The sequence below is a fragment of the Frigoribacterium sp. MCBA15_019 genome (assembly GCF_001864945.1).
Taxonomy (GTDB): domain Bacteria; phylum Actinomycetota; class Actinomycetes; order Actinomycetales; family Microbacteriaceae; genus Frigoribacterium.
Window position 1 is genome coordinate 57209 of record NZ_MJGS01000003.1, and the last position, 96972, is coordinate 154180.

The 96972-nt window shown below is 71.7% G+C and carries 88 protein-coding genes; 42 read left to right on the forward strand and 46 right to left on the reverse strand.

Annotated features, from left to right (window positions below):
- Positions 1-15: 15 nt before the first annotated feature.
- On the reverse strand, positions 16-519 hold the full coding sequence (locus tag BIV04_RS06915) for a hypothetical protein (RefSeq protein ID WP_143048600.1): 504 nt from the start codon (positions 517-519) through the stop codon (positions 16-18).
- A gap of 107 nt (positions 520-626) precedes the next feature.
- Here BIV04_RS06915 and BIV04_RS06920 point away from each other — a divergent pair, with 107 nt between their 5' ends.
- Positions 627-1451 (forward strand): site-specific DNA-methyltransferase, encoded by an 825-nt coding sequence (locus BIV04_RS06920; RefSeq protein ID WP_071255405.1) that lies wholly within the window; start codon positions 627-629, stop codon positions 1449-1451.
- On the opposite strand, the gene BIV04_RS06925 is transcribed toward BIV04_RS06920, so the two are convergent.
- Together BIV04_RS06925 and BIV04_RS06930 are read right to left on the reverse strand one after the other, a co-directional pair.
- Entirely contained in the window at positions 1448-3199 is a 1752-nt protein-coding gene (locus BIV04_RS06925; protein WP_255364197.1) for a threonine/serine exporter ThrE family protein, read from the reverse strand. The genes BIV04_RS06920 and BIV04_RS06925 overlap by 4 nt on opposite strands.
- Positions 3200-3329: 130 nt before the next feature.
- The gene (locus tag BIV04_RS06930; protein ID WP_071255406.1) at positions 3330-3767 is read right to left on the reverse strand and encodes a hypothetical protein; all 438 of its coding nucleotides are present in this window, start codon (positions 3765-3767) and stop codon (positions 3330-3332) included.
- Positions 3768-3879: 112 nt separating this feature from the next.
- Between BIV04_RS06930 and BIV04_RS06935 the strand changes: the two genes are divergently transcribed.
- Both BIV04_RS06935 and BIV04_RS06940 read left to right on the forward strand, forming a co-directional pair.
- Positions 3880-5004: an SDR family oxidoreductase gene (locus BIV04_RS06935; protein ID WP_071255409.1), complete on the forward strand. Its 1125-nt coding sequence runs from the start codon at positions 3880-3882 to the stop codon at positions 5002-5004.
- Between the two features lie 223 nt (positions 5005-5227).
- Positions 5228-6889 (forward strand): alpha-amylase family protein, encoded by a 1662-nt coding sequence (locus BIV04_RS06940; protein WP_071255411.1) that lies wholly within the window; start codon positions 5228-5230, stop codon positions 6887-6889.
- A 69-nt stretch (positions 6890-6958) separates the two neighbouring features.
- Here BIV04_RS06940 and BIV04_RS06945 read toward each other — a convergent pair whose 3' ends face one another.
- Positions 6959-8431, reverse strand: coding sequence for an APC family permease (locus tag BIV04_RS06945; protein ID WP_083396239.1), 1473 nt, complete (start codon positions 8429-8431; stop codon positions 6959-6961).
- Positions 8432-8625: 194 nt separating this feature from the next.
- Between BIV04_RS06945 and BIV04_RS06950 the strand changes: the two genes are divergently transcribed.
- Together BIV04_RS06950 and BIV04_RS06955 are read left to right on the forward strand one after the other, a co-directional pair.
- The gene (locus tag BIV04_RS06950; protein ID WP_369825296.1) at positions 8626-10281 is read left to right on the forward strand and encodes a molybdopterin-dependent oxidoreductase; all 1656 of its coding nucleotides are present in this window, start codon (positions 8626-8628) and stop codon (positions 10279-10281) included.
- A gap of 98 nt (positions 10282-10379) precedes the next feature.
- On the forward strand, positions 10380-10679 hold the full coding sequence (locus BIV04_RS06955; RefSeq protein ID WP_071255413.1) for a putative quinol monooxygenase: 300 nt from the start codon (positions 10380-10382) through the stop codon (positions 10677-10679).
- A 65-nt stretch (positions 10680-10744) separates the two neighbouring features.
- On the opposite strand, the gene BIV04_RS06960 is transcribed toward BIV04_RS06955, so the two are convergent.
- The gene (locus tag BIV04_RS06960) at positions 10745-14170 is read right to left on the reverse strand and encodes a DEAD/DEAH box helicase (RefSeq protein ID WP_083396258.1); all 3426 of its coding nucleotides are present in this window, start codon (positions 14168-14170) and stop codon (positions 10745-10747) included.
- Positions 14171-14500: 330 nt separating this feature from the next.
- Between BIV04_RS06960 and BIV04_RS06965 the strand changes: the two genes are divergently transcribed.
- Both BIV04_RS06965 and BIV04_RS06970 read left to right on the forward strand, forming a co-directional pair.
- A complete protein-coding gene (locus BIV04_RS06965; protein WP_071255414.1) occupies positions 14501-15343 on the forward strand; it encodes an HAD family phosphatase in 843 nt (280 codons plus the stop codon).
- Positions 15340-17847, forward strand: coding sequence for a glycoside hydrolase family 65 protein (locus BIV04_RS06970; protein ID WP_071255415.1), 2508 nt, complete (start codon positions 15340-15342; stop codon positions 17845-17847). The genes BIV04_RS06965 and BIV04_RS06970 overlap by 4 nt, the downstream gene beginning before the upstream one ends.
- Positions 17848-17935: 88 nt before the next feature.
- Here the strand turns inward: BIV04_RS06970 and BIV04_RS06975 are convergent, their stop codons facing one another.
- Positions 17936-19468 carry an MFS transporter gene (locus BIV04_RS06975; protein WP_071255513.1) on the reverse strand — a complete coding sequence of 511 codons (1533 nt, stop codon included), beginning with the start codon at positions 19466-19468 and terminating at the stop codon, positions 17936-17938.
- Positions 19469-19543: 75 nt separating this feature from the next.
- Here BIV04_RS06975 and BIV04_RS06980 point away from each other — a divergent pair, with 75 nt between their 5' ends.
- Together BIV04_RS06980 and BIV04_RS06985 are read left to right on the forward strand one after the other, a co-directional pair.
- Entirely contained in the window at positions 19544-20200 is a 657-nt protein-coding gene (locus tag BIV04_RS06980) for a TetR/AcrR family transcriptional regulator (RefSeq protein WP_071255416.1), read from the forward strand.
- 110 nt (positions 20201-20310) lie between these two features.
- Positions 20311-22845: a carboxylate--amine ligase/circularly permuted type 2 ATP-grasp protein gene (locus BIV04_RS06985; RefSeq protein WP_071255418.1), complete on the forward strand. Its 2535-nt coding sequence runs from the start codon at positions 20311-20313 to the stop codon at positions 22843-22845.
- Positions 22846-22927: 82 nt separating this feature from the next.
- Here the strand turns inward: BIV04_RS06985 and BIV04_RS06990 are convergent, their stop codons facing one another.
- Positions 22928-23284 carry a hypothetical protein gene (locus tag BIV04_RS06990; RefSeq protein ID WP_071255419.1) on the reverse strand — a complete coding sequence of 119 codons (357 nt, stop codon included), beginning with the start codon at positions 23282-23284 and terminating at the stop codon, positions 22928-22930.
- Between the two features lie 99 nt (positions 23285-23383).
- Here BIV04_RS06990 and BIV04_RS06995 point away from each other — a divergent pair, with 99 nt between their 5' ends.
- Entirely contained in the window at positions 23384-24658 is a 1275-nt protein-coding gene (locus BIV04_RS06995; protein ID WP_143048602.1) for a hypothetical protein, read from the forward strand.
- 91 nt (positions 24659-24749) lie between these two features.
- Positions 24750-25517 carry a hypothetical protein gene (locus BIV04_RS07000; RefSeq protein ID WP_071255424.1) on the forward strand — a complete coding sequence of 256 codons (768 nt, stop codon included), beginning with the start codon at positions 24750-24752 and terminating at the stop codon, positions 25515-25517.
- Positions 25518-25558: 41 nt separating this feature from the next.
- Here the strand turns inward: BIV04_RS07000 and BIV04_RS07005 are convergent, their stop codons facing one another.
- Both BIV04_RS07005 and BIV04_RS07010 read right to left on the reverse strand, forming a co-directional pair.
- A complete protein-coding gene (locus tag BIV04_RS07005) occupies positions 25559-26272 on the reverse strand; it encodes a response regulator (RefSeq protein WP_255364198.1) in 714 nt (237 codons plus the stop codon).
- Positions 26269-28029 (reverse strand): sensor histidine kinase, encoded by a 1761-nt coding sequence (locus tag BIV04_RS07010; protein WP_071255517.1) that lies wholly within the window; start codon positions 28027-28029, stop codon positions 26269-26271. Before BIV04_RS07010 ends, BIV04_RS07005 begins: the two co-directional genes overlap by 4 nt.
- A 173-nt stretch (positions 28030-28202) precedes the next feature.
- Here BIV04_RS07010 and BIV04_RS07015 point away from each other — a divergent pair, with 173 nt between their 5' ends.
- From BIV04_RS07015 to BIV04_RS07025, 3 genes are all read left to right on the forward strand, one after another.
- Positions 28203-29816, forward strand: a complete 1614-nt coding sequence (locus BIV04_RS07015; protein ID WP_083396240.1) for a cation:dicarboxylate symporter family transporter — start codon at positions 28203-28205, stop codon at positions 29814-29816.
- A gap of 195 nt (positions 29817-30011) precedes the next feature.
- Positions 30012-31013: a zinc-binding dehydrogenase gene (locus BIV04_RS07020; RefSeq protein WP_083396241.1), complete on the forward strand. Its 1002-nt coding sequence runs from the start codon at positions 30012-30014 to the stop codon at positions 31011-31013.
- Positions 31010-32593, forward strand: a complete 1584-nt coding sequence (locus BIV04_RS07025; protein ID WP_071255427.1) for an NAD(P)/FAD-dependent oxidoreductase — start codon at positions 31010-31012, stop codon at positions 32591-32593. The genes BIV04_RS07020 and BIV04_RS07025 overlap by 4 nt, the downstream gene beginning before the upstream one ends.
- A 92-nt stretch (positions 32594-32685) precedes the next feature.
- Here the strand turns inward: BIV04_RS07025 and BIV04_RS07030 are convergent, their stop codons facing one another.
- Together BIV04_RS07030 and BIV04_RS07035 are read right to left on the reverse strand one after the other, a co-directional pair.
- Positions 32686-34809 (reverse strand): RecQ family ATP-dependent DNA helicase, encoded by a 2124-nt coding sequence (locus BIV04_RS07030; protein ID WP_071255428.1) that lies wholly within the window; start codon positions 34807-34809, stop codon positions 32686-32688.
- 103 nt (positions 34810-34912) lie between these two features.
- Positions 34913-35434, reverse strand: coding sequence for a DoxX family protein (locus BIV04_RS07035; RefSeq protein WP_043594835.1), 522 nt, complete (start codon positions 35432-35434; stop codon positions 34913-34915).
- A gap of 79 nt (positions 35435-35513) precedes the next feature.
- Between BIV04_RS07035 and BIV04_RS07040 the strand changes: the two genes are divergently transcribed.
- On the forward strand, positions 35514-36545 hold the full coding sequence (locus BIV04_RS07040; RefSeq protein WP_071255430.1) for an alcohol dehydrogenase catalytic domain-containing protein: 1032 nt from the start codon (positions 35514-35516) through the stop codon (positions 36543-36545).
- A 105-nt stretch (positions 36546-36650) separates the two neighbouring features.
- On the forward strand, positions 36651-37034 hold the full coding sequence (locus BIV04_RS07045) for a cupin domain-containing protein (RefSeq protein WP_071255431.1): 384 nt from the start codon (positions 36651-36653) through the stop codon (positions 37032-37034).
- A gap of 74 nt (positions 37035-37108) precedes the next feature.
- Here BIV04_RS07045 and BIV04_RS07050 read toward each other — a convergent pair whose 3' ends face one another.
- From BIV04_RS07050 to BIV04_RS07065, 4 genes are all read right to left on the reverse strand, one after another.
- Positions 37109-38221: an epoxide hydrolase family protein gene (locus tag BIV04_RS07050; RefSeq protein WP_071255519.1), complete on the reverse strand. Its 1113-nt coding sequence runs from the start codon at positions 38219-38221 to the stop codon at positions 37109-37111.
- 19 nt (positions 38222-38240) lie between these two features.
- On the reverse strand, positions 38241-38861 hold the full coding sequence (locus tag BIV04_RS07055) for an NAD(P)H-dependent oxidoreductase (RefSeq protein WP_071255433.1): 621 nt from the start codon (positions 38859-38861) through the stop codon (positions 38241-38243).
- Between the two features lie 107 nt (positions 38862-38968).
- Entirely contained in the window at positions 38969-39778 is an 810-nt protein-coding gene (locus BIV04_RS07060; protein ID WP_071255434.1) for an alpha/beta hydrolase, read from the reverse strand.
- Complete coding sequence (locus BIV04_RS07065) at positions 39775-40446, reverse strand: TetR/AcrR family transcriptional regulator (RefSeq protein ID WP_071255436.1); 672 nt, start codon at positions 40444-40446, stop codon at positions 39775-39777. Before BIV04_RS07065 ends, BIV04_RS07060 begins: the two co-directional genes overlap by 4 nt.
- 110 nt (positions 40447-40556) lie before the next feature.
- On the opposite strand from BIV04_RS07065, the gene BIV04_RS07070 reads away from it, so the two are divergent.
- Genes BIV04_RS07070 through BIV04_RS07085 form a run of 4 tightly spaced genes read left to right on the forward strand, consistent with a single transcriptional unit; the run spans position 40557 to position 46964 of the window.
- Positions 40557-41894, forward strand: coding sequence for an ABC transporter substrate-binding protein (locus BIV04_RS07070; RefSeq protein ID WP_071255521.1), 1338 nt, complete (start codon positions 40557-40559; stop codon positions 41892-41894).
- Positions 41891-42853, forward strand: a complete 963-nt coding sequence (locus tag BIV04_RS07075) for a carbohydrate ABC transporter permease (protein WP_071255437.1) — start codon at positions 41891-41893, stop codon at positions 42851-42853. The genes BIV04_RS07070 and BIV04_RS07075 overlap by 4 nt, the downstream gene beginning before the upstream one ends.
- Positions 42850-43821, forward strand: coding sequence for a carbohydrate ABC transporter permease (locus tag BIV04_RS07080; protein WP_082454427.1), 972 nt, complete (start codon positions 42850-42852; stop codon positions 43819-43821). Before BIV04_RS07075 ends, BIV04_RS07080 begins: the two co-directional genes overlap by 4 nt.
- The gene (locus BIV04_RS07085) at positions 43818-46964 is read left to right on the forward strand and encodes a glycoside hydrolase family 2 TIM barrel-domain containing protein (RefSeq protein WP_071255439.1); all 3147 of its coding nucleotides are present in this window, start codon (positions 43818-43820) and stop codon (positions 46962-46964) included. Before BIV04_RS07080 ends, BIV04_RS07085 begins: the two co-directional genes overlap by 4 nt.
- 122 nt (positions 46965-47086) lie before the next feature.
- Here the strand turns inward: BIV04_RS07085 and BIV04_RS07090 are convergent, their stop codons facing one another.
- Together BIV04_RS07090 and BIV04_RS07095 are read right to left on the reverse strand one after the other, a co-directional pair.
- A complete protein-coding gene (locus BIV04_RS07090; RefSeq protein WP_071255440.1) occupies positions 47087-47797 on the reverse strand; it encodes a bifunctional 2-polyprenyl-6-hydroxyphenol methylase/3-demethylubiquinol 3-O-methyltransferase UbiG in 711 nt (236 codons plus the stop codon).
- Entirely contained in the window at positions 47794-48801 is a 1008-nt protein-coding gene (locus BIV04_RS07095) for an NAD(P)/FAD-dependent oxidoreductase (protein WP_071255442.1), read from the reverse strand. Before BIV04_RS07095 ends, BIV04_RS07090 begins: the two co-directional genes overlap by 4 nt.
- Before the next feature lie 80 nt (positions 48802-48881).
- Here BIV04_RS07095 and BIV04_RS07100 point away from each other — a divergent pair, with 80 nt between their 5' ends.
- Both BIV04_RS07100 and BIV04_RS07105 read left to right on the forward strand, forming a co-directional pair.
- On the forward strand, positions 48882-49499 hold the full coding sequence (locus BIV04_RS07100) for a helix-turn-helix domain-containing protein (protein ID WP_071255523.1): 618 nt from the start codon (positions 48882-48884) through the stop codon (positions 49497-49499).
- A 76-nt stretch (positions 49500-49575) separates the two neighbouring features.
- A complete protein-coding gene (locus BIV04_RS07105; protein WP_071255443.1) occupies positions 49576-53091 on the forward strand; it encodes a TM0106 family RecB-like putative nuclease in 3516 nt (1171 codons plus the stop codon).
- A gap of 51 nt (positions 53092-53142) precedes the next feature.
- Here BIV04_RS07105 and map read toward each other — a convergent pair whose 3' ends face one another.
- The gene (gene map, locus BIV04_RS07110; RefSeq protein WP_071255445.1) at positions 53143-53919 is read right to left on the reverse strand and encodes a type I methionyl aminopeptidase; all 777 of its coding nucleotides are present in this window, start codon (positions 53917-53919) and stop codon (positions 53143-53145) included.
- An 80-nt stretch (positions 53920-53999) separates the two neighbouring features.
- On the opposite strand from map, the gene BIV04_RS07115 reads away from it, so the two are divergent.
- The gene (locus BIV04_RS07115) at positions 54000-54299 is read left to right on the forward strand and encodes a helix-turn-helix transcriptional regulator (protein ID WP_071255447.1); all 300 of its coding nucleotides are present in this window, start codon (positions 54000-54002) and stop codon (positions 54297-54299) included.
- An 85-nt stretch (positions 54300-54384) separates the two neighbouring features.
- Here the strand turns inward: BIV04_RS07115 and tmk are convergent, their stop codons facing one another.
- Both tmk and BIV04_RS07125 read right to left on the reverse strand, forming a co-directional pair.
- On the reverse strand, positions 54385-55041 hold the full coding sequence (gene tmk / locus BIV04_RS07120; protein ID WP_071255448.1) for a dTMP kinase: 657 nt from the start codon (positions 55039-55041) through the stop codon (positions 54385-54387).
- Positions 55042-55356: 315 nt separating this feature from the next.
- Complete coding sequence (locus BIV04_RS07125) at positions 55357-55821, reverse strand: DIP1984 family protein (protein ID WP_071255450.1); 465 nt, start codon at positions 55819-55821, stop codon at positions 55357-55359.
- Positions 55822-56305: 484 nt separating this feature from the next.
- On the opposite strand from BIV04_RS07125, the gene BIV04_RS07130 reads away from it, so the two are divergent.
- Complete coding sequence (locus tag BIV04_RS07130) at positions 56306-58024, forward strand: GAF domain-containing protein (protein ID WP_071255452.1); 1719 nt, start codon at positions 56306-56308, stop codon at positions 58022-58024.
- Positions 58021-58647 carry a response regulator transcription factor gene (locus BIV04_RS07135; protein ID WP_083396243.1) on the forward strand — a complete coding sequence of 209 codons (627 nt, stop codon included), beginning with the start codon at positions 58021-58023 and terminating at the stop codon, positions 58645-58647. The genes BIV04_RS07130 and BIV04_RS07135 overlap by 4 nt, the downstream gene beginning before the upstream one ends.
- Before the next feature lie 27 nt (positions 58648-58674).
- Here the strand turns inward: BIV04_RS07135 and BIV04_RS07140 are convergent, their stop codons facing one another.
- A complete protein-coding gene (locus BIV04_RS07140) occupies positions 58675-59562 on the reverse strand; it encodes a universal stress protein (protein WP_255364204.1) in 888 nt (295 codons plus the stop codon).
- Between the two features lie 177 nt (positions 59563-59739).
- On the opposite strand from BIV04_RS07140, the gene BIV04_RS16745 reads away from it, so the two are divergent.
- Positions 59740-60285 carry a hypothetical protein gene (locus BIV04_RS16745; RefSeq protein ID WP_143048604.1) on the forward strand — a complete coding sequence of 182 codons (546 nt, stop codon included), beginning with the start codon at positions 59740-59742 and terminating at the stop codon, positions 60283-60285.
- A 50-nt stretch (positions 60286-60335) separates the two neighbouring features.
- Here BIV04_RS16745 and BIV04_RS07150 read toward each other — a convergent pair whose 3' ends face one another.
- On the reverse strand, positions 60336-60776 hold the full coding sequence (locus BIV04_RS07150; protein WP_083396244.1) for a pyridoxamine 5'-phosphate oxidase family protein: 441 nt from the start codon (positions 60774-60776) through the stop codon (positions 60336-60338).
- Between the two features lie 178 nt (positions 60777-60954).
- On the opposite strand from BIV04_RS07150, the gene BIV04_RS07155 reads away from it, so the two are divergent.
- Complete coding sequence (locus BIV04_RS07155) at positions 60955-61923, forward strand: L-lactate dehydrogenase (RefSeq protein ID WP_071255525.1); 969 nt, start codon at positions 60955-60957, stop codon at positions 61921-61923.
- Positions 61924-62007: 84 nt separating this feature from the next.
- On the opposite strand, the gene BIV04_RS07160 is transcribed toward BIV04_RS07155, so the two are convergent.
- Both BIV04_RS07160 and BIV04_RS07165 read right to left on the reverse strand, forming a co-directional pair.
- Positions 62008-62415, reverse strand: a complete 408-nt coding sequence (locus BIV04_RS07160) for a pyridoxamine 5'-phosphate oxidase family protein (RefSeq protein WP_083396245.1) — start codon at positions 62413-62415, stop codon at positions 62008-62010.
- 129 nt (positions 62416-62544) lie between these two features.
- Positions 62545-65079, reverse strand: coding sequence for a phosphoketolase (locus tag BIV04_RS07165; protein ID WP_083396259.1), 2535 nt, complete (start codon positions 65077-65079; stop codon positions 62545-62547).
- A 114-nt stretch (positions 65080-65193) separates the two neighbouring features.
- On the opposite strand from BIV04_RS07165, the gene BIV04_RS07170 reads away from it, so the two are divergent.
- On the forward strand, positions 65194-65508 hold the full coding sequence (locus BIV04_RS07170) for an SHOCT domain-containing protein (protein WP_083396246.1): 315 nt from the start codon (positions 65194-65196) through the stop codon (positions 65506-65508).
- 73 nt (positions 65509-65581) lie between these two features.
- Here BIV04_RS07170 and BIV04_RS07175 read toward each other — a convergent pair whose 3' ends face one another.
- The 9 genes from BIV04_RS07175 to BIV04_RS07215 form a co-directional block, all read right to left on the reverse strand.
- Positions 65582-66277, reverse strand: coding sequence for a BON domain-containing protein (locus BIV04_RS07175; RefSeq protein WP_083396247.1), 696 nt, complete (start codon positions 66275-66277; stop codon positions 65582-65584).
- A gap of 1 nt (position 66278) precedes the next feature.
- A complete protein-coding gene (locus tag BIV04_RS07180; protein ID WP_071255457.1) occupies positions 66279-66644 on the reverse strand; it encodes a hypothetical protein in 366 nt (121 codons plus the stop codon).
- A complete protein-coding gene (locus BIV04_RS07185; RefSeq protein ID WP_071255458.1) occupies positions 66644-67180 on the reverse strand; it encodes a universal stress protein in 537 nt (178 codons plus the stop codon). Before BIV04_RS07185 ends, BIV04_RS07180 begins: the two co-directional genes overlap by 1 nt.
- A gap of 44 nt (positions 67181-67224) precedes the next feature.
- On the reverse strand, positions 67225-67455 hold the full coding sequence (locus BIV04_RS07190) for a three-helix bundle dimerization domain-containing protein (RefSeq protein ID WP_071255459.1): 231 nt from the start codon (positions 67453-67455) through the stop codon (positions 67225-67227).
- Positions 67452-68006 (reverse strand): universal stress protein, encoded by a 555-nt coding sequence (locus BIV04_RS07195; protein WP_083396248.1) that lies wholly within the window; start codon positions 68004-68006, stop codon positions 67452-67454. Before BIV04_RS07195 ends, BIV04_RS07190 begins: the two co-directional genes overlap by 4 nt.
- A gap of 129 nt (positions 68007-68135) precedes the next feature.
- Positions 68136-68465 carry a cupin domain-containing protein gene (locus tag BIV04_RS07200; RefSeq protein ID WP_071255461.1) on the reverse strand — a complete coding sequence of 110 codons (330 nt, stop codon included), beginning with the start codon at positions 68463-68465 and terminating at the stop codon, positions 68136-68138.
- A gap of 34 nt (positions 68466-68499) precedes the next feature.
- A complete protein-coding gene (locus BIV04_RS07205) occupies positions 68500-69159 on the reverse strand; it encodes a VIT family protein (protein ID WP_255364201.1) in 660 nt (219 codons plus the stop codon).
- A 50-nt stretch (positions 69160-69209) separates the two neighbouring features.
- A complete protein-coding gene (locus BIV04_RS07210; protein WP_255364203.1) occupies positions 69210-71969 on the reverse strand; it encodes an HAD-IC family P-type ATPase in 2760 nt (919 codons plus the stop codon).
- Positions 71957-72553, reverse strand: coding sequence for a DoxX family protein (locus tag BIV04_RS07215; protein ID WP_071255534.1), 597 nt, complete (start codon positions 72551-72553; stop codon positions 71957-71959). The genes BIV04_RS07210 and BIV04_RS07215 overlap by 13 nt, the downstream gene beginning before the upstream one ends.
- A 201-nt stretch (positions 72554-72754) precedes the next feature.
- Between BIV04_RS07215 and BIV04_RS16750 the strand changes: the two genes are divergently transcribed.
- From BIV04_RS16750 to BIV04_RS07225, 3 genes are all read left to right on the forward strand, one after another.
- Complete coding sequence (locus BIV04_RS16750) at positions 72755-73000, forward strand: hypothetical protein (RefSeq protein ID WP_143048605.1); 246 nt, start codon at positions 72755-72757, stop codon at positions 72998-73000.
- Between the two features lie 419 nt (positions 73001-73419).
- Complete coding sequence (locus tag BIV04_RS07220; protein ID WP_071255465.1) at positions 73420-73944, forward strand: DUF427 domain-containing protein; 525 nt, start codon at positions 73420-73422, stop codon at positions 73942-73944.
- A 33-nt stretch (positions 73945-73977) separates the two neighbouring features.
- Positions 73978-74418, forward strand: coding sequence for a hypothetical protein (locus tag BIV04_RS07225; protein ID WP_071255466.1), 441 nt, complete (start codon positions 73978-73980; stop codon positions 74416-74418).
- Positions 74419-74467: 49 nt separating this feature from the next.
- Here BIV04_RS07225 and BIV04_RS07230 read toward each other — a convergent pair whose 3' ends face one another.
- Positions 74468-75058 carry a hypothetical protein gene (locus BIV04_RS07230; protein ID WP_071255467.1) on the reverse strand — a complete coding sequence of 197 codons (591 nt, stop codon included), beginning with the start codon at positions 75056-75058 and terminating at the stop codon, positions 74468-74470.
- A gap of 286 nt (positions 75059-75344) precedes the next feature.
- Here BIV04_RS07230 and BIV04_RS07235 point away from each other — a divergent pair, with 286 nt between their 5' ends.
- Positions 75345-76901: an MFS transporter gene (locus BIV04_RS07235; protein ID WP_071255468.1), complete on the forward strand. Its 1557-nt coding sequence runs from the start codon at positions 75345-75347 to the stop codon at positions 76899-76901.
- On the opposite strand, the gene BIV04_RS07240 is transcribed toward BIV04_RS07235, so the two are convergent.
- From BIV04_RS07240 to BIV04_RS07275, 8 genes are all read right to left on the reverse strand, one after another.
- On the reverse strand, positions 76898-77440 hold the full coding sequence (locus BIV04_RS07240; RefSeq protein WP_083396250.1) for a hypothetical protein: 543 nt from the start codon (positions 77438-77440) through the stop codon (positions 76898-76900). The two genes, BIV04_RS07235 and BIV04_RS07240, sit on opposite strands and share 4 nt — an antisense overlap.
- 19 nt (positions 77441-77459) lie before the next feature.
- Complete coding sequence (locus BIV04_RS07245; RefSeq protein ID WP_071255469.1) at positions 77460-77939, reverse strand: heme-degrading domain-containing protein; 480 nt, start codon at positions 77937-77939, stop codon at positions 77460-77462.
- A gap of 114 nt (positions 77940-78053) precedes the next feature.
- Positions 78054-79277 carry a glycosyltransferase gene (locus BIV04_RS07250; RefSeq protein WP_071255471.1) on the reverse strand — a complete coding sequence of 408 codons (1224 nt, stop codon included), beginning with the start codon at positions 79275-79277 and terminating at the stop codon, positions 78054-78056.
- Positions 79278-79324: 47 nt separating this feature from the next.
- A complete protein-coding gene (locus tag BIV04_RS07255) occupies positions 79325-80200 on the reverse strand; it encodes a patatin-like phospholipase family protein (protein ID WP_071255472.1) in 876 nt (291 codons plus the stop codon).
- Between the two features lie 104 nt (positions 80201-80304).
- Positions 80305-81354 (reverse strand): MBL fold metallo-hydrolase, encoded by a 1050-nt coding sequence (locus BIV04_RS07260; protein ID WP_083396251.1) that lies wholly within the window; start codon positions 81352-81354, stop codon positions 80305-80307.
- A gap of 94 nt (positions 81355-81448) precedes the next feature.
- A complete protein-coding gene (locus BIV04_RS07265; protein ID WP_071255475.1) occupies positions 81449-82480 on the reverse strand; it encodes an NADPH:quinone reductase in 1032 nt (343 codons plus the stop codon).
- Positions 82481-82600: 120 nt separating this feature from the next.
- Complete coding sequence (locus tag BIV04_RS07270; RefSeq protein WP_071255476.1) at positions 82601-83563, reverse strand: acetylxylan esterase; 963 nt, start codon at positions 83561-83563, stop codon at positions 82601-82603.
- A gap of 46 nt (positions 83564-83609) precedes the next feature.
- On the reverse strand, positions 83610-84653 hold the full coding sequence (locus tag BIV04_RS07275) for an LLM class flavin-dependent oxidoreductase (protein WP_071255478.1): 1044 nt from the start codon (positions 84651-84653) through the stop codon (positions 83610-83612).
- Between the two features lie 66 nt (positions 84654-84719).
- Between BIV04_RS07275 and BIV04_RS07280 the strand changes: the two genes are divergently transcribed.
- Entirely contained in the window at positions 84720-85121 is a 402-nt protein-coding gene (locus tag BIV04_RS07280; RefSeq protein ID WP_071255479.1) for a hypothetical protein, read from the forward strand.
- A gap of 255 nt (positions 85122-85376) precedes the next feature.
- Positions 85377-85994 (forward strand): TetR/AcrR family transcriptional regulator, encoded by a 618-nt coding sequence (locus BIV04_RS07285; RefSeq protein ID WP_083396252.1) that lies wholly within the window; start codon positions 85377-85379, stop codon positions 85992-85994.
- Between the two features lie 12 nt (positions 85995-86006).
- Here the strand turns inward: BIV04_RS07285 and BIV04_RS07290 are convergent, their stop codons facing one another.
- Positions 86007-87329, reverse strand: coding sequence for an MFS transporter (locus BIV04_RS07290; protein ID WP_071255482.1), 1323 nt, complete (start codon positions 87327-87329; stop codon positions 86007-86009).
- Between the two features lie 142 nt (positions 87330-87471).
- Here BIV04_RS07290 and BIV04_RS07295 point away from each other — a divergent pair, with 142 nt between their 5' ends.
- The 5 genes from BIV04_RS07295 to BIV04_RS07315 all read left to right on the forward strand — a co-directional run bounded on the left by BIV04_RS07295 (position 87472) and on the right by BIV04_RS07315 (position 91774).
- Positions 87472-88329 carry a LysR substrate-binding domain-containing protein gene (locus tag BIV04_RS07295; RefSeq protein WP_043594893.1) on the forward strand — a complete coding sequence of 286 codons (858 nt, stop codon included), beginning with the start codon at positions 87472-87474 and terminating at the stop codon, positions 88327-88329.
- Positions 88330-88411: 82 nt separating this feature from the next.
- Positions 88412-88816 (forward strand): hypothetical protein, encoded by a 405-nt coding sequence (locus tag BIV04_RS07300; RefSeq protein WP_071255484.1) that lies wholly within the window; start codon positions 88412-88414, stop codon positions 88814-88816.
- 60 nt (positions 88817-88876) lie between these two features.
- Positions 88877-89545 carry a DUF1345 domain-containing protein gene (locus BIV04_RS07305; protein ID WP_083396253.1) on the forward strand — a complete coding sequence of 223 codons (669 nt, stop codon included), beginning with the start codon at positions 88877-88879 and terminating at the stop codon, positions 89543-89545.
- 125 nt (positions 89546-89670) lie between these two features.
- Positions 89671-91140 (forward strand): NCS2 family permease, encoded by a 1470-nt coding sequence (locus tag BIV04_RS07310; RefSeq protein WP_177174782.1) that lies wholly within the window; start codon positions 89671-89673, stop codon positions 91138-91140.
- A gap of 61 nt (positions 91141-91201) precedes the next feature.
- On the forward strand, positions 91202-91774 hold the full coding sequence (locus BIV04_RS07315) for a VOC family protein (protein WP_369825298.1): 573 nt from the start codon (positions 91202-91204) through the stop codon (positions 91772-91774).
- Between the two features lie 37 nt (positions 91775-91811).
- Here the strand turns inward: BIV04_RS07315 and manD are convergent, their stop codons facing one another.
- From manD to BIV04_RS17290, 3 genes are all read right to left on the reverse strand, one after another.
- Positions 91812-93050: a D-mannonate dehydratase ManD gene (gene manD / locus BIV04_RS07320; protein ID WP_071255485.1), complete on the reverse strand. Its 1239-nt coding sequence runs from the start codon at positions 93048-93050 to the stop codon at positions 91812-91814.
- A 104-nt stretch (positions 93051-93154) separates the two neighbouring features.
- Positions 93155-94015 (reverse strand): aldo/keto reductase, encoded by an 861-nt coding sequence (locus BIV04_RS07325; protein ID WP_071255487.1) that lies wholly within the window; start codon positions 94013-94015, stop codon positions 93155-93157.
- Complete coding sequence (locus BIV04_RS17290; protein WP_071255488.1) at positions 94012-94818, reverse strand: EI24 domain-containing protein; 807 nt, start codon at positions 94816-94818, stop codon at positions 94012-94014. The genes BIV04_RS07325 and BIV04_RS17290 overlap by 4 nt, the downstream gene beginning before the upstream one ends.
- Before the next feature lie 165 nt (positions 94819-94983).
- Here BIV04_RS17290 and BIV04_RS17295 point away from each other — a divergent pair, with 165 nt between their 5' ends.
- From BIV04_RS17295 to BIV04_RS07345, 3 genes are read left to right on the forward strand one after another with little or no spacing between them, the layout of a single operon-like run.
- Positions 94984-95403, forward strand: coding sequence for a hypothetical protein (locus tag BIV04_RS17295; protein ID WP_071255489.1), 420 nt, complete (start codon positions 94984-94986; stop codon positions 95401-95403).
- A gap of 3 nt (positions 95404-95406) precedes the next feature.
- On the forward strand, positions 95407-95886 hold the full coding sequence (locus BIV04_RS07340) for a hypothetical protein (RefSeq protein ID WP_071255491.1): 480 nt from the start codon (positions 95407-95409) through the stop codon (positions 95884-95886).
- A 48-nt stretch (positions 95887-95934) separates the two neighbouring features.
- Positions 95935-96939, forward strand: coding sequence for an aldo/keto reductase family protein (locus tag BIV04_RS07345; protein WP_071255492.1), 1005 nt, complete (start codon positions 95935-95937; stop codon positions 96937-96939).
- The last annotated feature ends 33 nt before the right edge of the window (positions 96940-96972 follow it).

Below are 96972 nucleotides of genomic sequence, written 5' to 3' on the forward strand. Positions count from 1 at the left end.
GCGAGGCGGGTCGAGTCATGCCGGTGCGGGGGGCAGCAGCGCCACGGCGAGCGTGGCCACGACGATCACCGTGGCCAGTGCCGAGGTCGTCACGGCGACCCGGCGCAGGGCCCGTGATCGGCCCGGCCGTCGCCCGACGGTGGCCGACAGCAGGGCCGTCACGGCGAAGGCGGCCGAGGTCAGGCCGACCACCGGCGCCGATGCTCGTCGGCCCCGAGCGAGGTCGAGCGGGAACTCGGCGGCTCCCTCGTGCAGTTCGGCCCAGCCCCACGCGACGTACCCGGCGGTGGCGACGGCCGACAGGGCGAGTGCGAGGGCCGGCCGGTGGGGGATCGGCTCGCGATGGACGTAGACCGTCGGGGGAGCTCGCCGAGGGTGACGCCGCGGCTGGAGGATCGGGTCGTCGGGTTCGAGCGTGTCGTCGAGGGGGAGCCGCCCCTGGCGGCGGAGCACGATCACCTCGTCGACCGGTCGCGGGCGCCTCGAGTACGGAATCTGCTTCCTCGCAGGGGACGACACGGTCGTTAGCCTACCGGTCGTCTGCCCAACGGGCGGACCTCGACGTCGGTGGCCCGAAGTAGTCTTCTCGTCGACCGATCCCGCCCCGCGACACCCCGAAGGACGACGTGCAACCGACGTACCGCACCGCCAGCGGTCGGCTCTTCCAGGCCGATTGCCTCGAGGTCCTCGCCGAGCTCGACGACGAGTCGGTCGACCTCGTGTTCGCCGATCCGCCGTTCAACCTGGGCAAGGTCTACGGGGCGGGCATCGACGACTCGCTCGACGAGGACGCCTACCTGGCCTGGTGTCGCCGGTGGATCGCCGAGTGCGTCCGGGTGCTGCGGCCGGGCGGCTCCTTCTACCTCTTCAACCTCCCCCGCTGGAACATCGAGCTGGGCCACGTCCTCAACGGCGAGGGCATGACCTTCCGTCACTGGGTCGCCGTCGACATCAAGTACGGTCTGCCGATCCCCAACAAGCTCTACCCGTCGCACTACTCGCTGCTCTACTACAGCAAGGGCAAGCCGTCCCGCTTCGTCCGACCCCGCCTCCCGATCCAGGTCTGCCGTCACTGCGGCCGAGACATCAAGGACTACGGCGGCCACCGCAGCAAGCTGCATCCCGACGGCATCAACCTGACCGACGTCTGGCTCGACATCCCCCCGGTGCGACACCGGGCGACGAAGACCCGAGGGGCGAACGAGCTCAGCGAGAAGCTCCTCGAGCGCGTGCTGACCATCAGCTCCGAACCGGGCGACCTGGTCCTCGACCCCTTCGGCGGGTCGGGCACCACCTACGCCGTGGCCGAGAAGATGCACCGTCACTGGGTCGGTGCCGAGATCGGCGACGTCGGCCCGATCATCCGCCGCCTCGAGGGAGAGGACGCCCAGGTCGAGCTGCCGGGGCGCGGAGACACCGGGCGCGGGCTGGCGGCCGGGGCAGAGCGCTAGTCGCTCGAGGTCGCAGGGTCCACCGCGGGTGGGACGGATCGGACCGGTGTCGAGAGGGCGACCCCGGGCAGACGCGGTGAGGTGGGGTCCGCGAGGCGCGGCCGCTCCGGGGCGGGCGCCGGTTCCGAGGCGCTCTCGGAGGCGGACGGAGCCACCGGGATCGGCGCGGTCCTGATCGCGGGTGCAGGCGACGCGGGCGGCGCGACCGGCGGCGTCGGCGCGGCCGACGTCTCCGCGGCGACCGTCGGCACGATGACGCTGATCGGCGTCGTGTCCGTGTGCACCGACTGCACCCGCACGCGCTTGGCCCGGCGCAGCCACCGTCGGGCGCCCGGGGTCGCGAGCAGGCTGCCGAGGACGAGTCCGGCACCGATCGCCAGCGTCGTGAGCATCGAGAACACGAAGTCGACCTCGGCGCCGTCGTTGCCGGCCATGAAGTTCAGCAGCGACGACGCCACGGCGAGCGACGGCAGCAACGACCCGCAGAACGCCGGCACGGCGATGACCGTCGCCGCCGTCCGCAGACGGGCCGCGGCCACGGTCGAGAGCGCACCCAACAGGGTCGCCGCGACGAACGTCGCCCCCATCAGCGGCAGGCCGAGGTGGCGCAGGGTGAAGAGCGAGAGGTTGCCGACCAGGGCGACGCCGATCGTGATCGGGATCATGCGGGCGGTCGACCCCTGGGCGATCGAGTTGGCCGACGCCGCGGCGAAGCTCGAGATGAGCGAGAGCCACAGCGGCAGCGCCTGCAGGGTGATGTTCGTCGGATCGACCTCGATGTCCGCGAACCGGGCGGTCACGGCGAGGCCGGCCGGGATGCCGCAGACCACCCCCGCGACGATCAGCCCGATCACCAGGGCACGGCCGACGGCCATCGACCGGAAGCCCGAGATCGCGTCCTGCGCCCAGGTGACGATCGTGGGGTGCGGCAGGACGAGGACGACCACGGCCGCGACCATCGCCGCGGCGCCTCCCGGGGTGAGCAGCCCCGCCCAGATGCCGAGCGTGCCGAGTGCGGCCGTGGACGCGGCCTGCAGGCCGATCACGAAGAACTGGGGGATGCCGCGGGCGGTCAGCCCGCGCCCTGACGCCATGATGCCGATCATCACCACGAAGGCACCGACGGCGGCCTGCCACGTGCCGCCGGCCTGCAGCGTCACGGACACGCCGAGCAGGCCCATCGCCAGATCGGTCAGCCACGACGGCCAGCGGGGCGGGGACTTCAGCACCTCGACGAGGCCGGCCACCGCCTCGGTCATGTCGCGGTCGTCGTGCAGCAGGTCGTCGACGATCTGATAGACCCGCGACAGCCGGTGCAGGTTCGACCCCTCGGCGTAGATGACCCGGGTCTTGACCAGCGGGTTCTCGCCGGCCGGGGCGTACTGGATGGTGATCGCCGTGCCCGTGATGTCGAGCTCGAGCGGGGCCAGGTTCCACTTGGTGCTGACGGCCACGATCGCGACCTCGGTGCTGCGGACGTCGGCCCCGGACGACAGCATGACGTCGCCCAGGTCGAGGCAGAAGTCCACGATCTGACGCGGCGAGTAGAGGTCGCCCCCGATGCCGTGCTCGGGCGTCGTCCCCTCGTAGATGGTGCCGCGCAGCCGGGCCCGGACGTCGCGCAGCTCGAGCTGGTTGACCAGTCGTGACTGGGCCGGACCCCGCGGCTTGCCCTTCGGCGCCTTGGGCACCCGCGGCGGGCGGGGCCTCACCGGGGTGGGCCGCTCGGGCCGCCTGGCGTCTGACACGCTGACCTCTTCCTCGCTCACGACCGGCCGGGCCGGGGCACCGCCGAGGCGGTCCCGCGGACCCGTCCGTCGAGTCTAGGAGGCGCGGCGCCGGTCGTCCGGGCCCGTCACGTCGCGCAGGCCGGCGGCCCTAGGACGCGTGGTCGGAGTCGTCGTCGTCGCCGCGGTCGGCGCGGGGCTCACCCGCGTCACCTCGCTCGCGCCCGGCGTCGGCCATGTCGTCGTCCACGCCGACGAACGGCGACTGCGTCTGGGCCACGATGGCCTGGGAGGTCGAGCCGAGGATGACGCCGGGGTCGACGCCCTTCTCGTGGGCGAGGGCGGCCGTCAGGCCGGCCGCGAGGCTGCCGCCGGCGGCGCCCAGGGTCGCGACGACGTCCTCCTGCCGAGGGGTGAACGGCTGGTCGGACAGTTCGGCGACGACCTCGCGCAGGTTCTCGTCGCTGGCCTCCACGGCCTCGGGGTCGCCCTGCGTGATGGCCGCGGCCTGCGACACGACGGCGAGCGCGAGTGCGGCCGCCTCTTCTTCGGGAGTCCGGTCCGTGGGCTCGTTCGTGTCCTGATCCATGGGCCGACCGTACGCTCGGCGCGCCCGGCGGCCTGTCAGGTGGCGGGGCCCGGGGTACGGGTCGATCAGCCGACACGGGAATGCGAGGAGGCGCGCGCGGCTTGGACCACGGATGAGCACCACCGAGACACCCCAGACCGACAGCACCCCGACCGCCGCCGGTGAAAGCGTCCCCGGCACCGCCCTCGTCGTCGGCGCCAGCGGCATCACCGGCACCGCCCTCGTCGAGCAGTTGACGCGCGAGGGGTGGGACGTCCTCGCCCTCTCGCGCCGCGCCTCCTCGTCCGCGGGGGTGACGGGCATCGCCGCCGACCTGACGAGCGCCGAGAGCCTGCGCACCGCGCTGGCCGACGCGAAGCCGACGCACGTGTTCTTCGCCGCGTGGCAGAAGCGCGACACCGAGGCCGAGAACATCGCCGTCAACGGCGCCATGGTCCGCGACCTGCTGGCCGCGCTCGACCACGCCCCGGTGCGGCACGTGTCGCTGGTCACCGGGCTGAAGCACTACCTCGGCCCGTTCGAGGCCTACGGCACGGGGAACATGCCCGACACGCCGTTCCACGAGGACGAGGAGCGCCTGCCCTACCCGAACTTCTACTATGCGCAGGAGGACGAGCTCTTCGCCGCCGCCGAGCGCCAGGGCTTCACGTGGTCGGTGCACCGCTCGCACACCGTCATCGGGTTCGCCGTCGGCAACGCCATGAACATGGGGCTGACCATCGCCGTGCAGGCGGCGCTGAGCAAGCGCCTCGGCCGCCCGTTCGTCTTCCCCGGCAGCGAGACGCAGTGGAACTCGCTCGTCGACGTCACCGACGCGGGAGTCCTCGCCGAGCAGATGATCTGGGCCGCGACCGACCCGGCCGGTGCCGACGAGCCGTTCAACGTCGTCAACGGCGACGTCTTCCGCTGGCGCTGGCTGTGGCCGCGCCTCGCCGGCCACCTCGGCATCGACCCCGCGCTCGTCGAGGGCTTCGAGGGAGAGCCGCGGCCGCTCGAGCAGCAGATGGTCGGCCTCGAGCAGGAGTGGCGCGACCTCGTCGCCGAGCACGACCTCGCCGAGCCCGAGCTGTCGCGCGTCGCCTCGTGGTGGCACACCGACGGTGACCTCGGTCGCGACATCGAGGTCGTCACCGACATGGGCAAGGCCCGCGACGCCGGCTTCACCCGGTACCGCCGCACCGAGCAGGCCTTCGTCGACCTGTTCGAGCGGTACCGCGCCGCCCGCCTCATCCCGTAGGCGCGATCGGCCGAGGAGGCGCGGGTCGGCGGCAGGGCGGGTGCGGGGGCCGCACGGGGGATGCACAGAGGATGGCCAGGGCCGCGCGTCCCGGGCGTCGGTACGGTCGGCGAAAGCGACCCATCCGAGACGGAGCCGACATGACCCGCCCGACCCGCGCCTCCTGCGCCGCCCACCCGTCCACCGCCTGCGCCACGCCGGCGACGGCGATCGGCCCTACCCGATGAGGGTCACCGACACGAGCGACCTGTGGTGGAAGACCGCCGTCTTCTACAACCTCGACGTCGAGACCTACCTCGACTGGAACGACGACGGGGTGGGCGACCTCGAAGGTCTCGCGCACCGCCTCGACCACCTCGCCGAGCTCGGCGTGACCTGCCTCTGGCTGGCGCCCTTCTACCCGTCGCCGCAGCAGGACAACGGGTACGACATCTCGGACTACTACGGCGTCGATCCGCGCTACGGCCACCTCGGCGACTTCGTCGAGGTCGTCCGCACCGCCAAGGACCGCGGCATGCGCGTGATCGTCGACCTCGTCGTGAACCACACGAGCGACCAGCACCCGTGGTTCCAGGCGGCTCGCAACGACCCCGGCAGTCGCTTCCACGACTACTACCAGTGGCGCGACGACGTACCGGACGACCAGCCCGAGAACATGTTCCCCGACGTCGAGGACGGCGTCTGGTCGTACGACGAGACGGCCGGCCGGTACTACCGGCACTCGTTCTACTCGCACCAGCCCGACCTCGCGACCGACCGCCAGGAGGTGCGCGACGAGATCGCCAAGGTGATCGGCTTCTGGCTGCAGCTCGGCGTCGACGGGTTCCGCGTCGACGCCGTGCCGCACCTGATCGACACCGAGGAGGGCGCCGAGCACGAGTTCCTGCGCGCTCTGCGCGGGTACGTGTCGCGGCGCAGCGGCACCGGGATGATGCTCGGCGAGGTGAACCTGCCCTACGACGAGATGGTCGCGTTCTTCGGGGAGGACGACGGCGACGAGCTCACGATGCAGTTCGACTTCGTCGCGAACCAGGCCCTGTACCTGGCGCTCGCCCGCCAGGACGCGACGCCTCTCGCGACCGCGCTCGCGTCACGACCGGTGTTGGCACGCGGCAACCAGTGGGGCAACTTCGTCCGCAACCACGACGAGCTGACCCTCGACCAGCTGAGGGAGTCCGAGCGCGGGGAGGTGTTCGAGGCGTTCGCCCCGCTCGAGTCACAGCGCATCCACGGCCGGGGGATCGTCCGTCGCCTGCCATCGATGCTCGACGGTGACCCTCGTCGCGTCCGCATGGTCTACAGCCTCATGTTCTCGACGCCCGGGGCGCCCGTGCTGTTCTACGGAGAAGAGATCGGCATGGGCGAGAACCCGGCCGTGCCGGGTCGCGGTGCCGTCCGCACGCCCATGCAGTGGACCGACGAAGCCGGCGGCGGCTTCTCACGAGCAGACGCCGACGACCTGGTCGCGCCCGTCGGGGCCGAGGGGTGGGCGCCCGAGCACGTCAACGTCTCGCGTCAGCGCCACGAGCCCGACTCGATGCTGCGCTTCGTCCAGAACCTGGTACGGCACTACCGGGCGTCGCCCGAGATCGGCTGGGGCACCCTCACGATGCTCGGCACGGGTCACCACTGTGTGCTGGGCCACGCCGTCGTGGGCAGCACGGGCACGCTCGTCGCCGTGCACAACTTCGCGTCCGACGGCCGCTCGGTCGACCTCGACCTCGGCGTGCTCGGTCTCGACGGCTCGGTGCGCGTCGTGGACCTGCTCGCCGACCTCGCCACGCCCGAGGCGCCGGCCACCGACGGCCACCTGCGGATCGAGCTCGAGGGCTACGGGTTCCGGTGGCTACGCGTGCTGCGGCCGGGCGAGAAGCGGCTCGTCTAGCGGACGGGCCCCAGCCCCGAGGAGGCGCGGTGCCGGTGTCGAGACCGGCACCGCGCCTCCTCGGCTGGTCTACGCCCGCGGGTCGGCGCGCTCGGCGTCGGCGATCGCGTCGCTCGGCACCGGCCGGCCGCGGCGCGAGACGAACGTCACGAGCCAGAGGACGACGCCGATCGCGAGCAGGCCGCCGGCGATCGTGTACTGCTCGGCCCCGCGACCGGAGGACACCGGCAGCACGAGCCAGAGACACGCCACGACGCCGATGATCGGCAGCACCGTGCCCGCCCGGAAGTGCTTGTGCGTCACCGTGTCGCGCCGCAACACCAGGACGACGACGTTGACCAGGGCGAAGACCGACAGCAGCAGCAGGGATGTCGTGCCGCCGAGCACGGCCACGATCGGGGATTCGGGCGACAGCGAGACGTAGCCGATCAGCACCAGGCTGAGCGCTGTCGTGAAGACGATCGACGCCCACGGGGTCTGGCGTGTGGCGTGCACCTTGCCCAGGAAGCCCGGCAGCACACCCTGCTTGCTCATGCCGTAGAGCAGTCTGCTGGCCATCATCATGTTGATCAGGGCGCTGTTCGCGACGGCGAACATTGAGATGAACGGCAGCAGCCCGCCGATCGGGAAGTCCGGGGCGGCGGTGTTCACCACCGTGACCAGCGGTGTCTCGTTGTCGGCCAGCTCGCCGATCGGCACGATCGCCACGGCGCAGATCGAGACGAGCACGTAGATCACCGCGGTGATGCCCAGACCGGTCAGCATGACCTTGGGGAAGATGCGGCTCGGGTCCTTCGTCTCCTCCGCCATGTTGACCGAGTCCTCGAAGCCGACCATGGCGAAGAACGCGAGCGACGTCGCCGTGCTGACGCTCAGGAGCAGCGACTTGTCACCGGGTGTCTCGAACAGCACGACCTGGCCCCAGTCGGCGTTGCCGCCGGCGATGAACCAGAACCCGATCAAGATCACCATGACGAGGCCCGACAGCTCGATCAGGGTGAGCACGACGTTCGCCTTGACGCTCTCGCTCACGCCGCGGAAGTTCACCGCCATCACGAGCAGCATGAACGCCATCGCGATGAGCATCACGGCAGAGTTCGACAGCTCGACCCCGATGCCGGCCGCCAGGTTGGCCGCGAACGCCCGTGACGCCGTCGACGCGCTCGTGATGCCCGAACACATCACCACGAAGCAGACGATGAACGTCACGAAGTGGATGCCGAACGCCTTGTGCACGTAGAGGGCCGCACCGGCGGTCTGCGGGTACTTCGTCACGAGCTCGAGATACGAGAACGCCGTCACCAGCGCCACGGCGAACGCGATCAGGAACGGCAACCAGGCCGCACCGCCGACCTCGGCCGCGACCTGCCCGGTCAGGGCGTAGACGCCCGTGCCCAGGATGTCGCCGACGATGAAGAGCAACAGCAGCTTCGGGCCGATGGCCCGCTTCAGCTCGGTGGGACTCTCACCCGTGTCGGTCGTGGGCGGCTGGGCCTGGTTCGTGGGCGGCCGGTTCGCGGGCTGCTGGTTCGTCGTCGACATGCTGACCTCCGGGGCGCATCGGTGTGTCTCGGGCGTTCCGGTCATCCTGCTCCGGTCGTCGCGGCGACGGAAGAGGCGGCCGCACATCGTCACGGCCCCGAAACGTGCGAGGGCCTCCGCCCCGCGGCGAGGAGGCGCGGGCCGGCACCCGGGGACGCAGGCGGTTCCCGAGCCACGCGTCGTACCCTGAGCCCATGTCGGTCCGTCTGTCCCCACCCGAGTCGGCGACGCCCGGCCCCGCCCCCACGCCCGGGCCCACCGACCCGATGACCCCCCGCACCGCCGGCCTGTGGGCCGCCCTCGCCGGCATCGCGTCGATGGCCGCGTTCCTCGCCGCCGCCGAGGTCGTCGCCCTCGTCACCGGACCCACCGGCAGCCCGCTCTTCGCCGTCGGCTCCGCCGTCATCGACCTCGCCCCCGCCGGCGTGAAGGACACCATGGTGTCGCTCTTCGGCACCGGCGACAAGGTCGCCCTCTTCGTGCTGATGGGCGTGCTGCTCGTCGTCATCACCGGCGCGGCCGGCTACGGCGAGTACCGCCGCCAGCCGATCGGCAAGATCGCCTTCGTGGCGGGCGGGGCGCTCGCCGTGATCGCGGTCCTGACCCGCGCGGACGCCGGCCAGGTGGACGCCATCCCGAGCCTCGTCGGCACCTTCGCGGCCGTGCTTCTCGTCGACAAGCTCGCCTCGCGCCTCCGCCGGTGGGTCCGTTCGACGTCGCCCGGGTGGGCCGAGCAGACGCAGCCCGTCCCGCCGCTGCGCGGGCCCGGGCTCGAGCGCCGGTCGTTCCTGACCTACACGGTGGTGGCCGGCGTGGCCGCGGTCGTCGTCGGGACGGGGGCACGCGTGGTGAACGCGGGCCGCGCGAACGCGGCGGCGCTGCGGCGTGCCCTGACGCTGCCGCGCGCGAGCGTGACCGAGGCCGCGGTGCCGGCCGGCGCCTCCTTGGACGTCGAGGGCATCACGCCCTACGTCACGCCCAACGCCGACTTCTACCGCATCGACACGGCCCTCCAGGTGCCGTCGATCGACCCGGCCGACTGGAGCCTGCGCATCCACGGCCTGGTCGACCGCGAGGTGTCGATCTCGTTCGACGAGCTGCTCGCCCTGCCGCTCGAGGAGCACATGGCGACCCTCAGCTGCGTCTCGAACGACGTCGGCGGCGACCTCATCGGCAACGCACTCTGGCTCGGCTACCCGATCCGCTCGCTGCTCGAGCGGGCGGGCCCGAACGGCGGCGCCGACATGGTGCTCTCGCGCAGCATCGACGGCTTCTCGGCCGGCACCCCGCTCGACGTGCTGCAGGACGAGGGCACCGACGCGCTGCTCGCGGTCGGCATGAACGGCCAGCCGCTGCCGATCGAGCACGGCTTCCCGGTGCGGATGGTCGTGCCCGGCCTGTTCGGCTACGTCTCGGCGACCAAGTGGGTCGTCGAGATGGAGGTCACGCGCTTCGCGGACGCCGAGGGCTACTGGACGCCGCGCGGCTGGGACGCCCTCGGGCCGGTCAAGCTCGAATCGCGCATCGACGTGCCCCGAGACGGGGGATCGGTGGACGCGGGGACGGTCTCCATCGCGGGCGTGGCCTGGCAGCCGCACACCGGGGTCGAGGCGGTCCAGGTGCGGATCGACGGCGGCTCGTGGCTCGACGCGACGCTGGCCGACTCGGTGTCGGCCGACACCTGGCGCCAGTGGGTCTACCGGTGGGACGCCGGGGCGGCCGGGTCGGGGTCGCACACCATCGACGTGCGGGCGCAGGGCGCGGACGGCACGTGGCAGCCCGAGGCGTACGTGCAGCCGGCTCCGAACGGTGCCGAGGGGTGGCACCGCGTGACCGTCGACGTCGCCTGACCCGGCGGACGAGGAGGCGCGGGTGCCAGGGTGGGAGGTCGCGGCCCGTCCGCCGCGCGGCCCGCTCCCGGGGCCGCCGCCCGATCGAAGGAACCACCATGCCCACCATCGTCCACCTCGAACTCCACGTCGACCCCGCCCGGCTCGACCTCGCGCACGAGATCGCCCGCGAGACCCTCGTCGCCACGCGTGCCTGGCCCGGCTGCGAGGGGCTCGAGGTGCTGATCGACGACGCCGACCCGTCCGTCATGATCGTCGTCGAGACCTGGGCGTCGTCGGCCGACCACGACGCCTACGTCGCCTGGCGGGCCACGCCCGAGGGTGCCAACCGTCTGCCCGAGGTGCTGCTCGCCCCGCCGACCACCCGAACCTTCGCCGAGACGGTGTCGCTGGCCTGAGGCCCGGCCGGGCCGGCCCGGCCCGGCCCGGCCCAGCCCCGCCGGGCCGGCCCGGCCAGCGCGGGTCAGGCCTCGAGCAGGCCGCGGATGTCGTCGGCGGTGAGTGCCGCGCTGAACACGGCGTCGTCGTCCATGACGGCGTCGAAGAGCTGCGACTTCTGCGCCTGCAGGGCCAGCACCTTCTCTTCGATGGTGTCGTTCGCGATCATCCGGTAGACCATGACGTTGTCCGTCTGGCCGATGCGGTGCGTGCGGTCGACGGCCTGGGCCTCGGTCGCCGGGTTCCACCACGGGTCGAGGATGAAGACGTAGTCGGCCTCGGTGAGGTTGAGCCCGAATCCGCCGGCCTTGAGGCTGATCAGGAACGCCGGGGCATCACCCGTCTTGAACCGGTCGATCACCTCGGCGCGACGCCGGGTCGATCCGTCGAGGTACTCGAAGGCGACCCCGCGTCGTTCGAGTCGTGTGGCGACCTTGTGCAGGAAGGTCGTGAACTGGCTGAAGATCAGGGCACGGTGCCCCTCGGCGACGACGTCCTCGAGTTCGTCGAGCAGCTGGTCGAGCTTCGCGGAGGGGATGTCGGCGTAGGCCTCGTCGACGAGCGACGCGTCGAGCGACAGCAGTCGCAGAAGGGTGAGCGACCGGAAGACGATGAACCGGTTGCGGTCGAGGTCGTCCATCAGGCCGAGCAGCTTCTGCCGTTCACGCTGCAGGAAGGCGTCGTAGAGGTCGCGGTGCGCGGGGTCGAGGTCGACGCGCAGCACCTGCTCCTGCTTGGCCGGCAGGTCGGAGGCGACCTGCTCTTTCGTGCGGCGCATCATCAACGGTCGGATGCGCTTGCGCAGCTTCTGCAGCAGGTCGGGTGCCTCACCCGTCGCGATCGGCTTGACGTAGTCGTCGGCGAACCGGACGCTGCTGCCGAGCAGACCGGGCGCCACGACGTGCAGCAGCGACCACAGGTCGGTGAGGCTGTTCTCGAGCGGCGTGCCGGTGATCGCGAGCTTGAACGGCACGTCGAGGTCGACCGCGCAACGGTGCGCCTGCGAGGCGCGGTTTTTGACGAACTGCGCCTCGTCGAGGATCAACCCCGCCCAGCCCTCGGCCTGGTACGCGGCGAAGTCGAGGCGGAACAGTGCGTACGAGGTCACGACGACGTCGGCGCCCTGCGCGAGGTCGTGCACCGACCCCCGCCCGCCCTTCGCCTGGGTGGCGGTCACGGCCCGGACGGTCAGCCCCGGGGTGAAACGTGCGGCCTCGGCCACCCAGTTGGACACCACCGAGGTCGGAGCGACGACGAGGAAGGGTGCGGACGGGTTGCTCGGACCGTCCGACACGGCGGCGTCTGGGGACGCGGCGGCGTCGCCGGCCCGGGCTCGTTCGGTCTCGCGCACGTGTGCGACGAGCGCGAGTGTCTGCAGCGTCTTGCCGAGCCCCATGTCGTCGGCCAGGACGCCACCGAGTCCCTGGTCGTGGAGGAAGGCGAGCCAGGCGAACCCCTCGTGCTGGTACGGGCGCAGGGTCGCGTCCACCGCGGCCGGCACGGGGATCGCCGTGGCGGCCTCGAGGCCGCCGGCGTCGGCGAGGGCCAGGAGCCCACCGACCGCCTGCTGCCACTCGGCGGCGGGGAAGGTCTCGTCGGCGAGTTCGTCGAGTTCGGACCAGAGACTCGCCTGGTAGCGGTTGATGCGCGGGGCGACCTGCCACTCGTCGAGCGCCGACGCCTCGTCGATCAATCTCTTCAGCTCGTCGAAGGCGGGGTGGTCGAGGGAGAGGTAGGAGTGGTCGACGAGCAGCAGCTTCTTCCGCCCCTTCGCGAGGGCGGTGATGAGCGGTGTGAAGGGGACGGTCCGTCCCTCGACGGTCACCAGCACGCCGAGGTCGAACCAGTCGCGCTTGTCGGTCGGCATGGTGGTGATGGTCAGGCGTGGCTCGTCGGTCAGCTCGCGGTAATCGGGCCGTGTGCCGACGAGGTCGACCTGCAAGTCGGTTCGCGCCTCGAGGGCGGGCAGCGTGCCGGTCGCGAACTCGGCTGCGGTCACCCCCTTCAGCACCTGATCGCGGGGGACGACGTCGAGCTCGCCCAGGTCGGGGACGGGGGAGTGCGCCGTCAGCGACCGCAGCGTGCCGTCGATCGTCCACCCCCACGTCAGGCGGATCGCCTGCCCCTTCTCGAAGGTGACCGTGAGCGTCAGTACGGGCGGCACGATCGTCGGGAACTCGATCGAGGCGTCCGAGCTGACGACGTCGACGCGCCGGCGAAGGGTGGGGTAGTAGTCGCGCAGGAACTCGTCGGAGTCGGCGGCGGGCACGACCACCTCGGGCGTGACGGTCAAGAGCCGGCGTTGCTCGTCGTCGAGCGGGGCCGCGGTCGGCGCGAGGGTGAAGGTCAGCGCGGGTTCGTGCGCGACGCACCACACCCCGTGGTCGGCGATCACTCCGGTCGACTCCGCACGACGGGCCACGCCGTCGACGGTGACCCCGGCGGTCAGCAGCATCGAGCCGTCGTCGCCGCGCACCGCGTCGACGGTGACCCGGGCCTCGTCACCAACGAGGACGTCGGTCGAGCGCTTGCCCGTCACGAGCGAGATGCCGAGGCGCTCGGCCTCGGCCAGCAGCGGCCAGAGCAGGGGGCTGCCGAAGTCGTCGACGAACAGCCAGTCGGCGTCGCCCGGCGTGTAGGTGGAGACGGCCGACCGGTGCAGGGCCGCGAACTGGCCGAACCAGGCGTGGTGCTCGGGCTCGATGGCGAGCCGGTTGAGTTGGTACGGCAACGACGACCAGGTGAGGTTGCCCCGCACCCAGTTGCCCGTGCCGCTCAGGGTGACCGGCCGCACGCCGAGTCGCTGCACCGTCGGTCCGCCCTGACGCCTGGCGGAGGGCGCGACCGCGCGCCCTCGGGTCGAGTGGGCCCGGTCGCGCAGTTCGAACAGCAGACCCATGCGCGTCGTCCGGGCCGAGGAGGCGCGGGTCGGCTGCCCGATCGCCCCCACCGTCGACCGCCAGTCGGCCACGCCCGTGCCGGGTCGTGCAGCGCCCAGCGCGGTCACGCCCCCGGTCGTCAAGTCGTCGACGGTGGGTGTCGGAGCACTGCGATCGGCCACGGCCCGGGAGTTGCTCTGCAGCAGCGTCGCCGCGACGTGCTTGCAGTCGCCGCCGATCGGGCAGGTGCACCGGCTGCGGACCGGTCGGCTGTACTCGCCGCGGGTCGCCCGCAGGTCGACGACGACCTGGTACGGCGTCGACTCGGCGCCCTGGACGGTGCCCTCGAGGCGCTCGTCGGCCGGGTGCCATTCCGTGGTGAGCACGGCCGCGTCGCGGACGTACTCTTTGGCCCGGTTGAAGGCACGGGGCCCGACGAGCCGGATGACGTCGACGGCGTCGACCAGCGGCACGGCCGTCGAGTGGACTTCGTCGTCGTCGGCGTCACGAGTCGCGGTGCCGTCGCCGGCGACGAAGCCGCCGTGCACGTCGAACTCGTCGCCCAGGTCCATGTCGCCCATGATGTCAGCCGCCGCCGACACCTCGGGCTCCGTCCACAGGTGCCGGGAACGTCCACACGGGCCCATGGCCCGGCCCGTCGTCCCGTCCCCAGGGCCACGGTGCTCCACACCCCGGTCGGGTGGCTAGGTGTGCGGGCGGAGCGGTGCCACACTTGACCCGTGCGGTTCACGCCGCACCCCCGACGGCGCAGCAGGCGGTCCGCACCATCCCCGCTCACCCCTGTCGTGCCACCCCCGCATCGTTCCCGCCTCACCGGCATCGGGCCGTCGTCGCCCCGGTGTCGCTCACCCTGCCCCCACGCTCGAAGGGATCGGCACCCCGTGTCCTCCGCCACGCCCCGCGACGCCTCGCGACTCGCCCACCTCGACGCCCTGCTGTTCGACCTCGACGGCGTCCTGACGCCGACCGCCGAGGTCCACATGCGCGCGTGGTCTCGCCTCTTCGGCGAGTACTTCGCGGCGCACGACCTCGCGCCCTACACCGAGGCCGACTACTTCGAGCACGTCGACGGCCGCCCGCGGTACGACGGCGTACGTGCCATGCTCGCCGCCCGCGACGTGGTCCTGCCCGAGGGCTCGCCCGACGACGGCCCCGACACCGAGACCGTCTGCGGACTCGGCAACCGCAAGAACGCGGCCTTCGCCGCCGAGCTCGCCGAGAACGGCGTGACGCCGTACCCGGGGTCGGTGGCCTTCCTCGACCGGGCCATCGCCGAGGGAGTCCGCGTCGCCGTGGTCTCCAGCTCGCGCAACGCCGTGCCGGTGCTCGAGGCCGCGGGTCTCCGCGACCGGTTCGACGTGATCGTCGACGGTGTCGTGGCGGCGGCCGAGGGCATCACCGGCAAGCCGGCACCCGACACGTACCTCGAGGGCGCCCGCCGCCTCGGTCTCACCGCCGACGACTGCGTGGTCGTCGAAGACGCGCAGTCCGGTGTCGAAGCCGGTCGTCGTGGTGCCTTCGGCCTCGTCCTCGGGGTCGACCGCGGCACGGGCGCGCAGACCCTGCTCGACTTCGGCGCGGACCTCGTGGTCGACGACCTCGGAACGTTGGTCGAGGCGCTCGACCGAACCCGCGCCTCCTCGGCTCCGAACCCCGACCAGGCGACACCGGGCACCCCCTCGACCAGCACCAGCACCACCGGCACCACGGAGGCACAGTCGTGAACCACATCACGTCCGACCCGCTCGACCGCTCGCGGTTCCCCGTCGACGAATGGGCCTTCGTCGAGGACGAGTACATCCAGGGCGACGAGGGCCTCACCGAGACCGTGTTCGCGGTCGGCAACGGCTATCTCGGCATGCGCGGCAACCCCGACGAGGGTCGCGGCGGCCACTCGTTCGGCACCTTCGTCAACGGGTTCCACGAGACGTGGCCCATCCGGCACGCCGAAGAGGCCTTCGGGTTCGCCCGGGTCGGCCAGACGATCGTCAACGTGCCCGACGCGAAGGTGATCCGCCTCTACGTCGACGACGAGCCCTTCGTGCTGTTCGAGGCCGACATCCTGCGCCACACCCGGCGACTCGACTTCCGCGACGGCGTGCTCGTCCGCGAGATCGACTGGCGCACCCCCTCGGGCAAGCGCGTCCTCGTGACGAGTCGTCGCCTGGTCAGCTTCGAGGACCGCCACCTCGTCGTCATCGAGTACGAGGTCACGATGCTCGACTCGTCGGCGTCGCTGCTCATCTCGAGCCAGATCCTGAACCGCCAAGACCTGGGCGACCAGTACCACGCCGGCATGCGTGCCGCGGCCGAGGCCTTCGACCCGCGCAAGGCCGAGTCGTTCGAGGACCGCGTGCTGCAGCCCGTGCTCAAGCGCGACGGCGGCACGCGGGCCGTCCTCGGTTACCGCACGACGAACTCGGGCATGACGATCGCGGTCGGCGCCGACCACCGCATCGAGACCGACGCCGAGTGGGACCAGTCGTCGCAGATCGACGACGACATCGCCAAGCACGTCTACCGGGTCAAGGCCCAGGCCGGGCAGAAGGTCCGCCTGGTCAAGACGATCAGCTACCACACGAGCCGCGGCGTACCCCCGCGCGAGCTGGCCGACCGCTGCGACCGCACGCTCGACCGGGCCGGCGAGACGCCCACGTCCGAGATCTTCGCCCACCAGCGCTCCTGGCTCGACGACTTCTGGCAGCGCAGCGACGTGCAGGTGGCCGGTCAGCCCGAGATCCAGCAGGCCGTCCGGTGGAACCTCTTCCAGCTCGCCCAGGCCACCGCCCGCACCGACGGTCAGGGCGTCGCCGCCAAGGGCGTGACGGGGTCGGGCTACGGCGGCCACTACTTCTGGGACACCGAGATCTACGTCCTGCCGTTCCTGACGTACACGTCGCCGAACGTCGCCCGCAACGCCCTGCGCTTCCGCCTCGGCATGCTCGACGCCGCCCGCGACCGGGCCGTCGAGTTGAACCAGCGAGGCGCGCTGTTCCCGTGGCGCACCATCAACGGGCTCGAGTCGAGCGCCTACTACGCGGCCGGCACGGCGCAGTACCACATCGACGCCGACATCAGCCATGCGCTCAGCCAGTACGTCCAGGCGACGGGTGACGAGGACTTCCTGCAGAGGGGCGCCGTCGACATCCTCGTCGAGACCGCCCGCCTCTGGGCCGACCTCGGCTTCTGGCGCTCGAACGGCGACCAGCGGTTCCACATCGACGGCGTCACCGGGCCCGACGAGTACACGACCGTCGTCGACGACAACCTCTACACGAACGTCATGGCGCGGGCGAACCTTCGAGCGGCCGTCCGGGCGGTCACCCGCTTGAAGGACGACTCGCCGGTCGCGTTCGACCGCATGGTGGCCCGACTCGGCCTCGAGGAGCACGAGATCACCGGCTGGCAGCTCGCGGCCGAGGCGATGCACATCCCGTACGACGACCACCGGGGCATCCACCCGCAGGACGCCCAGTTCCTCGACAAAGAGCTCTGGGACCTCGAGGCCACCCCGGCGAACAAGCGTCCGCTGCTGTTGCACTACCACCCGCTGGTCATCTACCGCTTCCAGGTGCTGAAGCAGGCCGACGTCGTGCTCGCGCTGTACCTGCAGGGCGACGAGTTCACGCCCGAGCAGAAGCTGCGCAACTTCGAGTACTACGACGCGCTGACGACGGGCGACTCCACCCTGTCCGGCGTCGTGCAGTCGATCATCGCGGCCGAGGTGGGCCACCACCAGCTGTCGCAGCAGTACTTCCTGTCGTCGCTGTACGTCGACCTGGCCGACCTGCACAAGAACACGTCCGACGGCGTGCACGTCGCGTCGACCGGTGGCATCTGGAGCGCTCTCGTCAACGGCTACGGCGGCATGCGGGACTGGCTGGGTTCGATCACCTTCGACCCGCGCCTGCCGGCCGACTGGGACGAGCTCTCGTTCCGCGTCGCCGTCAAGGGCAGCCGCCTTCGGGTGGACCTCGCCCAGCACGAGATCGTCTTCACGATCGAGACGGGTGACACGGTGACGGTGTCCGTCCGCAGTGAAGAGGTCCAGGTGAAACCCGACGCCCCGGTGCGGGTCGCCCTCGACGGTCAGGGTCCGCGCATCACGACGCGCGTCCCCACGACGAGCGACCTGCGCGGCCTGATGCGGGCCGACGGCTCGGTCATCACGGCGTCGATCCCGACGATCAGCGTCGACCGCTACGACGAGGACGAAGCCGCGTCCTGACCGACGCGACGCCCGTCGCGCAAACGACCCGCGCCTCCCCGGCCCCGAGGGCTGAGGAGGCGCGGGTCGTCTGCGCGAGCGGGTCGCGTCAGTGCACGGGGACCGGCGCGTCGACGGCCGGCGAGGCCGAGGCGTCGATGTCGTCCGACTGTTGGACACGGCGACGGAACAGCAGGGCCGCGACCACCGCGCCGACGGCGAAGAACCCGGCTCCCCACCAGTACGCCGTGGCGTAGCCGGTGACGGCGGCCTCGGCCGCGACGGCTCCGGTCGCGGGCAGGTGGTCGGCGACGTAGTTCGCCGCGGCGGTCGCCGCCAGCGTGTTGAGTAGTGCCGTGCCGATCGACCCGCCGACCTGCTGGCTCGTGTTGACCATGGCCGAGGCGACGCCCGCGTGGCCGCGGTCGACGCCGAGCGTGGCGGTCTGGATCGACGCGGGCATGATCGAGCCCATGCCGAAACCGAGCACCATCAGGGCCGGCAGCACGTCGGCGGCGTACACGCTCTCGAGGTCGAGCCGGGTGAGCAGCAGCATGCCGATCACGCCGAGGGTCATGCCGAACGGCACCATGATCTTGGGCCCGAAGCGAGGCACGAAGAGGTTCGTCGACAGCTGGGCCGCGAGCACGAGCATCGCGATCATCGGCAGGAAGGCCAGGCCGGTCTTCGTCGGCGTGTAGCCGAGCGAGGTCTGCAGGTAGTACGTCACGAACAGGAAGATGCCGAACATGCCGGCGCCCGCGATCGTCACGGACGCGTAGGCGGCCCCACGGTTGCGGTCGAGCACGATGGACAGGGGTAGCAGGGGGTGCTCGGCGCGGCGCTGCCACGCGACGAACGAGGTCAGCAGCACGACGGCCGCCGCCAGGAAGCCCCAGGTCAGGGGCGAGTCCCAGCCCTGGGTCTCGGCGTTCGAGAAGCCGTAGACCAGCGAGAAGAGCGCACCCGAGACGAGCAGCGTGCCGGGCACGTCGAGCTTCGGGCGCGGGCCGGTGCGGGTGACGTGCGACACGAAGATCGCGGCCCCGACGATCGCGACGGCCGCGATGACGACGTTGATGTAGAGGTTCCAGCGCCACGACGCGTACTGGGTCAGGAACCCGCCGAGCAGCAGGCCGATGGCTCCGCCGGCACCGGCGATGGCGCCGAAGACGCCGAACGCCCGGGCGCGCTCCTTCGGGATGGTGAAGGTCGTGGTCAGCACGGCCAGGGCGGTCGGGGCGAGCAGCGCGCCGAACGCACCCTGCAGTGCGCGGGCGAAGACGAGCAACCCGAAGGAGCCGGCCGCTCCGCCGAGGGCCGAGGCCAGGGCGAAGCCGATGAGGCCGATGATGAACGTGCGCTTGCGGCCGATCAGGTCGCTGACGCGGCCGCCGACGAGCAGCAGGCTGCCGAAGGCGAGTGAGTAGGCGGTGATGATCCACTGCCGGTCGCCGTCCGAGAAGCCGAGGTCGGTCTGGGCGGCGGGCAGGGCGATGTTCACGACCGTCGAGTCGAGCACGACCATCAGCTGGGCGAGGGCGACGGTGGTGAGGGTCCACCAGCGGCGTGACGACGGCGGGGTGGGGGAGGACGAGGAGGCGCGGATCGCGCCGTCAGGGGAGGTGGAGGCCTGAGACATGAGCGCGAGCATATACGAGTCTCGCCAGTTTCGGATACAGGCAGTTTCGTAAACATCCGATGTAGAGTCACCCCCATGACCGACAGGGAAGGCGCGGCGACGACGCCCGCCGAGAGCGACCCCGCGACCCCCTCGCGACCGGGTCGCAAGCGCGACCACAGTCGCGACCCCGAGATCCTCCGCTGCACCATCGACGTGCTCGCCGAGACCGGCTTCGAGGGCATGACCATCGAGATGGTCGCCGCTCGTGCCAAGGCCGGCAAGGCCACGCTCTACCGCCGCTGGGCGTCCAAGGGCGAGCTCGTCGTCGACGCGGTGGCCTGCCTCAAGCAGGGCGCCGTCGACCTCGACGGCCTGCCCGACACGGGCACGCTGCGCGGTGACCTCGTGGCCATGATCAAGCCGCACAGCATCGACGACGCCGAGAAGAAGATGCGCGTCATGGCGGGCGTCGTCACGATGCTCTCGACGACGCCCGAGCTGGCCGAGGCCGTCGACGCCGCGATCGTCCAGCCCCGCGCCGAGGCCAACCGGCTGCTGCTGCGACGGGCCCTCGAGCGAGGCGAGATCGCGGCCGACACCGACATCGAAGCGCTCGCCCTCGTCACCCCGTCGATGGTGTCGTACCGCGTGCTCGTCCTGCGGAAGCCCGTCGACCGCGACTACCTCGTCGGGCTCATCGACGGTGTGTTGCTGCCCGCCGCGGGGGTGCGCCAGACCGCTCGGGTCTGACTTCGCGGCCGACCGGGCCCGCGCCTCCTCGGTCCTCCCCTCGGGTTCCGTTCATGTGAAATCCTCATGAAGAGGCGGGCAGAACCGGGTCACGCCCGTACTGTGCAGGCATGAGCGCAGAGCTGACGCTGGGGGCAGAAGAAGAGCTGCACCTGATCGACCTCGAGACGAAGCGTCTGTCGGCCCGTGCACCGCACCTCCTGACGCGGCTGCCCGCCGACCGCTACGGGGCGGAGTTGCAGCGCACCACGATCGAGACCAACGTGCCCGTCGTGACCACGCTCGACGACCTGCGGCGCGAGATCCTGACCCTCCGTCGCGACCTGGTCGAGGTGACCACCGTCGAGGGGCTCGCCATCGGCGCCGTGGGCACGGCCCCGCGCAGCGAGTTCGCCGACTTCGAACTGACGACGACCGGACGCTACGGACGCATGCACGAGCAGTACCGCCTGCTCGTCGACGAGCAGCTGATCTGCGGCCTGCAGATCCACGTGGGGGTGGCCGACCGCGACCTCGCCGTGCAGATCGCCGGGCGGATCGCCCCCGTGCTGCCGGCCCTGCTCGCCCTGAGCGCCAGCTCGCCCTACTGGAACGGACAGGACACCGGCTACGCGAGCATCCGCTCGCTCATCTGGCAGCGGTGGCCGAGCGCCGGGGCGACCGGGCCGATGGCCGACGCCGCCGAGTACGACCGGCTGCTCGCCGACCTGATCGGATCGGGCGTCATCGCCGACAGCGGGATGGCCTACTTTGACGTCCGTCCGTCGAGTCACGCGCCCACCCTCGAGCTGCGCACCAGTGACGCCTGCCCGCTGGTCGACGACGCGGTGCTGATCGCCGGCCTCTACCGTGCCGCGGTGCGTCGGGCCGAGATCGACGTCGAGGCCGGTCGCCCCGCCGAGCACCGGGCGGCCCCGCTGCATCGCGCCGCGATGTGGCAGGCGGCGCGCAGCGGGCTCGGCGGCGAGCTGCTCGACCTCGAGCAGCACCCGTCGCGGCTGCCCGCGGCCGAGGCCGTCCGGCAGCTCGTGACACGGCTGCGTCCGCAGCTCGAGGAGTTCGGCGACTGGCAGACCGTGAGCGATCTCGCCGAGGCCACGCTCGCCCGCGGGAACTCAGCCGACCGGCAGCGCGCCGCCTTCGCCGAGCGGGGACGGCTCGACGACGTGGTCGACCTGGTCGTCCGCGAGACGCACGGCCCCGCCGCCGGGCTCGACGCCCCGGCGCCGACCCTCGTCGGGTACCGGTTCCGCGCCGGCGACGAGGCGATCGGTCCGGGGCTGCATCCACGCCCGGCCTACCGTGACGTCGCCGGGTTCTTCCAGGAGCTCGGTGCGACCGAGGCGCACGCCCGATCCGTCGCGCGCGACGCCTGGTGCGAGCGGGCCGGTCTCGGATTCGGCGTGGGCGGCGACCACCGCGCGTTCCATTGCGACCTCGTGCCCCGGATCGTCACGCGGCACGAGTGGAGCCGGCTCGAGGCCGGTCTGACGCAGCGGGCCCGGGCGATCGAGGCGTTCCTCCGCGACGCCTACGGTGAGCGTCGGGTCGTGGCGGACGGCGTGCTGTCGCACGAGCAGGTCGTCGGGGCGGCGGGCTGGCGGGACGAGGCCGCCCGGCTGCCCGCGGACGCCGTGCGGGCCGCGGTGCAGGGATTCGACCTGGTGCGCGACGAGCTGGGTGGTTGGCGGGTACTCGAGGACAACGTCCGGGCGCCGAGCGGGGCCGCGTTCTCGATCGCGGTGCGACGCCTGCTCGACGAGGTGGTGCCGGACGCTCCGCGGCCGGCGGGACTGCTCGACCCGACGAGCGTGTTCGCGGTGCTGCGGGCGACGCTGCTGGCGCACGCCGCGCCTCCTCGGGGTGGCGGCGATCCGGTCGGCGCGGTCCTCAGCGAGGGCCCCACGAGCCCGGCCTGGTACGAGCACCGCACCCTCGCCGAGGGCGCGGGGCTGCTGCTGCTGCAGGCCGACGACGTCGAGGTGCAGGAGGCGCGGGTCGTCGACCGCAGGGCCGGCACCGTCGTCGACGCGCTCTACCTGCGTCTCGACCGCGAGCTCGTCGACGTGCACGCCCCGCACGACCCGTTGCTCGGCGAGCACCTGATGGACGTGGCGGCGGCGGGCGGTGTCGTGCTGGCCAACGCCCCCGGCAACGGGCTCGCCGACGACAAGGCGATGTACTGCGCCGTGCCCGACCTCATCTGGTACTACCTGGGGGAGCGTCCGCTGCTCGAGTCGGTCCCGACCTACCGGACCGGCGACCCGGCCGAGCGGATCGCGGTGCTCGACCGGGTGGGCGAGCTCGTCACGAAGCCGGTCGACGGCGAGGGCGGTCGGGGCGTCCTCATCGGGCCCTCGGCGAGCGCGGCGGTCGTGGCCGAGCGTCGGGCCGACATCGCCCGTGATCCGTCCGGCTGGGTCGCCCAGGAGGTCGTGAGGCTGTCGTCGCACCCGACCCTGACCTCGACGGGGCTGCAGCCTCGGCACGTCGACCTGCGCTGCTTCGTCTACCTCACCGGCACCGGGGTGGGCGAGAGCGTGCTGGCCGACCTGGGGCTCACCCGGGTGGCGCCCGAGGGCAGCATGATCGTCAACTCGTCACAGGGCGGGGGCGCGAAGGATACCTGGATCGTCGGCGGCTGAGTCGCCGGGAAGAGGTCGGAAGACGTCGGAAGACGTCAAAAGGCGTCGGGAGGCGCGGTGTCGGCCCGTGCCCCGGCACCGGTCAGAAGGGCCCGGCGGCCTTCGCGATCGCCTCGAACAGGGCGGTGGTGTCGTCGTCGCGGCGCTTGACCGACGTGCCGATCGTGCCGCCGGGGGAGTGGACCTCGGCCGAGACCCGGGTGCCCTTCTCGGACGCGGTGAAGTCGAGGCGGACGGTGTCCGCGCCACCCGCCGAGGCCGACCGGCGCAGCAGCGTGGCCCCCGTCTCGTCGGAGTCGCCCAGCGAGAACGTCGGACTCGCCTGCAGGGCCCGACGCACGAGACCGGGCAGCATCGCCACCGGCAGCTTGAGGTCGAGCGTCGCCCGGGTCACCTCGGGGTCGCCTCGGACGATCTGGGGTCCACGCGTGTCGGCCATGGTCGGAGCGTAATGCCGACGGGCGGCTCCGTCGATCACCCTGGGCGGTGGGCCATGAGGATCTCTCGGTCGACTTCGCCGTTCCCCTACGCTGGGCCCATGAGTGAACAGACCCCTCTGCCTGACTCGGGCCGAGTCCCCCTGCCCCCGCCGCCGTCAGACGACGAGATGCGGGCGACGAGTGAACGGATCGACGAGCTGACCCGGGTGTCCGAACTGCGGGGCATCGACGACACCGACGCCCAGGCCGACCTCTGGGACGCGCTCTTCGCCCTCGACCGCTGGTGGTTCATCGCGCGTGGTGAACTGCCGGACGTGCAGCCCCTGGTGGTCGACGTCGACGGACGTCTGATGGTCCTGGCCTTCACCTCGCCCGAGCGGGCGCGACGGCACGGCCTCGCGCGAGGACTGTCGGAGGAGGAGGCGGGCCGGCTCCTCGCGCTGCCGTCGAGCGGCTTCGTCGACGATGCCGTCGCGCGTGAGCGCACCGGCGTGTTCGGCGTGCTCTTCGACGTCGAGGGGAAGGGGCCCTACGCACCCCTGGGCGCACTCGACGCCATGCGCAGGTTCGGCGTCGATCGGCAGGCGCGGCGCTCGGCGGACACCTCGGCATCGCCGCCGCCGGCGGCAGCCACGCCAACGGCGACGGCATCGCCGGCAGCGCCGCCCGCCGCGATCCCGATCCCGGCCCCGTCGCCGGTCGGCCCGGACCGCTTCGCGCCGCCGACGGACGCACCGGTGCTCGTGGTCGCCCACGACGGTCGGCGGCTCCGGCGTCAGCTCGTCGGTTCCGGGATCGGCGTCCTCCTCGCCCTCGCCCTGTTGGCCGCCCTCGTGACGTGGGCGATCACCAGCACGGCGCTGCTCTGGATCGTGGTCGCCCTCTGGCTCCTGCCGACGCTGCTGCCGATCGCGACGTTCTCCGAGTACGTCGGGGCCGCGCGTCGGCGGGGACGGCCGTCCCTGTCGGTCCACGCGTCCGCCGTCGTCATCGACGGCAGCGTCGTCGTGCCGTGGGACTCGGTCACCCGGGTGAGCTGGGTCGACGGGCCGGCCGGCAACCTCGCCGGTGCGGCCGGTCGGCCGATGAAACGTCTCTCGATCATCGCCCGCCTGTTCGCGATCGGTGACGGGAAGCGGCTCGTCAACTTCCACCTGCGCGACCACGACGAGGTGCGCCGTCACGCCGGCAGCGAGGGGACGACCCGCCTGGTCGATCCGACCCGCGCGACGCCGTCGCTGCCGGCGGACGCCGCGCACGCCTACGTCGTCCTCACCGACGCCCTCGGGTCGACCGACTTCGCCGCCATGACCGTGGTGCTGCACCGCCTGGTCGAGGCCCGTGGGCTCGGCTGGTCCCACGCAGCCGAGTAGGCCGCAGACCCTCGGGGAGTGCGGGTGGCGTCGCGTCGGGCACCGCCTGCGCTCCCGGACCACACCCGGCCGGCCGCCCTACGCTGGGGCGATGCCGAGCTCCGACCCGTCCGACCCCCGCCGCCCGTCGAGCCCTCGCGGCTCGTCCGGCACCGCCACGCTCACCTGGGGCGTCGTGCTGCTCGCGATCGCCGTGGTCGGGTCGCCGATCGGTGCGTCGGTGCTGCTCGTCGGACTCGTGGCGCCCGGCCGGCAGTCGTCCGTGGACGTCGTGGTCGCCCTGGCCGTGGTCGCCGTCCTCGTCGCCGGCGGCGTCGTGCTCGTGCGGATCGGGGTGGGTCAGCGCCGTCGAGCCCGACTCGCGAAAGTCGTCGACCGGGCCGCCCCGCCGGCGGGACCGATGCCGTCGACACGCCCCGCGCCTCCTCGGGTCGCTCCCGGCAGCTCGGCACCGGTCGTCGTGCCGCCTCCTGCGGTCGACGCGACGCCGGTGCGGACGACGGCGGTCGTGGTCGACGACCCGGTCGCCCTCTGGCGCTCGGCGTTCCGACTCGAGGCCTGGTGGTTCGTCGACCGCGGCACGGTCGGGGCCTCGAAGCCCTTCGCCGTCGTCGACGAGGGCACCCCGACCCTGCTCGCCTTCAGCTCGCCCGAACGCGCACGGGACGCCGCCCTCGCCCGCGGCCTCGACGTGTCGGCCGCCGACCGGCTGGTCTGGCGTGCGCCCGCCGACTTCGTGGCGGACGTCGGCACCTACACGCGTGCCGGGCTGAGGCGGCTCGCGCTCGACCCCGACCAGCACGGGGCCTCCGGCACCCTCGCGGCACTGCCCGAGATCGCGCGGCTCGTCCGGCGCTGAGCTCGGGGCGCCCGCCGAGCACCACCGGGCATCCGGTCCGCTCAGTTCCAGCGGTAGCCGTGCTCGGGTCGGCCGGGGCTGCCGTAACGGGGTTCGCGGGTCGCCGCCCCCGTGTCGGCGAGGTGCTCGAGGTACCGGCGTGCGGTCACCCGCGACACCCCGGCGACGTCGGCCACCTCTCCCGCCGACGGTGACCCGCCTCGACGCAGCACCGCCACGACCTGCTCGAGCGTGGCCGGCGCCAGGCCCTTGGCGAGCGTCGGCGCGGGCGCCCGTCGCAGGGTGGCGAAGCCCGAGTCGACGTCCGACTGGGTCACCTGCCCCTGCCCGGCGGCGAGCGACTCTCGGAACGACCGGTAGGCCCCGAGCCGGTCGGCGAAGGTCGCGAAGGTGAACGGCTTGATCAGGTACTGGACGATGCCGAGCGACACCGCCGTCCGCACGACGGCGGCGTCGCGCACGGCCGTGATCGCGATGACGTCCACGGTCGAGCCCGCCGCGCGCAGGGCCCGGCAGAGCTGCAGGCCGTGCGTGTCGGGCAGGTTCATGTCGAGCAGCACGAGGTCGAGGCCTGCTCCGTCGGGCCCGCCGGCCGCGCGGACGGCGTCGAGGGTCTCGCGTCCGTCGCGGGCGCGGCCGACCACCTCGAAACCGTCCAGCCGCTCGAGGTAGGCGACGTGCGCCTCCGCGGTCAGGGGCTCGTCCTCGACGACGAGCACGCGCACCCGGTCGCCGGACGAGGAGGCGCGGGTCACGACCGCACCCCGCCCCGACGTCGGGCGGTGGCGTCGGCGTCGTCCGGCCGTCGGTCGGGCAGCAGCACCGAGAAGGTGGTCCCGTCGGGTCCCGTGGCGACGTCGAGCCGACCCCCGACCCGACCCACGGCCTGACGCACCAGCGCGAGGCCGATGCCGCGCCCGCCCGGCGCCGCCGGCTTCGTGCTGAACCCGCGGCGGAAGGCGAGCTCGACGTCGCCCAGCCCTGGACCGTCGTCCTCGACGTCGACCTGGACGCCGCCCTCGATCCGGGCGACGGTCACCTCGACCCGCGGCGGCCGGGCCGGGCGGCCGGCGGGGTCGAGAACGTCGGCGTCGAGCGTCGGCGCCACCGCGTCGAAGGCGTTGTCCACCAGGTTGCCCAGGATCGTGACGAGGTCCCCGGGCTCGACGTCGATCGTCCCGAGATCGGGCTCGACGTCGACGCGCAGCTCGATCGACCGTTCGCGGGCCTGCGCCGCCTTGCCGAGCAGCAGGGCGGCGAGCGTCGGCTCGTCGATCGAGGCCACGACCCGGTCGGCGAGCCGCTGGCCGAGGTCGAGCTCGTCGGCCGCGAACCGGAGGGCCTCGTCACCGCGCCCGAGCTCGATCAACGAGACGATGGTGTGCAACCGGTTCGAGAACTCGTGGGTCTGCGACCGCAGCGCGTCCGAGAGGGTGCGCATGGTCTCGACCTCGCCCGTGAGGTGGGTGAGCTCGGTGTGGTCGCGCAGGGTCGTCACCGTCCCGAGCGTGCGGCGGGAGCGCGGGCGGGCCGCGCCGGTCACCGACGCCGCGCCTCCTGCCTGTACCGCGCCTGCCCGACCGGTCGCGGGCGTCGGGCGGGGCGGGCCGTCGGTGGGCTCGGTGAGCTCCTGGTTGACCACGAGCACGCGGTCGTCGGTCACGTGCACCTCGTCGGAGGCGCGGCGTCCGGAGGCGAGCAGCTCGCGCAGCGAGGCGGGCAGTCGCAGCTCGGACAGCGGCACGGGCGCCGCGATGCCTCCCGGGGGCAGGTCGAGCAGTTCGGCCGCCTGGTCGTTGTAGAGCGTCAGCCGGCCACGGTCGTCGACGAGCACGAGCCCCTCACGCACCGAGTGCAGCACCCCTTCGTAGTAGGAGAACATCCGCGCGAGTTCTTCGGGGCCGCGACCCCAGGTCACCCGCCGCAGGTAGCGGCTGAGCAGCCACGAGACGACGCCACCGAGCAGCACGGTCGCCCCGGCGGCGGCGAACACGAGCGGCAGCCGCTCGCCGACCGACTGCGTGATGGTGTCGACCGTGACCCCGGCCGAGACGAGGGCGACGACCTCGCCGTCGCTCTCGATCGGCACCACCGCGCGCACCGACGGGCCGAGGGTGCCGGCGTACGTCTCGGTGAACGAGTCCCCGCGCAGGGCCGGCGCGATCGTGCCGACGAACGGTCGGCCGATCTCGTCGGGGTCGGGGTGCGTCAGACGGGTGCGATCGGGTCGCATGATCGTGACGAAGTCGGTCGACGTGTCGCTCATCAGGGCCACGGCGTAGGGCTGCAGGCGGGCGCTCGGGTCGGACGTCCCGAGGGCGTCGACGACGTACGGGTTGTCGGCGATCGAGGTGGCGAGGGCCAGGCAGGCCCGAGCGGCCGAGCGGTCGGCGTCGTCGCGTGCCGAACGGACCGTCCACGCCGTCGCGAGCACGGTCACGGCGACGACGAAGACCACGAGCAGGGCGAAGAGCCGGGTGGCGATGCTCCACCGGGTGGGATCGACGGTCATCTCGGGCGGGCTCCTCGCTGCGCTGCGGCCGGGCACCATCATGACGCACGACCAGCGCGACCAGTATGACCACAACGTCGACGCTCACCCGGCGAGCGACCAGAGTCGCGGCAACGAACCCCGCACGACCGTCGACGACGACGCCGCCGGTCACGAGCTCGAGGAAGACCCCCATGGCAAAGACGCACAAGGGCCCGCAGACCCCCACCCCCGGCGGTACGACGACGGCGGGCGGCGTCCGCGCCCGACGTCGGATCGACCGCTCGCACTGGCTCTACATCGCGGTGATCGTGGCCGTTGCGGCCGGCATCGTCGTCGGCCTCACGGCCCCCGAGGTCGCGGTGCAGCTCAAGCCGATCGGCACCGCCTTCGTGTCGCTGATCTCGATGATGATCGCGCCGGTGATCTTCTGCACCATCGTGCTCGGCGTCGGCTCGATCGCCAAGGCGGCGACCGTTGGCAAGGTCGGCGGGCTCGCGCTCGGCTACTTCATCGCGATGTCGACCTTCGCCCTGGCGATCGGCCTCGTGGTCGGCAACCTGATCCACCCGGGCGAGGGCCTGATGATCGGCTCGACCGGATACGAGGCGCCCGCCACCGAGGAGGCCGGCGGCACGGCAGGGTTCCTGCTCGGCATCATCCCCGAGACGCTCGTGTCGTCGCTCACCAGCGGCTCCATCCTGCAGACGCTGTTCGTGGCGTTGCTCGTCGGCTTCGCCTTGCAGCGCATGGGCGATCGCGGCACGACGATCCTCGAGGGCGTCCGCAACCTGCAGGTGCTGGTGTTCCGCATCCTCGCGATGATCATGTGGGTCGCCCCGATCGGTGCCTTCGGCGCCATCGCCGCGGTCGTCGGCGAGACGGGGGTCGCCGCCATCGTGGCGCTCGGCACCCTGATGGTCGCGTTCTACATCACCTGCATCCTGTTCGTCGCCGTCGTGCTCGGGACGATCCTCAAGCTCGCCACGGGCGTCAACATCTTCCGGGTAATGAAGTACCTCGGACGCGAGTACCTGCTGATCGTCTCGACGTCGTCGAGCGAGGTCGCTCTGCCCCGCCTCATCGCCAAAATGGAGCACCTCGGCGTCTCGAAGCCGGTCGTCGGCATCACCGTGCCCACCGGCTACTCGTTCAACCTCGACGGCACCGCGATCTACCTGACCATGGCGTCGCTGTTCATCGCCAACGCCATGGGCACGCCGCTCAACGTCGGCGAACAGGTCTCGCTGCTGCTCTTCATGATGATCGCGTCGAAGGGTGCCGCTGGCGTCACCGGCGCCGGCATCGCCACCTTGGCCGGCGGCCTGCAGGCACACCGCCCCGACCTGGTCGACGGCGTCGGTGTGATCGTCGGCATCGACCGGTTCATGTCCGAGGCGCGCGCCCTGACCAACTTCACCGGCAACGCCGTCGCGACGATCCTCGTCGGCACCTGGACCAAGCAGATCGACAAGGACCGTGTCGAGACCGTGCTGTCGGGTCGCGCGCCCTTCGACGAGGCGACCATGAACGCGGACGGGCACGGCGCCTCCTCGGCCTCGGACTCGGACTCGGCCTCGGACTCGGCCGACCCGGCCGACCCGGCCGACCCGGCCGACCGGGCCGGCGCGCGCCTGCTCGACGGCCGCACGGGTGGGCTGGGCTCGCTCGAGGGCACCTCGCCCGACCGCATCTCGACCGGTTCGCTGCACGCCATGGTCGGCACCGACGGTCGCCGGGCCGACGAGCACCTCGCCGACGCCCCCGCGGGTGACGCGCGCCCCGACGACGAGCCCCGCCGGCGGTAGTCCGCCGGCCCGAGACCCCAGGAAGTCACCGAGACCCCCGTGAGCGCGCGGGGGTCTCGGTGACTTCCTGGGGTCTCGCCGCGCCCGGGCGATGCAACGTGCAACATCCGTGTCGGAGGCGTACCGTCGCACCCGATGTGCGGTCACGCCCCGCGGTCAGAGCCGACCGACCGGGCCCCGCAGGACGGAGCCACCATGCTCGCCGGACGCCTCGACGTCACCACCCGCCACTTCTCGGTCACCGAGGTCCCCACCCCCGACGCCGGCCCGGGGCAGGTGCGCATCGCCGTCGCCGCCGCCGGCGTGTGCCTCAGCGACGTGCACCTGATCCAGGGTTCGCTCACGCCGTTGAACCTGCCCGGCGACACCGTCACCCTCGGCCACGAGGTCGCGGGCACCGTCGACCAGGTGGGCGAGGGTGTCACGCACGTCGCCGTCGGCGACCGCGTGCTGCTGCAGGCCGGAGAAGAGCGCGACGGGCAGGTCTTCACCCGCGGCGTCGACTACGACGGCGGCTGGGCCGAGTTCGCCGTGGCCCGCGCCGACACGGTCGTGCCGATCCCCGACTCCCTGCCGTTCGAGCAGGCCTGCTTCATTCCCGACGCCGTGTCGACGCCGTGGGCGGCGCTCACCACGACGGCCGACACGCGGCCCGGCACGGCGGTCGGCGTCTGGGGCATCGGCGGCCTCGGCGCCCACGCCGTGCAGCTGCTCGCCCTGCTCGGGGCCGCGCCGATCATCGCCGTCGACCCCCTGCCGGGTGCCCGGGACCGGGCCCTCGACTTCGGCGCCGACCTCGCGCTCGACCCCGCCGATCCGGACTTCGCCACGGCGCTCGGCCGCGCGACCGGTGGCCGCGGCCTCGCCCGGGCCTTCGACTTCGCCGGCGTGCCCGCCGTGCGCGAGCAGGCCATCGCCTGCCTCGGCTACCGCGGACGCCTGACCCTGGTCGGCCTCTCGGACAAGCCGATCACGATCACCGACGGCACGAAGTTCAGCTTCCTGCAGCAGCAGGTCCTCGGCCACTACGGCTCCGAGCCCGCCGACGTCACCACGCTCGTCGCCCTGGCGGCCCGCGGGAGACTCGACTTCTCGAAGTCGGTCAGCGCGACCGTGCCGCTGGCCGAGGCCGAGCGGGCGGTCCAGATGCTCGAGCGCAAGGAAGGCGACCCGATCCGGATCGTGCTGGTCCCGTGAGCGACGCGACCCGCGCCTCCTCGGCTCCGAACGACGGCGACGATTACCCCGCCGAGCACGTCGACCTGCTCGTCGTCGGGGCCGGTCTCTCGGGAGTCGGGGTGGCGGCGCAATTGCACCGGGACTTCCCCGGCCGCAGTCTGGCCGTCGTCGAGGCGCGCGACGCGGTCGGGGGCACCTGGGACTTGTTCCGGTACCCGGGCGTGCGTTCGGACAGCGACATGTTCACCCTCGGCTACGGGTTCCGCCCCTGGCGGGACGCTCGCGCGATCGCCCCGGGCGCCGCGATCCGGGACTACGTCCGCGACACGGCCGACGAGACGGGCATCGCCGAGCTGATCCGGTTCGGGCACCGGGTCGTCGCCGCCGACTGGTCGTCGGCCGACGCCCGATGGACCGTCACGATCGAGGTCGGGAGCACGGCCGGGCCGGGCGGGTCGCCCGCCGCCGCCGCGTCGAGCGAAGGAGGCGCGGGTGCCGCCCCGGCGTCCCGTCGCGTCACGATCACGTGCTCGTTCTTGTTCGTGTGCTCCGGCTACTACCGCTACGACGAGGGCTGGTCGCCCGCGTTCCCGGGGCAGGAGTCGTTCGCCGGTCGCGTCGTGCACCCCCAGCACTGGCCCGAGGGCCTCGACGTCGCCGGGAAGCGCGTCGTCGTCATCGGATCGGGAGCGACGGCGGTGACGCTGGTGCCCGCCCTCGCCGAGAGTGCCGAGCAGGTGACGATGCTGCAGCGGTCGCCGACCTACGTGCTCTCGCTTCCCTCGCGTCGGAAGGAGCCCCGGGCCTGGCGTCGGCTGCTGCCGCAGGGCGTCGACGACCGGCTGATCCGGTGGCGCAGCATCGGCATGGCTCTGCTCAGCTTCCAGACGAGCCGACGGTCGCCCGAGAAGATGAAGGCGTTCCTCCGGGCCCAGGTGGCCCGGCGCCTGCCGGACGACTTCGACGTCGACCGGCACTTCCAGCCGAGCTACGACCCGTGGGACCAGCGCCTCTGCATCACCCCGGACGGGGCCCTGTTCCGGGCGCTGCGCTCGGGGTCGGCATCGATCGTGACCGACGACATCGACACGTTCACGCCCGGCGGTGTCCGGGTCGCGGGTCGCGACGGCCAGCAGGCTCACGAGGTGCCCGCGGACGTCGTCGTCACGGCCACCGGGCTCAACCTGCTGTTGTTCGGCGGCATGCGGTTGTCCGTCGACGGGGTCGAGGTCGATCCGGCGACGCGGCTGACCTACAAGGGATTCATGCTCTCGGGGGTGCCGAACCTGGCGTTCGCGATCGGCTACACGAACGCGTCGTGGACGTTGAAGATCGACCTCGTCGTGCACTACGTCGCCCGTCTGCTCCGTCACGCCGATCGCCACGGGTTCCGATCCGTCGTGCCGATCGCGCCGGAGCGGCCGGGGCCGACGAGCCCGCTGATCGACCTGACGAGCGGGTACGTGTCACGAGGGGTGCACCTGATGCCCCGGCAAGGGTCGCGGTCCCCCTGGCGGATGCACCAGAACTACCCGCGCGACGTCTGGCTCATGCGACTCAGCACCCTGACCCGCGACGGCATGCAGTTCGGCCGGTGATGCTCGTCGACAGCTGAGGGGCCACTGTTTCGACTCCGTCGTCGTGCCCGTCGTCGCCTCCTGCCCGGGGGCCTCGGACGAGGTCGGCCGACTCAGCCGACCACCGCGAGGGTGAAGGGCAGGACGGCGGGGGCACCGGCGCGGCGCAGCTCTCGCCCGGCCACCGTGAGCGTCCAGCGGCTGTCGACCAGGTCGTCGACGAGCAGCACCGGCCCGGTCACCTCGGCGAGGGCCGCGCCCAGCTCGGGGCCGACCTCGAACGACTGCCAGACGTTGGCCAGTCGGTAGACGCTGTTGCCGCCCTGGCCCCGACCGGCCGAGGGGCGGGCGCTGCCGAGCGTGCCGAGCAGCGGCAGCCGCCCGACGGTGCTGATCGCCTCGGCGAGCGACCCGACGAGCTGCGGCCGTGACGTCGACGGCATCGCCACGACGCCCACGGGCCGTTCGGCCCACGGCCACTCCTTCAGGACACGGACGACCCCGTCGAGCAGGTGCTTCGACAGCGGAGCGTCGGGGGCGTTCGCCGCGAAGACCTCGCGCAGCGTGTTGCCCCAGCCGAGGTCGGTCAGTCGGGCGAGTGCACGACCCGGCTCGACCCGTTCGCCGTCGGGGATCTTGCCCTTGACGGCCACCCCGGCCCGGTCGGCCCCCGTGGGCCACTGAGCTCGGGGGTCGATCTCGACGCCGACCCGGTCGAGCGTGCTCGCGGCCGAGGTGGCCGCCTCGCCGGCGATGTCGGTCGGGTACCAGGTGCCCGCGCAGACGTCGCACCGCCCGCAGGGTTCGGCGGCCGGGTCGTCGAGGTCGACCTGCAGCATCTGCATGCGGCAGGTCTCGCCGCGTTCGAATGCGAGCATGGACTCTTGCTCGGCCACCCGGGCGGCGGCGATGCGGTCGTAGCGTTCGGCGTCGTAGACCCAGGGCTCGCCCGTGCTGACCCAGCCGCCCTGCACCCGGCGGACGGCGCCGTCGACGTCGAGCACCTTGAGCATGAGTTCGAGCGGTGTGCGTTTGACGTCGACCCGCGCCTCGAGGGCGGGCGTCGACAGAGGCGTCTCGCTCAGCTCGGCCAGCACGGCCGCCGCCCGTGCCTCGGACGGCATCGAGGCCGTGGCGAAGTACTGCCAGATCTCGGCGTCCTCGGTGCCGGGCAGCAGCAGGACGTCGGCGTTGTCGGTCGCGCGACCCGCACGCCCGATCTGCTGGTAGTACGCGACGGGCGACGACGGCGCGCCGAGGTGGATCACGAAGCCGAGGTCGGGCTTGTCGAAGCCCATGCCGAGGGCGCTCGTCGCGACCAGGGCCTTGAGGTCGTTGCCCTTGAGGCGCTGTTCGAGCTGTTCGCGTTCTTCGGGGTCGGTACGTCCCGAGTACGACCGCACGTCGTGCCCGGCCTCGCGCAGCAGTCGGGCGGTGTCGTCGGCTGCCGAGATGGTGAGCGTGTAGATAATGCCGCTGCCGGGCAGGTCGGCGAGGTGGCTGAGCAGCCAGCCGAGGCGGTCGCGCGACGTCGGCAGCTGCAGGACCCCGAGACGCAGGGAGGCGCGCGCCAGTGATCCGCGGATGGTCAGCACCTCGTCGCCCGGCCCCACGGCGAGTTGCTCGGCGACGTCGGCCACGACGCGGGCGTTGGCCGTGGCGGTCGTGGCGAGGACGGGCACGCCCGCGGGCAGGGTGCGGATGAGGTCGGCGAGGCGACGGTAGTCGGGTCGGAAGTCGTGGCCCCAGTCCGAGATGCAGTGCGCCTCGTCGACGACGAGCATGCCGAGCCGGGCGATGAGGACGGGCAGCTGCTCGTCGCGGAACCGCGGGTTGTTGAGTCGCTCGGGGGAGACGAGCAGAACGTCGATCTCGTCGTCGACGAGCTGCTGCTGGACGTCGGACCACTCGTGGGCGTTCGCCGAGTTGACCGCGACGGCCCGCACCCCGGCCCGGGCGGCGGCGGCCACCTGGTCGCGCATCAGGGCGAGCAGGGGCGACACGAGCAGGGTCGGGCCGGTGCCGCGTCGGCGCAGCAGCAGGGTGGCGATGAAGTACACCGCGGACTTGCCCCACCCGGTGCGCTGCACGACGAGGGCCCGACGGCGATCGGCGACGAGGGCTCGGATGGCCTCGAGCTGCCCGTCGTGGAAGACGGCGTCGTCGCGCCCCGTGAGCGCGCGCAACAGTTCGAGGGCCTCGGCGTCGATGTCGGTCGCGGTGCTCGTCGGTGTCATGGGCCCATGGTCGCAGAGCCCACCGTCACCCGCCTGACGGACGGAGGGCGCGACCACCCGTCACCGGGTGGTCGCGCCCTGGGGACGAGACGAGGAGGGCGGGTCAGCCCGCCGAGGAGTCCGAGCCCGGCTCGGCCGGGGGAGTCGCACGCTTGCCCAGCTCGACCGCGACGAACGAGGCGACGACTCCGGCGACGAGGGCGAAGACCGTTCCGCCGGCGCCCCACGACTTCTTGCCGAAGAGCTGGTCGACCGACGGGCCGCCGGGGCCGGAGGCCAGGGCTGCGGCGGCGGCGATCAGGACGGCGTTGTACTCGTAGCCGCCCTCGGTCACCCAGGGGCCCTTGGCGAGGTGCACCTTGCGGACGGCGGTGACCATCGTGCCGACGATGCCGGCGGCGGCGAGCGGTGTCGCCGCACCGAGGGCGAGGGCGGCGCCACCGGCGGTCTCGGTGACGGCGACGAGACGGGCGTTGCGCGCTGCGGGGTGCATTCCCGTGCCGGCCATCATCTGCTCGGTGCCGGCGAGGCCCGGCCCGTCGAAGGCGCCGGTCAGCTTCTGGAGTCCGTGGCCGACGAAGAAACCGCCGACGGTCAGGCGGAGGAGGGTGGATGCGAGGCTCATGCACCGTTCCTACCCGGTGTGGGCCCTCACCGTCCGCGGTGGGGGTGTCCGGTCCGCCCGCTCGTGTCAGGATCGGTAGATGCGCGCCGTTCAGTACGACCAGTTCGGGTCGGTTCCGACCATCGTCGACCTCCCGGCACCCGTGCCGCCGGCTCACGGCGTCGTGGTCCGCGTCGCGGCCACGGGGGTGTGCCGGAGCGACTGGCACGCCTGGAAGGGCCACGACGACTCGGTGCGCCTTCCGCACGTGCCGGGTCACGAGTTCGCGGGCGTGGTGACGGCCGTCGGCGCCGACGTCGTCCGGGTCGTCGTGGGGACCCGCGTGACGGCCCCCTTCGTCTTCGCGTGCGGCACGTGCGACCAGTGCCGTGCCGGAGCCACCCAGGTGTGTTCCCGTCAGCAGCAGCCCGGTTTCACGCTTCCTGGGTCGTACGCCGAGTCCCTGGTCGTCCCGCACGCCGACGTGAACGTCGTCGCCCTGCCGGACGAGGTCGGATTCGTCGAGGCGGCGGCGCTCGGCTGCCGATTCGGCACGGCGTACCACGCGCTGCACGCCCGGGCGCGGGTCGAGGCGGGGGAGTGGGTGGCCGTCTTCGGCTGCGGTGGAGTGGGTCTCTCCGCGGTCGCCGTGGCGGTCGCCGCCGGCGCGCGGGTGGTGGCGTCGGACATCTCGCCCGCCGCCCTCGAGCGGGCCGCCGCCCTCGGTGCAGAGGTCGTCCCGATGGACGATCTCGCCGTCGACCGGGTGCGAGCCCTCACCGGCGGAGGGGCAGACGTGGCGCTCGACGCGTTCGGCAGCCGGGTGACGTCGGCGGCGTCCGTGGCGTCCCTCCGGCCGAGGGGTCGGCACGTCCAGGTGGGCCTGCTGCTCGACGAGGAGGCCGCCCCGGTGATCCCGATGGGGCGGGTGATCGCGGACGAGCTCGAACTGCTCGGAAGTCACGGCATCTCGGTCGGCGAGTACGCCGCGATGATCGACGACGTCGTCGCGGGTCGACTGCGGCCGCAGGAGTCCATCGGCCGGACGATCGCCTTCGACGACCTGCCCGACGCCTTGGCCGCCATGGATCGACCGGCGGTCACGGCCGGCATGACGGTGGCGGTGTTCTGACCGGACCTACCTCAGCCGCCGCAGGTCGGTGATGCTCAGCCAGATCAGGCAGAGCATGCCGATCAGCGTGACGTACGAGCCCGCCTGTCCGGGGAGAATGGCCCCATGACTGCTCTCCAGGGAATCGACGTCGCGGCCGAACTCCGACAGGTGACCGACCATTGGACGCCTCGGGTCGTCGGGCAGGTCAACGACCAGTACGTGAAGGTCGCGAAACTGCTCGGCGAACTCGTCTGGCACGCCCACGACGCCGAGGACGAGATGTTCCTCGTCGTCTCGGGCACCCTGCGCATCCAGCTCCCCGACGACCACGAGGTGGTCCTCACCCCGGGCCAGTTCTACGTCGTGCCGCGGGGCGTGCAGCACAACCCCGTCGCCGACGACGAGGTCGAGATCGTCCTCGTCGAGACCACCACGACGGCCCACACCGGTGACGTCGTCGTCGACCGCACCGTGCCCGTCGACCGCCAGGTCGGCGACTTCCGCTGAGCCGACGACGCCCGCCCCGGCGCTCGCCGACTCGCGCGCTCGCCTAACCGATCGTCGCGCCGCCGGGCCCCGGCTCAGCGGATGTCGCGCACGAACGCGGTGATGTCCGCCGCGAGCAGCTCGGGTTCTTCGTGTGGTGCGAAATGCCCACCCCGCGGCATCTCCGTGTAGCGGACGACGTCGTGGGTCCGTTGTGCCCAGCGACGCGGGGGATGCACCAGATCGTGGGGGAACACGGCGAGTGCGGTCGGGACGGTCACCCGGGTCACCGGCGTCGTGTGTCCGGTGGCGTGCTCCCAGTAGGGGCGGAGGGCGGTGGACGCCGAGCCGGTGAACCAGTACAGCGAGGCGAGCTCGAGGAGGTAGTCGTCGCCGAACCGCGTCGAGACGTCGCCGCCGCAGTCGCTCCACGCCCGGTGCTTCTCCAGCAGCCACGAGAGCAGGCCGACGGGTGAGTCCGACAGGGCGGGTGCGAGGGTGAGCGGGCGCGTCCGTTGCTGGTGCTCGTAGGCACCCTCGGTCGCCGACCACGAAGCGACCTCGTCGAGGTAGGCGCGTTCCTCGGGCGTGAGACCGGCGGGGTCGTACTCCGGGGGAGAGCCGACGGCGAGGAGGTGGATGCCGGCCACCGCCTCGGGGTGGCTCTGAGCGAGACGTGACGTGATGCCTGCCCCGAGGTCGCCTCCGTGGGCGACGTACCGCGAGAACCCCAGCTCGTCGCTCATCAGTCGGTGCCACAGCTCGTGCGTCTGGTCGCCGACGGTCGGCCGTGGCGGTGAGAACGGGAACCCGGGCAGCGCGGGGACGACGACCGTCATCGCGTCGTCGGGATCGCCTCCGTGCTCGGACGGTCGCGACAGTCGCCGAGCGAGGTCGACCAGCTCCAGCGCCGTGCTCGGCCAGCCGTTGGTCAGCACCACGGGTAGCCGCTTCGAGTCCTCACCCTCGAATCGCAGGTACGACAGCGGGGTGCCGTCCAGGTCGACCGAGCTCCAGGGCAGCGAGGCCATCCGGCGCTCGCGGGCTCGCCAGTCGAAGCCGGTGACCCAATGTCGCGCGAGCCGGCGCAGTTCGTGCTCGTCGGTGCCCGCTTCCCAGGCGTCCACAGGCCAGCCGGTCGCCCACCGGGTCGCCCGGACACGGTCGAGGAGGTCGGTCAGGTCGGCATCCGACACGGTGAGGTGCATGCCGCCCATCTTCCCGCGGTCAGGCCGTCGCCCCCGAGGAGGCGCGGGGCGCGTTCCCGAGGACGGCGCGAGCCACCGTGTCGACGGCGTCGAGGACGAGGGCGTCCCGGGCGGCGGCGTCGTCCCGCTCGGATTCGTGCAGGACGACCGTCGTGCCGCGCCGGGCACCGACGTAGTCGACGATCCCGTGTTCGATCTGCGTCCGCATCGCGGTCTCGTAGCCGTGACGCTCGTACGTGCCGGCCGAGTCGCCGGCCACGGCGAGCAGATGGACGGTCAACCGTCCGAGCATGCGGCGCGTGCCGCCCTCGGGGTCGATCTCGAACGCCCACCCGTTGACGAAGACCCGGTCGATCCATCCCTTCAGAAGGGCGGGCATCGACCACCAGTAGACCGGGAACACCAGGACGAGGTGCTCGGCCCTGTCGATCCTACCCTGTTCGCGCACGACGTCGGCGGGAGCGTCCCCGTGACCACGGTAGGCCACACGGTCCGCGGCGCCGAAGCGCGGGTCGAACCCCTCCGCCGCCAGATCGGCCACCTCGGCCGAGTCCGGGGGCAGGGCCTGTTCCAGTCGCCGGGCGAGACCGGCGGTCAGTGACTCGTGATCGGGGTGGGCGGTGACGATGAGCGTTTTCACGGAACCCAGTCAAACCGGTCCCGCTGGGCACTCGTCGGCATGTCCCGGACGGTCAGGTCAGGGCAGGTCGCGGCGGGGCAGGGCGGGGCGGGGCGGGGCGGGGCAGGCTAGCCGCCGCGGGTCCACGCCGCGACGAGCGAGACGGCGGGGGCGTACGCGGCCAGCCGGGGCCGGTTCAAGAAGGCGTGGCGGGTGCCCGGCAGGACGCGGTGCCGCACGTCGACCCCCGCGTCGACGAGCTCGACGGCGAAGAGGTCGCCCGAGGCGCGCATGTTGTCGCGCTCGGCGTTCACCACCAGTGTCCGGGGGAAGCCCGAGAGGGTGTGACCGCCCGGGAAGGCGAGACGGTCGGCCAGTGCACTGCGCGACCCGGTGTAGTTCCGGTTCATCGCGTCGAGGGCCCACCTCGCGTGGCTGAGGCCCCGGTGACCACGGGACCGGTGGTGCACCTCCGCCACCCGGGGGTGTGCGGCATGGAAGAAGCCGTAGGCAAAGACGGCGCCAATCGGAGGACGACCGTCGTCGATCGTGCGGAGGGTGGCCGCCGCGGCCAGACACGCCCCCGCACTCGCGCCTCCCACGATCACGCCGCCGGGCGAGCGGTCGCGCACCTCGTCGTAGGCGACGAGCACGTCGTCGAGCGCCGCCGGGTACCGCTCGCGGGACGGCATCAACCGACGGGCCAGGAGGCCGAGACCCGGGGGAGGCGCGAGATGGTAGTCCACCGTCGCGACCCTCACCCCGCGTGCGGCGAGCGACCGAGCGACGTCGTGCGCTTCCGGCTGGTCGAGCCCCCCGCGGAAGAACCCGCCGCCGTGCAGCCACAGCAGCGTCGGCCCGGGCGAGCCCGTCGACCCCGGCCACGGCTCGTACCAGCGGACGGGCACGACGGACCCGACGGGGACGGTGCCGCTCACGCCGGGTCGATCGCGTCGCCGGGCAGGATGAGCAGGTCGAGGTGGTCCTGCAGCTGCCGCACCACGTCGATCCGCCCCGGGTCGAGCAACCACTGCAGCTGGATGCCGTCCCACAGGGCCACGAGCCCGGACGCCGCACGGTCGGGGTCGACCCCGGGGCGCAACCGGCCCCGCGCCTCTAGTGCTCGCAGGGCGTCGCCGTACTCGGCACGCAGACGCTCGAAGCGCTCGCGGACGTAGTCGCTGCCGGGGTTGCCGGTCGTGACCGCCTCGCCCGCCAACACCGCGTACGACGCGATCAGCCCGGGCACCGTCTCGTTGTGCCGAGCCTGCCCGAGGACGGTCTCGACGAGACCCCCATCGTCCGGAGGCGCGGCCGAGCGGTCCGAGACCGCGTCGCGTCGCTCGAGCACGGCGAGCAGCAGGGCGCTCTTCGACGGGAAGTAGTGCAGCAGGCTCGTCTGGCTCATGCCGACCACCTCGGCCACGTCCCGGAGAGAGCCGCCGACGTAACCCTTCGTCGAGAACACCTCGAAGGCCGCGTCGACGATCGACGCCCGCCGCTCGGCCGACTTCGCGTACGGGCCGCGACGTGCGGGACGAGAGGAGCCGGACGGGCCCGATCCTCCGGCCCCCGAGGCGCTCGCGGGAGGGCCGATGGTCGTCATGATCGGCCACTCTACGACCTCCCAGACACCCCGCAGGTGAAAATCGAACGACCACTCGAATTTGTGTTAGCGTCGCTCACGCCACGGCCCCACGACGAAGTGAGATGAACATGAGCCCGATTTCCCGACGGCAGTTGCTCGGCCTGGGGGTGACCGCCGGCGCCACTGCCATGCTCGCCGGCTGCGCCACACCCGGGACGACCTCCGTGAACTCCCTGCCGACCATCCCCGCGGCCGACGGCCCCGTCAAGCTGCAGTACTGGGCCTGGCTCAAGGGCCTCGACCAGGTCACCGCCCTCTACAACAAGAGCCAGTCGCGCGTGCAGGTCGAGACGGTCTTCATCCCCGGTGGCAACGCGGGCGGCTACCAGAAGCTGTACTCGGCGCTCGCCGCGGGCGCCGGGCCCGACATCGCCCAGGTCGAGCTGCGGTCGCTGCCCGAGTTCCTGCTCGCCAACGGCGTCGTCGACCTCAAGCGCTACGGCGCCGAGCAGTACGCGGACCTCTACGACCCCACACTCTGGAACCAGGTCAGCTACACCGACGGCATCTACGCGATCCCGCAGGACAGCGGCCCGATGGGCATGTTCTACCAGCCCGCCGTCTTCGACACGGTCGGCGCGGCCGTCCCCACCACGTGGGACGAGTGGGCCGCGGTCGGCACCGAGCTGAAGGGCGCCGGTGTGCTGATGGACTCGTTCCCGCTCGCCGACGCCTCGCTTTTCGCCGCGTACGCCACCCAGGCCGGTGCCTCGTGGCTGCGCGCCGAGGACGACGGCTGGGTCATCGACATGACCGACGAGGCGACCCTCACCGTCGCCCGCTTCTTCGACAAGGCGATCGACGACGGCATCGTCACGACCGCCTACGGCGCCTACACGCCGGCCTGGTTCTCGGCCGCCAGCGCGGGCACCATCGCGTCGGTCGCGACCGGCTCGTGGGGCGACGCCCTGATCGAGGGCGTCAGCGGCGCCGAGGGCAAGTGGAAGTGCGCCCCGCTGCCGACCTGGCAGACGGGCTACGCCTCGAGCTTCCTCGGTGGCTCCACCGCGGCCATCCTGGCGAACAGCAAGCACCCGCAGGAGGCACTCGACTTCGCCGTCTGGATGACCACGACGCCCGAGGGCATCAACGCCCTGATCGAGTTCTGCGGCATCGGCTGGTCGCCGGCGCGCGACGTCGTCGGCTCGCTTCGTGAGCAGCCCAGCCCGTTCTTCAGCGGTCAGAACTACAACCAGGAGGTCTTCGTGCCCGCCACGAAGGAGTCCTCGCAGAACCAGGACTGGAGCTGGTGGCCCATCACCCAGCAGTCCTTCAACATCTTGAGCGACGGCTTCCGTGGCAAGGCGTCGGGCGGCACGCTCGTCGACGCCGTGGCGCAGGCCGAGAAAGACATCATGGCCGTCTTCCAGAACAAGGGCCTCACCATCCGGAAGGCGAACGCATGAGCGCCGCGACCGACACGCGGCCCGAGGCCGTGACCGACTCGACCCGCGCCTCCTCGGGTCCTCGCCGCAGCAGCTCGAAGGGCGCCGTCAAGCGGGCGCCCTGGGTGCTGCTCGCGCCGTTCCTGGCGCTGTTCGCGCTGACCTTCGTGATTCCGATCGTCATCGCCGTGTTCTCGAGCTTCACCAAGGTCACCCGCAGCGGCTTGTTCGGAGAGGGCGGTGTGACCAGCGCGTTCGCCGGCTTCGACAACTACGCGCAGGTGCTCGGCGACCCCAACTTCGTCGCCTCCATCGGCCGCATGTTCCTGTTCGGCATCGTCCAGGTGCCGGTCATGCTGATCCTCTGCACCGTGCTCGCGCTGCTGCTCGAGTCGGCGTCGGCGAAGTGGCCGGGCGTGTTCCGTGCCGCGTACTTCCTGCCGTACGGCGTGCCCGGCGTCATCGCGACCATCCTCTGGTCGTTCCTCTACGTGCCCGGTCTCAGCCCGATCATCGACATCGGCGAGGTCTTCGGCGTCACCCCCGACTTCCTCGGCGCGAACACCGTGCTCTGGTCCATCGCGAACATCGTGACCTGGAGCTACACCGGCTACAACATGCTGATCATCATCGCCCAGCTGAAGTCGATCCCCGTCGAGCTGTACGAGGCCGCCAAGGTCGACGGCGCCTCCTCGCTGCGCGTCGCGTTCAGCATCCAGCTGCCGCTGATCCGCCCGGCCCTGCTGCTCACCGCGGTCTTCTCGATCATCGGCACCCTGCAGCTGTTCGCCGAGGCCCAGGTGCTGCAACGCGTCTCGCCGGCGATCGACAGCCAGTACACGCCGAACCTCAGCGCGTACACCACGGCCTTCGCCTACAACGACTACAACGTCGCGGCCGCCCAGTCGGTCCTGATCGCCCTCGTCGCGTTCGCGCTGTCGATCACGTTCCTCAGCGTCACGAACAGGAAGCAGAAATGAGCCTCTCGACGAAGGGTGCCGAGCACGCCACCGAGACCGAGTCCATCGTGACGGCGCAGGGTCGCGGCCGCGGTGCCGACAAGCCCGCCCGCCGACGTGCCCGCAGCGCGGGCCCCGACCGCACGGCCGGTCGCTCGAAGGCGTCCACCATCATCGTCACGGCGATCCTGGTCGTCGTCGCGCTGTACTTCCTCGTGCCGGTCTACTGGGTCGTCGTCGCGGCGACCAAGACCACGCCCGACCTGTTCGGCACGTTCGGCTTCTGGTTCGCGCCGACGTTCTCGCTCTGGGACAACCTCGGCCAGGTGCTGACCTACGGCGACGGCATCTTCGTGCGCTGGGTGCTCAACTCGGTGCTCTACGCCGGCGTCGGTGCCCTGATCGCGACGTACTTCGCCGCGGCCGGCGGCTACGCCCTCGCCAAGTACGAGTTCCGCGGACGCAACGTCGTCTTCGGCACCATCCTCGGCGGCGTGCTCGTGCCCGGCACCGCCACGGCCCTGCCCCTCTTCCTGCTGTTCAGTCAGATGGGTATCGCCAACACCTACTGGAGCGTGCTGCTGCCGTCGCTCGTGTCGCCGTTCGGCCTGTTCCTCTGCCGCATCTACGCGCAGGCCACGGTCGACACGTCGCTGATGGAGGCCGCCCGCCTCGACGGCGCCAGCGAGCTGCGCATCTTCCACACCCTGGGACTGCGCATCCTCACCCCGGCGCTCGTCACGGTGTTCCTGTTTCAGCTCGTGGGCATCTGGAACAACTACTTCCTGCCCCTGGTCATGCTGAGCGACGTCGACAAGTTCCCCGTCACGCTCGGCCTCAACAACTGGCTCAGCCAGACCGACCGCCTGCCCGAGTTCTACCAGCTGACGACCGGCGGCGTGCTGCTGTCGATCATCCCGCTGGTCATCGCCATGGTCGTCCTCCAGCGCTTCTGGCGCGGCGGCCTCACCGAAGGAAGCGTCAAGTGACCCCCAGCACCACCACCACTCCCGCCGTCACCCCCGACTACCTCACCGACACCGGCCCCGGGCAGGGCGCGCGCACCCCGGCGCGCTCCTGGCTGCACACCGACGCCCCGACCCTCTCGCTCGACGGCACCTGGTCGTTCCGCCTGCTGCCCGGTGCCCCCGGCACGCTCGGCGGCCGCGGCGTCCTGCCCGAGGGCGAGCCCGTCGACGGCGTCGGCGCGGTCGACCTCGACGACTCGTCCTGGGGCGAGATCGAGGTGCCGTCGCACTGGGTGCTCGGCGGTGACGGCTTGCGCGGTGCCCCGATCTACACCAACGTGCAGTTCCCGTTCCCGACCGAGCCGCCCTTCGTGCCCGACGCGAACCCGACGGGCGACCACCGCCGCAGCTTCGAGCTGCCGTCGACCTTCGACGGAGCCGAGCGCGTGCTGCTGCGCTTCGACGGCGTCGAGTCGCGCTACGTGGTGTGGCTGAACGGCGTCGAGATCGGCATGGGCGTCGGCAGCCGCCTCGCGCAGGAGTTCGACGTCACCGACGCCCTGCACCCGGGCGAGAACGTGATCGCGGTGCGCGTGCACCAGTGGTCGGCGTCGAGCTACGTCGAAGACCAAGACCAGTGGTGGCTGCCCGGCATCTTCCGCAGCGTCACGCTGCAGGCACGCCCGGTCGGCGGCCTCGACGACGTCTGGCTGCAGACGCCGTTCCACGGCACGGCCGGCCAGGGCCGAGGAGGCGCGGCGATCGTCCCCGAGATCACCGCCGGCGAGGCCGCGTACCCGGTCACGCTCTCGGTGCCGGAACTCGGCGTCGAGGTCACCTGGGCGACCGCCGCCGACGTCGCCCCGGTCCCGCTGGACGCGGTCGAGCCGTGGAGCGCCGAGACCCCGCGCCTCTACGACGCGACCGTCTCGAGCGCGGACGGCGCCGAGACGATCTCGCTGCGCCTCGGCTTCCGCACCGTCCGCATCGTCGGCGACCAGTTCGAGGTCAACGGCCGTCGCGTCGTCTTCCACGGCGTCAACCGCCACGAGACCCACCCCGACCGCGGCCGCGTCTTCGACGAGGAGTGGTCGCGCCGCGACCTCGCCCAGATGAAGCGGTTCAACGTGAACGCGATCCGCACCTCGCACTACCCGCCGCACCCGCGCCTCCTCGACCTCGCTGACGAGCTGGGCTTCTGGGTCGTCCTCGAGTGCGACCTCGAGACCCACGCCTTCGAACGCCAGGAGTGGATCGGCAACCCCAGCGACGACCCGGCCTGGCACGACGCCTACGTCGACCGCATGGTCCGTACCGTCGAGCGCGACAAGAACCACCCGAGCATCGTCATGTGGTCGCTCGGCAACGAGGCGGGCACGGGCCACAACCTCGCGGCGATGTCGGCCTGGACGCACGCCCGCGACGGCGGTCGTCCCGTCCACTACGAGGGCGACTACACGGGCGCCTACACCGACGTCTACTCGCGCATGTACTCGTGGATCGACGAGACGCGCGCCATCGGCTCGGGTGATGAGTCCGTCACGCTGCTGGGCTGCACGCCGGCCGAGGCCGCGCGTCAGCGTTCGAAGCCCTTCGTGCTCTGCGAGTACGTCCACGCCATGGGCAACGGTCCCGGGGCGATCGACGAGTACGAGGACCTGGTGGACGCCTACCCGCGCCTGCACGGCGGTTTCGTCTGGGAGTGGCGCGACCACGGCCTGCGCACGCACACGGCCGACGGCGTCGAGTACTTCGGCTACGGCGGCGACTTCGGCGAGGTCGTCCACGACGGCAACTTCGTCATGGACGGCATGGTGCTGAGCGACGACACCCCGTCGCCCGGCCTGTACGAGTGGGCCCAGGTCGTCGCCCCGATCCGCCTGCGCTTCGAGTCGCCCACGGTCGACGGCGCGCCGGTGCTCGTCGTGTCGAACCTGCGGCACTCGGCCGACGCCTCCGACGTCGTCTTCCGCTGGGTCGCCTCCCACGACGGCGAGGAGGCGCGCTCGGGCACCCTCGACGTGGTCGGCCTCGAGGGCGGCGCGCTGGCCGCCCACGAGACGGTGTTCGTCTCGCTGCCCGAGGTGCCCGTGTCGGGCACCGGCGAGACCTGGCTCACGGTGACGGCCGAGCTGGCCGACGCCACCGTGTGGGCGGACGCCGGTCACGTGCTCTCGACCCAGCAGCTCGACCTCACGCCGGCACCGGTGCCGGTCGCGACACCCCGCCCCGCGGTCGTGGGCGACGGACGCGACCGCGCGGCCCGCGCCTCCTCGGGGCGCGTCGAGCTCGGCCCGGCGGTGTTCGACGACGGGCGACTGGTCTCGCTGGCCGGACGTCCGGTCGACGGGGCCCGCCTCGAGCTGTGGCGCGCACCGACCGACAACGACCGTGGCGAGTGGATGACGCCGAAGGACCGCGACCGCGACGTGATGCGCAACCGCCACCGCGTCGACCTGTACGAGGTCGGCGTGCTGCCGAGTTCGCAGGACACCTGGTTGCTGGCCGGGCTCGACCGCCTGACCGCACGCGTCGAGTCGGTGAGCGTCGCCCCGGGCTCGGTCCGGGTGCGCACCCGCTACGCCGCCGCCGACACGCGCAACGCGGTGACGACCGACGAGCAGTGGCAGCTCGTCGGCGACGACCTCTGGTTGTCGGTCGACATCGTGCCGACGGGGTGGTGGGACATGGTCTGGCCCCGCGTCGGCGTGCGATTCGACCTGCCGGGTGACGTGGACCAAGCCTCGTGGTTCGGCACCGGGCCGCGCGAGTCGTACCCGGACAGCCGCCACTCGGCGTTCGTCGGGCGCTACGAGTCGGGCGTCGACGAGCTGTCGGCCGGGTACGCACGCCCGCAGGAGACGGGGCACCGCAGCGACCTGCGCACCCTCGACCTCGGGCCGGCCGGCCAGCCGTGGCTGCGGGTCGAGGCCGTGCCGAGCGCCACGGGCGAACGCCCCGGCTTCACGCTGAGCCGTCACACGGCCCAGCAGATCGGCGTCGCCGAGCACCCGCACGAGCTGCCCGCGAGCGAGCGCACCTACCTGTACCTCGACGCCGGCCAGCACGGCGTCGGGTCGCGGGCGTGCGGGCCGGACGTGGCCTCGCGGCACGTGCTGCGCCCGGGTGCGCACCAGCTGCGACTGAAGTTCAGCGCGCTGTAGCCGACTGCCGCCGCGAGAACGGGCGGGTCCGTGTCGGACGGGCGTCTCAGGACGCCCGGTCCGGCCCGACCCGCCCGTTCGGCGTGCCGCCCGTTCGGCGTGCCGCCGGGGCGGCGACGTGCTCAGCCGGCGCGGCGGGTGGCGCGGACGATCACGTCGGCCACGTGCCAGACGTCCCCGTCCGGGCCGGTCATGTCGCGTGGTCGCACCTCGGCCACCTCGACCTGCCACGAGTCGGGGGAGAGCCTGCCGACCACCTCGTCGACGGTGAACAGCATGCCCGGATCGCCGTGCCTGCCGGCCCCGAGCGGCAGGGCGTCGGCGTCGTGCCCGACGATCAGCAGGGTGCCGCCCGGTGCCACGCCGTCGGCCAGCGCGGGGAACAGGCGCTCACGGTCGGCGAGCGGCAGGTGCATGAAGTGCGCCGTGACGAGATCGAAGGAGGCGCGGGTCGGGCTCCACACCGTCAGATCCGCCTGCTGCCAGGTGGCGTGCGCGGGGTCGACGTCCTCCCGCTCGCGGGCGAGGGCGGCCGCCTTGTCGAGGGCGTTCTGCGAGATGTCGACGCCGGTGACCTGCCAGCCCCGCGCGGCGAGCCAGAGGGCGTCGCCGCCCTCTCCGCTGCCGACGTCGAGCGCACGACCGGGGGTCAGGGGAGTGGCCTCGGCCACGAGGGCGGCGTTGGGGCGGCCGCTCCAGGCACGGCCGGGCTGCCCGTAGCGGTCCTCCCAGTAGTCGCGGTCGTAGACGGGGCGGCGGTGACCGTCGTGCTGGTGCTGGTGCTGGTGCTGGTGCTCAGGCTGCTGCTGCTGCTGCTGCTCCGACTCGCTCATGCGTCGATCCTCTCTCCGGCGCGGAGGGCGGCGACGGACGCCGCGACCTCCGCCGTGACCAGGTCCATGTTGATCGCGGCGCCGGCCATCGTGCCCGCCGCGGCCGCCGCGACGACCTGCGCCATCGGCTCGGTGACGTTGCCCGCCACCCACACCCCGGGGACGGCCGACCGGCCGGTGAGCGGCTCGACGGTCGCGAGGTGTGTGCCGACGCCGGCGGGGTGCTCCGTCGCCTCGAGTCCGAGGTCGGCCACGAAGTCCGCTCGGGAGCGCACCCGGGCCATGACGGCCAGCGCACCGACGGCGACCGTGCGACCGTCGACGAGCGTCACACCGGTCAGGGCGTCGGCCTCGACCCGCAACCGCGCGACCGGGCCGTCGACCACCGTGACCCCGCGGGCCCGCAGCTGCTCGGCCTGCTCGTCGTCGGGCGTGAACGACTCGTTCGTGAAGAGCACGATGTCGCGGCTCCACTGCCCGAAGAGCAGGGCCTGGTGCATCGCGAACGGGCTCGTGGCCAGCACGCCGATCACGCGGTCCTGCACCTCCCAGCCGTGGCAGTACGGGCAGTGCACGGCGTCGCGGCCCCAGCGTTCGGCGAGGCCGTCGACGGCGGGCAGCTCGTCGACGAGCCCCGAGGTGACGAGGAGGCGCCGGGCACGCACCTCGGACGCGTCGCCACCCGGGCTCGTGACGGTCACGACGAAGGGTGCGTCGGAGTCGTCGTCGCGGCGGACGCCGGTCACGGTGCCCGACACGATCGCGCCTCCGTACGCTTCGACCTCTGCTCGGCCGAGGCGGGTGAGTTCGCGCGGGGCGACCCCGTCGCGGGTGAGGAACGCGTGGACGCCCTCGGCGGGTGCGTTGCGGGGCCGGTCGTCGTCGACGACGAGCACGTCGCGACGGGCGCGGGCCAGCGAGAGCGCGCCGCTGAGCCCGGCGGCGCCTCCGCCGATCACGACGACGTCGTGGACGGTGTGGACCGGGTGGGTGTTCTGGTTCATGGTGTGACCTCCTGACCCGATCCTGCGACCTCGAACGTCAGTCTGGCAATCTCCGTTGCCGAAGTGGCAAGATGGCGGGCATGAGCCAGCCCACGAACACCCCCGGTGCCGACGCTGGGAGCACCGACGACGTCCTCGCCGCGGTCGGCCCGCGCCTCCGCGCCCTGCGCGTGCGGCGAGGCGTGACCCTCGCCGAGCTGGGGGAGCGCACCGGCATCTCGGTCAGCACCCTGTCCCGGCTCGAGTCGGGGCTCCGACGGCCGACCCTCGAGCAGTTGCTGCCGCTCGCCCGCGAGCACGGGGTGCCGCTCGACGACCTCGTCGGGGCCCCCGAGACCGGCGACCCGCGGGTGCACCTCAAGCCGCGCCAGCAGCACGGCATGACGGTCGTGCCGCTCTCGCGCGGCGGCGGCGCGATCCAGGCCTTCAAGATGGTCATCCCGGCCGACTCGCCCCGCACCGAGCCCGTGCTCCGCACCCACGAGGGCTACGACTGGCTCTACGTGTTGCGCGGACGCATCCGGCTCGTGCTGGGCGACCTCGACCTCGTGCTGCCGGCCGGCGAGGCGGCCGAGTTCGACACGCGCACGCCGCACTGGTTCGGCCGTGCCGACGAACACGCGGTCGAGGTGCTCAGCCTCTTCGGTCGCCAGGGGGAGCGGCTGCACCTGCGCACCGCGCCCGGCTCGCCCGGGTGAGGCGTCCCGGGGTGTCGGTGGCGCCTCCTAGGCTCGGGGCGGGCGTCCAGGCCGCGTCCCGACAGAAGGAGTCCGCGTGTACCTCGACGACGACCGGGTGGTCACCAGCCCGTCCGACCTGACGACCTGGGCCGCGTGCGAGTGGTCGTTCCTGCGACGGCTCGACGCGAAGCTCGGCCGGGTCGAGGCCGTCGCCGACGCCTCCGACGACATGCTCGACCGCACGGCCCGCCTCGGCGACGCCCACGAGCTGCGGTACCTCGAAGCGCTGCGGGCGACCCGTGACGTGGTCGAGTTCGAGCGGCCGGCGCCCTCGGGCTACGCGGCGGCCGCCGAGGAGGCGCGGCTCGCCATGGCCTCCGGGGTCGACGTGCTCTTCCAGGCGACGTTCTTCGACGGATCGTTCATCGGCTTCAGCGACTTCGTGGTGCGCACCGAGGCGGGCACGTACGAGGTCTACGACACCAAGCTCGCCCGCCACGCCAAGATCCCGGCCCTGCTGCAGGTGGCGGCCTACACCGACCAGATCCGTGCTCTCGGGCTGCCGTCGGCCGACACGGTGCGCCTGGTGCTCGGCGACGGCAGCGAGAGCGTGCACGACGTCGCCGACGTCCTGCCGGTCTACCGCGTCCAGCGCGACAGGCTGCGGGCCGCCCTCGCCGAGCGGCTCTCCGCCGACGGGCCGCTCGCCTGGGGCGACCCGACCGTCACCGCCTGCGGGCGCTGCACGGCCTGCCAGGCTCAGGTCGACGAGCACCGCGACCTCGTGCTCGTCGCCGGGCTGCGCGGCGAACAACGTCAGCGGCTGCACCTGGCCGGGGTCGCCACGATCGACGACCTCGCCGACTCGAGCGGGCCCGTCGCCGGCATCGGGGCGACGGCCCTCGCCCGGCTGCGGGGGCAGGCCCGGGTGCAGCTCGCCACCGAGCGCGATCACACCGATGCCCCCGCGGTCGAGGTCGTCGACGCCGACGCCCTGCGGACGATCCCGCGGCCCGACGCCGGCGACGTGTTCTTCGACTTCGAGGGCGACCCGCTCTACACCGAGGGCGACGGGCGGGCCTGGGGCCTCGACTACCTCTTCGGGCTGATCGAGGCCGACGGTACCTTCCGCGCCTTCTGGGCGCACGACTTCGCGGGCGAGCGACAGGCGCTGATCGACTTCCTCGACTACCTGGCCGAGCGACGCCGACGCTTCCCCGACCTGCACGTGTACCACTACGCCTCGTACGAGCGCAGCCACTTGCTCTCGCTCGCGGCCCGGCACGGCGTCGGCGAGGACGCGGTCGACGACCTGCTGCGCGACGGCGTGCTCGTCGACCTGTACCCGGTCGTGCGGCAGGCGCTGCTGGTCGGGTCGCACAGCTACTCGCTCAAGAAGCTCGAGCCGCTCTACATGGGCGACGACCTGCGGCAGAGCGACGTCAAGACGGCCACCGCCAGCATCACGATGTACGTCGACGCGATCGCCGAGCGCACCACGGGCGACCCCGAGCGCGGCGACCGCATGCTCGAGGAGGTCCGCGACTACAACGAGTACGACTGCCGGTCGACCCTCCGGCTTCGCGACTGGTTGCTCGAGCTCGCCGACCGGCACGGCACCCGGGCCGACGACCCCGACGGCCCGACCGCGCCCGACCCGCTCGAACTCGCCCGCGTGCCGCGCGAGCCGAACCCGGTCGCCCTGGGCCTCGCGGCGTACGTGGCCGACGTCGACCCGCTCGAGCGCACCGCCGACCAGACCGCCATCGCCCTCGCGGCCTCGGCCATCGACTACCACCGCCGCGAGGCCAAGACGTTCTGGCAAGAGCATTTCGACCGGCTGCGCAACCCGGTCGACGACTGGGCCGACACCCGCGACGTGTTCGTCGTCGAGACGGCCTCGGTCGAGCGCGAGTGGCAGAAGCTGCCCCGGGCCCGCAAGCTCAGCCGCGAGGTGCGGCTGCGCGGTCGCCTCGCGCCGGGCAGCCGCCTCGCCGAAGGAGGCGCGCCCTACGCGGTCTACGACGCCCCCGTCCCGTCGGGGGTCGTCTCGCTCGGCCCGGGGCTGCGTGGCGCCGTCGGGTCGACCGTGGTCGAGGCCGGCCCGAACGGCGACCGGCACGAGGTCGTCCTGCTCGAACGCGTCTCGGGCGACGACGACCGGCACGACGCGTTCCCGGTCGCGCTCACGCCCGCCGCGCCTCCCCGGGCCACCCCGCAGCCCGAGGCGATCGCCGAATGGGGCGGGCACGTGCTCGACGCCCTGCCCGAGATGCTCCCCGATCCGGCGTTCGACCTGCTGCGGCGTCAGCCCCCGCGTCTGCGGTCGGGCGGCGGGCCCGCAGCCGTGGTCGGGCACGACACCGTCTCGGCCGTCGTCGAGACCCTGCTCGGCCTCGACCGGTCGTACCTGGCCGTCCAGGGCCCTCCCGGCACGGGCAAGACCTACGTCGGCTCACGGGTCATCGCCCGGCTGGTGCGGGAGCACGGCTGGCGGGTCGGCGTCGTGGGGCAGTCGCACGCCGTCGTCGAGAACGTGTTGCGTGCGGCGATCACGGCCGGGGTCGACCCCGAGCGGGTGGGCAAGGTTCCGAAGTCGGGCACCACCGCAGAACAGGCCGACGAGCAGCCCTGGCGCGCCCTGAAGTCCGGCGGCGAGGCCGCGTTCCTCGCCGAGGCCGACGGTGGGGCGGGCGGTGCCGGGGTCGACGGCGGCGGGCAGGCCGTGGGGGCCGTGTTCGGGGCGACCGCCTGGGGGTTCGCCAACGCCGACAAGGTGGCCCGCGCCTCCCTCGACCTGCTGGTCGTCGACGAGGCCGGGCAGTTCTCCCTCGCCTCGACCGTGGCGGCCTCGGTCTCGGCGACGCGGTTGCTGTTGCTCGGCGACCCGCAGCAGCTGCCGCAGGTCAGCCAGGGCAGCCATCCCGAGCCCGTCGACGAGTCGGCCCTCGGCTGGCTGGCCGACGGCCACGACGTGCTGCCGGCCGAATACGGCTACTTCCTGGCCACCACCTGGCGGATGCATCCGGCGCTGTGCGCCCCGGTCAGCGAGCTGTCCTACGGCGGGGCACTGACCGCCCACGCGTCCGATCGCCGGCTCGACGGCGTGGCGCCCGGCCTGCACGTCGAGCCCGTGACGCACGTCGGCAACACGACCTCGTCGGTCGAGGAAGCCCGTGCGGTCGTCGAGATCGTGCGCTCCGTCGTCGGTCTCGACTGGTCGGACGCCGACGGCACCCGACCGCTGACCGCGGCCGACGTCATCGTCGTCGCGCCGTACAACGCCCACGGGGCCGTGCTGCGCGAGCACCTCGACGCGGCCGGGTTCGACGAGACGCCCGTCGGCACGGTCGACCTCTTCCAGGGGCAAGAGGCGGTCGTGGCCGTGGTGTCGCTGGCGGCGTCGAGTGCGGCCGACATCCCGCGCGGGCTCGACTTCCTGTTGATGCCGAACCGGTTGAACGTCGCCCTCTCGCGGGCGAAGTGGGCGGCGTTCCTGGTGCACTCCCCGCTGCTCGCGACGGGGTTGCCCACCTCGATCGCGGGGCTCGGCCTGCTCAGCGGCTTCCTCCGTCTGACCGGCCAGGGTCAGCCGACCGACGGGGTCTGACAGGAGCCGCCCGAGCGCACCTCAGCGCACCTCAGCTCAGCTCAGCTCAGCTCAGCGCGAGGGCCGCAGCGTCAGCACCTCGGCGCCGTCCTCGGTGATGGCGATCGTGTGCTCGCTGTGAGCCGTGCGGCAGCCCGTCGCGCTGCGCAGCGTCCAGCCGTCCGCGTCCGTGACGAGCTCGTCGGTGTCGGTCATCACCCACGGCTCGAGCGCGAGCAACAGCCCGGGCCGCAGCCGGTAGCCCCGCCCCGGGCGCCCGGTGTTCGAGACGTGGGGGTCCTGGTGCATGGTCGACCCGATGCCGTGGCCGCCGAACTCGACGTTGATCGGGTACCCCGCGTCCGACAGCACCGAGCCGATCGCGTGCGACAGGTCGCCGATGCGTGCCCCGGGCCCGGCCGCCGCGATGCCGGCCTCGAGTGCTCGCTCGGTCGTCTCGATCAGGCGCACGCTCTCGGCGGGACGCGAGTCGCCCACGACGAAGCTCACCGCCGAGTCGGCCGCCACGCCGTCGAGCACGACGGCGAGGTCGAGCGTCAGCAGATCGCCGTCGACGAGGCGCCGGTCGTGCGGCAGCCCGTGCAGCACGGCGTCGTTCACGGCCGTGCAGACGTAGTGGCCGAACGGACCCCGGCCGAACGACGGCGCGTAGTCGACGTAGCACGAGACCGCACCGGCCTCGTCGATCATCGTCTTCGTCCACGAGTCGACGTCGAGCAGGTTCGTGCCCACCGTCACGCGGTCGCGCAGCGTCTGCAAGATGGTGCCGACGAGCGCGCCCGTCGCCCGGGCCCGCTCGATCTCGGAGGGGTTCAAGATCTCGATCATGGGTGTCCTGCCGTTCTCGTGCCGAAGATCATCCCGGTAAAGGTATCCCACCGGGCGTCCCGGCGCACTACGCTCAGGGCATGGTCCGTCTGCCGCTCACCCCCGCCGAGATCGAGCGCGGTCGCCGCCTCGGGGTGCTGCTGAGGCGGGCCCGTGGTCCGCGGTCGATGCTGCAGGTCGCCCTCGACGCCGGCCTGTCGCCCGAGACCCTGCGCAAGATCGAGACCGGTCGCGTGGCGACCCCGGCCTTCTCGACCATCGCCGCGATCGCCGCCGTCGTCGGATTGTCGCTCGACGACGTCTGGGCCGAGATCACGCGCGACGGAGCCGGAAGGGCGACCGACGCACCGTCCGTCGTCGACGCGGCCCGCGCCTCCTGACCCCTTCGAGATGACACGACGTGCCGTTCGCGTCCTGAGGTGAACGGCACGTCCGGACGACTCGCGGGCCCGAGGAGGCGCGGTGTCAGCCCTGCGGACGCGCCAGCGACCCGAGATCGAGCCGGGTCGACACCTCGTGCCAGACGGCGTCGGCGAGCTCGTCGGTCGCACGGTCGGCGTCGACCGTGACGACGACCTCGGCGGCGGCGGCGATCGCCTCGGCGTAGCGCTCGCGCGCGGCCCGCAGGCGTTCGTCGACCTCGAACCGGTCCGTCGTCGTGCGTCCGCTGGCGAGGCGCTCGAGGGCGACCTCGGGCGAGACGTCGAGGTAGATCGTCAGGTCGGGCAGCATCAGGTCGGTGCTGATCGAGTTCGAGGAGGCGATCCAGTCGCTGCCCACGTCGGACGCCTGGTAGGCCTGCGACGACAGGTGGTACCGGTCGCAGAGGACGGTCGTGCCGCGCTCGACGATGCCGAGCATGCCGTCGTGGGCGTTGGTGATGTGGTCGAGGCGGTCGGCGACGAAGAGCGACGCGATGACGCGGTCGTCGAGGTCGACGCGGCGGTTGAAGCCGTTGCGGATCAGCGTGCCGACGGGGCCGTTCGTCGGCTCGGCCGTCTGGTGCACGGGCACCCCGGCGTTCTGGAGGCGGGCCGCGAGCAGGCGTGCCTGCGTCGATTTGCCCGACCCGTCGATGCCCTCGAACACGATGAACGCCCCGCGGGCTGCCTGATCCGTCACCCGACGAGCCTACCGAGCGCGGGGCCCGTCGAGGCGACGGCCGTGTTGCACGACGAGGTCGTGCCGCGGCGCCGTGCGTCCGTCCCGACGGGCGACGCCCGAGGAGGCGCGGTGAGGTCCCCGATCCCGCCCTCGACGTCTCCGGTCAGCACACGGTGGTGAACAGTGCAGGGTGCGCGGTCACCGGTGATCGGTGCGGGGCTGAGTGGTGACGACGTGAGTCGTGACGCTGCCCTCCGCGCCTGCAGAGACCGGGATGACCGCCGGTCGCGGTTCGTGCTCGCCCCGGTGACGTCTACCGACTCACCGCGCAGGTCAGTTCTGCAGCTCGGCCTCCCAGTTGGTCTTCTGGATCTCGACGTCGAGTTCGCGGAGGTCCTTCGCGACCGCGTCGGCACGGTCGCGCAGCTCGGCGACCGGCAGGGCCGAGAACATCCGCAGCTCGCTGCGCAGCTGGCGGTAACCGCCCGAGGCGCCACGGGCCGCGTCCGACGCGGTCACGAGCAGCGCGTGCGTGGCGCGCAGGGTCTCGCGTCGGGCCAGCGCCGCGGTCATCGTGCTGCCGTCGGCGAGGGTCGTGCGAGCGTTGGTGAGGTTGATGCGCACGACGAGCGACTCGAGGACGGCGAGGGTGTCGACCGCCTGGCGCAACAGCTCGGCGGCGTCCTCGGTGGGCTCTTCACCCTCCTGGTAGCGGGCGTTCGCGGTGACGCGGTCACGCAACTGGTCGATCCGGCGCTGGGCGTCGGACCGTTGCAGGAGGGCTTCGGCGAGCTTCATGCTGAGAAATCCTACGCAGGTCGGGTGAGTCGCGCGTCGTTCGTGTCACCGGCGCCCGTCAGCCGGTCGGTCAGCGGTCGGTGCCCGAGGGGCCCGTCCCGCGGATAGTCCCTGCGGCTCAGGCCCCTGACAAAGAGACGGGCAGGGGAGGCTGGTCGTGAGCAGGAACATGCTCGTGTGAAAGGCCACAGCAGCTGCGCCGGTCAGCCAGAGCGCCGGAACAAGTTCCCGATCCACCCGGGGTCTGGGGATGCCTCATGAACGATTAATCAACGCTCGGTAGGGGTGATCCTCTCCGTGGCGTCTGACCGTTTCGTTCTGTCCCGGGAGGAGACGAGTCGACGGAGGCTGACGGCGGCGGCCACCCTTTCGAGGGTTTGCGCCTAGGGTGAGGACTCCCCGGCCCAGACCTCGTTCGGGATGGCACTCGGCGTCCGCCTCGTGCTGAGTCCCCACTGTCTGGTTGCCGAAAGGTCGTGGTCCCATGGCTCCTCCGCACGGACTCCGTTTCACCGACGGTCCACGGACCGACCTCGACGAGGCGCTCTCGACGCTCGTCGTGAGTGCTCAGAAGGTGTCGGCGACCCAGGGCCGCCTCCGCGCGCTGCTGCGCGCGAATCGCCTGGTCGTCGAGCAGCTCGACCTTCCGACCGTGTTGTCCTCCCTCGTGGCCGCAGCGGTCGACCTCGTGGGTGCTCGGTACGGGGCGCTCGGAGTCGTCTCACCGGATGGCGGGCTCGAACAGTTCGTCCACACCGGCATGCCTGACGAGATCGTCGATCGCATCGGTCGATTGCCCCAGGGACACGGGCTCCTCCGGTCCGTGCTGGACGAGGGCACGCCCGTCCGCACCGGGAACGCCGGCGCCGATCCACGATCCGGGGGAGTCCCGCCCGGTCACCCCGACATCGAATCGTTCCTCGGGGTTCCGATCCGGGTGCGTGGTGAGCTCTACGGGAGCCTCTACTTCGCCGAGAAGGACGAGGGCGAGTTCACGACCGAGGACGAAGAACTGCTCACGTCCCTCGCCGCGACGGCCGGTGTGGCCATCGACAACGCGCGGCTCTTCGACGAGACCACGCGTCGCCAGGCGTGGACCGCCGCGTCCGCGGAGGTCGCGACGGCCCTGCTCTCGGACGACGAACGGTCGCCGCTCCACCTTCTCGCCGAACGCGTCGTCACGCTCGCCGACGCCGACCTCGTCTGCATCGTCCTCCCGGCCACCACGACCACGGTCATCGTCGACACGGCCCGGGGACGCTTGGCGGACGACCTCCAAGGCCTCGTCCTCCCTTCCGAAGGCACGCTGTCCGGTCGCGCCTTGCAGTTGCACGAGACCCTCGACGTCTCGAACGTCCAGAGCGTCGCCGAGGTCGCAGGGTCGCCTCTGGTCCTGGGGCCCACGGTCGTCGTGCCGCTCGAGACCGGAGACGCGACCCACGGTGCCCTGACGGTCTCAAGGGCAGCCGGTAGCGCGAGGTTCTCACGGGCGGACATCGAGATGATCACCGATTTCTCGAGGCAGGCCACCCTCGCGATCGACGTCGCGGAGGTTCGACACGACCGGACGCGCCTCGAACGCACCGAGGATCGAGGTCGCATCGCCCGCGACCTCCATGATCACGTCATCCAACGTCTTTACGCTGCCGGCCTGGACATGCAGGCGTCGGTGCGTTCCGGTGTGGACACGGGCACCCGCGAACGGCTCGATCGGCACATCGACATGCTCGACGCCGCGATCGTGGAGATCCGCACGGCGATCTTCTCCCTCGCCCCGCCCCGGAGGGCCGGCCGCTCGTCGCTCCGCCATCGGGTCATCGACCTGCTGGCGGAGCTCAGCCCGGTGTTCGACGTCACGCCGCGACTGGCGTTCGCCGGGCCCCTGGATCTCATGGTGCTCGACGAGGTCGTCGACGACGTGCTCGCCGTCGTCCGCGAAGGACTGAGCAACGTAGCTCGCCACGCCCACGCCACACGCGTGAGCGTCACGGTCGGTGTCGCCGACGATCGTGTCGAGGTCCGGATCACCGACGACGGAATCGGGCTGCCCGACGACCACGACGACAGCGGGCTCGCGAACCTCGCGGTCCGCGCCGCCCGATGGCAAGGAACCATGGTCGCCGAGAGGCGCCCTGAAGGAGGCACCGTGCTCACCTGGACCGCCACGACCACGATCGCCGCGCCTCCTCGGGACGCGTCGTGACGAGCGTGTTCCTGGTCGACGACCACGAGGTCGTCCGTGGGGGCGTCGCCCACCTGATCGATTCTCACGACGACCTCGACGTCGTCGGCGAAGCCGGGACGGCAGCTCAGGCGCTCGTGCGGATCGCGGCCACGCTGCCCGACGTCGCCGTGCTCGACGTCCGTCTCCCCGACAGCAGCGGCATCGACCTCTGCCGAGACATCCGTTCGGCCCACCCGGGCATTCAGTGCCTGATGCTGACGGCCTTCGACGACGATCAGGCGAGCGTCGCGGCTGTCCTCGCGGGGGCGGCGGGGTACGTGTTGAAGGACATCCGTGGCGACCGCCTGATCGATTCCATCCGCACGGTCGCCCGGGGTGGGAGCCTGGTCGATCCGCAGATGTCCCGCCGCGTCGTCGCGTCCATCACCGACGGTCCCCGCGCGCCCGATGTCGCCCTGACCAAGCGTGAGCACGACGTCCTCGAGCTGATCGCCGAGGGCATGACCAACCGGCAGATCGGTGAAGTCCTCGGGCTGGCGGAGAAGACCGTCAAAAACTACGTGTCGGGACTGCTGAGGTCCTTGGGTATGGAGCGGAGGACGCAGGCCGCCGTGTACGGCGCGTCGCTGCGCAAGCCCTGAAGCTGAGTTCCGGGCCCGGGCTGCGTGTCACCGGGCGTCCGGTGCCTTCACGACGACAGTGGGTCCCGCGACGTCCAGGACGATGGCGTGGCTGACCGAACCCAGGAGGAACCGGGCGATCCGCCGGCGGCCGTGGTTCCCGACGACCAGAAGGCGCCGCGAACGCGATGCCTGCTGGAGCACCCTGCTCGCCTCGCCCTGGACTACCCGTTCGGTGATGATCAGATCGGGATGCGTCTGGGCGACGGTGGCGACGGCCTCGTGCAGCAGTGCCTGATGTCGTGACCGCAGCAAAGCCGTTTCGGGGTCGGCTTCACGCAGGGCGGTCGAGCCCGTCCTCGGTGCCCGTGCGACGGCCATGAAGCCGAGCTGACTCGGGGGGAGGACGTCGAGCCATGCGTTCACCGCCTCGAGTGGCTCGCCCCACCTTGTCGCTTCCTCCGCGGCGAAGGCGAGTGCTGCCAGGGACGAGTCGGTCCCGTCGACCCCGACGACGATCCCTCGGCCCGTCACCGGGGTGTCCGTGGAGTGAGCCGGGACGATGGCTACGGGGCCCGTCGCCGTGGAGACGAGTCGCTCCCGAAGAGACGGCCCTCGGCCCTCGTTCGTGCCAGCGCCCAGGGCGAGCACGCCTGTCGGCGATGACAGCGCCCGCAGGACCTCTGCCGGGTCGCCGTAGACCACCTCCACGGTGAGTTCCAGACCTGGTCGCGTGCTGAGGAGCCGGTCGGCTTCTGCCTGCGCTGCGGGCCGCGCGACGGCGATCCGCGCTTCGACGTCGTCGTCGCTGTCCTGCTCGTCGGTCTCGACCACGTGAACGAGGAACATGCCACCGGCGGACGTGGTTGCTCGGTCGGCGGCCCAGTCTGCTGCTGCAGACGCGGCCGGCCCGCCGTCGGTCCCAGCGATCGTCATCTCGTGCACGGGTCGTCCTCCTGTCGGCGGCGCGCGACGCCGGCTTCCTGCCGGTGTGTTCACGCGTCGTGTCGAGTCTCGTGCGGACCGCACGTGATCGGCAGTGTCCAACGTCCTGTCCCGGAGTCAGGACGTTCGGCACTTCACGTGGCAGGGGCGGCACCTGAACCTGGGGCCATGACGTCGACACTGCTCGCCCCGCTCCGATTACCTGCCCAAGGGATCGCTGTGGCAACGCGCCTTGAACACGTCCTCCGTGCCGGGGCGCTCCTGCGCCAAGGCAGCGTCGTCGTTCTCGACGACAGTGTCGTTGTCACCGGACGTAAGGCCCTTGGCGTCGTGCTCCTCGCTTGTGGAGCGGGCTGCTCCGAGCAACTGATCTCAGAACATGTGGCTGCAGCGATCGCCATGGGCAACCGCGTGGTGCTCACCTTCGTGGAGGCGCCGACGGGCGACATCGCAGCGCTCGTCGCCGTGCTGCAGCGGTGCATCTCGCGGGCTTGGTTCCAGGTGGTGGCGTCCCCTGGCGAGGCATGGCACATCCGGCCGGAAGACGCCTTGAGCGTCGCCGTCCTCACCCCGTCCTCCCTCACTGTGGACGATCACCGACTCCAGCACGTGCTCGATCCGGACATGGAACCCGACTTGCACGCCATGTTCCGCCGCTTCAGTGCGTCGACTGCGGTGACTGTGCCGGTCACGGTCACGCGCTGGCGCCCGTGATCCGACAGGAGCGGTCGAGCATCCACGATAATGGGCCTCGACCCGGACGGCTAGTAGCTGGTCCGGAAGCGCCGGCCCTGCACTGTTCGCGGGGTGACCTCGAAGTAGTTCCACTTGGTCGGCGCCGTCATCGTAGGGAGGTCCAGCACCCCTGACTCGCGCATCCTCGCCTCGTCGTCCAGGCGGCGGACGGTGCCGCGGAGGACGACGCTGAACCTCTTGCCGGCGTCCGTGCCGTCGATCTCCACGGCGACTTCCGGTCGACGGGTGAGGCTGACGATCTTCTTGCCCGGTGCACTCCGGAAGAAGAGGGCACGGCTCTGCACGAGGTAGTTGACGGGGAAGATGTCGGGCCCGAGGTCGTCGGTCACCGCGAGTCTCCCGACGGTGGCGGCCTCGAGGAGCCGCCAGCACTCGTCGGCGCCGAGCTTCTCGGGGACGGTCACGGTGTCGACGTCGGAATTGCGCTGGAGATAGGGATTCGTTGTCATCGTGTGAGTCTGGGAGGGAACCGTCCCGCCCGACAGGGCCGATGGTCCTGCTGAGAACGTCAGGACCTCCGCCTCTCCTGTTCAGCGCCTCCGTGGACGACAGTTGGTCGTGACAGCGATGCCGCCTCCTCCGGCCGTCCTGGCCGCCCAGATGCGGCCGCGCAGGAAGCCGAAGCACATGAGCAACTCAACAGGCAGCAAACTGACCGTCGTCGGGGCGGGGAGGGTCGGTGCGAGCATCGCCTACGCCGCCCTGCTCCGCGGGTCGGCACGGCACGTGTCGCTCTACGACGTCGACCGTGACCGTGTCGACGCCGAGGTGCTCGATCTCGCGCACGGGACAACCTTCACCGGCCCGACCGACATCGCCGGAGGTGCGGACATCCGGACCGCAGAAGGATCGGACGTCGTCGTGATCACGGCCGGCGCCGCGCAGCGGCCTGGCCAGTCGCGCACCGATCTCGCCGGCGTGAACACCGAGATCGTCGAGGAGCTCATGCCGGACCTCCTCGACGTCGCACCCGACGCGGTCTTCGTGCTCGTCACGAACCCCTGTGACGTGTTGACGGTCATCGCATCGGAGATCTCGGCTCTCCCCGCATCGCGTGTGTTCGCGTCCGGGACCGTGCTCGACACGTCCCGCCTTCGCCGAGAGCTGGCACGCCGTGCAGGCGTGTCCGTGAGCAGCGTCCACGCACACGTCGTCGGCGATCACGGTGACAGCGCGTTCGTGCTGTGGGACGACGTCCGGATCGGGACGGTCCCCGTCCTCGAGTGGGAGATGCCCGATCACACGCACATGAGCGTCGACGACCTCGATGACATCGCGGCCTCGGTGCGCGGTGCGGCCGACCGCGTCATCCGGGGAAAGGGGGCGACGGATCACGCCATCGGCATCTCGAGTGCCCGGATCGTCGAGGCCGTGCTGCTCGACGAACGAGTCGTCCTGCCCGTCAGCACAGTCCTGAGCGACTTCCACGGCATCGACGGCGTGGCCCTGTCCGTGCCTTCGGTCGTGGGCACCGACGGGGCCGTGCCCCTCCGAGACACGCCCTTCTCCACGGCAGAGCTGGCGAAGCTGACCGCCTCGGCGGCCGCCCTCTCGGACGTCCTTCGAACCGTGCGCCCTTCGCTCGTCGGGGGCTGATCCTCGACGAGTCGTCCCGATCAAAAGCGACGAGGAGAGGCCCTGCGCACCCGAACGGTGCAGGGCCTCTCTCGCGCGCCGCGCTCAGAGCAGGGAGCGGAAGCGCCTCCCGGTGACGGACACTGCGTCGATGCTCATGAGCTGGTCTTTCGTCCCCGGGGCGGCAGAGCGAAGATCCAGCTCGCTGGCCACCTCGAGATCAGCTGACGTCACGAGACGCCGGAGGGGTCCCTTGACGACGACGCTCCACGTCCAACCGTCGTCGACCCCGTCGATCTCGAACCCGACCCACGGAGAGGCGCCGACCAGCGCGGTCTTGGTCCCGACGGAGGTGCGGAGGAAGATCGTCTGGCCGTCGGCGGTGTAGTTGATCGGGAAGATCTCGATGCTCGGCCCGCGCCCCATGGCGAGGCGTCCGAAGTGTCCCCGCCGCAGCTGCCGCCAGCAGTCGTCCCGCGTCATCTCGTTGACCAGGTCCTCACGTCCGTACACGGCCGTCAGCTCCTCGAGGGCTCTGCCCCGACGGGCAGGGATCGTTCGAGGGCTGCCAGGAGGAGGGCGACGTCGAAAGGTTTCGTCGCGGTGTCGGCATCCGCCGACGTGATGAGGATGTCCATGACCTCAGCTTCCGTCCTGCGGGGCGGCCGGGGCAGAGGACAACGTCCCGCGGGGGCCCTCCCAGGCCCAGTCCGCCACCTCGGGCAGGTCCTCTCCGTGCTCGCGCGTGTACGTCCTGGCCCGCAGGCGGGCGTCCTGCATGCGCTGACGGAACGGCCCGTTGTGGGCTGAGAGCCCGGGGACGCGGTCGATGACGTCCATGACGAGGCGGTACCGGTCGAGGTCGTTGAGCATGACCATGTCGAACGGCGTGGTGGTGGTGCCCTCTTCGATGAACCCGCGTACGTGTAGCTGGTCGTGCCCCGCCCGCCGGTACGTCAGGCGGTGGATGAGCCACGGGTAGCCGTGGTACGCGAAGACCACCGGCACGTCGGCGGGGAACAACGCGTCGTACTCGGCGTCGGAGAGACCGTGCGGGTGCTCCCCTTCGCTCTGCAGCCGCATCAGGTCCACGACGTTGACGACCCGCACCCGCAGCCACGGCAACTCTCGCCGGAGGATCGACGCCGCCGCGAGCACTTCCAGCGTCGGCACGTCACCGGCGCAGCCGAGCACGACATGCGGCTCGAGCCCAGGCTCTTCGGTGCCGGCCCATTCCAGGATGCCGAGCCCGCGCGTGCAGTGGGCCACCGCCTCCTGCATGGTCAGCCAGTTCGGGGCGAGCTGCTTGCCCGCGACGACGACGTTGACGTAGTCGACGCTCCGCAGGCAGTGGTCCCAGGTCGACAGCAGGGTGTTCGCATCGAAAGGCAGGTAGACGCGCACGACGTCGGCCTTCTTGTTGATCACGTGGTCGATGAAGCCGGGGTCCTGGTGGGAGGTGCCGTTGTGGTCCTGGCGCCAGACATGCGAACTCAGCAGGTAGTTAAGCGACGAGATCGGCTGCCGCCACGGGATCTGCCTCGAGGTCTTTAACCACTTGGCGTGCTGGTTGAACATCGAGTCGACGACGTGGATGAACGCCTCGTACGAGTTCATCAGCCCGTGCCGCCCGGTCAGCAAGTAGCCCTCGAGCCAGCCCTCGCAGAGATGCTCGCTGAGGACCTCGACGACGCGGCCGGTGCGGGCGAGGTCGTTGTCGATCAGGTCGATGGCCTCGTAGCCGGAGTCCCACTGCTTGTCGGTCACCTCGAAGACGGCCTGCAGCCGGTTCGAGGCGGTCTCGTCCGGGCCGAAGATCCGGAAGTTCGTGGGGTTCGCGACGATCACGTCGCGCAACCACGCGCCGAGCACGGCGGTGGCCTCACTGAGGGTCGCACCGGGCGAGGGCACGTCGACCGCGTAGTCGCGGAAATCGGGGAGGCGCAACTCACGACGAAGGAGCCCGCCGTTTGCGACGGGGTTGGCACTCATGCGCGCGTCCCCGACGGGAGCAAGGCCACTGACGAGCGGCACCGGGGCGCCGGTGGCGTCGAAGAGTTCCTCGGGACGGTAGGACCGCAGCCAACCGTCGAGGACGGCGAGGTGCTCGGGGGTGTCCCGAGCGTCCTTCAACGGCACCTGGTGAGAGCGCCAGTTGCCCTCGGCCGGGTGCCCGTCGATGATCGCGGGGCAGGTCCACCCCTTGGGAGTGCGGAGAATGATCATGGGCCACGCGGGACGGCTGTCGACGGCGGTGCCGACGAGGTCGTCGCGAGCGGCCTCGTTCTCGCGGGCCGCCTCCTTGATCACGGCGATCTCGTCGAGCACCCGGTCGAGCGTCTCGGCGAAACGGACATGGACCGCCAGAGGGTCCTCACCGTCGAAGCCGCCGGAGACCAGGTGGGGCGTGTACCCGTAGCCGCGCATCAGCTCGAGCAGCTGGGCCTCGGGCATCCGCGACAAGACGGTCGGGTTCGCGATCTTGAAACCGTTCAGATGCAGGATCGGCAGCACGACACCGTCGCGGACGGGGTCGACGAACGAGTTGCCGTGCCAGCTCGTGGCCAGTGGGCCGGTCTCGGCCTCGCCGTCGCCGACGACGGTCGCGACGAGCAGGTCGGGGTTGTCGAACACGGCGCCGTAGGCGTGCGCGAGGGAGTAGCCGAGCTCGCCGCCCTCGTGGATCGACCCGGGAGTCTCGGGGGCGACGTGGCTCGGGATGCCGCCGGGGAACGAGAACTGCCGGAACAGCTTGCGCAGCCCGTCCTCGGCCTGGTCGATGCCCTCGTAGACCTCGCTGTAGGTGCCGTCGAGGTAGGTGTTCGCGACCATCCCTGGCCCACCGTGGCCGGGACCGGCGACGTAGATCGCGTCGAGGCCGCGCTGCTGGATGACGCGGTTGAGGTGGGCGTAGACGAAGTTCAGCCCCGGGGTGGTGCCCCAGTGGCCGAGGAGGCGCGGTTTGACGTGGTCGCGCGTCAGCGGTTCCCGAAGGAGCGGGTTGTCGAGCAGGTAGATCTGCCCGACCGAGAGGTAGTTCGCGGCCCGCCACCAGGCGTCGAGCTGCGCGAGGCCCTCGGGTGTCAGCGGCGCCATCGGCATCCGGGGCCACGGCGTCGACGCGTGCTCGTGGGGGAGGAGGGCGGTGGGCTCGGTGTGCGAGGGCGTCATGGTCATGTCCTCAGGGTCGCCGTTCGGCGGGCGGCAGCCCAGGGGCGAACGTCCCGTGAGGACCATCGGCCCTGGTCGCCACCTCGACGAGGCGGAATCCTGCCAGGAGGAGGTGCGCAGATGATGCACGACTGGTACGGATGGAACGGCGGCATGAGCACGATGGCAGGCGGCACACAGTGGTGGCAATGGCTGTTGGTGATCGGGGCGATGATCGTGTTGCTGGTCGTCGTGACCGGAGTGGTGCTGCTGGTGATGACGCTCCGGGACTTAGGTGTGGGGCGTCGGCGCGTGACGCATGATCCGACCCGGGCGCCGGCGGCGCTCCACGGTGACGAGTTGGTCCTCGCCGAACGTCTTGCGCGAGGAGAGATCGACGAGGTCGAGTTCTTGAACCGTCGTCACGATCTCGTCCCTGGACCGACCCCGCGGTGAGTCCCTGACCGACCCCGTGACGAAGGAGGTGTCCCGGACGCGAAGTCCGAGACACCTCCTTGCGGTGGTGTAGTCAGTCGGTGGGGATCGGATACCAGCTCGAGACGGTGATCCGGTTGATGACGCGTGTGACGTGGGGCAGGGACCAGGCCGTCGTGGCGGCCTGATCACGCTCGGCCCAGGACGACACGCGTCCGGTGAGCGTGACGTCGGTGCCCGTGACGGCGACGTGGACGTCTTCGGCGTCGAGGGCGCCGTGGCGAGCCATTCCTTCGCGGATGCGCACCTCCGGCACGTTCGGTGGCGGTGGCACGGTGACGTCGACGGTGTTGATGACGAACTTGACGCCGTCGACGGCTGCGACCGCCTCGCGCAGGTCGATAAGTTGTCGAGCTTCGCCGACGTGGCCGGTCAGCGTGACGGTGGTGCCTCTGAGGCCGGCCGAGACCGCGCCACCTCGGGCGGTGATCTTCTGGATGGCTTCGGAGACGCGCCGCGCCGTGTCCGTCTCGGTGATCGTGGAGACGTAGGACGCGGGGTGGACCACGAGATCGTCCACCACGGCGAGCACCCCGTTCGTTCGACGAGCGGTGTCGGTGACGACCGCTCGAGAGACGTAGTCACCCAACTGGCCTGACACGGTCACGGTGCCGTGACTGACCGCGACGCCGATGCGTTCTTCGTGGATGCCGTCCGTCCTGCGCAGTCGATCATCGACGGCTCCGCGGATGGCCTGGTCTCGTTTGGTCGTGGACTCGTCGTTCGTCATGTCACGACGTCCGGGGGTCTTGGCCGGGGCCGTAACCGACGGAGTCGCGCAACCGTCGCTCGGCCGCGGCGGCAGGGTCGTCCGAACCGCCGTCGTCGAGGTGGCTCTCCCGGTCGGAGGCGAGTTCAACGAGGATCTTGATGCCGTGCTCGTCGGGCCAGGCCTGCAGCAGGACGGTCCTGCCTTCCAGGACGTGTTCCTCCGGGACGGAGTCCCGGAACGCGACCTGCGTGGCGAGGTATTCCAGGGCGTGCGCCACGGCGCGTCCCCAGTCACCCGGGTGGGTGCCGGTGGAACGGGTCACGGCACGGGTCCGGTTGGTGAGCTCCTCCTCGTGGATGCGGGCGGTGGGCGACGAGTGCGTCATCAGGCGGACGCGCCGGTCAGTTCGTCGCTGGCGCGGCTGCCGTCACCGAGGGCTTCGGCGCCGGCGCTGATCGGGTCCTCGTGGTCGACGAAGGGTGTGTGCATGACCAATACGGGGCACTGGCCGTGTTCGGCGCAGGCCGAGCTGACGCTTCCGAGGAGGAGGCCGACGAAGCCGCCGTGCCCGCGACTGCCGACGACGAGCATCTGCGCCGTGCGGCTGGCCTCGATGAGCACGTGCGCGGCGCCGCCTTGACGCATGCTGCTGCTGACCCAGTCGGGTGTGTGCGTTCCGAACCGGTCCTGGAGGGCAGCGTCGGTGATGATCTGCATGTCCTCTTCGGGAGTCCACCCCAGGGTCGGGTAACCGCCGTAAATGGTCGGGTACTGCCACGCGGAGATGACGTGGAGGGGGACGTCCAGGGCCCGAGCCATCACGATGGCCCGGTCGAGGGCTGCGCCTGCTGCGGGAGAGCCGTCGTAGCCGACCAGGACAGGGCGCGTGTCGGCTTCGATGGTGGAGGTGGGTGAGGTCATGGGGAACGGCTCTCTCGTGAGAAGGGGAATGAAGATGAACGGAGTCAGGTCGTCGGGGGGACGAGCAGACGTGTGCGGGCGCGATGCTCGACGATGTTGGGCAGGAAGTCATGGAGGGGGACCCCGCGACCGACTATCGAGTCGTAGCTGTCGATGACGACCTGTTCGACCCGGCTAGCGGGCAGGAGCGGGAAGCGCCGGAGGAGCCCGGTGATGACGGTCGAGACGATCGCGTCGCGGCCTTCGGTCGGCCTGGTGGACGTCAGGACGGTCATGCGCGGTGGATCGGCACGATGAGGACGGGGCAGGTGGCCCGGTGCACGCAGCTGGTGCTGACCGAGCCGAGCAGTGCCGAGCGGACGGCGCCCATGCCCCGGCTGCCCATGACGAGCATCCGGGCACCCGTGGCAAGGCGGGGGAGCGCTTCTTCGGCGACGTCGCGCACTTCACGGAATTGGGGTCGCAGATCGGGGTGACGGGCCGCTGCGGTCGCGGTGTCCTCGATCAAGGCCTTCTGGACGGCCGTGGCCAGCTCCGGGAACGAGGAGGCGTAGCCGAACTTGAAGCCAGCGGGATTGGGGGCATCGAAGATGCTCCACGTGCGCACGACGGCGATGGGTACGCCGAGGCCGTGGGCGAGGTCGAGCGCGACATCGAGAGCCGCGTCGGCACCGGCGGAGCCGTCGTGGCCGACGACGATGCTTCCGGGTTCGATTCCGAGCAGCCGCGGATCACCCTGCGGGTACGTCTCGACGTGTCGGGACGGGCCCGGCGTGGTCGGCTCCGCCGTGGTAAACGGTGTCGGGATCGCGGTGCTGGTGGTCATGGGGTGTCCTTCGATCGCGAGGCGTGTTCGCCCGGGCTGGTCGGGGTCGGTTGACCCTCGTCACCGAGCATCGCTGCCTTGCGTCGTGGCCAGTAGGGGACAACGTCCCGAGCGGTACCGTGCGGACGATCACGCCTTGACGACGGTGAGGAGGATGGCGGAGTCCTCGACGATGTCGACGGAGTGCAGGCCCTCGGGGATGGTGAGGAGGTCTCCCCCCGAGCCGTTCCAGGACACCCCGCCGGCGTGCAGCAGGACGCGGCCGGTGATCACTTGGAGGGTCGCCTCCCCGGGGTTGAGGTGTTCGCTGAGCTCTTCCCCCGCACGGAGGGCCATGAGCGTCTGACGAAGATGGTGCTCGTGCCCGCCGACGATCGTGCGGGCGCTTCGTCCGCTCGAGGCGTCTCGGGCGTGGGCCAGTTCGTGGCGGGCGAGAGCGGTCAACGATGTCTTTTGCATGATGTTCTCCGTGATCGAGGGGAAGGTGTGTGGGTCATGTGGTGACCAGGCCGAGGAGTTGCCCGATTGCCCAGGTCACGGCCATGGCGCTGGCACCGCCGATGACGAGTCGGAGGGCCGCGGTCGTCCTCTTCGCGTGGCCGAGGGCCGCGCTGGTGGTGCCCGTGACGACCAGGGCGAGCACCACCACGACGACGGTGGCGGGCACGAGCACGGCGACCGGGGAGAACAGGATCGCGGCGAGGGGGAACAGCGCTCCGGCGGTGAACGCGGTCGCGGACGCCACGGCGGCATGCCACGGGTTCGTCAGCGCGTCGGGATCGATGTGGAGTTCGGCGTCGACGTGGGCGGCGTAGGCGTCGTGCGTCGTCAGCTCCTCGGCGACCGCCCGGGCGGTACCCGGGGACAGGCCCTTGGCGCGGTAGATGGCGGTCAGTTCGGCACACTCCCGCTGGGGATCTCGGGCGAGGTCGCTCCGTTGCTCGGCGAGAAGGGCTCGTTCGGTGTCTCGTTGGGCGCTGACGGAGACGTACTCGCCGAGGGCCATGGACACTGCCCCCGCGACGAGCCCTGCGACGCCGGCGATCACGATCGGACCCCGACTCGCACCGACGGCGGCGACTCCGACGACGAGGCCGGCGGTGGAGATGATGCCGTCGTTCGCACCGAGGACTCCGGCACGGAGCCAGTTCATCCGTTGCGAGGACCGTCCGCGGGGCTCCTTCCTGCGGGTGTCGATCTGCGTCACGCGGAGGTCCGTGCCGTCGTCGTCGTGCGCTTCCGGTCTCGTACTCGTTCGGTGGCCTTGCCCGCCTCGGTGAGGAGGAAGATCGCTACGGCGATCGCTGCGGTGTAAGCCCATTCCCGCGTGCCGAGCGGGGCGGAGTGGAACCACGGGTGCATGAACGGCGCGTAGACGAACACGAGCTGTAGCGCCACGAGGAGCCCTGCCGAGATCCAGACCGCACGGTTGCCGCGCAGCACCGCCGCCCTGAGGCTGGATGCGCGGAGGAAACGGCAGCTGAACAGGAACGCCAGTTGGCCGAGCGTGAGCATGGTCACGGCCGTGGTCCGGGCCTCGGCGTCCGTGGCCCCGGCACCGAGCTCGAAGAAGAACACGCCGATGGTCGACATGGTGATGAGGGCGGTGACCCAGACGATGCGGCCGACGAAGCCGCGGTCGAGGATGCCCCGGCCCGGTCTGGTCGGCGGACGGCTCATGATGCCGGGTTCGGCGGGTTCGGTGGCGAGTGCGAGGGAGAGGGTAACCGCGGTGATGAGGTTGACCCAGAGGATCTGGGTGGGCTGCAACGGCAGGGTGAAGCCGACGACGACCGCGAGGAGCATGACGAGGGCTTGTGCCGAGGTCGTGGGTAACAGGAACAGGATCGATTTCTGCAGGTTGTCGCGGATGCGTCGGCCTTCGCCGATCGCGTGGCCGATGGTGGCGAAGTCGTCGTCGGCCAGGACGATGTCGGCTGATTCTTTGGTCGTCTCGGTGCCCTTGATGCCCATGGCGACACCGATGTCGGCGCGGCGGAGGGCCGGGGCGTCGTTGACCCCGTCGCCGGTCATGGCCACGGTCTGACCGCGCGACTGGAGGGCGGCGACGATGCGCAGCTTGTGCTCGGGACTGGTGCGCGCGTAGACGTCGACCGAGGCGGCGCGGCCGGCGAGCTCGTCGTCGCTCATCGCTTCGATCTCGGTTCCGGTGAGCACGCTCGAGCCGGCGTCGGCGATGTGCATCTCGGTCGCGATGGCGAGGGCCGTGCCGGGGTGGTCGCCGGTGATCATCTTCACCCGGACGCCGGCTGCGTGCATGGCGTCGATGGCGTGAACGGCCTCGGGTCGGGGCGGGTCGACGATGCCCGCGGCTCCGAGGAACACCATCCCTGTGGCGTAGTCCTCGGCCTGGAGCCCGGACGCGTGGAGGGTCGCGGATGACCGGGCGGCAGCGAGCACCCTAAGGCCTCGTGCTCCGAGCTCCTCGATCGTCGCAGCCCAGGCCGCCCGATCGATGGACCGCAGACGGCCGTCTTCGTCGAGTTCGTGGGTGCAGGCATCGAGGACGACCGCGGGTGCGCCCTTGAGGTAGATGGTCGAGACGCCTTCCTCGTCCTGTTCGCGGACCGCCATGGACTTCGTCGTCGCGTCGAAGGGCACCACGGCGAGACGGGTGTGCCCGTGGGCGTCGAAGGACGCCTTCGCGGCGAGGGTCTTGAGCGCTCCTTCGGTGGGGTCACCGACGACCTGCCACCCGCCTTCGGCGTCGACGAGGTGCGCGTCGTTGCAGAACGCGAACGCCTGGACGACCGCGTGGAGGCTCGTCGCCGAGGACGAGGCGGAGGAGGCGCGGGCGGTGATGGTCCCGGTCGGTGCGTACCCCACGCCCGCGACGTCGAAGGTCCCGCCGGGTGTCACGACCGTGCGAACCGTCATCTCGTTGCGGGTCAGGGTGCCGGTCTTGTCGGTGCAGATCGTGGTCACGGAGCCCAGGGTCTCGACGGCGGTGAGCTTCCGGACGATGGCGTGGCGCGAGGACATCTGCCGGACGCCGAGGGCGAGGGTGATGGTGACGAGTGCGGGCAGCCCTTCGGGGATCGCCGCGACGGCGAACCCGATGGTGGCGGGCACGAGCTCCGCGAGACCGCGGCCGTGGACGAGGTACCCGACGGCCAGCATTCCCGCGGCGACGGCGACGATGAGCAGCGAGATGCGCTTGCTGAAGGTCGCGAGTTGTCGGGTCAGGGGAGTCGCGGTGCTCTCGGCGCCGGTGACGAGTGCGTGGATGCGGCCGATCTCGGTCTGCGAACCGGTGGCCGTCACGACCGCCGTCCCCGCGCCTCCGGTGATGTGGGTTCCGGAGAAGAGCATGTCGTCGCGGTCGCCGATCCCGCTCGCCTCGTCGACGGCGTCGAGGGCCTTGTCGGACGGCGACGACTCACCCGTGAGGGCTGACTCGTCGGCGCGGAGGGTGTGCGCCCCGAGCAGCCTGGCGTCGGCGGGCACCTTGTCGCCGGGTTCGACGCGGATGACGTCTCCGGTGACGAGGTCGGCGGCTTCGACGGTGACCCATCGGCCGTCCCGACGGGCGGTGGCGCTGAGGGAGAGCATCGCCCGGATACCATCGAGAGCTTTCCGGCTTCGTCCTTCTTGCACCAGTCCGACGCCGGCGTTGATGACCGTGACGGAGAGGATCACGACCGCGTCGATCCAGTCGCCGACGACGAAGGTGACGATCGCGGAGGCGAGCAGCACGTAGATGAGGACGTCGTGGAATTGCTTCACGAAGGTGAGGAACGCCGAGGGCCTCCGCTCCGCGGGAAGCCCGTTCGGGCCCTGCTCGATCAGACGGGCTGCCGCGCCGGCGACGCTCAGTCCCTCCTCGGTGACGCTGTTCGCTTCGAGCACGGCCGCGACCGACGCTGCATGCGGCGCTACTTGAGGGGCGTCGAGGACTGCGGTGTCGGACCGGTGGGCGAGGCCCGCCATCAGACGAGCCACGGAAGGCGCTTGACGGCGGGCAGCTGCTTCCAGCGCACGCCGGCGCCCCAGGTGTCACCGGCCGAGAGGACGGCGAGGGCGACAAGGACGAGGGCGTAGATGATGTGATAGTCGACCAGGGGATTCGTCGACGCGGCGTTGGCGCCGAAAGGCCACTCGGCGAGGTACATGGCCACCATCAGGACACTGCCGACGACCGCGCTGACGCGCAGGCCGATGCCCAGCATGACAGCGGCGCCAACGCCCAGCATGGCGAGCTGGAAGAGGATGTCGCTCGCCGGGCTGGCGACCGCGGTGAAGAAGCCCTTCAGCGGGCCGACGACGCCGTCTCCGAGCAGGAAGCCCTGACTCGGGGTGCCTCCGGCGACCCAGGCCCGCGCCGCCGGCGTGGAGAACCCGAGGCCGAAGGTCTTGTCCAGGAACGCCCACAGGAAGATGAACCCGGTGGCCAGACGGAGGACGGCGAGCGTGCGGCGACCGTGTGCCCTGGTCACGCCGGTCTCGACGACCGGAACGGCGGGATGGTTGGCGAAGAACGGCGCCGACCGAGGGGCCAGACGGTCAGAGGTGGCTCGGATGGTCATGGGGGTGCCCTTCGTCATCGTGGTCCAGACGGCCACGGCCACAAGGCTCGCCGTCACACGCGAGCCCCGGCAGAGGCCAACGTCCCACCGGGCGAGGCATGACCGGACGAGACTCGGTGAGCCGACGGTTCATCGTGGATCGACGCGCGACACGGGCCCGTCACGATGCCCCTGCGCGAGGCGCTACCGAAACGGTGACCAGTGACCGGCATCGACTGTTACGACTACGAACGGTTCCGCCAATCGCTCCTCAACCGTGCCCACCGGCAGCGACTCGGGATCGACCTCTCGCAGGAGGAAGCGCTCGACGTCCTCAGCGATGACGCCGCCACAAGGCAGGAGTACGCCGCGTGGCGAGAGAGGATGGGACTGGCACCCGTCGAACCGCCACCATCTTCTTCGCGATCGCGCGTATTGTTGCGACGCATCTTCCGATTGCCTAAATAGCTCCAGTCGAGGCATGTTCTTGTGCGGCTCTTGACGTGTCCGATAGCCACACGCTTGATGCGACCTAATGCGGGCTGGTCTGTCGGGACGACCGGATCACGGTGAGTGCAGGCGAGCGGGTGGTGCCTCCAGGCGTCCGGAGAAGGATCGTCTGCCGGTCTCCCTCGAGCGGATCAGGAGCCAGCTGCTGCTCCATGGTTCGACGGACGTGCGGTTCGTCGGTCAGGGATCAGCCTCATGGTGGCGTCGGGCTCATTCGGCCATCGCAACCGGCCACGAGGGCGACGGCTGACCCGGGAGGAACGACCTCCTGGACGATGCGCCGATGGGGGCTTCGCTGATCAGTCGCCCGAGGGCAGAGCCGTACGTTCTCGGGCCGCCGGGTGCGTCGTCCCAGCCCCGCGGCGCATCATGGGCTCATGCCCGCCTTCCGTCGCCCGTCCCGCCCCGCCCACCCCGTCCGCGTCGAGCCCGGCCCCGGGCAGGAGTCGGTCTGGGACTACCCCCGCCCGCCGCGCGTCGAGCCCCGGAACGAGCGCGTCGTCGTCCGTCTCGGCGGCGTCGTGGTGGCCGACACCACGGCCGCGATCCGCGTGCTCGAGACGAGCCACCCGCCCGTGTACTACCTGCCCCGCTCCGACTTCGCGCCGGGTGCCCTGTCCAGGGCCGAAGGTCGCAGCCTCTGCGAGTTCAAGGGCCAGGCCGGCTACGTGGACGTCACCGGTGGGGGAGTCGTGGCCCGCCGCTCCGGCTGGTTCTACGCCGAGCCCTGGCCCGGCTACGAGTCCCTCGTCGACCACGTCGCGATCTACCCGGGCGCGATGGACTCGTGCGAGATCGACGGCGAGGTGGTCCAGGCGCAGGAGGGGGACTTCTACGGCGGCTGGATCACCGCGAACCTGGTCGGTCCGTTCAAGGGCGCGCCCGGCACGATGGGCTGGTGAGGACGGGACCCTCGACAGGAGGAGACTGGTCGGATGTCGAAACGTCCCCGCCCCCGTCCCACGTCCCTCGCCCGCACCCTGGGGCGCATCGCCCTCGGCGGTGCCCTGGTCTTCGCCGGCACGAGCCACCTCACGTTCGCCCGCGAGCCGTTCCAGGCCCAGGTGCCCGAGTGGCTGCCGCTCGACGACGACTTCGTCGTGCTCGCCTCCGGCGTCGTCGAGATCGGGATCGGCGCGGCCCTGGTCGTCGCCCCGAAGCACCGTGTGACGGTCGGCTGGATCGCGGCCGCCTTCTTCACCGCGATCTTCCCCGGCAACATCTCGCAGCTCGTCACGCACACCGACGCGTTCGGTCTCGACACCGACGGCAAGCGCGCCTTCCGCCTGATCTTCCAGCCGCTGCTCGTCCTGCTGTCGCTCTGGTCGACGGGTGCCTGGCGCGACCGTCGCAGCATCGGCCGCCGCGCGAAGTAGGCACGACCGGTCCCCGACCCGACGGGCCTCCGACCCGAGGAGGCGCGGCTCAGCTCGACAGCTCCGCCACGACCACCTCGGCGTCGGGGAACCACCTCGTGTAGTGGTCGGGGTCGGCGTTGACCTGCACGGCGTGCGCCGCCTGGGTCGGCGTCAGGTCCTTCCAACCCGGGATCGCCACGAGCTTCGTGAAGAAGCTGGTCGCCGCCGTGTACGGGTCCATCCGCTGTTCGTAGGTGCCCCACTGGCCGTTGTCGCGCTGCTGGAAGAGCCCTCGGCTGTCGGGCCCGACGGCGTCGCCGTAGTCGATGTTCCGCAGGCTCGACTCACCCATCGCGGTCATCACGCCGATCGCCTGGGTGTGTTCGCCGATGCCCTGCGCCCGGGCCGCCAGCATGATGTAGGCGGCGTTCACGAGACGGTCCTGGCAGTAGCCGGCGACGGGCCCGGCCGGCACCTCGATGTCGCCGACCATCACCGGGTCGACCTCGGGGCAGACCGGGGCCGGCGTCGACGTGATCGCCGTGACGCTCTCGTCGCGGGGTGCGGTGAGGGCCGAGACGACCATGGCGATCGCGACGACGAAAGCGACGAGCCCGACGCCGAAGACGACGGAGACGGCGATCAGCACGCGGCGCACGGTGGGCCTCCTGGGGTCGGGTGGTGTGGCGATCAGGGAGTGGCGACCGGCACGGAAGTCGTCCTCGACGATAGGCGATCCGCTCGGGAGTTCCTTCCCCACCGCCTGGGTGATCGGTGGGCCTCCCTCCGAATGCCCTGGCAATCCGCCGCCGAGATGCCGGTAACGTTGCCCGCCGTCGACCCGACCACTCAGGCCGCGGCAGCCGGGCCCCGCCCCTCCGCAGCTCGATCGCCGAGGCGCCCGTCCGAGTGACCGGCGCCCGAGATCCAGAGGAACGTCGTTCATGGGAACCCCACCCACCCCTGCCCGCGAGACCCGTCCCGACCGCCCGACCCGCGCCTCCGGACGGCGGAGTCCGAGGCGTCTGCGCGTCGACGACGTCACGGTCGTCGACCCGGCGATGATGAAGCGCGCCATCGGGGGCACCGTCGTCGGCAACACCATGGAGTGGTACGACGTCGGCGTGTACGGCTACCTCGCCGTCACGATGGGCCGGGTCTTCCTGCCCGAGGCCGACCCGTCGCTGCAGATCCTGTTCAGCCTCGGCGTCTTCGCCTCGACCTACGTCGCTCGTCCGCTCGGCGGGGTCGTCTTCGGGCGCCTCGGCGACCGGGTCGGCCGCCAGAAGGTGCTGGCGACGACACTCATCCTGATGGCGGGCGCCACCTTCCTGATCGGCGTCCTGCCCGACTTCGCCGCGATCGGCGCCCTCGCCCCGATCGCCCTCGTCGTGCTCAAGCTGCTGCAGGGCTTCTCGACCGGCGGCGAGTACGCCGGGGCGACGACCTTCGTCAGCGAGTACGCCCCCGACAAGCGACGTGGCTTCTTCGCGAGCATCCTCGACCTCGGCAGCTACCTGGGCTTCGCGCTCGGCGCCGCCGTCGTGTCGGTGCTCCAGCTGCTGACCACCGAACAGCAGATGCTCGACTGGGCCTGGCGGCTCCCGTTCCTGCTGGCCGGCGCGCTCGGGGTCGTCGCGATCTACTTCCGACTGAAGATCGAGGAGTCACCCGCGTTCCAGGCGACCCAGGACGCACAAGAGAGCAAGGTCGGCGAGATCGCCGACGCCCAGGGCCGTCCGCGCAACACCCTCGCGCTGATCCGGCAGCACTGGCGGCCCATCGTCATCGCGATCGGCCTCGTCGCCGCGTCCAACACCGTCGGCTACGCGCTGACCAGCTACATGCCGACCTACCTGACCGACTCGCTCGGCTACGACCCGCTGCACGGCACGCTGCTGACGATCCCGGTGCTCGTGCTGCTCGCCCTGCTGCTGCCGGTGGCCGGACGGCTCAGCGACCGCATCGGTCGTCGTCCCGTCATGTGGCTCGGCGCCGCGTCGGTGCTGCTGCTCGCCCTGCCGGCGTTCCTGCTGATCGGACTCGGCAGCATCGCCACGACCCTCGCCGGTCTGTCGCTGCTGGCCGTCAGCGTGGCGCTCTGGGTGTCGAGCCAGGCGTCGTCGCTGCCCGCACTGTTCCCGACCGCCAGCCGCTACGGCGCGATGGGCGTGTCGTACAACGTCGCGATCGCCGTGTTCGGAGGGACGACGCCGCTGATCATCCAGGCGCTGCTGCAGGCGACGGGCAACGAGCTCGTGCCGGCGTTCTTCCTCATGGCGACCTCGCTGGTCGGAGCGGTGGCGGTCTGGTTCATGAAGGAATCGTCGCAGCGGCCCCTGCCGGGGTCGATGCCGAGCGTGGCCACCGAGGCCGAGGCGCACGAGTTGGTCGAGTCGCAGGACGCCAACCCGAACATCGACCTCGAGGACCTGCCCTTCCTCGACGCCGAGCCCGCCGCGCCCGAGCCCGCGCCGGCTGCGCAGGAGACGGCCCGCTAGAGCAGCTCGGCGCGGTCGGCGAGGTACGCGGCGAGGTCGCGGACCTCGCCGGCCGCCGTGCCCCAGCGCACGAGGGCACGTCCGTCGCGGACGAGGAGGCGCTGCTCGCCCGCCTGCAGCGCCCCGGTCGACAGGTCCACCGGCTCGTACCCGTAGTTGACGACCTCGCCCTCGGCGAAGTGGCCGCGCACGGCGGCTCGCCGCTCGGCCTTGCGCTGCTCGACCTGGGCGGAGAGGTGCTGGGAGCGGGTTGGCGTCACGGCACGCGTGATGCGACCGGTCTCGAAGACGCGGCCGTCGGTGCCGAGCAGCAGCACGCCGAGGCGCCAGGCACGCCCGGCGGGCTCGAGCGACTCCACCGTCTTCACCACGACGATGCGCCGGGCGGGCTTGTACCGGGCGAGGGCCTCGGTGCGCGCGTCGCGGGCGGCCAGGTCGGAGGCCGCCCGTTCGACGAGGGCGCGGAGCGACGCGGCCGCCTGGTCGTCGGTCGGGCTCTCGGGGGCCGGCACCGCGCCTCCTGCGGTCGGATCGATCACGGGATCGTCGGCGAGGGAGTCAGGCGTCGTAGCCGTGGTCGAGGAAGTCCTCGATCACGTCGACGACGAACGCGTGGTCGTCGGCCTGCGGCAGGCCCGAGACGCCGGCCGATCCGACGACGCCGACGCCGACCACCCGGACGGGGAACAACCCGCCGTGCGCGGCGTAGAGGCCGGTGTCGAGGCGCGACTTCTCGTCGAAGCTGCCGCCCTGCACCCGGAACGACTCGCCCACCCGGTACGAGCTCTGCCCGTAGCGCTCGACGACGCGGGCCTTGCGGTCGAGCCACTCGTCGTTGTCGAGGCTGCTGCCGGGCAGGGCCGCGTGGAACGCCCGCTGTCGACCGTGTCGCACGGTGACGGCGACGGCGAGGTCGCGGCGCCGGGCCTCGGCCAGCAGGTGGGCGCCCAGGTCGAGGGCGACGTCGAGGGTGAACCGCCGGAAGACGAGACGCTCTTCTTGCTCGATGAGGGTCTGCAGCAAGGTGTCGTCGGTCATCGGTGGCCTCCTGTGGTGGTCGGGCGGTCTGCGCGGGGATGTGCCGGCGCCTGGACGCGGCACGGTCAGAGCCTAGGCCCGGCCCCCGTCAGTGGGCTGGTGGGCGGAGTGACGTCAGGCCGAGGCCGCGACGCAGGGCGACCCCTGCCGGGCCAGCAACCCGCAGTAGACGCCGACGAGGTCGTCCGCCGAGCGCGACCACGGGTGGTCGAGCGCGTGGGACCGGGAGGCGCGCGAGAGCCGGTCGCGCAGCCCCGAGTCCGCGAGCACCTGCGTCAGGGCCCGGGCCCAGGTCTGCGGATCACGGAGCGTGAGCACGATGCCCGTCACGCCGTCGACCACCGACTCGCGGAGCCCGCCCGACGCCGCCGCGATCACGGGGACGCCGCTGGCCGCGGCCTCGAGGGCGATCAGCCCGTAGGTCTCGGAGTGCGAGGGCACGAGCACGAGCGACGCGTCGCGGAGCAGCGCGGCGAGGCCCGGCCGCGAGCGCGGGCCGAGGAAGTGCACGGTGAGGTCGAGTTCGTCGCTCAACGCGCTCAGCTCGGACTCGTAGCCGGCGAACTCGGTCGAGGCGCCCCCGGCGATGACGAGCTCGGGGCGGACCTCGGCGGGGACGGCCGCCACGGCGCGGATGGCGAGGTCGGGGGCCTTGAGGGGTTCGAGCCGACCGGCCACGACGACGTAGGGGCGGGTCGGAGCGGGGTGGTCGGCCGCGGCGGGGTGGAACAGCTCGGCGTCGACGCCCGGCAGCACGACGTGGACCCGGTCGGCCCGGCCGCCGAGTCGGGACGTGACGGTCTCGGCCTCCGCGTGGCTGATGGCGACGACGGCGTCCGACTCGCGGGCGAGCATCTCTTCGCCGGCGAGGCGGCCCGGGGACTCGGCGCGTTCGCCGTGCGAGAGGGGGGTCGAGTCGTGGGCGGCGATCGAGTGGAAGCTCTGCAGGTGGGGCACGCCGAGGGCGCGGGCCACGGGCAGGGCGGCCATGCCCGAGAACCAGTGGTGCGAGTGGACGACGTCCCACGGCCCGAGCTCGGCGAGCCGGTCGCGGAACTCGTCGACGAAGAGCTCGTTGCGACCCTTGGTGACGGGCTCGGCCGGGCCGGCGTCGAGGAACCGGAGGGTCACGCCCGGAGAGAGGGCCAGGCTCGCGGGCTCGTCGGGCGAGGAGCGACGGGTCAGGATCTCGACCTCGTGCCCCGCGGCCCCGAGCGCCTCGGCCTGGTTGCGCACGACGACGTTCATGCCGCCGACGTCACCCGACCCGGGCTCGGCACCGGGGGACGTGTGCAGCGACACGAGGGCGATGCGGAGCGTGGGGGAGGCGGTGGTCACTTCCCGAGGGTACCGGCCCGCCGTCCCCGCGGTCTGCCCGTCGGAGGTCAGGCGACGCCGCCCGACCAGAAGGCGCGGACGTCGTCGAGGACGGCTTCGGCCTGCCGACGACCGGCTTCGGCGGCAGGGCGCCGGGTGCTCGTGGCGAGCACGTCGGTGCCGAACGCCTGCAGGGATTCGGCGTCGGCCTCGACGACCAACACGTCCCGGCCGGCGGCGCGTCGGGCGGCGACGACCTGCGGCAGGGTCGGGCCGAGCGGCGAGACGTCGAGTTCGGGGCCGCACGACAGCACCAGCACCCGGTCGTAGTCGTCGGCCAGGTCGGCGTTGGTGCCCGAGCGGACCCCGCCGTCCATGGTCGGGCGGCCGTCGACCTCGACGGTGGGCCAGACCACGGGCACCGAACAGCTCGCGGCCACGGCGCGGTACAGGTCGACGCCCGAGTCGGCGTCCAGCGGGCGGAACGTGCCGTCGGTGGCGTCCACGGTGCAGACGGTCAGGGCCGCGTCGGGCCAGGCGGCGCCTCCGAAGCGGTCCCGCATCGTCGTGACGAGCTCGGGTTCGTCCGCGACCACGGGCGTCTCGCCCGCCAACGCGCCGATCCGGGCCCGCGCCTCCTGCTGACTAGTCGCCCCGGCCAGGGCCTGGCCGAGCGTCTGCTGGAACACGTCGGGGTCGATGGAGCCCGACGGCAGTTCCGTGACGGCCTCGAACTGCTCGCGCAACCCCTCGTCGACGCGGCCGAGCCGCACCATCGTGCCGACGACCGACCCGGCCGAGGTGCCGACGACGAGGTCGGCGTTGTCCACGGGCACGCCGGCCTCGAGCAGTCGTGACAACACGCCCAGCTCCCACGCGATGCCGGTGATGCCACCGCCGCCCAGGACGAGGGCGGTGCGGGTGGGGGTCGTGGTCGTGCTCATGTCTCTCCTCGGTCGTGGTGGCGGTCCGGGCAGGAGGCGCGGTGCGTCCCTCGGGGCCGCGCTCGACAATAGGCCGGTCGCCTCGCGACGTCCTCGGGCAGGTGTCAGGCGGCGCGCAACTCGTCGGCGCGGCCGAGGTCTTGCACGTGCCACTCGGTCTGGGCGAGCGCCGAGCCCAACCGGTAGCCGTGCAGTGAGGCGATGCCGCCGCTCCACGACATGCGCTCGGCGACCTGCCAGACCGTCGGCCGGTCGAGTGCGTCCAGGGCGGCGGCGGCGTCACGGCTGCGGTCGGCCCGGTGGGCGATGAGGGCCTCGGCTCGCTGCCGGAGTCCCGTGAACCGGAACTCGTGACCCGGGCACACCTCGAGGGCGTCCGGGCCGTCGACGTCGAGGGCGACCACGCGGTCGAGCGAAGACAGGTAGTCGGTCAGGGGGTTGGTGCCGGTGCGTCCGCCGAGGCCGATCCCGGGGTTGATGCGCGGCAACACGTGGTCGCCCGTGAAGGCGAGTCGCTGCTCGGGCTCGACGAAGCAGAGGTGGCCCGCGGTGTGACCCGGGGTGTGCACGGCGCGCAGCAGCCGTCCCGCGATCGGCAGCACGTCGCCGTCGTCCAGCAGCAGGTCGGCGGTGACCGCGGGCAGGTGGCGACCCGACCCCCAGGAGGCGACCAGCGCCTCCTGGTCGTCTCCGGGTGCGCCCCAACGGGCGATGTCGGCGTCGGCGGCCACGGCGTCGGACGTTCGCTCGCCCAGCGCGCGCTGCTCGGCGGCGTGCAGGGCGATCCGGGCGCCGGAGGCTCGGCGCAGCGCCTCGGCGCCGCCCAGGTGGTCGGCGTGCAGGTGGGTCACGGCGATCAGGTCGACGTCGGCGAGCGTGTGGTCGACCTCGGCGAGGGCGGTCTCGAGCCGGTCGAGGTTGGCGGCGACTCCCCACCCGGGGTCGATGACGGTCAGGGCGCCGTCCGAGCCCTCGACGACGTAGCCCAGCGAGTGGTCGTCGATGCCGTCGCCGAACTCGAACGCGACCGACCAGACGCCGTGCCGGACCTCCTCGACGGGTGGCAGCTCGCCGCGGCGGACGGCCTCGGCCTGCACCGGGCTGAGCGGGACGGGAGGTACAGGAGGCGCGGGTCGGCGGGCGGCGTCGGTCACCCCGCGAGCCTAACTAGCGCCGCCCACCACCCGCGCCGTGCCCTTCGACGCCGCGCCCCTCGACGCGGCGTCCTTCGACGCCGCGCCCCTTCTACTACTCGGCGGAGACCTCGATCAGCACCTTGCCGACCACGTCGCCCTCGACGGCCTCGTGCGCCGCCGCGGTCTCGGCGAGCGGGAAGGTGTGCAGCGGCAGGCCGGCGGCCTCGCCGACCGGCAGGACGCCGTCGCGCAGGGCCGCGGTGACGTCCTCGACGGCCGCCTGCAGCGCCTCCTCGCCCACGGTGTAGAGCAGGACGAACTGGAACCGGGTGTTGGTGATCATGTTCGCCCGGATGGGGATGGTCGTCGTGTCGCCGCCGTTGTCGGCGTAGATGGCCACGGAGGCGCGGTGCGCGACGACCTCGGACAGCAGGTCCGCGTTCTGCGAGATCGCGACCTCCACGACGACGTCGACGCCGTCGGGGGCGATCTCGCGGATCCGGGTGGCGGCATCGTCCGTGCGGTAGTTGACCACGTGGTGGGCTCCGGCGGCCGTGGCGAGGGCGGCCTTCTCGTCGTTGCTGATCGTCGTGACGACGGTGGCCCCGGCCCAGCGGGCGAGCTGGATGGCGGCGTGGCCGACCGCACCCGCACCTCCGGCGACGAGGACGACGGCGCCGTCGAGGCTGCCGGGGGTCAGGCGGCTCGGGCCGTCCTCCCACACGGTGAGCGCGCGGTGGGCGGTCATGGCGGGGACGCCCAGGCTCGCACCGACGTCGAGGCCGACGCCGTCGGGCAGCGGGACGACGCGCGAGGCGGGCAGGACGGTGAACTCCTGCGCGGTGCCGGTGGGGCGCTGATGGGCCGAGAGGTAGGTCCAGACGCGGTCGCCGACCGACAGGCCGGTGACGCCCGCGCCGACGGCGTCGACGACGCCCGAGCCGTCCTGGTTCGGCGTGACCTCGGGGAACGGCAGCGTCTCGCCGGGGCCGCCGCCCGCGCGGGACTTCCAGTCGGTGGGGTTGACGCCGGAGTACACGACGCGCACCCGCACCTCGCCGGCGGCGGGTTCGGGCAGGTCGCGGTCGACGAGCTGCAGCACGGTGGGGGCGGGTCCGGTCTCGGAGTACACGATCGACTTCATGTCCGGAGCCAACCAGACCCGGCCTCGCCGTGTTCCCGCCCAGGACGCCACCGAGTGGAGACGGCACCGCTGCACGTCACGGTGCCGTGTCCACTCGGGGGTGTCGTGTGGTGCGCGGGCTCAGGCCCCGGCGCCGCGGAACAGGGCGAGCGCCAGCAGGTCGTCCTCGAATCCGCCGCCTTCGTGCCCGTTGTACGGCCAGACCGTGATGTCGGCCGCCCCGGCGTACGCGTGGAACGCGCCGAACACCGTCGACGGCGGGCAGGTCGGGTCCATCAGTGCCGTCGTGAACAGGGCCGGGGCCGCGGCCCGCTTCGCGAAGTTGACCCCGTCGAAGTAGGCGAGCACGTCGTGCACCGAGGAGGCGCGGTGTCGGTGGACCGCCAGGTACCGTCCGACCTCTTTGTACGGGTCGGCGTCGGTGATGACGGTCGCCCGCCGGAAGTCGCAGAGGAACGGGACGTACGCCGCGACGGCGCCGAGGTCGGGGACGAGTCCGGCGACGGCCAGGGCGATGCCACCGCCCTGGCTGCCGCCGACGACGGACACCCGGGAGGCGTCGACGACCTCGAGCTCGCGGGCGGCCTCGACGGCCCGGACGGCGTCGGCGAACACCCGCCGGTAGTAGTACGTCTCACGCGAGTCGATGCCCCGCGTCATGACGCCGGGGTGGGCGGGCCCCGAACCGTCGGGGTCGGGGGTGGCGCCGAGACTCCACCCCGAGCCCTGACCCCGGGTGTCCATCTGCAGGTGGGCGAACCCGGCGGACGACCAGAACAGGTTCTCGACGGCGGCACCGCGCCCGCCGCCGTAGCCGACGAACTGGACGACCGCCGGCAGCGGACCCTCCGCTGCGGCGGGCACGCGCAACCAGGCCCGCACGGGCTGACCCGCCCACCCGGCGAAGGTCACGTCGTACACGTCGATCGTCGTCAGCCCCGTGTCGACCCGTTCGACCCGCAGGTCGAGCGGGTGCGCCCGCGTCTCGGCGAGGGTCGTCGCCCAGAACTCGTCGAAGTCGTCGGGGTCGGTCTGCGTGCTGCGATACTCCCGCAGGGCGGGCTCAGGCAGGTCGGTGAACATGCCCCTTGTCTACCGCAGCCCGTGGCGGCAGCCGAGGAGGCGCGGCTCAGCTCACGCGCGCCAGGTTCGGCTCCCAGCCGAAGGCCGGGGCGACGTGGTCGGCCACCGTCTGCAGCAGGCGGGCGTTGTAGGCGACCCCGAGCTGGTTCGGCACGGTCAGCAGGATCGTGTCGGCGTCCCGCACCGCGGCGTCGGCCGCCAACTGCTCGGCGATGACGTCGGGCTCGCCCACGTAGCTCTTGCCGAACCGCGACTGGACGCCGTCCAGCAGCCCGACCTGGTCCTGCGAGTCGGCCTGGGCGCGGACGCCGAAGTAGCGACGGTCCTCGTCGGTGGTGATCGGGATCACGCTGCGGCTGACCGACACCCGAGGTTCACGCGTGTGACCGGCGGCGCGGTAGGCCTCGCGGTACAGCGCGATCTGCTCGGCCTGCAGTTCGTCGAACGGCACCCCGGTGTCCTCGGTCAACAGGGTGCTGCTCATCAGGTTCATGCCCTGCTCGCCGGTCCAGACGGCCGTCGTGCGGCTGCCCGACCCCCACCAGATGCGCTCGCCGAGGCCGGGGGAGTGCGGTTCGACCGAGAGGCCGTGCGACCAGCCGGTCATCTTCGGGTCGGACTCGGCGACGTCGGCGCCGTCGATCGCCGCGCGGAACAGCTCGGTGTGCCGGCGGGCGAGGTCGGCGTCGCTCTCACCCTCGAGGGGGACGTGGCCGAACGCCTCCCAGCCCCGCAGGGAGGGCTCGGGTGATCCACGGCTGACGCCGAGCTGCAGGCGACCCGCGCTGATCAGGTCGGCGGCCGCGGCCTGCTCGGCCATCGAGAGCGGGTTCTCGTAGCGCATGTCGATGACTCCGGTGCCGAGTTCGATGCGGCTCGTGCGTGCGGCCATCGCCGCGAGCAGCGGGAACGGGTTGGCGGCCTGGCGCACGAAGTGGTGCACGCGCACGGCGGCCACGTCGACGCCGATCTCCTCCGCGGCCTCGGCCAGCTCGATCGACTGGACCAGCGCCTCCCGGGCGGTCGGCGTCGCCGAGCCTCGCACGTCCTGGTAGTGGCCGAACGACAGGAACCCGATGCGCTTCTTCATGACCGGGCGAACCCCGGACCCGGTCCGGCCATTCCGCTCGGCGCCCGTGCTGGGTAGCGTGGGGCCGTGGAGAACCGCTTTCGCATCGACGGTGACGAGCTCGGCATCGACCTGCGCGCCTCCTCGGTCACGCTCGCAGATGACGGCGTCGTGGACGCCCGCATCGTCGCGGGGCGGGTGCCCGAGGTGGCGGACTGGTCCGACGAGCCGCCGTCGCTGGTGTTCCGTGACGTCCCCGTGAAGTTCGACGGTGCCACCTTCGGCGCCACGGTCGACGACGAGCTGCTCGACGAGCACGAGATCGTCTTCCGGCTCGGCGAGAACCTCGACGTGCACGGGGTGCTGAGCCTCGGCGCCGGCGATCGGCTGCGCTTCGTGGGCACGACCCACGTCTCGGGCGAACCGAAGGCGTGGCGCCTGGACGTCTCGATCGGCTTCGGCGGGTCGGCGCGACGCACCGCGATCTGACGCGGGTCGCGGTCGACACCAGGAGGCACGGGTCGACCCCTGGGGACGGCCCCCGTCGGCGAGCGAGGTGCGGGGTGCGCGCCCGACCTGACGACGTGGTGAGGGTCGGACGGTCGCGCACCCGCGCGGTCTCCTGATGCTTCGGGTTCACCAGGCGATCACGATGGTAGCGCTTGGATACTCACCGGTATGCGCTTTCTCCGGCGACGGCGCGGGTGACTTCTGAGGATCACCCGCACCCGTTAGGGTCGCACCATGGCCACCAGCGCCGGGGCTCCGGTTCCCCGCATCCCACGAGCCGAGGTCAAGCAACGGTTGCTCGACGCGGCGGGTGACCTGTTCTCGCGACGCGGGGTCCACGCGACCACCCTCGACGACGTCGCGAGGGCCGCCGGGTTCAGCAAGGGCGCGGTCTACTCGAACTTCTCCTCGAAGGACGATCTTGTCCGCAGCCTCATGCGGCGCGAGACCGACGGTGCCCTCGGCGCCCTGCAGGGCATGTTCTTCCCGGGCACCTCGCTCGACCAGTTGCCCGAGAAGATCGGCACGGCGTTCGCGCCCTACGGCCCCGGACAGGTCGAGGACTTCGCGCTCATGAGCGAGTTCCGGGCCCACGCCCTGTCCCACCCCGAGGTCATGGCCGACTTCGTCCGCCAGCGCCGCGAGGTGCTCGACGCCCTGCACGGCCTCGTCGAGGAGGTCTTCCAGGGGCAGGCCGTCCAGGTGACCGGGCTCGAGCCGCGGACGTTGGCCCGCGTGCTCATCTGCATCACCCTCGGCGTCGCCTTCGACTGGCCGGCCACGGGCGAGCAGGCGGCCGGCGAACTCATGGGTGACGTCGTCGCGGCCCTCACCCGCGGCGCGCGGCCCTGACGCCAGCCCCGCCTAGCGCTGCTCGATCGTGACGACCGGAACGTGCCAGCGGGTGCGCACCTGCAGGGTCAACTGCCCCCGGCGGGCGAGCACCAGTGCCGTGACGGCAGCGGCGACGGCGGGCACGCCGCCCGAGACGATCATGCCGACGTGCGTGCCGAAGGTCTCGACGATCACGCCCATGAGCGGTCCGCCGATCGCCTGCCCGCCGAGCAGCACGAGGATGTACAGCGACATGACGCGCCCCCGGATCGCGATGTTGCTCGACATCTGCACCAGCTGGTTCGCGGCCGTCAGGAACAGCAGCGACGCGAGCCCGACCCCGACGAGCACGACGGCGAACGGCACGAGCGACGGCATCGATCCGGCCACGGCCTGCAGCACGCCCGTGACGAGCACGCCCAGCACGATGGTGCGCAGCCGGATCGTCGCACGCCGCGTCGACAGCAGGGCGCCGGTCAGGGCCCCGACGGCGATCATCGAGTTGAAGAGGCCGTAGCCGCCCGGGCCGACGTCGTAGACGTCCGCCGCGAACGACGCCAGCAGCACGGGCATCGTGAGGCCGAACACGGCGTAGACGCCCACGAGCACTACGGGCACGACGATCGTCGGCTTCGAGCGCGCGTAGGCGAGGCCTTGCCGCAGCTGCCCGCGGCCTCGCGCGGACGAGGTGACGCGCGTCATCTGCGCCGTCCGCAGCATGGTCAGCATCACGACGACCACGAGGCAGGCGACGCCGTTGACCACGAACGCCCAGCCCGCGCCGACCGCCAGCAGCAGCACGCCGGCGATCGCGGGGCCGACCATGCCGCCGAGCTGGAACACGCTCGAGTTGACGCTGATCGCGTTGCGGAGGTGGGTGTGGCCGACGAGCTCGGTGACGATGACCTGGCGGGCCGGGTTGTCGACGACGGTCACCAGGCCCGTGGCCAAGGCGATGGCGAAGACGTGCCAGGCCTCGACCACGCCCGCGAGGGTCAGAGCGGCGAGCCCCAGGCTGAGCACGGCGAAGACGCTCTGGGTGACGAGCATGAGGGCGCGCTTCGAGAAGCGGTCGACGACGACTCCGCCGAGCAGTCCGAAGAAGAGCATCGGGGCGAACTGCATCGCCACCGTGATGCCGACGGCCGTGGCGCTGCCGGTCAGCTCGAGCACCAGCCAGTCCTGGGCGATGCGCTGCATCCACCCGGCGGTCATCGCCACGACGTTGCCGGCCGTCCAGAGGCGGAAGTTCGGCACGCTCAGGGCGATGAAGGTGTGCCGCCACGGCGGGCGGGCGGTGCTGATCGGAAGAGGGGCGGTCGGGGGGAAGTCGGTGCGGGGCGGGGCGGACATCACGTTCCTGCGCTGGTGGTTCGGTTCACGGTCTGCACCAACGGTAGGGCCGGCCTGGTCATTCGGACCCCGGTGGGGGATGATCAATCACATTGGCTTCGTGAATGACGAGGTCTCGAGTCGGAATGACGAAGGAGGCGCGGTGTACGACCCCACGCTGCTCGCGACGTTCCTCGTCGTGGCCGAGACCCGCAGCTTCACCCGAGCCGCGCAGCGCCTCGGCATCAGCCAGCCGACCGTCAGCCAGCAGGTCGGGCGGCTCGAGAAAGCTGCCGGCCGCACGCTCGTCGCCCGCGACACCCGGGACGTGCGCCTGACCGACAACGGCGACGCCATGGCCGGCTTCGCGCGGACGATCCTCGCCGCGCACGCCGCCGCCGAGAGCTACTTCAGCGGCTCGGCCATGCGGGGCCGCCTGCGCTTCGGTGCGGCCGACGACCTCGCCATCACCCAGCTGCCCCGCATCCTGCGCCATTTCCGCCAGCTCTACCCGCAGATCAACCTCGAGCTCACGGTCAACCAGTCCGCGCCCCTGCGCCGCCGACTGGCCGCCGGCCACCTCGACCTGATCTTCGTCAAGCAGACGGCGGGCGAGTCCGACGAGGGCACCCGCGTCGCCGGTGACGCCATGGTCTGGATCGGCCAGGAGAAGCTCGTCGTGGAGCCCGGCCAGCCCGTGCCGCTCATCGCCTACCAGGCGCCCAGCCTCAGTCGACAGATGGCCATCGACGCCCTCGAGCGCGCCGGCCGCACCTGGCGGATCACCTGCAACACGCGCGACGTCAACGGCGTCCTCGCCGCCGTGCGCGCCGGCATGGGGGTCGCCGTGTTCCCGTTCTCGCTCATCCCCACCGACCTCGTCAAGGTCAGCGACCGGTTCTCGCTGCCCACCCTCGGCGACGTCGACTACGTGCTCGTCGCCAACCCGGGGGCCGCCCGCGAGCCCGTGGACGCCCTCATGTCGGCGATCACCAGCCGGGGCGTCAGCCGCGCCGTCTGAACCGGGCGGTGCGGTCGCACCGACCGGCCGCCCCGGCGCGCCGCCCACGCCCCACCCCGGGAGGCGCGCGCAAGATGGTCGCATGAGTCACCGCCCCACACGTCACCAGAAATCCACCGCCCGTCGGGACGCCCGCGTCCTCGCCGCGATCCTGGGCGGTTCCGGCCTCCTGCACCTCGCGAAGCCCGCGGTCTACGACGCGGTCGTCCCGAGGAGCATCCCGGGCCCGGCCCGGTTCTGGACGATCGGCTCCGGTCTCGCCGAGGTCGGCATCGCCGCCGCCCTCCTCGTCCCGAGGACACGTCCGGTCGGCGGGCTCGCCGCCGCCGCGCTGTTCGTGGCCGTGTTCCCGGCGAACGTCTCGATGGCCCTGCGCGCCGTGAAGAGCGAGCGGGCCACGACGGGGCGCACGGCCGTCACCCTCGTGCGGCTGCCGTTGCAGGTGCCCCTCGTGACGCGCGCCCTCGGCGTGCACCGCGCCTCCTAGGCCCTTCGGTCACCGGGGTCGTGTCGACCCCGGTCCGGCCTCGTCTGGCACGATCGGGTCATGTCCCCCCGAGTCGACGCCGAGGCAACGGCCGTCCGCATGCGCCGGTCGCGCCTCCGATTCGTCGTCATGGCCGTCGTCGGTGTCGCGGGCGCCGCCGGCACCTGGCCGTGGGTGCTGCCCTCGGTCGCGCTTGCGATCGGCTGGGCCGCGGCCTGCGTCGTCTACCTCGCCTGGGTCTGGCTCGCGGTCGGTCGTCTCGACGCCGACGACACCCGCCGCTGGGCCACGCGCGAGGACCCGTCGCGACCGGCAGGCGACCTGTTGCTCGTCATCGCCAGCGTGGCGAGCCTGCTCGCGGTCGGGGTCGTGCTCGTCCGCGCGACAAGCATGGGCGGTGCCGTCGAGGACCTGCTCGCCGGACTCGCGGTCGTCAGCATCGCCCTGTCGTGGTTCCTCGTGCACACCCTCTTCACGCTGAGGTACGCCGTGCTGTACTACAGCGGCGACGAGGTGGGAGGCATCTCGTTCAACCAGCCGGAGCCGCCGCGGTACGCCGACTTCGCGTACGTGGCCTTCGGCCTCGGCATGACGTTCCAGATCGCCGACACCGACATCGGGTCGAGCGTCATCCGTGCCGTCGTCCTGCGGCACATGCTGCTGTCGTACCTCTTCGGATCGGTGATCCTGGCCTCGACGGTCAACCTGATCGCCGGACTCGGGGGCTGAGCGGGTCGACAGACCGCGGGCCGACAGACCGCGGGTCGACCGGACCGGTTGCATCGTGCACCCCCGGCACGGCCTATCCTGTTCTCTTCCCCCTCGACATCCGATCTCACCGGAGACGCATCGCCATGGCCACGAACGCCCCCGCCACCACGCCGCCGAGACCCGGAGTCGGGGGCACCCTCGACCGGTTCTTCGAGATCACCCACCGTGGCTCGACCTGGGCCCGCGAGATCCGCGGCGGCGTCGTCACCTTCGTCACGATGGCCTACATCGTCATCTTGAACCCGCTGATCCTCGGCGGCTTCAGCGCCGACCAGGCGGCCAAGGACGTGGCCGGCAACTGGCTTCAGAACGGTCAGGTGGGCGCGGTCACCGCCCTCACCGCCGGGGTCATGACGATCCTCTTCGGCACCGTCGCGCGCCTCCCGTTCGCGTTCGCCGCCGGGCTCGGCATCAACTCGTTCCTGGCCGTCAACGTCGTGCAGGACGTCACCTGGCCCGAGGCCATGGGACTCGTGGTGATCAACGGGCTCGTCATCACGATCCTCGCCGTGACCGGCCTGCGCAGCATGATCTTCACCGCCGTGCCGGCCGCCCTCAAGACGGCGATCACGGTCGGCATCGGCCTGTTCATCGCGTTCATCGGCCTGGTCGACTCCGGCTTCGTCCGCACCAGCGGGACGTCGTCGCCGCCCGTGCAGCTCGGCGACGCCGGCTCGGTGGCGACCCTGCCGACGATCACCTTCGTCATCGGCCTGCTGGTCATCGGTGTGCTGATGGCCCGCAAGGTGCGCGGGGCGATCTTCATCGGCATCGTCGCCACCACCGTCATCGCCATCGCCCTGCAGGCGATCTTCCAGGTGCCGCCGTCGAACGGCCAGAACCTCGACGACTGGAACCTCAACGCCCCGGTGCTGCCCACGCAGATCGTTGCCCTGCCCGACCTCTCGCTCGTCGGCCAGTTCAGTTTCGGCGCCTTCGCCCGCATCGGCGTGCTGTCGGCCGTCATGCTGGTCTTCACCCTCGTCTTCACCAACTTCTTCGACGCCATGGGCACGATGACCGGCCTCGCCAAGGCCGGCGACGTCGCGGACGCGAACGGCACCTTCCCGCGCCTTCGCTCGGCCCTGATCGTCGAGGGCGTCGGCGCGGTCGCCGGTGGCGCGACGAGCTCGTCGTCGAACACCGTGTTCGTCGAGTCGGCCTCGGGCATCGGCGAGGGCGCCCGGACGGGCTTCGCCTCGGTCGTGACCGGCGCACTCTTCCTGCTCGCGATGTTCTTCACGCCGTTGACCCAGGTCGTGCCGCTCGAGGTCGCGGCGTCGGCGCTCGTGATCGTCGGGGCGCTGATGGTGTCGCAGATCAGCCAGATCGACTGGACCGACTTCTCGGTCGCGCTGCCGGTGTTCCTGACGATCATCACCATGCCGCTGACGTACTCGATCGCGAACGGCATCGGCGTCGGCTTCGTCAGCTGGGTCGTCGTCCGGGCGTTCGCCGGCAAGGCTCGTTCGATCAGCCCGCTGCTGTGGATCGTCGCGGCCGGGTTCCTGGTCTACTTCGTGCGTGGTCCGATCGAGGCGCTGCTGGGCTGAGCCGGCCGACCCGCCTCCCCGAGACGTCACGACATGCCGCTCACCTTCGGAGGTGAGCGGCATGTCGTCACTTCTCGACTTCGACGCCCGGCGCGGCTACCCTGAGCGCCAGGAGGCGACGGTGCCGCCGGCCACCCCGAGGAGGCGCGTCATGCCCCGCATCACCCCCACGTTCTGGTTCGGTCGTGACATCGAGACCGCCGCGGACTTCTACGTCGCCCTGTTCCCGTCGTCGCGTGTCACCGACGTGTCGCGCTACCCCGAGGACTTCCCCGACGCGTCGATGGCGGGCCAGGCGCTCGTCGTCGACCTTGAGCTTGACGGCCAGCCGTACCGCCTGCTGAACGGCGGCGACGGCGGTCCGAGGCCCACCGAGGCCACGTCGTTCTCGATCTCGGTCGAGACCCAGGACGAGCTCGACCACTACTGGGACGCCTTCGCCGCGGACGGCGGGCAGGAGGGGCGGTGCGGCTGGGTGACGGACCGGTGGGGCTTCTCCTGGCAGGTCGTCCCGTCGGTGATGGACCGCTACCTCGACGGACCCGACCCCGAGGGCGCCGCCCGGGCCATGGCCGCGATGACGGGCATGAACCGGCTGGTCATCGCCGAGCTGGCGGCTGCTTACGAGGGGTGACCGACGCGCTCGCCCGCGCCGCGCCTCCTCGTCCCCGTCACCAGTCGTGGACGGTGCCGTCCGCCAGCCGGTTGTACGGCAGGTAGGCCTGCGCGTACGGGTACGCCGCGGCGGCCCGCTCGTTCAGTTCGACGCCGATCCCGGGCTGCTCGCCCGGGTGCAGCATGCCGTCCTCGAAGGTGAAGCTCTGCTCGAAGACCTCGTCCGTCTTCGCACCGTGCTTCATGTACTCCTGGATGCCGAAGTTGTGGATCGCGAGCCCGAGGTGCATCGCGGCCGCCATGCCCACGGGAGAGATGTCGGTCGGTCCGTGCATGCCCGACTTGATCTGGTACTGCGAGGCGTACTCGAGCACCTTCTTGAGGTGCGTGATGCCGCCCGTGTGCGTGACGGCGCTGCGCACGTAGTCGATCAGCTGCTCGCGGATGATCTGCTGGTAGTCCCAGACGGTGTTGAAGATCTCACCGATGGCCAGGGGGGTCGTCGTGTGCTGTCGGACGAGCCGCAGCGCTTCGGGGTTCTCGGCCGGCGTGACGTCCTCGAGCCAGAACAGGTCGTAGGGCTCGAGGCTCTTGCCGAGCCGCGCCGCCTGGATCGGGGTCATGCGATGGTGGCCGTCGTGCAGCAGCGGGATCTCGGGGCCGAACTCGGCCCGCACCGCCTCGAACACGGTGGGCACGTGCCGCAGGTACGAGCGGGTGTCCCAGTCCTCTTCGTTCGGAAGGGCTCCGCGCTGGGCGGGTTCGTGGTCGTAGCGCACGCCGCTGTTGGCGTCGAAGGTGGCGTTCGAGGCGATCCCGTAGATGGACTTCAGGCCGGGCACGCCGGTCTGGACGCGGATCGCCTTGTAGCCCTGCTCCTGGTGGTCGCGGACGCTGTCGAACAGTTCCTCGAGGTCCTTCCCCGAGGCGTGGCCGTAGGTCAGCAACCCGGTGCGAGAGGCCCCGCCGAGCAGTTGATAGAGGGGCAGGCCGGCGACCTTGGCCTTGATGTCCCACAGGGCGACGTCGACCGCGGCGATGGCGGCCATCGTGACCGGCCCGCGCCGCCAGTAGGCGCTGCGGTAGAGGAACTGCCAGGTGTCCTCGATGCGGGCCGGATCGCGCCCGATCAGCAGGGGCACGACGTGCCCGGTCAGGTAGGCGACGACGGCGAGTTCGCGCCCGTTGAGGGTCGCGTCGCCGAGGCCGGTGACGCCGTCGGACGTGGTGATCTTCAGCGTCACGAAGTTGCGGTCGGGGCTGGTGACGATCACGTCGGCTCTGTCGATGATCATGCGGTGTCCTCTGGAGCTCGCGTCCAGGCGACGTCGATGTCACCCGGGCTGGTCCCTCCACTCTGGCGCATGCGTGAGCGGGAGGCGAGCCCGGGAGGCGCGGGTCAGCGCATCTCGAGCGGCACCTCGGTCGTCGGCGCGGGGAACGCCCGCTCGAGCTGCACGAACGCCTGGTCGTCGAGGTCGACCGCCAGAGCCGCTGCGTTCTCGAGGGTGTGCTCGACCGTGCCCGCCTTGACGGCGACCATCAGGTCGGGCACGAGGCGCAGCACCCAGGCCAGGGCGAGCTGGGCGGCCGAGACGCCGAGGTCGGTCGCGACCTCCTCGAGCACGGGGTGGCCGAGCAGCTCTCCACCGTCGACGGGGGAGTACGAGGTGAGTGGCACGCCGTGCTCCCGTGCCCAGGGCAGCAGGTCGAACTCGGGTCCGCGACGGGCGAGGTTGTACAGCACCTGGTTCGTCTGGACGTTCTCGCCACCGGGCACCGCGAGCAGCTCCTGCAGGTCGTCGACGTCGAAGTTGCTGACCCCCCAGCCGCCGATCGCGCCCTCGGCGACCAGCGCCTCCAGGGCGTCGACGGTCTCGGCGAGGGGGTGGCGTCCGCGCCAGTGCAGCAGGTAGAGGTCGAGGCGGTCGGTGCCCAGGCGCCGGAGGCTGGCGTGGCAGGCGTCGACGGTGCCCTGCCGCGAGGCGTTGCTCGGCAGGACCTTGCCGACCAGGAACACCTCGTCGCGTCGGCCCCCGATCGCCTCGCCGACCAGCGACTCGGACCTCCCGCCGCCGTACATCTCGGCGGTGTCGATCATGGTCAGGCCGGCGTCGAGGCCGGCCCGCAGGGCGGCGACCTCGTCGGCACGGCGGCGCGGGTCGTCGCCGATGTTCCAGGTGCCCTGGCCGAGGGCCGGGACGACGCGACCGTCGGGCAGCGAGACGGCGGGGTTGGTCGGCGTGGCGGGGGTGGTCATGCCGGGGGATGGTAGTCGTCGGCCGTCGAGGTCGGTTCGACGGCCGGCGTCGCGGTCGGCCCGGCGGTCACCTCGCGGGCGAGCAGGGTGGCCGCGGCGACGGCCGCCGGCATGACGAGCACCGCCCCGAGCGGGACGAAGAACAGGAGGTAGGTCGCGGTGCCCAGCCCCAGGGTGCGCGCCCGGTTGACGGCGAGCCCGCGGCGGCGCTCGGCGAGCGAGCGGCCCCGGGCGTCGAAGGCGTAGCCGGTGAGCTCGACCGCGAGGAACCATCCGCCGACCAGCGCACCGAGGACCGGCACGACGGTCTGGCCGACGACCGGCACGAATCCTCCGACGAACAGCAGGACGCCCACCCCGGCCGTGGCCAGCAGCAGTCGGAGCGAGTCGCCGGCACTCCGGGCGAGCCCGCGCCAGAAGCCGCGATCGACGTCGGCCGGCGGGTCGCCCTCTCGCTCTTCGACGCGGCGCCAGATGCGCTCGTAGAAGGGATCGCCGACGAGCAGCGTGACGGCGGTGAACGCGACGACCGCGAGCAGCACGGCCAGGGCCGCCACGGCGAGACCTCCGCCGAGGCGCACGAGGGTGCGCTGCCACTCGGGCCACTCGTCCGCGAACGGTGTCACGGCGCGGGCGATGTCGTCGGCGGCGAGACCGACGACGACGAGGCCGGCGGCGAAGACCGCGCCCACGACGAGGGCGGGCACCGCACCCAGCAGCATCAGCCGCGCGGACGTCGCCCACAGCCGCAGCCCCCGGCCGAGCAGCCCCACCCCGCCGAAGAATTCCCCGATCACCGCCACCGGGCGAGCGTATCCGGTGCAGGAGGCGCGGGTGCGGTCGGACGCGACGTCGCGTCCGTCCGTCCCCGCCCCGTCGGCTCCTCCCCAGCCCGACGAGAATCGGCCTCCTCCACAGGCCGCGTGTGCGCAGGTCCTCACCGCGGCGCGGTCCGCCAGCCTCGGACCATGACGACGATCGACACCTACCCACCCGTACTCGCCCCCGACCCCACCGACGAACAGCTCGAGGACTTCGTCGACGAGTTCTGCCTCGAGCCGTGCGACGAACGCGCCTTGCTCTGGATCTACCTGGGGCCCGACGGCATGCCCGTCGCGCCACCCATCGCCCTCGCCGGCTCGCCGGTCGAACCCACCCGCGACGGGGTCGAGACCCTGGCTCTGCGCATCGTCGAGGTGGCGGCCTGGGTCGATGCCACGTCCGTCCTGCTGGTGTGGCAGAGCGACGACGAGTCGCTGTCGGCCTCGTGTGACGACCAGCGGTGGGCTGTGGCGATCCTGGCGGTGATCGAACCCGGCGACCTCACGGTCCATCCGCCGATGCGTCGCACCCCGTCCGACGTCCGTCCCCTCCTCCCGGTGGGCTGAGGCATGCGTGTCCGCGGAGGCTCCCGACCGTTCGATCCCGATCCCGACCTCCTCCGGCTCCCCGTCCTCGGGCCGGACGCCGACGACCGGGCGTTGCTCGACCACGCGACCGAGCTGTGCGCCGAGGGTTGCGATCGCGAGGTCGTCCACTTCGCCTTCCTCGACGGGGCCGGTCGGCAGGTCGCCCCCGCCGGTCGTCTGCACAACGTGCCACGACTGCCGCGGCGGCGTGACGTCGACGAACTGGTCGACCTGTTCCGGCATCAGGGACTCCGGGCGAGAGCGCGGCAGGTGGTGTGCGTCTGGCAGACGGTCGACGACGACGAGGTCGACCGGGTCGCGGTCGAGGCCTGGGCCTCCGGTCTGACCCGGTCGCTGGGAGCCGGGCCTCTCCGGTTGCGGGCGTTCTGGCATCGCACGCCGTCGGGGTTCACCGTGCCCGGACCGTTCGGCGACCGGGCGGGCGGGGCGGCCGGTGACTAGCGTCGACGGGGTGCCGCATCGCCGCGGCACCACCGAGAAAGGTCGTCCATGAAGTTCAGGTACCTCGGCAACAGCGGGCTCAAGGTCAGCGAGCTCACCTACGGCAACTGGCTCACCCACGGGTCCCAGGTCGAGAACGACACGGCGACGCGCTGCGTCCGCGCGGCCCTCGACGTCGGCATCAGCTCGTTCGACACGGCCGACGTCTACGCCAACACCCAGGCCGAGACGGTCCTCGGCGAGGCCCTGAAGGGTGAGCGTCGGGAGTCGCTCGAGATCTTCACCAAGGTCTACGGTCCCACCGGACCGAAGGGGCACAACGACACCGGCCTCAGCCGGAAGCACATCACCGAGTCGATCGACGGGTCGCTCACGCGCCTGCAGACCGACTACGTCGACCTGTACCAGGCACACCGGTACGACGTCGAGACGCCCCTCGACGAGACGATGGAGACCTTCGCCGACCTCGTCCGTCAGGGCAAGGTGCTCTACATCGGCGTCTCGGAGTGGAACGCCGAGCAGCTCCGTGAGGCGCACGCCCTGGCTCGCGAGCTGAAGATCCAGCTGGTCTCGAACCAGCCCGAGTACTCGCTGCTCTGGCGGGTCATCGAGGACGAGGTCGTCCCGGCCTCGGCCGAGCTCGGCATCTCGCAGATCGTCTGGTCGCCCGTCGCCCAAGGCGTCCTGACCGGAAAGTACAAGGTCGGGGCCGAGTTGCCGCCGGGTAGCCGGGCGACCGACCAGAAGGGCGGCGCGGGCATGATCGACCGCTGGCTGCGCGACGACGTCCTCGACGCCGTCGCCCAGCTCGAGCCGATCGCTGCCGACCTGGGCCTCACGCAGGCCCAGCTGTCGCTGGCCTGGGTGCTGTCGAACGAGAACGTCGCCTCGGCGATCATCGGGGCCTCGCGTCCCGAGCAGGTCGAGTCGAACGCGAAAGCCTCGGGAGTCACCCTCGAGGCCGACGTCCTCTCTCGCATCGAGTCGATCTTCGACGGCCTCGCCGAGACGGACCCGCGCAAGACGCAGATGCCGAGCGGCCGCGAGGCCTGATCGCCCGGTCGACACGACACGACGACGCCCCGC

Bases quoted from the DNA above. Each gene is read 5' to 3' on its own strand.
- BIV04_RS06930 (WP_071255406.1), bottom strand. From the start codon at position 3,767: ATGGATCAGGACACGAACGAGCCCACGGACCGGACTCCCGAAGAAGAG.
- BIV04_RS06935 (WP_071255409.1), top strand. From the start codon at position 3,880: ATGAGCACCACCGAGACACCCCAGACCGACAGCACCCCGACCGCCGCC.
- BIV04_RS06940 (WP_071255411.1), top strand. From the start codon at position 5,228: ATGAGGGTCACCGACACGAGCGACCTGTGGTGGAAGACCGCCGTCTTC.
- BIV04_RS06945 (WP_083396239.1), bottom strand. From the start codon at position 8,431: ATGTCGACGACGAACCAGCAGCCCGCGAACCGGCCGCCCACGAACCAG.
- BIV04_RS06950 (WP_369825296.1), top strand. From the start codon at position 8,626: ATGTCGGTCCGTCTGTCCCCACCCGAGTCGGCGACGCCCGGCCCCGCC.
- BIV04_RS06955 (WP_071255413.1), top strand. From the start codon at position 10,380: ATGCCCACCATCGTCCACCTCGAACTCCACGTCGACCCCGCCCGGCTC.
- BIV04_RS06960 (WP_083396258.1), bottom strand. From the start codon at position 14,170: ATGGACCTGGGCGACGAGTTCGACGTGCACGGCGGCTTCGTCGCCGGC.
- BIV04_RS06975 (WP_071255513.1), bottom strand. From the start codon at position 19,468: ATGTCTCAGGCCTCCACCTCCCCTGACGGCGCGATCCGCGCCTCCTCG.
- BIV04_RS06980 (WP_071255416.1), top strand. From the start codon at position 19,544: ATGACCGACAGGGAAGGCGCGGCGACGACGCCCGCCGAGAGCGACCCC.
- BIV04_RS06985 (WP_071255418.1), top strand. From the start codon at position 20,311: ATGAGCGCAGAGCTGACGCTGGGGGCAGAAGAAGAGCTGCACCTGATC.
- BIV04_RS06990 (WP_071255419.1), bottom strand. From the start codon at position 23,284: ATGGCCGACACGCGTGGACCCCAGATCGTCCGAGGCGACCCCGAGGTG.
- BIV04_RS06995 (WP_143048602.1), top strand. From the start codon at position 23,384: ATGAGTGAACAGACCCCTCTGCCTGACTCGGGCCGAGTCCCCCTGCCC.
- BIV04_RS07000 (WP_071255424.1), top strand. From the start codon at position 24,750: ATGCCGAGCTCCGACCCGTCCGACCCCCGCCGCCCGTCGAGCCCTCGC.
- BIV04_RS07010 (WP_071255517.1), bottom strand. From the start codon at position 28,029: ATGACCGTCGATCCCACCCGGTGGAGCATCGCCACCCGGCTCTTCGCC.
- BIV04_RS07015 (WP_083396240.1), top strand. From the start codon at position 28,203: ATGGCAAAGACGCACAAGGGCCCGCAGACCCCCACCCCCGGCGGTACG.
- BIV04_RS07020 (WP_083396241.1), top strand. From the start codon at position 30,012: ATGCTCGCCGGACGCCTCGACGTCACCACCCGCCACTTCTCGGTCACC.
- BIV04_RS07030 (WP_071255428.1), bottom strand. From the start codon at position 34,809: ATGACACCGACGAGCACCGCGACCGACATCGACGCCGAGGCCCTCGAA.
- BIV04_RS07035 (WP_043594835.1), bottom strand. From the start codon at position 35,434: ATGAGCCTCGCATCCACCCTCCTCCGCCTGACCGTCGGCGGTTTCTTC.
- BIV04_RS07040 (WP_071255430.1), top strand. From the start codon at position 35,514: ATGCGCGCCGTTCAGTACGACCAGTTCGGGTCGGTTCCGACCATCGTC.
- BIV04_RS07045 (WP_071255431.1), top strand. From the start codon at position 36,651: ATGACTGCTCTCCAGGGAATCGACGTCGCGGCCGAACTCCGACAGGTG.
- BIV04_RS07050 (WP_071255519.1), bottom strand. From the start codon at position 38,221: ATGCACCTCACCGTGTCGGATGCCGACCTGACCGACCTCCTCGACCGT.
- BIV04_RS07065 (WP_071255436.1), bottom strand. From the start codon at position 40,446: ATGACGACCATCGGCCCTCCCGCGAGCGCCTCGGGGGCCGGAGGATCG.
- BIV04_RS07070 (WP_071255521.1), top strand. From the start codon at position 40,557: ATGAGCCCGATTTCCCGACGGCAGTTGCTCGGCCTGGGGGTGACCGCC.
- BIV04_RS07075 (WP_071255437.1), top strand. From the start codon at position 41,891: ATGAGCGCCGCGACCGACACGCGGCCCGAGGCCGTGACCGACTCGACC.
- BIV04_RS07080 (WP_082454427.1), top strand. From the start codon at position 42,850: ATGAGCCTCTCGACGAAGGGTGCCGAGCACGCCACCGAGACCGAGTCC.
- BIV04_RS07090 (WP_071255440.1), bottom strand. From the start codon at position 47,797: ATGAGCGAGTCGGAGCAGCAGCAGCAGCAGCAGCCTGAGCACCAGCAC.
- BIV04_RS07095 (WP_071255442.1), bottom strand. From the start codon at position 48,801: ATGAACCAGAACACCCACCCGGTCCACACCGTCCACGACGTCGTCGTG.
- BIV04_RS07100 (WP_071255523.1), top strand. From the start codon at position 48,882: ATGAGCCAGCCCACGAACACCCCCGGTGCCGACGCTGGGAGCACCGAC.
- map (WP_071255445.1), bottom strand. From the start codon at position 53,919: ATGATCGAGATCTTGAACCCCTCCGAGATCGAGCGGGCCCGGGCGACG.
- BIV04_RS07115 (WP_071255447.1), top strand. From the start codon at position 54,000: ATGGTCCGTCTGCCGCTCACCCCCGCCGAGATCGAGCGCGGTCGCCGC.
- BIV04_RS07125 (WP_071255450.1), bottom strand. From the start codon at position 55,821: ATGAAGCTCGCCGAAGCCCTCCTGCAACGGTCCGACGCCCAGCGCCGG.
- BIV04_RS07130 (WP_071255452.1), top strand. From the start codon at position 56,306: ATGGCTCCTCCGCACGGACTCCGTTTCACCGACGGTCCACGGACCGAC.
- BIV04_RS07140 (WP_255364204.1), bottom strand. From the start codon at position 59,562: ATGACGATCGCTGGGACCGACGGCGGGCCGGCCGCGTCTGCAGCAGCA.
- BIV04_RS16745 (WP_143048604.1), top strand. From the start codon at position 59,740: ATGACGTCGACACTGCTCGCCCCGCTCCGATTACCTGCCCAAGGGATC.
- BIV04_RS07150 (WP_083396244.1), bottom strand. From the start codon at position 60,776: ATGACAACGAATCCCTATCTCCAGCGCAATTCCGACGTCGACACCGTG.
- BIV04_RS07155 (WP_071255525.1), top strand. From the start codon at position 60,955: ATGAGCAACTCAACAGGCAGCAAACTGACCGTCGTCGGGGCGGGGAGG.
- BIV04_RS07165 (WP_083396259.1), bottom strand. From the start codon at position 65,079: ATGACCATGACGCCCTCGCACACCGAGCCCACCGCCCTCCTCCCCCAC.
- BIV04_RS07170 (WP_083396246.1), top strand. From the start codon at position 65,194: ATGATGCACGACTGGTACGGATGGAACGGCGGCATGAGCACGATGGCA.
- BIV04_RS07175 (WP_083396247.1), bottom strand. From the start codon at position 66,277: ATGACGAACGACGAGTCCACGACCAAACGAGACCAGGCCATCCGCGGA.
- BIV04_RS07180 (WP_071255457.1), bottom strand. From the start codon at position 66,644: ATGACGCACTCGTCGCCCACCGCCCGCATCCACGAGGAGGAGCTCACC.
- BIV04_RS07185 (WP_071255458.1), bottom strand. From the start codon at position 67,180: ATGACCTCACCCACCTCCACCATCGAAGCCGACACGCGCCCTGTCCTG.
- BIV04_RS07190 (WP_071255459.1), bottom strand. From the start codon at position 67,455: ATGACCGTCCTGACGTCCACCAGGCCGACCGAAGGCCGCGACGCGATC.
- BIV04_RS07195 (WP_083396248.1), bottom strand. From the start codon at position 68,006: ATGACCACCAGCACCGCGATCCCGACACCGTTTACCACGGCGGAGCCG.
- BIV04_RS07200 (WP_071255461.1), bottom strand. From the start codon at position 68,465: ATGCAAAAGACATCGTTGACCGCTCTCGCCCGCCACGAACTGGCCCAC.
- BIV04_RS07205 (WP_255364201.1), bottom strand. From the start codon at position 69,159: ATGAACTGGCTCCGTGCCGGAGTCCTCGGTGCGAACGACGGCATCATC.
- BIV04_RS07215 (WP_071255534.1), bottom strand. From the start codon at position 72,553: ATGACCATCCGAGCCACCTCTGACCGTCTGGCCCCTCGGTCGGCGCCG.
- BIV04_RS07220 (WP_071255465.1), top strand. From the start codon at position 73,420: ATGCCCGCCTTCCGTCGCCCGTCCCGCCCCGCCCACCCCGTCCGCGTC.
- BIV04_RS07225 (WP_071255466.1), top strand. From the start codon at position 73,978: ATGTCGAAACGTCCCCGCCCCCGTCCCACGTCCCTCGCCCGCACCCTG.
- BIV04_RS07235 (WP_071255468.1), top strand. From the start codon at position 75,345: ATGGGAACCCCACCCACCCCTGCCCGCGAGACCCGTCCCGACCGCCCG.
- BIV04_RS07245 (WP_071255469.1), bottom strand. From the start codon at position 77,939: ATGACCGACGACACCTTGCTGCAGACCCTCATCGAGCAAGAAGAGCGT.
- BIV04_RS07255 (WP_071255472.1), bottom strand. From the start codon at position 80,200: ATGAGCACGACCACGACCCCCACCCGCACCGCCCTCGTCCTGGGCGGC.
- BIV04_RS07265 (WP_071255475.1), bottom strand. From the start codon at position 82,480: ATGAAGTCGATCGTGTACTCCGAGACCGGACCCGCCCCCACCGTGCTG.
- BIV04_RS07270 (WP_071255476.1), bottom strand. From the start codon at position 83,563: ATGTTCACCGACCTGCCTGAGCCCGCCCTGCGGGAGTATCGCAGCACG.
- BIV04_RS07275 (WP_071255478.1), bottom strand. From the start codon at position 84,653: ATGAAGAAGCGCATCGGGTTCCTGTCGTTCGGCCACTACCAGGACGTG.
- BIV04_RS07285 (WP_083396252.1), top strand. From the start codon at position 85,377: ATGGCCACCAGCGCCGGGGCTCCGGTTCCCCGCATCCCACGAGCCGAG.
- BIV04_RS07290 (WP_071255482.1), bottom strand. From the start codon at position 87,329: ATGTCCGCCCCGCCCCGCACCGACTTCCCCCCGACCGCCCCTCTTCCG.
- BIV04_RS07300 (WP_071255484.1), top strand. From the start codon at position 88,412: ATGAGTCACCGCCCCACACGTCACCAGAAATCCACCGCCCGTCGGGAC.
- BIV04_RS07305 (WP_083396253.1), top strand. From the start codon at position 88,877: ATGTCCCCCCGAGTCGACGCCGAGGCAACGGCCGTCCGCATGCGCCGG.
- BIV04_RS07310 (WP_177174782.1), top strand. From the start codon at position 89,671: ATGGCCACGAACGCCCCCGCCACCACGCCGCCGAGACCCGGAGTCGGG.
- BIV04_RS07315 (WP_369825298.1), top strand. From the start codon at position 91,202: ATGTCGTCACTTCTCGACTTCGACGCCCGGCGCGGCTACCCTGAGCGC.
- manD (WP_071255485.1), bottom strand. From the start codon at position 93,050: ATGATCATCGACAGAGCCGACGTGATCGTCACCAGCCCCGACCGCAAC.
- BIV04_RS07325 (WP_071255487.1), bottom strand. From the start codon at position 94,015: ATGACCACCCCCGCCACGCCGACCAACCCCGCCGTCTCGCTGCCCGAC.
- BIV04_RS17295 (WP_071255489.1), top strand. From the start codon at position 94,984: ATGACGACGATCGACACCTACCCACCCGTACTCGCCCCCGACCCCACC.
- BIV04_RS07340 (WP_071255491.1), top strand. From the start codon at position 95,407: ATGCGTGTCCGCGGAGGCTCCCGACCGTTCGATCCCGATCCCGACCTC.
- BIV04_RS07345 (WP_071255492.1), top strand. From the start codon at position 95,935: ATGAAGTTCAGGTACCTCGGCAACAGCGGGCTCAAGGTCAGCGAGCTC.